Below are 115,343 nucleotides of genomic sequence, written 5' to 3'. Positions count from 1 at the left end.
CCTCCGGAGCGTACGTGACCGCTAAAATTGGCAAATTGGGAATAAGCGGTAACTATAACTATAGCTACATGAATCGCAAGAATCAGCAATCTTCTGAGTATGATACCGAGTTGGGCAACGCCTATTTGCACAGTGCGTCTAATGCCAATCGTACGAAGATGAATATGCATACGGCCAGCCTGACCCTTACTTATGACCTAAATCCCCACAACTTGCTTTCTCTCTCAGCCAATATAAATCCTACGTTCTTAGGACCTAACGAAAATGTTAATACTACTGAGCGGTATAAAGGGGCAAAGGAGAGTCTTTTATATAGGGATTCTACGTTCATGCTATCGAAAAACCAATCGGGTAATTTAGAAGCTAACTTGGACTATCAGTGGACAGGGCGTACTCCCGATCAGCTCTTAACCGTCTCCTATCGATACTTTTACCAACCCTCCAACGCCGATGTGATGAGTAGGGGTATTGCCTATCTGCCTGGTATGGCGCCATTCCAATGGCAAGAGAAAAATCTTAATGATGCCCATATGAATGAGCATACGGGACAGGTGGATTATACGCAAACCTTTGCTAAAAAGCATTTTATTGAGACCGGTCTAAAGTATATTTATCGACTTGGAAAGACCAATCCCAGCTACCAAATATTCGATCCGCAATTGAATGATTGGGTTGTTGGATCTCGCTATGGACAGCACTTGGGCATAAGCAGCTCTCCAATGGATTATGTACAAACTGTATTTGCTGCTTATGCGTCGTATGCTTACAAGGTGGAAAAGTTCAGTATGAAAGCAGGTTTGCGTTTAGAGCGTGGCTTGATGGATGTCGCCTACCAAAAGGTGCCAGAAGCAGGCTTGAAGAACCATTTTACCGACGTAGTTCCTCAGCTCTCTTTAGGCTACAACATTACCCCGACGCAGCAGCTTAAGTTGAATTATATGATGCATGTAGGGCGTCCGAGTATCGACCAGATCAATCCCTATAAGGATCAATCACAAGGCTATCGAGTACAATACGGAAATGCCGCACTCAAGAACGAGCGGCAGCATACGCTTTCGCTTGGCTACAGCCTCTTTAAGACTCGGTTTAGTCTCAATGCCTCGTTAAACGGACTGTATGTGCACCATCCCATCACAGCGGTAATGTTTGTTTCCCCGGATAATCCGGACCTCATCCAGAGCACATTTGAAAATTACGGAAAGAAATGGAGCTTGGGTACTAATCTATTCCTTAGCTGGAATCCCAATCAATGGCTGCGTTTCTATTCCAATATGAACATGTCCTATGTCTCTTTTGATCGGATGCGTGACACCCGAAACATAAATGGTGGTCAAGGCGAAAATAATACGATTAGGGGATTAGGCGGAACCGCTTATGTGGGGGGTATGGCCACTCTGCCTAAGAGTTGGATTCTTTGGTTTAATACGGGCTTTTTCCGTCAAGAGCCTACTTCTTATCAGGAGTCTTTTGGAAGTGGCTGGCATAGCTTTGGAGTTACCAAGCAGTTCCTTAAAAAGAAGCTCTCCGTCTCTCTCTTTGCCAATAATCCCTTCCGCTCTCATTACAAACTTACCATTACGCAGTACACTGGAGGTGGCAAAGCAACGCTCCGTTCAACCAGTATAGCCTCTTCAGTTGGACTCAATATTTCCTACACATTTGGTCAGTTGAACAAGGCAATCCGTACTGTGAGTCGATCAATAGAGAATACCGACCTCTCGTCGGAAAAGAAGGGTAGTGAAGCACCCCAGGGTGAAGGTGCGCAGAATAAAGGCATGGGAAAGTGATGTAGTCTCCCTGAAAAATAGTATGCGCTAACGCTGCCGGATAGTGGAGAGCCGTTTAAAGGCTACACCAACTTGGTCAATTCCGTATAGCAGTGGGCGCTCCGTGCATAGGGATAGCTCCACGGTATAGATACCACTGTGGAGAAATGTGTACGAAGGAAATAAAATAGCTTCGCTTTGTCGGTAGCTTATACCCCGGCTCTCAGGCGCGCTCTCGCTTCCTATCATCGCTACTTTGAGGGTATCGATGAGTAGCGTGCTGTCGGCCTCTGTAAGCCGATAAATCAGTGTAAGATGCGTGAAGTCGTATCTATTGTCGTATCGAAGCAAAGCTTTTGCATTGTACCGACAAGCCCCATAGGGTACGAAAAGAGAGTACGTGAGTACTTTGTCGTGTGCCCACTTGCTTTGAGGAAGTGTGTGGTAGGCTATCTCCTCCCTTTCGGAGGGGAGACAGCCTGTGATGAGCAGTGTGCAGAGAAAGGTTCCGATAAGAGCCTTATGCATTTTCATCGCTTGTCGTACGCTTTGTGCGGGATCTATTGCGGTTTTTCCTACGTCTTTTCTGAGAAATAGCTTTATCGAAGCGAGTTAGTGAATTCTCCTCCAATACATCTTTGGACCTGACGATTGGCCGAGGAGATGCTTCGTTATCATCTAAGCTGGCTACCGGTGTATCATTTTGATTCATTTGAATGATCTGATGCGCTCTCTCCATCGGTATGGTGATCTCTTCGTTGCTAGGCCCATTCGTATTGCGATAGGTCGCTTCACCTGCCAATAGATTGACCTTTACCAGCTTGTAGCTTCCCCCATCTGTACGCAGCAAAATGTCGCGTGGTGGAGCCTTACGATGCGCTTCCTCATAGCTATCGACTTCGTAGTTGATGCAGCACTTGAGTTTGCCGCATTGTCCGGTGATCTTTTCAGGATTGTTATTAAGTTCCTGAAGCCGTACCGACTGAGCATTGACACTGCAGAAGTCATGCATCCAACTTGCGCAGCAGAGAGCCCGGCCACACGGTCCTATTCCACCGATGCGCCCTGCTTCTTGGCGAGCCCCTATTTGACGCATTTCCACGCGTATGTGAAAGGCTTCTCCCAAAAGCTTGATAAGTGTGCGAAAGTCTACTCTATTGTCTGCTATGTAGTAGAAAATAGCTTTTGTACCATCACCCTGATACTCCACATCGCCTATTTTCATATCCAAATTAAGATCGGCGGCTATGCGTCTGGCCTTAATCATGGTATCGTGCTCTAAGGCGCGCACCTCCTCAAATCTCTCTATGTCGGAGGGGGTGGCTAATCGAAATATTTGGGGTATGGAGTGGGTGTTGCGCCGTGCAAGTTGTTGATTGTAGCGCAACTGCGCCAGCTCTCCCGTAAGGGTAACACAGCCTATATCCATGCCGGGAGTCCCCTCTACGGCTACAATATCGTCTCTTTTGAGGGGAAGCCGAAGCGGATTCTCGTATATGCCCTTTCGGGTGTTCTTAAATTGAACTTCTACCCAGCGATTCTGCTGTACAGATGTGGGTAGGTCGCTCATCCAGTCAAATGCTTTCAAAGCTTTCCTGTCGCATGCTCCTTCGCAGTTTGTGCACAGGCATAGATCACTTTCAGCGTTTGAGGTGCCGGATTTATTCGTATTATAGTATCTATCTGTATTATCGTTATTCATTATAGCCAAACTTGACGTAGCACAAAGTTATAGATTCTCTCAGACTTAGTGACTGCTTGTGCTCTTTCTGCCTGGTGGTCGGGTATAGTATGTGGTAATGTATTTCATTTATTTGATGGATTTTCCCAATAGGCTATAGGGTTTTTAGAAAAAGGCTATAGGGTTTTTGTGAAAACCCTATAGCCTTTCGGAGAAAAGGTATAGATGAATCATTTACTAAGAGAGGTGAAAAGAGAACCCTGCCGTGGTAGAAAGAATGAATTTGGTGATTCTCTTCTATTTTTGGAGTATTCTTACTCTTTAATGCTATTTCAATGTGCCGTTGGAGGTACTCCTCGGCTGCTCAAGTTGGTAATTGGGTAAAAGGATAGCTTAAAGCTAAACGGGAAAATAGTTGTACACTTTGTATTTTTATATTGTACCTTTACATTGGAAAGATAAAGCCCTTTATGAAAAAGGGACTGTTAAAGAGAAAGAAAATAAGATAGAGGGTAGGAGGATAAGCCTATGATGGACACCATAAAGCAGATATACCGAATAGGACACGGACCATCCAGTAGCCATACGATAGGTCCGATGCGGGCTGCAGAGATGTTTGTAAAGCAGATAGCCGGTATGGAAGTTGCCTCTTTTGAGGTTACTTTGTATGGTAGTTTAGCGGCTACCGGTAAGGGGCATATGACCGATGTAGCTCTTCTCTCTGTACTGAATCCCTTACATCCCACTACAATACTTTTTGAGCCTCATAAGGAGCTTGCATTTCATACCAATGGTATGCTATTCCGTGCTTTGGATGCGGCAGGAGAGGAACTGAGGCGATTTACTGTGTATAGCATAGGGGGCGGTGTGCTGGCCAATGAAGATTTTAATGAGCAAGTGTCCAATCCTATTTATAAGCTGCATCATATCGATGATATGATACCTGTACTACAAAAGTATGGCATGAGCTATTGGGAGTATGTAGAGCGCAGCGAAGGAAAAGAGATATGGGACTACTTAGCCGAAGTGTGGCGGGTGATGAAGCAAGCCATACATGAGGGGTTGGAAGCGGAAGGAGTTCTTCCCGGTGGTTTGGGCTTACGCCGCAAGGCATCGGAGTTTATGATCAAGGCAATGAGCTACTCGGAGAGTGTGCGTTCCAGAGGGCAGACGTATGCATATGCACTTGCCGTCAGTGAGCAAAATGCCGCCGGTGGCTTGGTCGTTACTGCGCCTACGTGCGGTAGCTGTGGGGTAATGCCGGCTGTGCTCTATCACTTGCAAGAGACCCGACACTTTACCGATATGCGCATTTTGCGTGCTTTAGCTACGGCAGGGCTTTTTGGCAATGTGGTACGCACCAATGCGTCCATTAGTGGCGCTGAAGTGGGCTGTCAAGGAGAAGTAGGAGTGGCTTGTTCGATGGCTGCCGCAGCTGCTTCACAGCTTTTCGGAGGTACGCTGCATCAGATTGAGTATGCTGCTGAAATGGGATTAGAGCACCACTTAGGGCTTACCTGCGATCCGGTGTGCGGATTGGTACAGATACCTTGTATTGAGCGTAATGCTTTTGCAGCCAGCCGCGCTTTGGATGCTAATACGTATGCCAACTTTACTGATGGGCGGCATCGTGTTAGCTTTGACCGCGTAGTAGCGACTATGCATCAGACCGGAAAGGATTTGCCCTCTTTGTATAAAGAGACCTCTACCGGTGGCTTGGCTACTATAAGTAATATAGATGAAGATCTCCTTGTGCCCGATGAATTCTCAGATGATGTGGAAGCACTGAGTGAACAGCGACGTAAGGCACGCGGCACACGGCAGTCGGAGCGTAAGTCGGGGATATGCTGAAAATATTATATACCCTTTACTATTGGCTTATTGCCGTACCGCTATTTGTAGCAGCGACAATATTATTTTCTTTATTGTCTATTATTTTCTCCTTATTGGGTGGAAAAGGGGTTGCCTATTGGTGTGGTAAGTGGTGGAGCCTTTTCTCGGTTTATATTTTCTTGTGTCCGGTAAAAGTAGTGGGCAGAGAGAATCTTCCCGAGCGGAAGCGTCCGGTAGTGATCATGGCTAATCACCAAGGTGCCTTGGATATATTTATGATATACGGCTTTATTGGAAAGCCTTTCCGCTGGATCATGAAAGCAAGTTTGAAGAAAGTTCCCTTCTTGGGGCAAGCTTGCACGATGGCGGGGTTTATTTATGTAGACGAAAAGGATCCGACTTCCATAAAGGACACGCTAAGGGATGCTCAAGCAGTGTTGTCTTCCGGTACTTCTATTGCTATTTTTCCCGAAGGACATCGTACGGCAACAGGGGAGGTTATGCGATTTAAGAAGGGAGGCTTTGTGATGGCTCACGAACTCTCTATACCTATTCTGCCCATTACTTTGGAGGGCCCATACAGCGCTTTACCCAAGGGTAAGTGGCAGGTGCGACCTACACGCTTAACGATGACCATCCATCCCCTATACACCATCAGCAAAGAGGAACCCTATCCGCGTAATTTGGTGCGTGCCGTGCAAGAAGTGAAAGAAATAATTGAATCTCCCTTGCAACATGAGTAGTTTTAGAAAGACTATGAGTAGCTACATTAAGCCCTATTCAGGGCATGTAGTATTGAGTGTAGTGACAAACGTGTTGGCTGCGCTGCTCAATTTAGTGGCTTTCTCTGTCCTTATCCCTATACTGAAGATTCTCTTTGGTATGGAGTCGGGAACTACGGAGCTGATGGATCTCTCTGCTATTTCTCTGCGTTCTATTGAGGGCTGGAGTGCGTGGGGAAATGCACTTCAGAATAATCTGAACTACTACGTAACCTCGCTGATTAGCAGCTTGGGGGCTACTCGTGCTTTACTCGTCTTTTGCCTCTATTTGGGTATCATGACTTTAATAAAGGTATTGGTTACCTATAGTAGTTTGTGGTGTTTGGTTCCTGTTCGTACAGGGGTAGTGCGAGACCTGCGTAATAAGTTGAATAAAGCTATTTTGAACTTGCCGCTTGGCTACATGAGCGAAGAGCATAAAGGCGATATACTGGCACGTATATCCGTTGATGTGGCTGAGGTTGAGGGGTCTATTGTAGATATGTTGGAGGTGCTGATTAAGAATCCCATATTGATCTTTATCTACGTGATTGCACTCTTCTTCATCAGTTGGCAATTGACTCTCTTTGTGATTGTGGTGCTGCCGATTGCCGGTGGCTTAATGGGCATAGTGGGCAAGCGACTGAAGCGCGATAGTGCGGAGGGAAAGAGCCTTTGGGGTGTACTGATGAGCTATGTAGAGGAGACGCTGGGCGGACTACGGGTGATTAAGGCATTCAATGCACAGAAGCAGATGCACAAGCGTTTTGTCGATTCGAATGAGGATTACCGACATATCATTTCCCGTATGTATGCTCGTCAGCAACTGGCACATCCCATGAGTGAGTTTTTGGGTACAGTTACGATCGCTATTATATTATACTTTGGCGGTACGCTCATCTTAGGAGGAGATAGCGCAATCAGTGCCCCTCTTTTTATATACTATTTGGTTATTTTCTATAGTGTGCTCAATCCGGCAAAAGAGTTGACTCGCTCCGCTTTTGCCGTCCAGCGCGGGTTGGCTTCAATGGAGCGAATAGAGGCTATTTTAGATGCCGATAATCCTATTAAAGATCCGGAAAATCCCCAACCCATCTCTTTTGAGCATGAGATGAGATTTGATGCGGTAACTTTTGGGTATATAAGCGACAAGCCTGTTCTAAAGGAGCTTAGTCTGACCATTCCTAAAGGAAAAACCGTAGCTCTCGTAGGGCTCTCGGGAAGTGGTAAGAGTACTATGGCAGATCTGCTCCCGCGATTCTTTGATCCCGATCAAGGAGCAGTACGGATTGATGGGGTTGATATTCGTCAATTTAAGGTAACCGATTTACGTTCCTTAATAGGCTATGTAAATCAGGAGGCTATTCTCTTCAATGATACAGTAGCAGCCAATATATCACTCTCCAAACCGAATGCTACCGAAGAAGAGATACGTGCAGCGGCAATAGACGCCTATGCGCATGACTTTATAATGCAGATGCCTCTCGGTTATGAATCAAATGTGGGAGATAGGGGTAGTAAGCTAAGTGGAGGCGAGAGACAGCGAATCAGTATAGCTCGTGCCCTCTTGAAAAATCCTCCTATTCTAATCTTAGATGAAGCAACCTCTGCATTAGATGCTGAAAGCGAACTCGCCGTGCAGAGCGCACTTAACCATCTACTTAAGGATCGAACTACTTTGGTTATTGCCCACCGCCTTTCCACTATTGAGCATGCCGATACGATAGCGGTATTGGATGATGGGCGTATTATTGAGCAAGGTACACACGCTGAATTACTCGCTCTCGGGGGACGCTACGCACAATTTAGAGCCATGCAGCAAGGAAACGATACGATATCGTAAAACAAATCGTGTAATCCCACATTGCTATAGAAGTCAATTATCTAAGGTGTGCTCTTAAGTGCACCTTTTAAAAGAGCTCGGCAGAGAATAGAAGTTGAATAAGAGTTATTTCTCGTATAATTGGCGAATAATGGACACGCAGTTGTCCTCTCCCAAGCGACCGCTGTTGAGCGTAATATGATATAGGTCGGCATCGCCCCAGTTCCGTCCGGTGTAGTAGCGATAGTGCCTCTTGCGGTCACGGTCATGCTTTATAATCTGTTTGGCGGCCTCATTGTCACTCTCCACGCCATGGTACAGGTCAACGATACGACGTATGCGACTTTCATTATCGGCATGGATGAATACATTCAGTACATCCGTGCGCTCTCGTAAAATATAGTCGGCGGCTCGTCCCACAATGATGCAGGGGCCTTTTGCTGCCAATGATGAGATTAGCTCGTATTGCTCCTTTAGAATACGATCATTGGGCGTAATGATCTGACCATGAAGATGCAGCCCATCTGCCGATAGGGGGACATAGTCCAAGGCACTTCCGCTTTCGTATTCACTATGCGATTCTACATACGCTTTTGTAAACCCACATTTCTTTGCAAGCTCTTCGATTATTCTTCGGTCAAAAAAGGGAATATCAAGCTCCTCTGCCAGTCGCCTTCCTATAGTGCGGCCACCGCTGCCAAATTGACGACTTATAGTAATAATCTTAAATGGCATAAATAAATACGTGTCCTTTGTTTGGTGCAACTAAGTTACACATTTATGCGGAAAGAGTAGGTTATTCATTATTTCAAGTCAATTTATTATCTTTGTCACAGCAAGGTATGGAAGCATATGCTGTCGTGCCATAGTGCTGTTTCTTGGGGGTGCACTTCCAATTAGTGGAGGGCTGAGATGATACCCGTAACCTGATCCGGATAATGCCGGCGTAGGGAAGAGAGATAGAACAATACCAGAGCGAGATTCTCTCACAGGCTCATTTCTACAATTCACCTTTATAAGTACATGCACTATGTGTGTGAGTATGTAGTTGATTTACTTTGCATAGAGTGAATTAGGAAACATGATACAGATAACCATAAATGGGCAAGCGGATTCGGTAGCAGAGGGTACTTCCTTAGCTTCTTATCTTGAGGCTAAAGGATATCGCTCGGAGCATATCGCCGTTGCTGTCAATCAGAAAATAGTTAAGCGCAATCTACACGCCTCCACTAATCTAATGGAAGGCGATGCATTGATTATTATAGGAGCCGTGAAAGGTGGGTGATTATCCTACTGCAAGTAAAAAAGAATTGACCCCTTAAAGAGTATGAAAGCAAAAGAAAATGCAGCAGATGTGACTATTACACAAGGTGCACTGCCGGGAAGTGAAAAAATATACGTCAAAGGAGATCGAGTAGCAGTGGCTATGCGTCGTATCGACCTTTCTGATACAATAGACGAGGATGGAAAGCGACATTCCAACGAACCTGTTGTGGTGTATGATACGAGCGGTCCCTATACAGATCCAAATTACCAAGCGGATCCTCGTAAAGGACTGCCCAAGCTACGTGCACAATGGATTGAGGATCGTGGCGATGTGGAGCGTTTGAAAGATCTCAGTAGTGCGTATGGGCGTATGCGTCGTGCCGATACACGATTGGATCATTTGCGATTTGAGCATATAGAGTCGCATCCGTTGCGTGCAAAAGCAGGTAAGCGTGTTTCTCAGCTGCACTATGCACGACAAGGCATTATAACGCCTGAAATGGAGTATGTGGCCATTCGTGAAAATCAATGCTGCGACCAAATAAGGGAGGCCTATAAGAAAGAGAAGGGAGAAGGCTTTGGTGCGCATATTCCCGATCTGATTACGCCCGAGTTTGTACGTAGCGAGATAGCCGCCGGGCGTGCTATTCTGCCTGCCAATATTAATCATCCCGAGAGTGAACCGATGATTATAGGGCGTAACTTCTTAGTCAAGATAAATGCCAATATTGGTAATTCACCCCTTTCCAGTACCATTGCCGAGGAGGTTGAAAAAGCTGTTTGGGCTACACGTTGGGGTGCTGATACCGTCATGGATTTATCTACCGGCAAGAATATACACGAAACTCGTGAGTGGATAGTGCGTAATAGTCCTGTACCGGTTGGAACGGTTCCCCTCTATCAAGCTTTGGAAAAAGTGAAAGGAAAGACGGAAGACCTTACATGGGATATCTATCGCGATACATTGATCGAGCAGGCGGAGCAAGGGGTGGATTACTTTACCATACATGCCGGATTGAGATGGCAGCACATTCCTTTGACAATGAAGCGCCTGACAGGCATTGTATCCCGAGGAGGGGCTATCATGGCTCATTGGTGTACCATACATAAGCAAGAGAGCTTCTTGTACTCCCATTTTGAGGAAATATGTGAGATCCTTTCTCAATACGATGTGGCTGTTTCTATCGGTGATGGTCTCCGACCCGGCTCTATTGCAGATGCCAATGATGAAGCTCAATTTGCAGAACTGAAGACACTCGGTGAATTAGCACGAATTGCAGATCAGCATGATGTACAGGTAATTATAGAAGGGCCGGGTCATGTGCCTATGCAGAAGATTAGAGAAAACATGGAGCTGCAGTTGGATCTTTGTAACGAAGCTCCTTTCTATACTTTAGGTCCGTTAGTGACTGATATAGCTCCGGGTTACGATCATATAACCAGTGCCATAGGGGCTGCAATGATTGGCTGGTTGGGTACTTCAATGCTTTGCTATGTAACACGGAAAGAGCATCTTGGATTACCGAATCGAGAGGACGTAAAGGAAGGGGTAATTACCTACAAGTTGGCAGCTCATGCAGCCGATTTGGCAAAAGGGCATCCGGCAGCCTATTGGCGCGACTGGTCAATGAGTAAGGCGCGCTATGAGTTTAGATGGATGGATCAATTCCATTTAGCCTTGGATAGTGAAACTGCGCTGAAGTTTCATGATGAAACGCTACCGGCAGAAGGACATAAAAAAGCACACTTCTGCTCTATGTGTGGAGAGCACTTCTGCTCCATGCGTGCTTCTCGACAGCTTCACGACAAAATAGAGGGAGAAGCCCCCGCAGTAGGGGTAACTAACGAGGAATGATTGCCTTACTAACTCCTTCTAAGGTTTCGCATTCATTGGCAAGGAGCTACAACAAGCTCTTTGCCAACGGATTGGATGCCCTCATCATTAGACTTCCCGGTTCTCCGAAAAGCTGCTACGAAGAGCTCATAGCAGCTATTGAGCCGCAATGGAGACACAGACTCTTAATAGATGATTATTTCGACTTGATCGAAGTGGCTTCTATTGGAGGGGTACATCTTAATAAAGAAAAGCGAGGGAGTTTTCCACTTACGTCTTATAAAGAGTTGAGGATAAGCACATCGGCACATTCTCTCGAAGAGCTTGAGTCGCTTCCTTTTGTGCCTCAATTTGCGCTCCTCAGTCCCGTATATGATAGTATCTCAAAAGAGGGATACAAGGCAAATGTTCCTTTGCATGAGTGCAAAAAGCGTTTACCCCAACTCCCCTTCCCGGTACTCGCTTTAGGTGGAATGACTCCGGAGAAAGCTAAAGAAGTGCTTGCTTATGGCTTCTCGGGAGCTGCTGTATTGGGGTATATGGAGGGTGCGGAAGAGCTGCTCTTGGAGCGTTTCCTTGCATTTCCCCGAACGGAGGCTTTGACTGTGGCAGGCTTAGACCCTTCTACAGGAGCAGGTATGACCGCTGATATACTCAATATGGAGCATTTGGGGATCTTTCCACTTTCTGTTGCGACCATCGGTACTGTGCAACATGAGGAGGAATTTAAGGAAATGTGCCCGGCACCCCCTCTTGAATATACGTTGAAGGCTATAAGGCATTTACTGCATCTTCATAAACCTATTGCTTCTAAAATTGCCTTAACAGAGCAGATTAGCGATGTATTAGACATTGCAAGAGAATTGCGCAGTTGTGGTGTTAAGCAGATTGTCTGGGATCCGGTAATCAAACCTACTCAAGGAGACATCGCCTTGCATGCTACCCCTGACCAGACATTAGTAAAGCAAGTTGCCTCTTGTGTCGATCTGATTACCCCAAATCTACCGGAAGCGGAAGCCCTATTTGGCAGTGCTACTCCGGAAGATGTGCAGCGCAAAGCAAAAGAGTTAGGTGTGTCTGTGTTACTCAAAGGAGGACATGATGAGCGCAGCAAATATTGCTCTACTGATATTCTTTTTATGCCTGATGGAAGCCGCTATAGTAGTTCTATTCCCAAGGCACCTTCTACTAAGCATGGTACGGGTTGTGCCCTATCCTCAGCTATAACTACCTATTTGGCAAGAGGCTTTACGATGCTTATGGCCTGTCGTATGGGGCAGCAATATATCGAAGCACTTCTTCACAGCAGTGATAGGCTTTTCATGGAGCGTAATGACAGAATGCTTCTTCGTAAAGAGAGAGCTTTGCGAAGTACCTCTCTAATGTTTATTACTGATGCAACTGATTGCCGAGGAGTACTGAGTCAGGCAGAAGCTGCACTGAAAGGGGGAGTGCGTTGGATACAACTTCGCATGAAACAGGCGGATCATGAGCTTTTGACGGACACTGCCCGCAAGTTGAAAGAGCTAATGTCTGCTTATGAAGGCACTACTTTAATCATTGACGATGATATAGAGGCTGTGCTGGAGAGTGGGGCAGACGGAGTACATCTTGGTTGGACTGATTCATCAATAGGTTTGGCCCGCTTGCGCTTAGGAGCAAATAGAATAATAGGTGGTACCTGCAATACCTTGGAGGATGTTCGTAAACGTGCATTGGAGGGAGTTGATTATATCGGCCTTGGTCCTTGGCACTTTACCACAACGAAGCGGAACCTCAGCCCTGTTATCTCCCCAGAAGAGATGAAGCAGATCACAATGGACAATCTAAACCGCTGTAATATACCCCTATTCGTAATAGGCGGCATTACGGAGGATGATATAGAGTCGCTCGGCAAGTATCCCATTGCCGGGGTAGCACTTTCCGGTGTAATCAATCAAGCGAAGGAGGCAACCACTAAAGCATTCCACTTGATGACGCTATGCAACAATCGCTTTAAACGAAACTTTTGACACAATAAATATGAATAAGTGTTTAGAAATAGCGGGACACTCTTTTACGTCCCGTCTGTTTGTGGGAACTGGTAAGTTCCAATCCAATGAAGCTATGAAAGCTGCTATTGTGGCTTCCGGTAGCCAACTTGTTACGGTAGCCCTTAAACGTTTGGAAACAGGGTGCGACCACGACAGTCTAATGGAGCATATAACGAGTGTATCCGGCGTTACGCTGATGCCGAACACAAGCGGTGCACGCGATGCCGAAGAGGCTATATTCGCTGCACATTTAGCTCGTGAAGCTTTTCAAACAGATTTTATTAAAGTAGAGGTACACCCCGATCCAAAGTACCTTTTGCCTGATCCGATCGAAACACTCAAAGCAGTCGAACAACTCGTAAAAGAGGGCTTCATCGTATTGCCCTATGTGCAAGCCGATCCTGTACTCTGTAAGCGTATTGCTGAGGCAGGTGCGGCTGTGGTTATGCCTTTAGGTGCTCCCATTGGTTCCAACAAAGGATTGCGGACCAAGGACTTTTTGCAGATCATCATCGAGGAGAGTCAAGTGCCTGTTGTAGTAGATGCTGGTATAGGCACTCCTTCGCAAGCTGCCGAGGCAATGGAAATGGGTGCCGATGCGGTCCTCATTAATACGGCTATAGCTATGGCGAGAGATAGTGAACGCATGGCGCGTGCCTTTGCGCAAGCCGTTGTGGCCGGACGTGAAGCCTATGAAGCTGGTTTGCCCGGTGTCTCTAACTTCGCCGCAGCGACTTCTCCATTACAAGGATTCTTTGATAATAGAAAGGACGAATAAATGAGCTTCTACGATCATATACTAACCTACGACTGGGACACGGAAGAACAGTCTATTTTTAGTAAAACGGAAGCAGACGTGGCTCGTGCAATAGCAGCGGAGCGGCCTACTTTGGAAGATTTTAAGGCACTTATCTCACCGGCGGCCGAGGGTTTCCTGGATCAAATGGCGATCAAGGCACAGCAGCTTACCCAGCAGCGATTCGGCAGAACCATTCAGATGTACGTGCCGCTCTATCTGTCCAATTTCTGCACTAATAACTGTATTTACTGTGGCTTTAGTAGTCATAACGCAATCAAGCGTAAGAAGCTCACGGTAGATGAGGTAATGCTCGAAATAGAAGTGCTTAAGAAGTGGGGCTTTCGTCACATACTGATTGTTTCCGGTGAGGCACCCAAACTCACGGATACAGCCTATTATAAGGAAATTGTGGATGCGATCAGACCCCATTTTGCCCAAATATCGTTGGAAGTACAGCCTTTGGAGGTCGAGGAGTACAAAACGCTAAGTGATAGCGGCGTTAGCTTTGTATGCGTCTATCAAGAGACTTACAATCACAAGGTCTATCCTCAGTTCCATCTGCAAGGAAAAAAGATGGATTATCGCTACCGACTGGAGACTCCGGAGCGTTGTGCACAAGCCGGAATGCGTAAGATGGGTATCGGGGCTTTACTCGGATTACAGAATTGGCGTACCGATTCCTATTTCACCGCTATGCACATGAATTGGATGGAGAAGCATTACTGGATGATGAAGTTCTCTATCTCACTTCCGCGACTAAGGCCTCATGTAGGCGCCTTTATGCCGAAAGATCCTATTACGGACAAACAAATGGCTCAACTAATTATGGCATACCGTCTGTTCAATCCGGAGGTAGACATATCTCTTTCTACTCGCGAAAGCTCTGAATTTAGAGATTTGGCAATGCGAATAGGGGTTACTACTATGAGTGCTGCTTCCAGTACAGAGCCGGGCGGTTATGCTACGCACGATGTGGAGCTGGAGCAGTTTAGTATCAACGACGGACGCTCCGTTGAGGAAATGGCTGCGGCTATTCGTGCTCAAAACTATGAGCCGGTGTGGAAAGATTGGGATAGTTGGTTGTAAGTGGCTATTCAATTAACTCAGGAGGAAAGATTGCGCTATGAGCGCCAACTGATGCTACCTCAAATCGGCGAAGCTGAACAATTGTTGCTGAAAAAGCAGCGTGTGCTGATCGTCGGTTCCGGTGGCATCGGGTCTCCGCTCGTGTACTACTTGGCCGCTTCCGGTGTGGGCGCGCTCCGCATTGTGGATGGAGATGTCGTTTCGCTTTCCAACCTACAGCGTCAGATCCTCTTTCAAACTGCCGATATTGGAAAGCCTAAAGCGGAGGTGGCTGCACTGAGAGCACAAGCAATCAATCCGAATTGTCGTGCCGAAGGCATGGTTACTCGCTTTACGGAGCGCAATGCAATCGAACTCATTTCCGACTGTTCTATAATAGTAGATGCTACCGATAATTTATCCAGTCGCTACTTACTGGATCGTGTGGCGCAGCAGGCTAATATTCCCTACTTGTATGGTGCTATTGAAGGGTATCTGTTTCAGGTAGCGCTCTTTACCTATAGGGAGGGGCAGGCTTCCTATCGGGAGCTATTCCCCGAGTATGATGCTGACAAAGAGCAGTTGCCCGTTGCGGTGTTTGGACCTGCTGTGGGCGTTTTAGGATCTCTCATGGCTGCACAAGTTATCAAAACAATGCTGCATATTGGAGATACTTTGGAAAATAAGCTTTTGCAATGCGATGTTCGTTCATTACAGTGTAATCTAATCTCTTTATAGCCGGGTAACTAACGAATACACAGCTCCGTAGTGGAGAGAAAGGTGCAGGTTCATTGGAGAGCCTGCACCTTTTTATTTTCCTCGCTAATTCCATAGCTGCGTCCTCTCTATCGTTGACAGCTATAGGCTTGCGAACTATTGAGAAATAGATCTGTATCTTTCAAATGAAACATCAGAACCTATGGTTTGAAACATTAGAACTTTTCAATCGAAACATCACTATCTTTCTCTGCTTGCTCAATATATATCTATTGCGGTGCGATAATGCGCTCTATCTCGACAGTGTGTGCTTCGATTCTGCTGTTGTGCGATTAGTTTGTATATTTGCATCAGCTCGCAAGAGTTAGGCGTGAGACCGACCTTGTCGCTTGAACGCCACTCCCCCCCCCCCACTTCTTATGAGGTGGGGGGCGTTTTTTTTAGAACTTTCGTATTCTATTCTCGCCGTCTAATCGTTTGAAGTTTTTCAATCCACCCTCAAGGAGAGCGTTAATTGCGTTCTCCTTTTGTTTTGAGTATTTCCCGTCAAAAAGCCTTGCCTTTGCTGTCTGCAAAACTTTGTCTTTGTCGGGCTTAATGTCTGTGTCTGTTGCTGCATTGTTGTGCATAGTGTTTAGCATTTGTGGTTATACGATTAGTTATTACCTTTGCGGTAGAAGCACCTTAGAAGGTGGATCGCAGTGCGGATTGTTGTTCCGCATGTAGCTTTCTACCTTTAGGGTGCTTTATTATTTGATGGATAGATCTATTGTCGCTTATGCTGTGTAGTTGTTCTCCCCACGGAAACTCACGTACTACTATCCAGCTATCTGTTAGTCCGACACTTGTCTGATAAAGATGCACCTTGTAGCGGTAGGCTCTGCTGCTGTGCTTGTCTGCGTAGTCGGTGCGGCTTGCTCCGCTGCTGCGTTGCCTTGCTCGGTTGTTGGCTGCTGTGCTGCCGTGTTGGTCGTGCTTGCTGCCGTGTTGGCTGTCGGGGTTGCCCCCTCGTTCGTTTCTTTGGTCATAGGTTGGTTGGTTAATCCGTTTGCAAATATAGTGTTCTAAATAGTTCAATTTGAGGAAATTGCACAAATGTCGGAAACTCGTCCGCTTCGGTTAGCTTTCCTTTGGCGTTTCGCTGCTTTTTCTCTCGGCTTGATGCTCCTCGCTTGAGCTGAGCTTTCGGACAATCTCTCGTTCTCTGTCGGATAGCTCCCAGTACGTGGGTAGCTCCTTTGGGGCATTCTGTAGTATCTTGGCTATTCGGTTGCTGATGATGAAGCCTGCGCCGTAGAGTTTTTTGCCGACCTTGCGTTGGCTATCCAATGCCTCCGTGAAGTGCGTCTCCTCCCTTGGAATTCGTAGGCTTACCCCTCGGTCGACGTACTTGCAGAGTGTGGCTCCTGTGACCACGTTGGGTGTGTACTCGTATCGTGGCTTTGATTTTGGAGCTTTCACAGCCTGCTGCGCCTCCTTGACCCTACGAGTTAGCTCGGGTGCAAGTATGAGAGCGGTGTTTCCAAATAGATTTGAAGCGAAGCTCGTTTTTACTCTCGCTCCGTTGTGGTATATAATTTCACAATTGGCAACAATGCTTGTAAGCCTTGTGCCGCCTGAGCTTAGCAAAGTAAGTGCAGGTGCAAAGAGGAAAAACGGCACGTCTCGTTCTAAGTAGAAGCGTTTAATCTCTGCGAGTATGCTAAATGGTGGGTTGTCTATCACAACTGCGTTTGAGTAGTCCTCCGCCTTGTAGTCTCCACCCGGATAAAATGGGCGTACAATGCGAAGCTCTCTAATCTCTGGCACTTCCTCCAGTACCCACTGCTTAACTGCTTCGTACACTTCGGGCGGTGTGTAGCAGTCGTCTGTGGTCTTCTTGGGTTTGAATTTCTCCACGAAGAGTTTGTATTCCTCGGGTTCTCCGTCTGTGTCGTGCTGTATGTTGTCGTTCATAGTGTTGTTGGCTATTTGGTTATTCGGTCTAGTGTTTCTCTTGTGAGGTACTCTAGTAGGTAGGTGTATGCTTCTTCGGTGTCCTCCGTGTGGGGTATGCCGACCTCTTGAAGGATGAAGTTCGTGGCGTGGCTCAGCTCGTGAATGAGTATAGCCCCGCTTCTTGGGTCTCGTGGTGGCGATGCGAGGTATATGATTATCGTATGCCCCGAGGTCATGACTGTTAACCCCTCGGTGGGTGGTGCGACCTCCTCGATGACCTCGCTCGCTGTCGCCTTGTCTGAGTTCCGCTTGACGGCTTTGTATAGTCCCTTGCGGTCTCCCCAATAGATAAGTACGTCTGTCTTGTAGATTGGTATCTGTATGACTATCTCGTTCATAGTGTTGTATTATTGGTTGTTAGTTTGCTTCATTTTGTTCGGTGTTTTGTTTTTGTGTTGTTGTTAGTTTGTATCTTTGGTGCGGTAAGTATTTGCTTCGTATGGATAGAATTCAATTGAGTAAGGATGAACGTATTGTTTTACGGCAGATTTCCTTAGGTTGGAAAGACTCTTCATTGGCTCTGTCTGAGGATAGATGCCGTCTTGCGTGCATTAATCTTGAGCGACTGGGATTAATTCGTGTTGCGTGGTTGGAAGGGTATCAGATACTGTACGCATCTCTTACTGAGTATGGGGTTTCGTACCTTGCTTGGAATCCTCGCTTGCGTAATCCTATCGACTATAAGAAGCTTGGGTTCATCCTTGCGTGCGTATCGCTTGTTGCATCTATTGTTGTAGCTCTGGTGGCTTGCTCTCGTCTTTGGTAAGGTAGCTTGACTCTGTTCATTTTGTTTTTGTTAGATTAGTTTGTAGCTTTGTATTGCAGTTAATTGAATTATACTATGTGCAACTTAGATTACGTTTACGAACAGCTTACGGCTGGTCGTGATGCTTATATCATTGACTATTATTCCAATAGAGGAGTTCATTACTCACCGAGTTTTGGAGATATGGTGGAAACAAAGGGCGCAATGAGTGTTGGCGGGACAACAACGATGCGGAAACAAAGTGATGAGATTGCATTTGAGTGTACGCTCGCCGGAGATATTGTCTCCAAAGAAACGTATGACTGCTTCTAGTCTTGGAAGTGCGCATAGTACTCGATAGATTTCTGCTTTAATTCTCTATATTTTTGAGATGTTCTAGGTAGGGTTCTAAGCTCTTCGTAGAGCTTGTGACCCAGTCCGCCCTCAACTCCAGTCTCTTTGTATATCTTATCCCATAAAGTTTTTCCTAAAAGAGCTTGAGCTATCTCTGGAGGTTCTTTTGCATAGATCATCTTCGGAGTATTTACTTGTATCTCCGCCACCAAACCACTTGATGTTCTTAGGTTCACAATGGTTCCGGTGTACCCCAAATACTTGTCTGCCGTCTGTATCTTTATTGCTTTACTCCCTAATGCCCTGACTTTGTAGTTGTCGCTTAGGTCGTCTATGATGCCGTCAATAGACTTTCTGTCTGCAATGATTGTTGTTCGTACAGTATCCTTAAGCTGCGTCACTGCGTAGGATGACATGTCGTCTCTTTCTGTCTTTACCTTGCGCACTATTGATCCTACACTCTTGTAGTTTATCGGTGTGCAATTTGCTCCATATCGTGTAGCGATGTTCTCTGCGATCGACTGCACTTCTGGGCCTACCTCTCTGGCTTTCACTGCGATGTGCTTTGCATCATTAAGTAGTAGCCCCTCTTCTATGTTTGTGCCGAGAAATGTGTCAACCGTACGTACGTTGTCACGCAGGTAGTATGGGAGCGTGCCGTTGCGCTGTGCGGAGGCGATGCGGTCGGTGTTGTTGGCGAGGTGTGCGGTGAAGTTGTCGGGCGGTGCTTTGACTACGCCAATGGGTGGAATGCGTTCGCCTCTGAGGAGGGCTTGTTGTCGTGCTTTGAAGGCTTGCGGCTTCTCGAGTATGGGCAGTGCGTGGCAGCGGCAGTGCGGATGCCAGCCGACAAACTTAAACTCTTTCGGGTACTTGCCTGCTAACTCCATGCAGAGGGGGCATACGTTGGGGTTAGTGCCTGAGACTTGCACTTCGTAGCCGAGTACAAAGTCTAAGGCTTGCCAGCGTTCGTGGTCGGCTGCGTGGTATGCCATGTTCGTTTCGGTCACGGCCAGTCGGCGTGCGTTGCGGAAGCTTGAGCGGTAGATGCCTTGGCCGGGGTGGTAGGCTTGAGCGGCTTTGGAGAGGCGGAGCTGTCCGTGTTCGTCTCGTACTCTGCGGAAAAGCTTGTCGGGGTGGCGGAGGTATTGCTTGAGCTCTGTAGCCAAACGGTCAGCCGGTGTGCCGTCTCGTAGGGCAATGTCGAGGGCTGTTTCTATTTCTTTGTAGAATGAGTCGGAGATGCGCCAAATGCGCTCTGATAGGTTCATGCCGCCTACGATGCGGTTGGCGATTTGCTGTACTACTGCGGAGCGTTGAGCGTTGAGGGCTTGTCCGTAATAGGTGGCTAAGTCGGCCGCCTTGTCGGCTGAGAGTGCGTCTTCACGCTCTAATGAGTTGCGAATAGCGGTACTTGTTTGGCTTTTGAATTGGTCAAATAGTTGATCCATTCGCTTCTTGATGTGCGGATAGTCGGCAAAGCTGAAAGGCTTATCGCCTATTGGCTTGTCCATGAGGATACCCCAGCGGGCTATTTCGTTGATGGTTTGGTCAAATAGCCGTGCGATACGCCTATCCAGTTCGGATAGGTTGTTGAGGTGCTTGCGGTCGTACTGCCTTGGGGAATATAAACTTTAAGGATACACAGCTCCGTGAGCACCGGTGTGTGCTGAAGAGAAACGATTTGTGTGCCGTTTACATTAAAAAATGAAAGGGCTTGTCTCACGACAAACCCTTTCCAACCTTAAATCTAATACTATGAAAAACACACACAAAGGTAACCATTTATTGGTAATATGCAAACCTTCCCTCCATATTTATAGTGATTGCATATTCCTCTTAGCTTTAGTATCGCACTATATCTGTTATGTTGGATTAAAATATGAATGGAATGAATAATATGCAGTACTCTGCTTTGCTTAAATATAGCAAATGAGGTTGCTCATTAGGCTATATAAAAGAAGGAGTAGCCAATAGTAATTAGCTACTCCTATCTTACAAGACGAAATTTCTCTATTCGTCTAATGTGTCGTAGTAGATTCGCTCTTATTCAGCAGCGTGAATCAACTTAATAGCTTCCATACCACGCTTAATAGCTTCCTCATTCAGAGGAATAAGCTTGTGGTGACGCTCGGGAAGAGATTTCTTAAGACCGGTAATAACGCTTTCGTACTTAACGAAAGGCACAAGCTTCAGCAGACCACCTAAGATGATCATATTGAATAGCTTGTCGTTACCCATCGCATTTGCGATTTCCGTAGCATCTACCTCGTAAATGTTGATATCCTTACGATCCGTAATAGTGTGGATACCATTAGGCTCGTAGATGAGAATACCATTCTTCTTTACGCGAGGAGCGAACTTGTCTAAAGAGGGCTGGTTCAGCGTAATAGCGATGTCGTAACTGTTTAGTACGGGAGAGCTTACTTTCTCGTCACTTACAATTACAGTCACATTGGACGTTCCACCACGTTGCTCGGGACCATAGGATGGCATCCAGCTCACTTCCTTGTCTTCCATCATACCGGAGTATGCGATGGTCTTTCCCATAGAGAGGACGCCTTGTCCCCCAAATCCTGCTATAACAATTTCGTATGTCATTACAATTCCTATTTTATACGGTTATGGGCTTTATTCGTCCTTCAGATCGCCTAATTGATATTTGGCTGTCATATTTTCAACCATCCATTCATTGGCTTTTTCGGGACTCATCTTCCAACCTGTGTTGCAAGTGGAGACAAACTCTACAACAGAAGTGCCTTTCCCGGCCATTGAGTTTTCAAAAGCCTTGCGAAGTGCTGTTTTAGCCTTACGAACAGCGCCTACGTTGTGTACTGATTGACGGGTTACATAGCAGGTACCATCCAACTCAGCAAGCAGCTTAGAAATAACGAATGGGTAGCCTTGCTTTTCTGCTTTACGTCCGTAGGGAGAAGTTGTCGTCTTCATACCCAGAAGCGTACAAGGACTCATCTGACCACCGGTCATACCATAAATGGCATTATTGATGAAGATAATAACGATATTTTCTCCGCGGTTGCAAGCATGTAATGTTTCAGCCGTACCGATAGCCGAGAGGTCACCATCGCCTTGATAGGTGAATACGAGCTTTGTCGGGTTGAGACGTTTAGTAGCTGTGGCTAATGCAGGTGCACGACCGTGAGCAGCCTCCTGCCAATCTATATCGATGTAGTTGTAGGCGAATACAGAGCAACCTACGGGGGCAATACCGATAGAGTTCTCTGCCATGCCCATCTCATCGATTACCTCTGCCACCAACTTATGTACTACGCCATGACTACAGCCCGGGCAGTAGTGCATTGTATTATTATTAAGAAGCCGTGGCTTCTGATATACCAAGTTTTCAGGCTTGATAATTTCTTTAATGTCTATCGTTGTATCCATAATAGTTACTTATCGTTTATTGTGTCTAATGATGTAGCTTGCCACTCTTGCTATAAGGGCAACGCCTCCTACGTAGAGGAAAGCCCAAGGAGCTGTGTGTCGGGTGAGAAAGAAGACAACTATCATGGCGAGAGCGAAAAGATAGAAGAGTATATCAGCTACTCTTGCCCATACAGCCCATTTATCCGTAGTCTTATTCTCGGGAAATCCCATAGCGCCTAATAATTACCCAATAGTAGTTCAGAGGTCAGCAACTATTATATTAGTTCTTTTTATTGATGATCTTTTCTTTCAAAGCCTCTAGAACTTCTTCCGGAGAGAAGAGCATACCGCCCATACGTCCGTAGTGCTCTACAGGAACTCTGCCTTCGCAACCAATCTTAACGTCTTCAATCATCTGCCCGGCATTTAGCTCAACAGAAAGCATTCCTTTGCTTGTCTTGGACAAACGTTGGATGGTATCATAGGGGAACGGCCAAAGCGTGATAGGACGTACAAGACCGATCTTGAGCCCTTCGGCACGACCTACTTGTACTACCTTCTGGCAGATACGAGCCGAAGAACCGAATGCAACAAGAATGTAATCAGCATCCTCGGTCATGTATTCTTCTACGCGTACTTCGTTTTGCTCTATCTTACGGTATTTCTCTTGGAAGCGTTCGTTGTTGTGCTCCATCACAGCTGAGTCAAGCTCAAGTGAAGTGATGATATGACGCTTATCCTTCGTTGCACCTGTGGTAGCCCAAGGGCATTGCGCCTTAATCTCTTCATCTGTCCGACGGGGTTTGAAGTCGGGAAGAACCACCTTTTCCATCATCTGGCCAATGATACCATCGGCAAGAATGACAGCCGGGTTGCGATACTTAAATGCGAGTTCAATACCAAGGTCTACAAAGTCGACCATCTCCTGCACTGAATTAGGAGCAAGTACGATCAGTCTGTAGTCACCGTGGCCACCGCCCTTAGTCATTTGGAAATAGTCAGCTTGGCTTGGCTGGATAGTACCTAATCCGGGACCTCCACGCATTACATTTACGAGCAAAGCGGGCAGCTCAGCACCTGCGAGATAGCTGATTCCTTCCGCCATAAGGCTTATACCGGGGCTACTAGAGCTAGTCATTACCTTCTTTCCGGTAGCTGCACCTCCATAAACCATATTGATAGAAGCTACTTCACTCTCAGCCTGCAGTACAACCATGCCGGTCGTTTCTTCAGGATTTTCAGTACTGAGCGTTTCCAGTACCTCAGATTGGGGAGTGATAGGGTAGCCAAAGTATCCGTCTATACCGGCACGAATTGCTGCGTGAGCAAGCGCCTCGTTGCCTTTCATTAGTTTTACTTCTTTCGCCATATCGAGTTATTCTTTTTGTCTCTCTTACTTTCTTAGATTTAAAGTTTTACCTTGTATACGGTAATGCAGCCATCCGGGCAAACCATACCACAGCTTGCACAGCCGATGCAGGCTTCCGGATTACTCATGTAGCAGTAATGATACCCTTTGTCATTCATCTCAGTCGGATGTAATGAAATGGTGTTGGTCGGACATGCTACAACGCACAAGTTGCAGCCTTTGCAACGCTGTTCGTTGACTACGATTGCTCCTCTTACTTTCGCCATATTTTTCTCCTATTTTATATTTTGTATGTCTTTACTTTTTGCACGTAACCTAATGGTTATGCGTTCGCTTCAAAGGTACAAAATCTTTTCCTTATACCCACAAATTGCGATAGGCTTTTTTATTGTATTAAAGAAGAATTCAATCTTGCTAAATGAAGATGGCAAAATGAGTGTTTTCTGCTCTTTTTGGGGTGTATTATCAAGAGCAATACCAAAGAAACAGAGAATTATGCGTAAAGCAGTCTACAGATAGGGTGTACTATACTAAAGAGACCTCGGCACAATACCATATCTGCGGTATTAAAATTGACAATCGGGCTCGCTTAATAGACGTGGAAGCTGTCCCCGAATTATATTTATAGGGTGTAAGGTATCTCAAAGCTTTCTGCAAAGCCTCCTTATGAAAAGGAAAGATTTTACAGCGTCAGAGCGTTCTCTGCGGCTCATTGGTAGCACTTTGCTAACTAACCCGCTTAAAGCGCGCAGTCCAAATGGCTCGTGGGAAAATGAGACTGTTTTTATTCCCTTTGCTTTCGGGTAACTTCCCAGCCCAAAGCTGAAGCACCTAATATTGCTGCATCCGCTCCCGACAACTGCGAAAAGAGTAGCTTGGTGTTTTTGTATACGCGCATTAGGTTTTCGTTAAAGGCTTTTTTTACCGGTCGCATAAGCAGATCTCCGGCTTGTGCTAACCCTCCGAAAAGAATAATGGCTTCAGGGGAAGAGAATGTTACAAAATCGGCAAGTGTTTCTCCCAGTATGCGGCCGGTAATATCAAAAACCTCTTTTGCAAGTTTGTCGCCGGCGAGGGCTGCTTGGCAGACAGTTTGAGAAGTAATCTCTTCTATTGCTGTGTTACGCAATAGAGAGCTGTCGGAGCGTGTTTCCAGAAGTTCTCTTGCCGTGCGTGCCAGTCCGTTTGCTGAGCAGTAGGTTTCCAAGCATCCTTTACGTCCACAGCCGCAGGGCCGTCCGTTGCGCCGTATTACAAAGTGCCCCAGCTCTCCCGCCAAGCCATCGTGCCCATATACCACTTTGGAATTAACTACAATTCCACTGCCAATGCCTGTTCCTAAAGTGATGAGCATAAAGTTTTTCATCCCTTTAGCTGCGCCATAGGTCATCTCTCCGATAGCGGTTGCTTTGGCATCGTTAGTTAGGAGTACAGGTATTCCGATGCGTTGCTCTAGCTCTTTGCATATGGCTATAGAGTGTTTCCAGGGTAGGTTTGCAGCAAATTCAATCCTTCCGGTATAGTAATTTCCATTGGGAGCTCCTATGCCCACACCTCTAATTTTTCCCTTCACGTTGTAGGTCTCTATCAGCTGTGTGATACTTATTGCTAAAGCGTCTAGATAATCCTTAACCTCTGTACCATACGCTCTTGTTTTGATTGAGTCACTTCCTATAATGGTGCCTCTTGCATCTACGATGCCAAATACAGTATTCGTTCCACCAACGTCAATTCCTACAACGTACTCTAATTCCATATTGTCTTTATGATGCAATAAAATACATCCACAAAGGTAATTATTTTACTGAAACTATACTGAAATAAAATAGTTATAAGATATATGAGGGAGTATGTAATGATTCTTGGCTAAATGTAATAGAAGTTCAGTAGGGAAGGAGAGAAAATGAGATCCCGTGAAAAGCACCACTCATGGAGAGGTTAATTTTTCTGTAGAAATGCCAATGTCTTTTATATGCTTTGAATCCAAGCACGAAGCATATCAGCGCCCTCTTCTGTAAGATAGCTTTCGGGATGGAATTGTACCCCTCGTATAGGTAGCGAGGTGTGTCGGATGGCCATGATACTTTTATCACTGCGTGCCAAGGCTGTTATACAGAGCTCTTTGGGTAGAGTGTCTTTTTCTATCACCCACGAATGGTACCGGGCCACCTTAGTAGCATGATAATGAGTAAAAAGTAGTTCGTCTTTGGCTATATCCGTTAATTGCTCGCCATGACCATGCAGGGGGGAGGGGAGCTGCTGTAGCTTAGCCCCAAAGAAGTGGGCAATTGCCTGATGGCCTAAGCAGATACCTAAGATGGAATGGGTTGTGTAGCAACGTGACAGCAAGGGAAATAAGCCCTCAGTTTCCTGCGGAGTAGATGGGCCGGGTGATAATATAATCCCGTCATAGGATGAGAGATCCATAGTTGTCGTATACTCTGTAGGGAGTACCTCTATTGCGCAATCCTCTATATTACGTAGTAGTTCAACTACATTGAAAACGAATGAATCGTGACAATCTGCTATCAGTACTTTCCTCATAGTTGTCGCAAAGGTAGTACATTTGTCTCGTCTTAGCATTGAAAATGATGATGACTACGCTTACTGCAACGAATTTATTTGACGAAATGAACCGCTTGGGGCATGAGCGCACCCCTTTTTTGTTTGCGGTTGACTATGAGGTGCGGGTGGGAATTCTTATTCCCTATCCGGAGCAACAGCGGAGTGTACTTTATAAGGTGCAAGAGTTTAGCAATATGCCCTCCAATATGGGGAGGTGCTCTTTTCACCTCGCTTTGAGGAGCAATCCGCGTGAGTTTGCTATCTATCAGCAGCAGTTCAATAAAATACATCGGGCTTTGGCTGTGGGGAATAGTTTTCTTGCTAATCTAACGATAGCCACTCCTATAGAGATAGATTGTAGTCTCGAAACTATTGCTCAGTATGCCGTAGCGCCCTATAAGCTTTATGTGCCCGGTCGCTTTGTCTGTTTTTCTCCTGAGCGTTTCGTTTCTATTAGGCCTGATACAGGGGGTCAATACCGCATAGAGACTTGTCCTATGAAGGGTACTATAGATGCTTCTATTCCAAATGCTGAGGAGGTGATATTGAGTAGCTATAAGGAAACTGCGGAGCACTACACAATAGTTGATTTAATGCGTAGTGATCTGGCGCGAGTAGGGCAGCGGGTACAGGTTAATAAGTTTCGGTACATTGATAGGATAGAAACGCAAAATGGCGGTTTACTGCAGGTTTCTTCGCTCATTAGTGCCACACTGCCCACGGATACTTTGGATCGGTTGGGTACTATCTTGGGAACCTTGCTCCCTGCCGGTAGTATCACAGGTGCTCCCAAAGAGGCTACGATAAGGGCTATACAAGAAGCTGAAACAGAGCCGAGGGGGTATTATTCAGGAGTATTTGGTTATTTCGACGGCTTCTGCTTAGAGTCTGCCGTAATGATACGCTTTATTGAGGAACAAGGGGATGGCGCTTTCTATTTCCATAGTGGAGGCGGAATAACTATTAACAGTAAAGCGGAAGATGAGTATAAAGAGGTGATAGAGAAAATATATATTCCCGTCTGATGATAAAAGAACTATTTATCGAAAGTATCCGAATCTTCTTTGGGGTGCCTCAACTATTGCATTACCATATACAACGGATGGACCGAACCGGATTAGCAAAAGGGTTTATTCCTCCCTGTTTGCCGGATTTGGTGCAGATAATGCCCAAAGAATTAGGTCAAAAGGTGGTAAAGTGTCGCATTCTCTATCGGGAAGAAATTGAAGAGATCAGCTTCGCGGAGTATAGTTATCGCCCCATTCGCTCTGTAGTGCCTGTGCGGCTACCTGCAGGCTATACATACAGCTACAAGAGTGCCGATAGGCGTGTGCTGGATGAGTTGAGGGCACAAAGTGGTGCCGATGAGGTACTTCTTGTCAATGACGATGGGCTACTGACAGATAGCAGCTTTAGTAATTTGGCCTTACTACAGGATGGAAAGTGGTACACGCCACTTACGCCCTTGCTGGAAGGGGTGAGACGCGCGTATCTTATCGATCAGGGGTTTCTTACGCCCCGAGATATCCCTTTGTCCGAGCTAAAGCAATATAGTCTCATCCGATTTATTAATGCTATGCGCTCTGTGTGAAGGCATGTGCACTTTTTTGTTTTTGGTATCTTTGTATTACATTAAAGGCCCTAAGCATGGGCTAGACAAGAGAGGTAGGTAACGGCTATTGAAGGCTGTACAACTAAAACCGAGATAAGACAAGGCAATAGTATTATTCACTACGAGGTATACTCATTATTAGGTAGCGGGTAACTACGAAAGAAAAAATAATACAACGAATGAGCGAAGTTACTACAAAAGGACACTTGAAAGATTCCGATGCATCCCGCTTGCATGATCTTGAGTATAAGCCAATACCTCCACTGCTATTCAAGTATGCCTTGCCTTCAGTCGTGGGCACGGTTGTCAATGCGCTTTACAATGTAGTTGATAGAGTGTTTATTGGTCAAGCTGCGGGAGACTTGGCCATTGCCGGATTGGGGATTAGCTTCCCTATATTGCTATTCCTTTTGGCTTTTAGCTTGCTCATAGGTGCCGGTACATCGGTGCGGGTCTCTATCCTGATGGGACGTAAAGAGCTGCATAAAGCGGAGCAAATATTAGGCAATGCACTGATACTTACCATTGCGATGAACATCGTTCTTTGTGTGGCGGCGCTCATATTTATGGATCCTCTCCTGAGGCTTTTCGGTGGTAATGATGCAATTATTCCCTATTCTAAGGCCTATTTGAGGATCATCATTCCCTTTAATATATTCTCCGACCTGGCTTTTATCTTCAATGCCGTGATGCGAGCCTCAGGCTATCCTACAAAGGCAATGTATTCCATGCTCATTGGGGCGGTAATGAATATAGTATTGGATGCTATTTTTATTTTAGGTTTTGGCTGGGGTATAGCCGGAGCTGCATGGGCTACCGTTATTTCGATGATTACCACCTCTGTGTATGTAATGAGTCACTTCTTCGATAAGCGCTCTGTCGTCCATCTGACAAGGAAGGGTATGAAGTTTTCTCGCCAGATGGTTATTCAGATTATATCGGTTGGAGTGGCACCTTTTGCCATGCACTTAGTCGGGGCAGTGGTTAGTACTACGTTCAATCGTGCGTTTGCGCAGTATGGAGCAACGGAGGCAGAGACTATTAGTGCTATGGCTGCTTATGCGATTATTTTGGGTATTGTACAGCTATTCATACAGTTTATGTTAGGGGTGTCTATGGGTATGCAGCCCATTGTAGGCTTTAATCTTGGGGCGGGCAAAATAGACCGCTCTATAAAAGCCTATAAGTGTGCTTTGTTGGTTAATGTAACGTCTGCGACGATAGGGCTGCTCATTGCTTTACTCAAACCCTCTATATTTGTGGATTTGTTTAATCCCGGACCTGATTTGGCAAGGCTTACCTACATGGCTTTCGGGATCGTTTTATTGTGCTTCCCCCTGGTTGCCTGTCAGCTAACCAGTGTGCAGTTTTTCCAAGGAATAGGGCACAGTGGTAAGGCCATGTTTCTATCTCTTACACGACAACTTATATACCTGCTTCCCGGGCTAATTATTTTCCCGCGTATTTATGGTCTTATGGGCGTATGGATTGCTATGCCGGTGGCGGATGTGCTTTCCGGAGTGACCGCTATAGGAATGATCCTATTCTTTATGCCTCGCATACGGAAAACCTACAGTCGGGTAGAGCCTAATGAAGTGCCTAAGAATAGTGAATAGCAATAGCATACTGTATAACCAAAACCATTACTGATAGCTATGTCCGTTTATGTTGAGGCTTTTTGGCCATTATTTCTTTTTAATGCGCTCTTCTTGTGGCGCGGAGGAAAAGCATTAGCCCCCATTCGGTGGCTGAAATATCTCTTCTACTCCCTTATTACGGCTGTATTGATACTTTATCTGACCGGACTTTTCTTTTTTAAGTCATTCAGTAGTAGTACAATGAGCTGGATACTAACTATTTGCAATACTTATTACTTTGCGGCTCTCTATGCGACGATGGGCGTGCTGCTCTGCGAGTTATTGGCATTTGTTGACCGTTATACGATTAAGTGGTTTGCCCGTAGTCCTCTCCACAGAAAGCAGGTAATTCGGTACATAGCTTTTGGGGTCGTGTTGGTAGGTGCCTTAGTAGTGGTCGGAAAGGGGTTATATGTTGTTTCGCACCCTAAAGTGAAGCATTTATCTTTGTCTACTTCAAAGCAAAGTGGCTCTACACGGGATAGTGTGCGAATAGCTTTTGTATCGGATATACACATTGGTGAGTCTATACGTCCGAGACATATTCGGCAGATGGTAGATCGCATTATACGTCAGCAGCCCGATATAGTTTTAGTCGGGGGAGATGTATTTGACTACTACAGCCGGTACGGCTATGATGGGGATATAGTGCCTTTGATGCAAGACTTGGCGTCGGAGATCCCTTTGGGGGTGTATGTGGTAATGGGTAATCATGACTATCGTGCGGATACCTCGCAGAAAATAGAGTGGATTAAGGATTGTCATGCCAATTTATTGGTCGATACAGCCGTTTTAATAGATCACAGCTTCTACCTCGTTGGTAGAGACGATGCTACACAGCGACACCGAAAGGATGCAGCAGAGATCATGTCAGAAATAGACTACTCGCTTCCCATTATCTACTTTGAGCATCAACCGAATGAATTGGACCTACTCCCTACGCAATGGGTCGACTTAGCACTCTACGGACATACGCACGATGGGCAAATTTGGCCCTTTAAGTGGGTGGTTGAAGCCTACTATCCTTTGGCTTATGGTTATGAGCGACGCGGCAATACGCACTTCTACGTATCTTCGGGAGTGGGAGCCGCCGGACCGGCTATTCGTGTGGGTACCAGCAGTGAAATAGTGATTGTAGATCTACAGTTTGGAGTGGATAGGTAGAGCGTACAATACGCAAAGTAGGACCTTGTAAAAGAGATTTCTCAACACATTCCTATCCCTCAATCCATAGGTGTAAATAATTCATTTAAATAAAAGATACAGATCCTTCAAACGAAAGATCTGTATCTTTTGCTGTATGGCTGCCGGGAAGCCTAAGTGATCTCTTATTTGACCACTGGATTAGGTAGCTTATTTATTCAAAAGCTCCGTGCTTCTCCGGATGAAGTTAGCAAGTCGCTCGCCTGAGAGAAGAGAGCGGGAGAGTAGCGCAAGATCCCAAAGCTGCGATACCTCAGTATGTGCCTCTGCAAACTTTTGCAATAGCACATTCACGGCATCCTGTTTTTCGTTCTTTTCATTATTGAGACGAGTGCGCTCCTGCTTTTCCTCATCTGTCATTTCGTCCTCCTTCTTCTGCCTATTGGCATCAAACCAATCGGCATGAGCTTTCTCGGCAGCTGCCAGTTCGGAGAAAGCCTGCTTAAGCTCCTCACTGTGCAGGGATTCGTTGAGCTGTGCTACGATTGGGTTATTAGGATTGATAATCAGACGATAGCTGTCGGGTAGTTCACTATAGAAGTCGCTTCCTTCGCGGAATTGACTCATGTCTTTCATTCTTCTCATCCACTCATCTTGTACAAGCTCCGTAGGGGCTGCATTGGAGTTGGCAGATGCAGCTACTTCCACTATGAAGTGTGCTTTCTCCACATCGGGGATGGTGTTTTGGAAAAGTGCTTCCAATGGCTTTGTCTCCTCCGAAGAGGCTTGGGCAGTATCCTTTCCACCAATGAGATTGTCTATCGAATCGCTATCTACACGGGTGAAGTGAAGTTTCTCTTCTTTTTCCTCCAAGTGATTGATAAACGGAAGTGCCAAATAGCTGTCCATCAGTAGTACTACATACCCCTTATCCGTAGCCTGCTTGCAGGGAAGGTACTGAGTGGTAGCATCTGTGGCATACAATTCGACGAGCACGCCATCTTTGTTGGTCTGTGAAGCTGCGGTAAGTGTTTTCAGCTCTTCTAAGGTGTAGAAGCGTTTGCCATCGCAATCCTTGAATAGTAATGCCGGTTTGAGACGCTCGTATGCCTTCTCGTCGGTAATCATTCCGTAGTGTACGAAGAATTCAAGCGTGCGCCACTTTTGTTCGTAAGCAGTGCGGTCAGAGCGGAATAGCTCTTCAAGTTTATCGGCTACCTTTTTGCTTATGTGTGAGGATATTTTTTGGGCCGACGGATCTTTCTGTAGGTACGATCTACTTACATTAAGCGGAATGTCGGGCGAATCAATAATCCCATGCATTAATTTAAGCCATTCGGGTAGTACGCCTTCAAGCTCATCCGTGACAAATACCCTGTTGCAGTAGAGGCTTATACTATTTTTCTGGGGTATAACGCCCTCTTTGAGTTCCGGGAAATAGAGTATGCCCTGTAACTTGAAGGGGTAGTCTACATTGAGATGAATACGGAAGAGCGGCTGCGCATTGCCGGGAAAGAGGGTTTGGTAGAACTCATTATACTCCTCATCCGTGACCTCGCTCGGCTTCTTTGTCCAAAGTGGGGCTACTTCATTGATGCAATTATCCTCATCGGTAGGCTGCATTTTGCCATCCTTCCACTCCTCTTTCTTACCGAAGTAGACAGGGAAGGGCAGGAAGCGACAGTATTTGTAGAGTAATTGCTCAATAGTGCTCTTTTCCAAGAAGTGGGCATGCTCTTCATCTATATGCATGGTAATAGTAGTGCCTCGGGTAGTGCGTTGTGAGGGACTCATCTGGTAGTCCGGTGACCCGTCGCAAGACCAATGCACAGCTTGTGCATCCTTTTTGTAGGAAAGCGTGTCTATCTCAACCTTATGAGAAACCATAAAGGAGGAGTAGAATCCTAAGCCAAAATGCCCAATGATGGATGCATCGGCACCTTCATATTTTTTGAGAAAATCTTCTGCGCCACTAAAGGCTATTTGGTTGATGTAGCGATCCAACTCCTCTTCAGTCATGCCGATCCCATTATCCGTAATGCTGAGTGTTTTGGCATCTTGGTCCAAAGCAACATGTACGGCTAATTGACCCAATTCACCAATCTCACTATCTTTTTCAGCAATGGCTTGTAACTTTGAGAGGGCATCCGTAGCGTTGGATATGATCTCTCGGAGGAATATATCTTGGTCGCTGTAGAGAAACTTTTTGATAATGGGGAATATATTCTCTGTAGTAACCCCTATTTGACCTTTCTTCATAGTGTGTTACAAACTGTTGCTCCATGATAGGCATTCATAGAGCAACAGACTTTATGTTTTATAGATGTGTACTAATTTACATTTCTACTGCCATAGGTTCATCTTTCTGACAGGTAACGAGTGCCTTCACTTCTCCGTTCTTTACGGTGAAGCTTATCGTATCGCCTGCTTTGATGGTCTCATCCAGGATGAGATCAGTTAGGCGGTCTTCAATCTCCGTTTGGAGAATACGGTTTACGGGGCGGGCACCATTTTTAGGATCAAAGCCCTTCTCCGTAAGAAGTGCGCGGCAAGGTTCACTCACCTTAATATGGTAGCCTTGACGCTCAATCCGCTCAGTTATTTCAGCGATCCTATTGTCTATAATACGACGAATAGAGGGTTTGTCGAGACTATTGAAGTGAATCACTGCATCCAAACGGTTGAGGAACTCGGGCGTAAAGGTTTTCTTAAGCTCTTTCTCAATAATGCCCCGAGAGGTCCGTTGATCAATAGTCCCATTGTCGGCACTAAAGCCTACACCATTGCCAAATTCACTCAAGCGACGGCTCCCTATATTCCCGGTCATAATGATTACCGTATTCTTAAAGCTTACCACTCGGCCCAACCCATCAGTCAGTGTACCTTCATCGAGCAACTGCAGAAGAATATTGAATACCTCCGGATGCGCTTTTTCTATTTCATCCAATAGGATCACTGAGTAGGGGCGACGGCGTATCTTTTCGGTAAGTTGTCCGCCCTCTTCATATCCTACATATCCGGGAGGTGAACCGATCAAGCGCGATACATTGAACTTCTCAGAGTATTCGCTCATATCTACTCGTATCAAAGCCTCTTCACTACCAAATAGTTGCTCAGCGAGCTTCTTTGCAAGAAAAGTCTTCCCTACTCCTGTAGGACCCAAAAAGAGGAAGCTGCCGATGGGTCGCTTCTCATTACGTAGCCCTAAGCGGTTGCGCTGTATGGCTCGCGCCATGGTGTCGACTGCCTCATCTTGGCCGATTACATCCTTTGCAAGGGACTGATTAAGCTCTCGGAGACGTTTGGCTTCCGTCTTGGCGATGCGCTCCATAGGCACTCCGGCCATAGAGGCTACTACCTTTGCAACTCCGTCACCGGTTACCTCATAATTCACATTCTGCTTTTTGATATCCTCAAGCATAGCCTCTTTGCTTTCTTCCACTTTGCGGGCTTTGTCGCGCCAAGCGGCTGCAAGCTCGAAGTTGTTGTCTCGGACTGCTTCATCTTGCTTTGATTTGTAGAAAGCTACTTCCTGATCGATCTCTTCCAATCGGTGCGTAGGCGGAAGTTTGTGTGCCATACCGGTAGCTGCCCCTGCTTCGTCCATTACATCAATGGCCTTGTCGGGGAAAAAACGTTCGTTGATATAGCGGTCAGTTAGCTCTACGGCGAGTTTGAGGGCATCCTCATTGTAGGATACGCCATGATACTTTTCGTAAATGGGCTTTATCTGCTGTAAAATTTCATAGGTCTCCTCGGCTGTATTAGGCGGCACTATAATTTTTTGGAAGCGGCGCTCTAAAGCTCCGTCACGCTCAATGGTTTTGGCATACTCGGTTAGGGTAGAAGCGCCAATACAACGGAGCTCTCCTTGGGCAAGTGCCGGCTTGATAATGTTGGACATGTCCATGGAGTTTTCGGCTTGTCCTGCTCCTATGATGGTGTGTATCTCATCGATGAATAGGATGATATTAGGATTCTGCTTTACCTCTTTGAGCACTTTCTTCAAGCGATCCTCAAATTCGCCACGATACTTACTGCCTGCAATCAGCTGAGCCGTATCCAAAGCATAAATCCTTTTGTCCAAAAGGGCTAAGGGTACCTTCTTTTCGGCGATTCTGTTGGCTAATCCCTCTACAATAGCACTTTTTCCCACTCCCGGTTCACCGATCAGCACGGGATTGTTTTTCTTACGGCGTGCTAATACCAGCATCATACGATCCAGCTCTTTATCGCGCCCAATCATAGGATCAAGCTCTCGGCGCTCAGCCTTACCCGATAGATCGGTACAGAAAGTGTCTAATGCACTTCTCTTCCGTCGAGGTCGGTGGGGATTTTCTTGCTGATTCCCGGGAGCCGCATTATCATTGTAAGAAGGATCTTCGTCGCTCTCATCCCCTTCATCAGGATCATCGAAGCCGTCTTGCAGGCCGTTCTCCGGAGTTAAGAGTAGTTTGCTGTCCTCTTCCTGCTGAGGAGTATGGAATGTGTTTAGTTCTTCTTTTCTTTTCATTTTTCCTTTGTGAGGTGCCTTTCTACCGCTTTGTGTTTTGGTGCATCTAAATGGTCTCGGCAGTCCTCGTTAGATTAGATGCAACAAGTGTACCAATATATCAAGTCGGACAGAATCTCCCCTATAGAGTCCTCCTTCTGTTACTTCTGCTTAATCTTGTCTTGTAGTGGGCTTGATCTCTCTTTTTATCCGTCTAAAAAGGATAAAATGGGGCTGTCGGCAGACTCTTAACTGCAGTAGTGTATGGTGTTAAAAGCATCTTTTAAAAGATCAGATGCCCTTTCTCTCAGGGATAGGAGCTGAAGGCAGTCAGCGAAAAGTATTAACTCGCGACGTCCCGGGAAAAGTTTCATAGAAAAAGAAAGAGGCAGAAGCAGCCGTACCCGCGATAGGCTTACCACACGCTACCAATGTGGCAGAGGGTCATCAGAACGGAACCACGAAGAGTAGCAGCTCCGCCGTCGTAGCGGGAACTCGAATCTGCCTCTTTCTGCCGGCAAAGATACGAAACTTCTTCCACTTCCGGGCGGCTATAGAAAAAGGTCGGCTAATTGATATACTCAATCAGCCGACCAAGGGCTTTACACCAATGGCGGGTGAACCAATACCATCTTATTCCCTCGTAGGCAAAGATATAAAACTTCTTTCACTTCCGGGCGGCTATAGAAAAAGGCAGGTTAATTGATATACTCAATCAGCCTGCCGAGGGCTTTACTACGACGGCGGTCGGACCAATACCATCTTCTTCCCTCGTAGGCAAAGATAAAAAACTTCTCTTACTTCCGAGCTGACGGCTATAGAAAAAGGCAGGCTAATCGATATACTCAATCAGCCTGCCAAGGGCTTTAAACCGACGGCGGTCGAACCAATACCATCTTATTCCCTCGTAGGCAAAGGTAAAAAACTTCTCTTACTTCCGAATGAGTTGAGCCCCCACAAGCAGGCGAATCGGCGCGCGCTGACTACGCAGTACGGAGCGGCACGTACCGGCGGGCTGAGAGCAATACGAACCCTTTCACGGAAAAACATTCGGAGCTTTTGCTCAAAAGGTATAGATGTTTGGGTTGAAAGATATAGATGTTTTAGTTGAAAGATACAGATGAATGGACCACGTGATCAGAGCCCCTTATAAATAGGTAGGATAGGCTTTGCAGCGTGTGCCCTGTTTCTTCACAAAAAGAGTCTCTATGCTTCATATAAAAATGCTACCTTTGTGTCAGGTGGGTAGACGAAGTTTTTGTGATGTTTGCCGTGCCGGGTATATAAGAAATATGGATGAACCTATTGCCAATGCCTAATATGCGACTTTTTTGTAGGAACTTAATTCCGTTTATTCTGATTCTCTTGCTTTCTACCCAGATAGTAGTCGGGCAGGAGAAAGTAAATGCAGGTTATGTGTATGCCTCATCTAATCGTGCACCTCTTCAGGGGGTTGTGATCTCTTTGGCGGATGATACGTATGATGTGCTGGCGGTGTCCGATACGCACGGCTACTACGTAATGCCAAAGCTTGAGGCCGGTAGCTATCAAGTGCAGTATAGTTGCGATGGATATGTTTCGCAGGTAGTGACTGTTATACTGCCCACTTTAGGAGATTTACTGCCGGAAGTAGTACTTCACAAGAATGAGAAGTCAGCGCGTGAAGCTGATTACCTGAATGAATTATCTGCCTTTGTCGTAGAGGAAGTAGCCGGAGCAAACGAGGAGGGAGAAGGAAAGATATCTACGTTCTTAACCGCCTCACGCGATCCCTACAATAATAAGGCAGGCTATCAATTTAGTCCCTCTCGTTTCAGAATAAGAGGGTATGACTCACCTTACCAGAAGCAGTATCTCAACGGAATGCAAATGAACAACATGTCCAATGGATACAACGCTTACTTCTTGTGGAATGGTCTGAATAATGTGGTTGTCAATCAGGATGGTACGGATGGCTTGTTGCCCTCCTCCTTTACGTTTGGGGATTTGGGAGGTGCAGTCAATATCATTACGCAGCCCTCTCAATTCAGTCCGGGAAGCCGCTTTACTTATTCGCTTTCTAATAGGAGCTATACGCATCGTACCATGTTTACTTACTCATCGGGAATGCTCTCTTCGGGATGGGCTTTTACCCTATCTTTATCCAAAAGGTGGGGTGATGAAGGGTATGTAGAGGGTACCTTTTATGATGCTTATGGATACTTCCTGGGAATTGAAAAGAAGCTCTCTCCACGCCATTCGCTCTCTTTCATTACATTAGCCGCTCCTACCAAGCGGGGGGTGGCATCCGGCGCTACGCAGGAGGTATATGAGTTGACAGGAAACAATTTCTATAACCCCAATATAGGCTTACAAAACGGCAAGTGGCGCAATGCGAGAGTAAGAGATAATTTTGAGCCTATCTTCCAATTGCTTCATACTTGGAATATTGCAGATGGCTATACGCTTACCTCCGGAGTAACCTATCGCTTTGGGTACAGTGCTTATTCGGCACTGAACTGGCATAACGCACCGGATCCCCGTCCGGATTATTATCGCAATCTGCCCTCCTACTATAGTTATATGACGAGCAATCCTGATCCCTATACAGAGCAGTATTATCGTGACCTGTGGGCAGAGGATCCTAATGTGGCACACATTAATTGGGATAGAATGTATGAGGTTAACCGCAATAACTACCAGCGTATATATAATGCCAAAGGGGAGTTTATCGCAGAGGGACGCAGAAGTGAATATGTGGTAGAGGATCGGCATATTGACCAAAAGCAATGGAATGCATCTACCGTGCTCAATGCTGTATTCTCCGAAAACCTCAAATTAGATGTCGGGGCTAACTATCGCTTTAATCGGACGCATAACTACAATGTATTGAAGGACCTGCTCGGAGGGGACTTTTGGTATGATGTGGATAAGTTCTCAGAGCGTGACTTCCCGAACGATCCAGATAAGTCGCAGCTCGACCTGAATAACCCTGATAGAGTAGTGCGAGAGGGAGATACCTATAGCCATAACTATTATGGGCAAATGCAGAATGCACAACTTTGGGCTACACTCACCGCTTCTCTGCGCTACTTCGATTTCTATTTATCGTTGGATGGAGAGTGGACAAATATGTTCCGAGATGGTAAGCAGCGTCGCGGTCTATTCCCCGAAAATTCTTACGGAAAGAGTGATGTGCTCAATTTCCTTTCCTATGGCGTAAAAGGTGGGGCTACGTGGAAGATCAACGGGCGTAACTTCATTCAGGCGAATGGAGCCTTTTTGTCTCGCGCACCCTACTTTAATTCCCTCTTTATTTCTCCCCGTACACGCAATAGCTATGTGGAAAATCCCTCGAATGAAAAAATTGTCTCGGGAGATATTAGCTATATAGTGCGTCACCCCTTCATTAAGGGACGTATTACATTCTACTGCACGCAGTTTATGGATGGTATGCGTAATATGAGCTTCTATGATGATGGTTACCGAGCTTTCTCTAACTATGTGCTGACTCATATCGATCGTCGTCATATGGGAGTAGAGGTTGGTGCAGAAGTGAAAATAACGCCTGCCCTAACGGCTACCGGAGTATTCTCTTACGGTAACTATATATATACCAATAATCCTGACTATATTCAGACGGTGGACAATAGTAATGAGGTATTAGAGCAGGAAAGTGTCTATTGGAGCCGCTTCCATGTGTCGGGCACTCCTCAGATAGCTGCCAACCTGAGCTTGCAGTATCAGACACCTTTCTATGTATGGTTGGGCGTAGATGCCAATTACTTTGGTAGAAACTACCTTGATGCAAACCCAATGAGGCGCACCGATAAGGCCTACGATGGTCTTGCAGATGAATTTGTAGAGCAAGAGCAGTTCAAAGGGGGCTTTACTTTGGATGCCAATGTGGGATGGTCCTATCGTATTAAGAGTGGTACCTACTTGCGACTCAATCTCTCTGTAACCAATATCCTCAACAATACAAACTTACGTACCGGTGGCTATGAGCAACTCCGTATTCGTTACGATAAGGAGGGCAAGATGATGCGTCCCTTTGACCCTCGTTACTTCTACATGTACGGAACTAACTATTATCTCAATGTTGCCTTGGTATTCTAATCCGCTTTGTCATTATGGAAAGAATTAAGAAGTTATTTCAATTAATCATATTGGCTCTGCCTTTGGTCTTTGCAGCGTGCCAGTACAATAAGTTTGACGAGCCTAAGGAAAAGGAAGAAGTTCCTCTGCCTGCTGCTACCCATACAATTGCTCAAGTGCGCTCCTTCTACCAGGAGGGCAAGGGCGGCAACTTGATCCCCGGTGAGGTAGTTATCAGAGGGGTCGTTGCCTCGGAGGATACAAAAGGCAATTTCTATCGCTCTATATTTATTCAGGATGCAACCGGTGGTATAGAGCTTAAGATGGGAATGGTCAACATGACACTTTTCTATAAGCAGGGACAGGAGGTAGCGCTTCGTTGTCAGGGATTGGCTATTGGTAAGTATGGCGATGTGATCAGTATAGGATATCAGAGCAATGATCCCGCTTATGAAACCTCTTTTGTACCCGAGTTAATTGTACCCAAGGTGCTGCTTGCCGGTCGCTATGTGGGAATAAATCCCATTGACCTAACACTGGATAAACTTGCCCTTAAGTACAGCGGTATGCTGGTGAAGATAAAGGATGTACAGTTCCTTGAATCTGAGCTTAACCAAACTTATGCTAATCCAGAGCAAAAGAATAGTGTTACGGCCGTCAATCATACTTTGCTGGATCGTAACGGTAACCAATTGATAGTACGTACTAGTAGTTTTGCCATCTTTGCAGGGCATAAGCTGCCGGAGGGATCCGGAGATATCATTGGTATTCTAACCTATTTCCGTGCAACGCCGCAGCTCGTTATCATTGACGATACTCGCGATGTACAACTAAATAATCCCCGTTTTTAACTCACTTAATTACATCATAAACAGAAATGAAACAGTTTAGATTAAGTAACTTACTTCTCGCTTCTTTGGCTCTTTTAGTTGGCTTCACCGCCTGTAAGCCGGAGCCCAAGCATGAGAAAGCAAAAATAGAAATATCTCCCCGCCCTGAAGACAATACGTATAAGTTTGAGAAGGAGGGGGGTACACAAGAGTTTACCCTAAAGGTTAATCGTCGTTGGACTATTACCAATGCGGGTAAAGAGGATTGGTTTACCATAACCCCTTCTCAAGGCGAGGAGAAGGAAGGGGGTGAGTATAAGATCACCATTTCTGTTCTCCCCAATAGTGGCGCTGCACGCGTAGGGCAGTTTGTGCTTAAGGCCTCTACGCAGGTGGAAACCTTTACGGTAATGCAAAAGAGCAGTGAGGGCAAGGAGCTTACCTATGAACCGCTGAGTGTACTTACTGAGATAGCTGCCGGTACGGACAGAGATCACGCCAAAACAATTGATCGCGATTTATGGATAAAGGCTATCGTTACTACTCACTTTGAGGCTAAGCAGTTCCCCTTTGCCGGCTATCATCATATACAGGATGCAGAGGGCAATGCGGTTGTAATGACTTTAACACGCGACACCGGCTCGCCCATTCCCTTTGGTACGGAAGTGGTCGGCAACCTAAAGGGCGCAAATGTCAAAAACTATAGTGGCACTATACAGATTGAAGTAAACGGAGCTAACTTATCCTTGACTCCGGATAAGGGTATTGAGCCTCGTGTCGTGACGATTGAGAATATTCAAAATGGCGAATGTGTCAATCAATATGTGCGTCTTGAAGGGGTTCAATTTACAAAATATGAAGGGGTCAAGTACTATGATGGTAGCTATTCGACCAAGCGTCACGATATTGAGGATGCCTTTGGTAATAAGATGACACTCGAAATCTACAAAAATTGCGTTTGGAAGGATAAGAACGTGCCTCAAGGTAGTGGCTATATGATAGGGGTTGCTACCATTAATATTTCGCAGTCAGGTCAGACATTCTATAACTTCCGTCCTACACTGGAAGAGAATATAGTACTTAATCAGCCTCGCCTTTCCGGTGGGGATAGACCTCTCTCCATTTCTCCGGCCCCGGCCAATAATACTTATGTAGTACCCAAGAGTGGGGGATCGTATCAGTTTACCGTGTATGCGCCTGCTGCTTGGACTTTAGAGGTACAAGGTAATTGGGCACATCTTTCCGCTACCGGAGGTAACAAGAAGATGGAGGGAGTTACCCTCACTGTAGATGCCAACCAAGGTGAGGCGCGTACCTCCGTGATGACCCTAAGTGATGGCACTAAGCGTATTGATTTCGCTATAGAGCAGGCTGCAGGAAACAAAGTTCAGGAAGCTTTGGACGGAGGGCTTGCTGCGTTGCTGAGCAAGTACCCTGGCACCGGTACTATTGCGGAGGATATTACTATTCGTGTGGTACGACTCAGTGGTAAAGACAATATGAATGCCTTTAGCAATATGTATTTTGGGGATAGTAAGGCCGGTATGATGGTTCGCTTCTCAGACGCTAAAAAGAATACGAGTGACGCTATACCCATGAATACCATTCTGACCATTAATCTCAAGGGTAAAGCAATCACTGAGTATCAAGGAACATTGCAATTTAACCTCTCTGTTAATGACATTGTTTCTACCGGTGAAGAGTATTTCCTTGAGCCTGTAGTCTTCAGTACGCCTGAGGAACTTTTGGCTAAGCGTGCCGAGATGAATAATCGTCTGGTCACTATCCGTGATGTGCAGTTTAGTGGTTGGAAGGAAGGCGATAAGTATAATCCTTTCTCCGAAACCGGTACGAACCACGCTAAGTTAGAGAAGAGTACAGCTGCGGGTGCTTGCGGTATTTCTGCTGAAACCAGCAAATTCGCTCCTTGGGTAAGCCAGTCTGCTCCGGGTGGAAATGGCTCTATTACAGGTGTATTTGTGTCCAACAGCAGATTTAATAACCTTTGGTATCGTACTTTGGACGATATCCAATTTACTAACCCTCGCAAGTAGCAAATCGCACATCCTTGCTTAAGAGAGGCAGCGCTTACGAGTGCTGCCTCTCTTTTATGTGGCTTGGAGGTCGGATTTTCCGGTAAGGTTTGAAGCGGTAGCATTCGTAGCGTACCGAAAAAGTATAGCGGTGTGAAGTAAAGCCTATAGCTGTTTCTTATTGGAGGGCAAGGAGTGTATTTTGGCGCACCTATATAGCAGGCTGAGCGAAGAGAATGTACTATCTTTGCAAGTAGAAAATACAGAGGTATTTCCTTAAGGAAAAAGCATGCAAGAGAAAATACTTATTTTGGACTTTGGTAGCCAGACGACCCACCTCATAGGACGTCGTTTGCGCGATATGGAGACATACTGTGAAATAGTTCCGTACAATCGATTACCCGAGCATTTAGAGGGTACTAAAGGGATTATTCTTTCCGGTAGTCCTCTCTCGGTGAATGAGGCGGGTGCCTATCATATAGATTTTTCTTCAATCATTGGGCGTTATCCGATATTGGGTATCTGCTATGGAGCACAATTGATGGCCTCTTCTTTGGGGGGCCAAGTGCAGTCTGCGCCTACCCGTGAGTATGGACGTGCCAAACTACACCTTATTCGTACAGAAGATCCCTTGCTGAAAGGTATGACACAGGAGAGTGAGGTGTGGATGTCACATGGTGATACCATCACAGACTTGCCGAAAGGCTTTGAATTGATAGCCTCTACGGAGGATGTGAAGTATGCCGCCTTTAGAATGGCTGATCAGCCTGTATGGGGAGTACAATTCCATCCTGAGTTGCATCATACGGAAGAGGGTAATACACTTCTCTCCAACTTCATTGACATAACCGGCATAGCGCGCTCATGGCGAGCAGATGCCTATATCCAGGAAACGGTTGAAAGCCTTCGCAGACAGTTGGGGAATGATAAGGTTCTCATGGCACTGAGTGGGGGAGTAGACAGCTCTGTAGCAGCGGTACTCCTGCATCGTGCAATTGGAGATCGGCTGACTAGCGTATTTGTGGATCATGGATTGCTTCGCAAGAATGAGGCGCAGCAGGTCCTTCGCGATTATCATTCCTTAGGTCTCAATATAGTTCATGTAGATGCATCTAAAACATTTTTTGAGGCACTACAGGGGGTGACCGATCCGGAGCAGAAACGAAAGATCATAGGCCGACTCTTTATAGAAACGTTTGAAAAGGAAGCCCATAAAATAGAGGGAGTCAAATGGCTTGGACAGGGTACCATTTATCCCGATGTAATTGAATCGGTCAATATTACGGGTAAGGTGATTAAGAGTCATCATAATGTAGGCGGCTTGCCCGAGCGAATGAATTTGCGCCTTGTAGAGCCTTTGAGAGCGCTCTTTAAGGATGAAGTGCGGCGTATCGGTCGGGCTTTGGATATGCCTGCCCATCTGATTGATCGTCACCCCTTCCCCGGTCCCGGGTTGGCCATACGCATTTTGGGAGAAATAACTCCTGAGCGCGTGGCACTTTTACAAGAAGCTGACGCAATCTATACGGATGCCCTTAGAGCACACGGCTTATACAATCAAGTGTGGCAGGCAGGTGCTATACTGCTTCCGATACGTAGCGTTGGGGTAATGGGCGATGAACGCAGTTATGGACACACGGTAGCCCTTCGAGCTGTGGAGAGCGTCGATGCCATGAGTGCTGATTGGGTCCATCTGCCTTATGAGTTTCTGGCAGAGGTGTCTAATGCCATTATCAATAAAGTACCCGGTATCAATCGAGTAGTGTATGATATCTCCTCTAAGCCACCGGCTACGATAGAATGGGAATAAGATATTCCTGTATAAAAAGACTTTTTTTCATTAGGTCTCATGCATATTCGGGAGAGTAGTGTCCGCCAAGGCTCTCTTCCGCACGTAAGTATAGAAAGAGTAAGTAAGCTGTAATAAAAAGGAATAAAGATACTATGTCGACTTATCAACCGGAAGACGCTCGCAAGGTAACCACGCGCCGTCTTGTGGAAATGAAAGAGCGTGGCGAAAAGATAGCTATGCTGACTGCGTATGACTACACTATGGCAGGTTTAGTTGATGCGGCAGGAATGGATGTGATCTTAGTGGGGGACTCTGCTTCAAATGTAATGGCAGGAAATACGACTACACTGCCGATTACATTGGACCAAATGATCTATCATGGAAAGAGTGTAATGAAGGCGGTAAAGCGTGCCTTGGTAGTGGTAGATCTTCCCTTTGGTTCCTATCAGGGAAATTCGAAGCAGGCATTGGAAAGTGCTATCAAAGTGATGAAAATCACCCATGCCGATGCTGTGAAAATAGAGGGTGGAGCGGAAATAAAAGAGTCTGTAGAGCGTATTCTATGTGCCGGAATCCCTATTATGGGGCACTTAGGGTTAACCCCTCAGTCCATCAATAAGTTTGGGTCCTACGCAGTGCGTGCTCGAGATGAAGAGGAAGCGGCTAAACTAAGAAGCGATGCCCATTTGCTTGAGGAATTGGGCTGTTTCGCCCTTGTGCTCGAGAAGATACCAGCTGCTTTAGCCGAATCAATCGCCAAAGAGTTGACTATACCGGTAATAGGCATTGGCGCCGGTGGCGGAGTCGATGGACAAGTGCTGGTTTTGCACGATATGTTGGGTCTTAATGAATCATTCCATCCGCGCTTTCTACGTCAGTATGCACAATTAGGTGGAGTGATAAAAGAGTCTCTGGGGCATTATATAGAGGATGTAAAAGAGAGAGACTTTCCCAACGAAAAAGAACAGTATTAATTAAGTCTTATTTGCTATTATGTTTTGCTCTAATCAGGCATACCGAAAGGGATTTCGTTTATTACTAATAGCCCTTTTATCCTCCTTTACGTTAGCGGTGATAGCTCAAAAGCCTATTTTAAAGGAATATACCGTGCAGAAAGGCGAGACTGTATACAGTATAGCAAAGCGTAATGGCCTGAAAGAGCAGGATATCTATCGCCATAACCCGGGTAGCGAAATGGGGATTAGAGAGGGACAAACGCTCCTTATCCCACAGCTAAATGCTAAGCTGCCCAATACGATAGAGAATGTACCTCCGACCCATTTAGGCACCTATACAGTAGTAGCAGGGGATACTTTCTATGCGGTGGCGCGTAAGTTTAATATATCACCTGCTATTCTGCGACAGTATAATCCAGATATAGATCCTGATCAGTTGCGCCCTGGTATGGTACTGCGCGTAGCAATGCCGGATGGCACCTCTATAGAAGCTGTTTCCGATAAGGTTGTGGTGATAGGTGCTAATGGCTTGAATACGGTACGTGTGGCGCTTTTACTACCTGTAAACGGAAGTGGACCCGATCGGTATGTGCGCTTTTACGAGGGATTCCTAATGGGAGTAGAGGAGCTTAGAAAGAATGGTATCTCAATGGATGTGTATGTGTACCAGACACCCTCTACCGCAGACTTGCACAGCTTAATGTCTCAATCTGCTTCCTTAGAGAAAGCTGATCTTTTGATAGGCGGGCAGAGTGAAGCAGAGGTGAATATGCTTGCCGATTATACAGGGAAAAAGGGTATTACTTATGTATCTCCCTTTATTGCCGCACCGCTTCAGAAAAGCGCCTATGCAAGAAATTATTTCCGCCTTAATACCCCTCAAGAAGAGTTGTATCCTGCTCTAGAAAGGAACTTTGCTCACTTTATTAAAGGTAAGTATAAACCGGTCTTTGTGACTGTACCCGGTGCAAATCATGCGCCTGTAGTAGCCGCTTTGCAAAAAGCACTGGCTGCAACGAATATGAAGTACGAGAGTATAAAACTTTCGGAGCTAACACCGGATAGAATTAGCCGACTGTCTGCTGCCGGAGCTATATTGGTACCTAATGACGGCAAGCAGGCAACACTCAGTAAGATGCTTGATTTATTGGATGCACAAGGCTCAACGTCTAAGAAAATCAGGCTTTTCGGATATCCTGAGTGGCAATCTTATCAAAAAAACTTACTCAGGCGTCTTGGGGGGTATAAGGGTACGATCTACACTACTTTCTTTTACGATAATGACTTGGATAAAGAAAGTGAACGCTTCAGGAAGAGTTATATAGCTTGGTTTGGAAAGAATCTGGATCATCACTTCCCAAAGTATTCGGTGCTTGGCTACGATGTTGCACGCTTCTTTATTCGGGCAATGGCTACCTATGGAGCCGCCTTCCCCGGTTCCTTGGCTCAGTTGCCTACCGATGGTTTGCAGAACGATTTTAACTTCAAAGCCATTGGCGACCAAAGTGCCTATAGCAGTGTAAATGTCTTTTTCGTTACGTATGATGCTAATGGCGGAATAGTGCGCCGTAAAATGAGTGCTCAATGAAAAAGATATACCTCTTGGTTGTAGCCCTCTTTTTCTGTTGCTCTATGCAGGCGCAGAAGATGGATACACCCTCCTTCTATCATCCGGCTATTCATGTGGGGGGACGTGCTGGAGCATCTGTTTCCTTTTTAGATATACGTCCCTCGATCAATCAAGGGGTACATGTTGGTGGGTTAGCCGGTATAACGGCACAGCTTGAGAATGGACCTTATGCAGCGACAGAGCTTTCCGTTATGTACGCTTTACGTGGGTGGACCGAGACCTATCCGGAAGCTGAAGACCCTTTGTCCTACAGCTGTTATCTGCACTGCATTAATATACCCTTAATGATGGCCTTATACTATCCAATCGGAGGTTTTCGTATGGGGATTAAAGCCGGTCCTTCTATAGGAGCAATCTTTGCAGTGCAGCAGGTGAGCAGTGGAGAGAGCTTCCCTGAAGAGGATATACAGCGTCATGCGCTCCCTATCAAAGGACGATTTGCATGGGGAGTAGCTGCAGGACCTTACTTCTCCTATTCATTCGGTAAGCATCGAATTGAGTTAGATGCCCGTGCCTACTACAGCTTCAATAATCTGTTTTCTGCCAGGCTGGATGATATGTATGCACGTAGTGCAGAGTTCGTTGCAGAGCTTACCTTAAGCTATCTGTTTCGTGTCTTTTGATTGAAAGGCTATTGTGAGCCGTGGTCTCTCCATAGTGCTACTTTTGCACTCCTACAAGGAGTTTCACTACAGGGCGAATTGCTATAGAGCGCTGTGACGCAAGCGATTTACGCGTGATACAAGTTCCTAATAACAGACTGAGCTACTTCCGTTACACTGAGGTCCGTTGCTAAGATGGTGTCTATATCCGTGGAAGAAACCCCCGGAACCAGCTCCATTACTCTTGCCGTCACATTAGCTATGCCGAGGAAGGGAATCTCCCCATTAGCAAAAGCTTGTACAGCAACCGCATCAGCTGCATTGAATATGGCCGGAGTATTACCCCCAACCCGAAGAGCCTCCAAAGCCATACGGAGCATAGGAAATCGGTTTAGATCGGGAGATTCAAAGTGTAGAGATAGATTGATCCAATCCAGTGTGGGCAAGGAGAGGGTAGGGCGAATACCATCATATAGCGCATAGCTGATTGGGTAACGCATATCTGGAGGTGACAATAAGGCTTTTACCTGTCCATCTCGAAACTCAACCATTGAGTGTACGATACTTTCGGGATGTATTACCACTTGTATTTTAGAGGGGGGGATGGCAAAAAGATGATGCGCTTCAATTACCTCAAATCCCTTATTGGCGAGAGTGGAAGAGTCAATCGTTACTTTTGGACCCATCTTCCACCGCGGATGTACCAGAGCCTGCTGCGGAGTAACAGATTGGAGTTGTTCCTCAGAGTGAGCTCTAAAAGGCCCTCCGGAAGCCGTAAGCAATAGTTTAGCGGGAGGAGTTGGTTCCCCTACCAGACACTGATAGATTGCAGAGTGCTCCGAGTCAACCGGCACGATGCGTGCATTGTATTTACGCGCAGCTTCCATGACAGACACCCCTGCGGCTACAAGCACCTCCTTATTGGCTAAGGCAATGGTTTTGCCTTTTTCTATTGCTTTTAGGGTAGGTAATATGCCGGCAGAGCCCACCAAAGTAGATAAAACTATATCAGCCTCCTCCATTCCTGCCGCTTCAATTAGAGCCTCCCTACCTGCCGCAGTGCGAATGCCGGAGCCGGCTAACCCATCCTTTAGTACTGAGTAGAGGGATTCATCAGCAATAACGGCTACTAATGGGCGAAACTCAAGCGATAGAGAGATCAAAGACGCTACATTATGGCAGGCTGTAAGTGCAACTAAAGAGAATGTCCCCTCTGTACTCTCTCTAACTATGTCCAAAGCCTGTGTGCCAATAGAACCTGTGGCACCTAAAATAGTTAACTTTTTCATCTTCCTCTCTTATAGGTCAATCAACCCCTCCGGAATAGTGATGCCTATTTTCTTTGATGCAGCATCTACATAGGTAATTAGCTCATCTGCAACAGGAATGAGGTATTCCTTACCCTCTTCGTTGCGAATAGTAAAGAGTATATTGGAGGTTGTGTCATCTACCCCGGTAACAACTCCTACTATATGCTCTCGCTCATCTGTAACAGTAAAGCCAATAAAGAAAAGCATAGAGAAAGAAGCCTCTTCACTGAGTAGAGATTCCTCTATACTAATCGTTGCATTGGTGAGAGACTCTGCTTCAGACTTGTTATTGATACGTGTAAACTTAGCAATAAAGCTCTCTTTGTCCTTATCGCGAAGATACTCTACTCTAAAAGGCACCGCTAAGCCATCAATGGAAAGAAATAGGAAAAGAGGAGCCTCCCCTTGAGATAACTCGAAGAGATACTCCTTTTCTACCGTACTGTAGGTGTTTAATTCCCCTTTAATGCCATGAGGCCGCCCAATGTGTCCAATGGGAATTAGCTGATGAGGGTTGTCCATTGATGAAGTAGTTATTCGCAGCGGCTTATCTTAGCCCCTAAGGAATTCAACCGGTGTTCAATATGTTGGTAGCCGCGGTCAATTTGATCAATGTTGTCGATGCGGCTGGTGCCCTCTGCGCTCATAGCAGCAATGAGTAAGGCAATACCTGCACGTATATCGGGAGAGACGGCTGAGGTCGCTCTTAGAGGAACTCGCTTGTCCAATCCTATCACAGTAGCTCGGTGTGGGTCACAAAGGATAATCTGTGCCCCCATCTCAATCAGTTTATCAACGAAGAAGAGACGGCTCTCAAACATCTTCTGATGAATGAGTACACTTCCTTTGGCTTGCGTGGCAACTACAAGCAGCACGCTTAATAAGTCGGGAGTAAGCCCGGGCCAAGGGGCATCCGCCACTGTGAGAATAGAGCCATCCATAAAAGTATCTATTTCATAGTGCTCGTTGGGAAGGATGCGTATGCTGTCCTCTTTTTGCTCCATTTCTATGCCGAGACGTGCAAAGGAAGAGGGAATAATACCCAATTCACGCAGATTAAGTGGAGCAATGGTGAGATCAGAGCAGGTCATAGCCGCCATGCCTATAAAGCTTCCCACTTCAATCATGTCACTCTGCATGGTATGTGTGGCACCGTGTAAAGCGTCCACTCCTTCGATGCGGAGTAGGTTTGAGCCAATACCATCTATACAAGCGCCCATATCTACAAGTAAGCGACATAATTGCTGTATATATGGTTCGCAGGCTGCATTATAGATAGTGGTCTTGCCCGGAGTAAGTACGGCAGCCATAATAATGTTGGCAGTACCGGTTACACTGGCTTCATCCAACTGCATATAGGCACCGCTTCTTTTGCGTCCATCAATCTCGTAGCATTGAGTGTCTGTGTTGTATTCACATTGTGCACCTAAAGCCATGAGTCCGATGAGGTGTGTGTCTAAGCGTCGTCTCCCTATTTTATCTCCTCCCGGTTTGGGGAAAACTGCGAAGCCGAGGCGTCCGACCAGAGGGCCGACAAGTAGAACGGAACCTCTCAGTGCACGGCTCTCTTTTAAGAAGGCATCACTACGGATAAAGTCCTCATTAAGCTCTTCTGCTTGAAAGCAATAGCTCTCCTGATCCAATTGAGTTACCTTGACGCCTAAGTGACCGACCAACTTGATCAAGTTCTTTACGTCCAATATGTCAGGCACATTGTGTACCATAACAGCTTCACGTGTGAGTAAGGTAGCAGAGATGATCTGTAAGGCTTCGTTTTTGGCGCCTTGTGGGCGTATCGTGCCGTTTAGCGAGTGCCCGCCTTCAATAATAAAAGATGCCATGAGAATAAAATTTATTATTTCTTTTTACCCTTCTTGGTATTATTGTCGCTATTTCCGTTATCCAACTTATATTGATCCGGATCAAGCTTTATCTTTCCTTCAGAAAGCTCAAATAGATCCTTAAATATCTGTCGGTCACTTACGTAGCTTTTGTTCCAAGTAATGTAATTGCTTTTCATCCGGTTAGCAATATGGAGTACCAATTCCTCTTTTTCGCTGCTGTCCGGCATATCTTTGACTACGCCAATAAGTTGTTGAATGATTCTTCCGTAGTGACGGTAAGTCATATCTTGATCAGGATACTCCACGATATCGGGTTTGGAGCGCATCCCTTGCGTTTTATAAATCTCCACAGGGTAGTCAATATCCAGCTCAAAATTTGCCATTATAGCGAGATGATTCCATAGGATGGGAGAGTTCTTCTCTTTATCTCGATAATCGGGGTAGATATTGCCCATGACTTGGATGATGGTTTCCGCACACCACTGACGCTCCGACTTATCTTTGATCGTCTTGCAGTGCTCCACCATAGATTGAATATTACGTCCGTAGGCAGGAAGGATAAGACGCTCCTGCTTACTATTATATTTGTTTATTGTAGGGTCTTCCATAAAATTGTTTCTTGTAGTCTAACTTAAAATAGCCTCCTTACTATCTTAATGAAATGGTGCTTTTGTCTGTTCAATGAATCTCTTTTTTTAGTAGTCGAAACATTTCTTGCTTATAGGCCTCTACTCCCGGTTGGTTGAAGGGATTAATGCCAAGCATATATCCACTGATGGCTACAGACACTTCAAAGAAGAAGAAGAGGGCTCCCAGGTGATAAGCATCTAACTGTTCGATGGATAGCTTTATACAGGGTACTCCACCCATCTGATGTGCTTTCATGGTAGCCTCTTCAGCTATTAGATTAACTTGGTGTAGACTCTTTCCCACAAGGTAATTAAGTCCGTCTAAATTATCCGTATCTGAAGGTATAGGCAGTGACTCCCTTGATTCGCTAATATGAAGAAACGTTTCAAAAATAATTCTCTCTCCGTCTTGTATCCATTGTCCCAAAGAGTGCAAGTCTGTCGTGAAGTCGACAGATGCCGTAAAGAGAGCCTTGTGCTCTTTACCTTCGCTCTCTGCAAAAAGCTGTTTCCACCACTCAGAAAAATAATGTAGTCGAGGCGTGAAAGAGGCTAATATTTCACATTTTTTCCCACCTCTATAAAGGGAGTTCCTTGCAGCTGCGTAGCAAAGTGCCGGATTGGTTTCGCTATGATCGTTCAGGAGTGCTTCTCTTTCTATACGTGCTCCTTGCATCATTTGCCGTATGTCGATGCCTGCAAGAGCCATAGGAAGTAACCCTACGGGCGTTAGTACGGAAAATCTGCCTCCTACATCATCGGGGATAACGAACTGCTTCCATCCCTCTTTATTGGCCAATGTATGTAATGCCCCTTTCTGTTTATCGGTAATTACTACGATGCGTTCAACGGCAGCCTCTTTGCCTATTTCTTCTTCTAACTGTTTGCGCAGTAAGCGAAAGGCAATAGCCGGCTCGGTAGTTGTGCCACTCTTTGAGGTATGGATAATACCCCAGTTACTTCCCTTCAGGTATTGCATTAGATGGAGTAGGTACTCCTGCTCCATATGATTACCTGCGAATATGATTTCTACCTTTTGGTCAAAAGGATTGGATAGAGCCTCAATAGCTGCACGAGCACCCAAGTAGCTGCCGCCAATGCCTACGCATACGATGCGGTTACATTGCTTTTTTAGGGCTTCGGCTGTGCGAATAATGTCCTCAAGCAAAAGGTCTTCGGTAGTTATCGGTAAGTCTCTCCAGCCTAAGAAGTCATTCCCTTTTCCTGAGCCGTCAAGAAGGGTTTGGAGCGCATTGAGAGCCTCATTGTGTAATGAATGACTCTCTTTTGAATGAGTGGAAAAGGTGATAAGTGATGGTTGCATCTATACGTTTGGTTTTGGTTATCTCTATTTAAACGTTTTAGATAGCTCCAGCATGGCCTCTCGTGGATCATCCCTATCGTATAGGATGCTATAGATGGTTTCCATGATAGGCATGTTGAGGCGATACTTGCGATTTATCTCGTGCATGCTTTTAGTGGCATAGTATCCCTCAGCAACCATCTCCATCTCCATTTGTGCAGAGCGTACTGAGTAACCGCGCCCAATCATATTGCCGAAGGTGCGATTTCTACTATGCTGTGAGTAAGCTGTTACGAGCAAGTCGCCTAAATATACAGAGTCGGTAATATCTCTGTATTCGAGGTGTGTGGCATTGAGAAAGTTATTCATCTCAGCAATGGCATTAGACATCAGTACGGACTGGAAGTTGTCGCCAAACATCAGCCCCATAGCTATACCCGAAGCAATAGCATAGATGTTTTTCAGTACAGACGAATACTGAACGCCAATTACATCTTTTGTCGTCACACAAGAAACAAAGTCGTTGCGCATAACCTGCGCAAAAGCCTCTGCCATCATCAAGTCGGTAGCTGCTACCGTAAGGTACGAACGTCTGCCGCGTGCTACCTCTTCAGCGTGGCAAGGGCCACCAACGACAGAGATTAAGTCCTTAGGCACATCGAACTCTCTCTCCAGATACTCAGAGATAAGTATATGTTCGTCCGGCACAAGTCCTTTGATAGCATTTACAATAAACTTTCCGCGAATAGATGACTTGCGCACACGCTTCATCACACCCTTGAAATAGGGTGAGGGAGTTACTAATATGATTGTGTCGCAGCTACGGAAAAAGTTGTTCACTTCCGGATCTGTGAAGAAATGGATACAATTCGTGTCAAACTCGGCAGATGGCAAATAGTTAGGGTTGTGCCCCATCCTCTTAAACTCCTCCACCTGCTCGCTCCTCCTCATATACCAGTTGATCTCCTGCCGGTTAGTGAGGACGATTTTTGCCAATGCGGTTGCCCAGCTCCCTCCTCCTAGTATTCCTATCGTTCCTATATCCTGCATTGCTACCAAACCTTGTAAATATTATAATAGAAAACTAGTTATCTATTCAGTTAGAGAATGCCATTTACTCACCTCGTCTATTGACTAGATAATGCCATTTACTCACCTCGTCTATTGACGGCATGGCCAGTTCAAGCTTGTATTTCTTGTTTATCTCTACAATTCGCTGCAAAACCTTTTGAGGATTATCCCAATCGATAGCAGCTACAGTACTATATCCGGCCTTCTGAAGAAGCGGTACTAATTCAGCCGGTATTCCACAAGCTGTATAGCGCTCGGGTTTGTCTATAGCAATGTGCGGTTCCGGCTTCATTTGCGGGAAGAGTATCACTTCCTGAATGCTTTCCTGACCGGTTAGCATCATTACCAAGCGGTCGATACCTATACCTACTCCTGAGGTTGTAGGCATACCATACTCAAGAGCTCGAAGGAAGTCTTGATCGATGAACATAGCTTCGTCGTCCCCCTTCTCGCTCAATCGCAGTTGCTCTTCAAATCGATTGCGTTGATCGATCGGGTCATTAAGTTCACTATAGGCATTTGCCACCTCTTTACCATTCACCATTAACTCAAAGCGCTCCGTTAGCCCCGGCTTACTGCGGTGTGCCTTAGTAAGAGGCGACATTTCTACCGGATAGTCGGTTATGAAGGTAGGCTGGATAAAGTTCTTTTCGCACTTCTCTCCAAAAATAGCATCGATTAGCTTACCCTTGCCCATTGTTTCATCCTCCTCAATGCCCAAATCACGGCAAGCTCTGCGTAGTGCCGCCTCGTCCATGCCGGTAATATCAATGCCTGTATATTCTTTGATGGCATCTGTCATGGTAACACGACGATAGGGTGGTGCAAAGCTAATTGAGTTGCCTCCTATGGTTAGCTCAGTAGTGCCCATTGCCTTGTTACATACTTCAGAGAGGAGGTTTTCAACAAACTCCATCATCCAAATGTAGTCCTTGTAAGCTACGTACAACTCAACGCAAGTAAACTCGGGATTGTGCGTGCGGTCCATCCCTTCGTTACGGAAGTTCTTCCCAAACTCATAAACTCCTTCAAAGCCTCCTACGATAAGCCGCTTTAGGTATAGCTCATCGGCAATACGTAAATAGAGGGGTATATCAAGAGCATTGTGGTGCGTTACAAAAGGACGTGCAGAGGCTCCACCGGGAATGGGTTGCAAAATAGGTGTCTCGACCTCCATATAGCCGGCCTCGTCAAAGATATGACGCATCGTACTGATGATGCGGCTACGCTTAATAAAAATGTCCTTTACTTGATCATTCACAATCAAGTCTACATAGCGCCTGCGATAGCGTTGCTCCGGATCATTGAAAGCATCAAATTCTTGTCCCTCTTTGTTGCTTTTGACTATAGGTAGCGGCCTAAGGGCTTTGGCTAAAAAAGTCATCTGCTGTGCATGAACAGATATTTCTCCGGTTTGGGTGCGGAAGACAAAACCTTCAATACCTACGAAGTCACCAATATCCAAGCACTTCTTAAAAATAGTATTGTATAAGGACTTATCCTCTCCCGGGCAGAGATCGTCGCGTGTTAGGTATATTTGAATTTTACCGGTACTGTCTGCCAACTCCATAAATGAGGCTTTCCCCATTATACGTCGTGACATAATACGTCCGGCGATATGAACCGTGCGACGAGGAGCTTCCTCTTTGAAGTTAGTAATAATCTCCTTTGCATAGGCATCCACGGGATATGCCTCTGCAGGATAGGGGTTTATGCCCGCAGCTTTAAGCTCTTCAAGGCTCTCTCTACGAGCTATTTCTTGATCACTTAGGGTTAGTCTAAGATATTTGTCCATTCCTTACAGTCCGATAAATATATATTATTGCAAATATACGCTTTTCAATACATAAACGGATAATTAAGGGAGCCTTTACCACTAATAATTTCGCTCTGTATGGCATATTTAAGAGGCTTGAGACCTCTTGAAGATTTTCGTTTATCGGCCTATTTTAAAAGAAAAAAATTGCCGGTGGAAAAGACTATCGGTAGAAGAAAAGGAAGTGAGGAGTGATGTTGGTCCTTGTCAATATGCAGCTACTTCAGTAAGCCCTTTCCGGTGAGATAGGGTATAAGCAGCTCCAACTGAGGGAGAATCGGTTTATTCATACCATTAAAGATAGGTATAACCGGTACCTTCGTACTCGTGTAGTGTAGCTGGTCCTGCTGTTGGGCCATACGACCTGCAACTTGCTGATCTGTGGCATGATCGCGTTGCTTAGTGAGAAGCAGTCGTTCTGCTTTGTCGGCTTCAACGAAAAGCACGGTATCGCAGCTGTCGGCCACAACGCTTTTAAGTAGAATAGCACTCTCCACAGCCACGACCTGAGCAGCACTCTCTGCACGCCATTTGATAAAGTCCTTTAGTACCCTTGGATGAACGAGGGACTCCACCGAGGTCAATTTTTCTTTATTATTAAAAATAATGTCTGCCAATAGAGGGCGGTTTAGCGTACCTTGTGGAGTGGCGTAGAGCGCCTTCCCCAATAGCCCTATTAGATCTGCTCGTAACTCAGCATCCGTGTCGTAAAGAGATTTGGCCGCAGTGTCACAATCATAGACAGGTATCCCGTAGAGCAGTCTTAATAATTGGGAAATAAGGCTCTTGCCACTTCCAATACCCCCTGTAATACCCAGGGTAAAAGGCATATTTCCCATACTATTTGCTCTCTTTTTTCTCTTCTATGATGTATTGAATTTTTTCGGGGGTAAGGTGATAGCGATCTACCTCTTCCGCCTTTTTAATTACCTGTATAGGAAGTAGGGACGAGCTATCGCTCGGGTTTATATCATTCCAATCAACAGCGAGCTCAAACTCCTCTTCACTTATCTTTCCAAAGGATGAGAGCGGGAGTGTGATGGTGAGTTGTGCCCTTCCGGGAAGTGCCCTTAGGTGAACATTTTCCGGTACGTTGAGCAATGTTATGGGTAATTCAAAAGTTTGCTCGGTAAGCTCCTCTATATGCACCTCAACAGCCACCTCATTCTCACTAAGCGTAATCCCATCAATAGGCATTAAATTGATATGCAACTTCTTATTCTTACTGAGATTGTTGAGAGTAAGCGTGTCGGTGTAAACGGCTTTTACGGCATCAACAGTTTTCCGGCTTCCAAAAATAGATATTGAGGCCGGTTCAGTACTGATAGATACTAAACGGAATCCGTTGGCCGGTTGTACCGTAATACGCGGACTGATGAGAACCTCTTTTTCATGCCGTTTGTTGAGTGCCAAGTTAATGGACTGGGGCGAGATGTCGCGTATTCGTGTAGATGAGGAGAGTTGCTCTTGTACGAGTCGCTTCAGCTCGGTTGTGGTTACGGTAAAAGTGCCGCGTTTGATCTGTTTTTTGCTCAGAGTGAGCGGTATGGGACGAGGATGGCTAAAAAGTTGCCTTGAGAGTAGTACCAATCCTTTGTCCTCAATCTCCACGCTGATCTCTCGCGGTAGGTCGGCTTCCGTTACATAGCGTTCATCCCACTGGGAATAATCAAAGGGTATGGTAATAACGGTCTGGTAATTCTTCTGTAAGCTGATTACCAACCACATGAGGGCAGATATCAGCAAACAGAAGATGAATAGGATAATATTGCGAGAAGCGGGTCGCCTCTTTCCCTTTTTGACACCCTTATTTGATGAGGAAGGGTGATGGTTGCTTATATGGCTTGATGGATAGGACATAATACGCTTCTCATTTATTTACAAATGTGTAGCGGTTACTTATTTAGCCGTATTAGCTCCGTCTTCAGCGGTATACACACTTGTTTTCTCGATTTTAATTCTTACGTCTTTAGCTACCTCAACAGAGAAGTAAGTATCACCTACTTCGCGGATAGTGCCATGGATACCACCGGCTGTGACCACCTTGTCGCCGTTTGTCATGGCATTGCGTTTCTTTTGTAGTTCTTTCTGTTTCTTGTTTTGGGGTCTTATCATGAAGAAATAGAAGATCACAATAATGACGAGCATCATAATGATCATACTCCACGAACCACTCATCGCTCCTGCGGGTTTAGCAGCCCCTGCTGCTTGTAGTAGAAATAAATTATACATACCTATACTCTTGCGTTTACTCTTGCGTTTTTGCCGTTATGAGAATTAATTTCCCACAACACTACAAATATAGTAAATAAAAAACCTCACCATATAGACCAACATATTCTCTAGGTCTTATATGGCGAGGTTAGATTTACTTATTCAGTCTTTCCTATCGCTTAGAAGCGGAATGTGACACCAAGGTTAGCGATGGAGAATCCGTAACCAAGCTCTGCATTGACTGCAAAGTTAGGAGTGAAATAGTAACGAGCACCAACGTGTATGCCCCAACCAAATGCAGCACTCACATCAGAACTTTTGTTCTTCTTAATATTTTGATCCCCCAAATCAATAGAAGTTGTACTACCACCGGTTAAGATAGCTCCAAGGAAGAGCCCTGCATAAGTATCCAACTTATTAACAAATTGATAGTGGAATGAAGCACGACCACCTACAAGTCCGCTATGAATCCATGAATGTACAGTTTTATTGCCGTACTTGAGAGCGAAATATCCACCTTCGGCACCTACACCGATACTACCATTATTCCCATTAATCAGATTGTCGGCAACACAGTATTCATAGGAAAGCAAGATAGGGGGTATACCATCGTTGTATACACCTAAACCAACCAATAGGCTTGCTGTCTGATTGCCCTTGTGGAATATTTCCTGGGCGTTTGCTTGACGAATGCCGCAGAAACTCAGTGTTGCGGCAGTGATAATGAATAAAAGAACTTTTTTCATTGTAATTGTTCGTTTTCTAAATTAATTGCTATAGTTCTATTTTTCTCTGTTTCTTATTATTTCTTTTACAAAGGTAACTAAAACCTTGAAATGGTGGCTTAGGTAGGTCTCTTATCAGGCATTTCTAAGCGTGCGTTTGCGTTCCAATTCGTCTAAGATGATTTTGCGCATTCGCATACTATGTGGAGTCACCTCTACATATTCATCCTGCTTGATGTACTCAAGAGCATCCTCCAAACTGAATACAACAGGTGGGGAAAGTACGATCTTTTCATCACTTCCGGCAGCACGCATATTGGTCAATTTCTTGCTCTTGCACACATTGACTACTATATCGTTATCCTTGCTGTGCTCACCTACTACCTGCCCTGCATATACCTCTTCACCCGGGGCTACAAAGAAGCGACCTCTGGAGCGTAAATTGTTGAGTGCATAAGCAAAGACACGGCCGGATTCGGAGGCAATGATGCTGCCATTGGTACGACGCTCTATATCACCGCGCCAAGGCGCATATTCTACGAATCGGTGAGCCATTACAGCTTCTCCCTGTGACGCAGTCAAGATGGCATTGTTCAGCCCAATAATACCTCTTGATGGGATAGAGAATACCAAGAAAGTGCGGTCCTCTTTTGACTCCATGGATACCATCTCTCCACGTCGGCGCGTTACCATGTCGATTATCTTGCTGGCGGTCTCATTGGGTAGGTTGATAGTGAGCTCTTCGATAGGTTCGCACTTAACCCCATCAATTTCCTTTACGATCACTTCGGGTTGACCTATTTGTAGCTCATATCCCTCCCGACGCATCGTCTCAATCAATACCCCCAAGTGCAATACCCCGCGTCCAAATACGGTCCACCCGTCAGAAGTGGGATCTTTCTCTACGCGAAGGGCCAAGTTTTTGTCCAACTCGAGCATTAATCGCTCATGAATATGTCGACTTGTAACGTATTTCCCATCCTGTCCAAAAAATGGAGAATTGTTGATGGTAAAGAACATACTCATCGTAGGCTCATCTACTTTGATGGTAGTGAGTGCTTCGGGATGAGCTGCATCTGCTATGGTATCGCCTATCTCAAAGCCGGAGAGACCAATAAGTGCACAAATATCTCCGGAGGAAACAGATTCTTTACGCATTCTGCCGAGACCTTCGAAGCTATCCAACTCCTTAATACGCTCTTGGGTTGCAACGGTACCGTCTCTTTTGAGAATAACGATGTTGTCCCCTTCGTGCAGGGTGCCTCTGTGTACTCGGCCGACTGCTATACGGCCTACATAGGAGGAGTAGTCTAACGAGGTGATAAGCATTTGAGCCGGCCCTTCTAACACTTCCGGAGCCGGTATCTGATCAATAATAGCCTCTAAGAGCGGTTGAATACTATCGGTGCGAATGGCAGGATCATTACTCATCCAACCCTCTTTGGCACTACCAAAAAGAGTTACAAAATCAAGCTGGTCATCAGTTGCGTTCAGCCCGGCCATAAGATCAAAAACCATATCCTGCACCTCCAATGGGCGTGCATTCTGCTTGTCTACCTTATTAACCACAACGATAGGTTTCAAGCCGAGCATAAGTGCCTTCTGCAGCACAAATCGTGTCTGGGGCATAGGACCCTCAAAGGCATCCACCAAAAGTAGACAGCCATCTGCCATATTGAGCACACGCTCCACCTCTCCACCGAAGTCGGCATGTCCCGGGGTATCGATAATATTTATTTTTATCCCTTTGTATAGGATGCTGACATTTTTAGATACGATGGTGATGCCGCGCTCACGCTCGAGGGCATTGTTATCAAGGAATGTAGTTACCTCTTCAACCTTATCTTCGCGGAAAAGATTCCCTGCCAATAGGAGCTTGTCTACGAGTGTTGTCTTACCATGGTCGACGTGTGCGATGATCGCTATATTGCGTATAGATTGCATAGTTTGCTTAATAAATCACGGCAAAGTTACAAAAAGCAACCGACTGCTGTATGTTTCTCTCTGCCATAATTGTTCGTTATAGCGCATTGATTCTCCTATTTCTTATCAATGGAGAGCCAATGCACATAGGCAAAGTCTTGTCTATTAGGGAGTGCGGGATGCCAAGGCGATATGCGAATAGCTATGGAGAAGCGACCCGGATTGCGTGGCGTCAATTCAAGTTCGTAGGTGCGAATGTTGCCTTCACGAGCAACTTCCCTGAAGGGGTACACCTTTACGAGGCTGAGCTTTCCGGTAAGAGGGGAAATCTCAGAAACGACTAACTCGGTAATCAGATCTGCATTGAATGCACCGCAATTCAGCACTACTTTGGAGAATATGTTTTTGCCGGTAGGTCGTCCGTCGTTGCCTTGTCCGAGTCCTGCTATATCCAGATTTAAGCACTCAATTGTGGACCAGGTGTCGCTTACATGGTGCTTCCACTGCACCAATGTATTAGTCAGTGCCAAATTGTCTTTGACTAATTCCTTTGTGCGGTGGGCGAGTGGCTCGTAATACTTGGCGTAGTATTCATCGATCATTCGTCTCATGGTAAAGTGGGGGCTGATCGTCCTCATGGAGTACTTAATGCTGTTTACCCATTCGGTGGGACACCCTTTCTCGTTGCGCATGTAGTACATCGGTACGATCTCCTTTTCAAGAAGCTCATAGAGTACTGCAGCATCCAATTTATCACGCACTTCCGGACCATATTCGAGAGAGCTGAAGTAGGGATGCTCGTTAATAGCCCATCCTCCGCCCTTTCGGTATCCTTCAGCCCACCAACCATCTAATATAGAGGCATTCAGACACCCATTCATTTGTGCCTTCATACCACTCGTGCCACTGGCTTCCATAGGGCGAACCGGTGTATTGAGCCACACGTCCACTCCGGGTATAAGTATTTTGGCAAGAGTGAGGTCATAATCTTGGAGGAAGATGATTTTCCCCAGAAATTCGGGTCTTTTACTGATTTCCACTATGTGCTGTATCAGTCCCTGTCCGGCTCCATCAGCAGGGTGGGCTTTACCTGCAAAAATGAAGTGTACCGGCCTGAGTGGATTGTTCATAATTGAGGCCAATCGCTCTAAATCTGTAAAGAGTAAGTGCGCTCGTTTGTATGTAGCGAAACGACGTGCAAAGCCGATGTACATAGCATTAGGACTGAACTGGTCCAGAGCCTTCATCGAAAAGGAGGGATCGGTCCCATTAAATAGTTGTGTGGCAGTCGGGTTATTCTCTATGTAGTCGTACAGGCGTTGCTTTAGTTGCATGCGAAGAGTCCATATTTCATCATTGGGCACAGTCTCAAGCTTTCCCCAACAGGTCTCTTCGCTTTGGTGCTTCAAGAAGTCTTTACCCAAATGCTCTTCAAAGAATTGATACCACTCCTCCGTAGCCCAGGTGGGAAGGTGTACCCCATTCGTAACGTGTCCCACATGTAGCTCTTCAGGGAAAAAGCCTTTCCACATAGGAGCAAACATTTCCCTGCTTACCTCGCCGTGCAGGCGGCTTACTCCATTTGCCCCTATGCAAGTGTTGAGTGCTAAGTGGCTCATAGAGAACTTACCTGCTTCGCCCGAAGTCTCTTTGCCTAAATCTAAAAAATCAGTCCACTCAATCCCCATGCGTCGTGCATAGTCGTGCATATAGCGACTGAGGAGTTCTTCATCGAAGTAGTCGTGTCCTGCAGGTACCGGTGTATGCACCGTATACAAGGATGAGGACCTGACAATCTCAAGGGCTTGATCAAAGGAAAGCCCTCCCTCTACCATGTGTGCCAATCGCTCTATGTTGATGAAGGCTGCGTGTCCCTCGTTCATGTGGTACACATCGCTCTCTATGTGGAGGGCACGCAGTAGCTTGATCCCTCCAATGCCAAGCAGTATCTCCTGGCGTAGGCGATTTTCCCAGTCTCCCCCATAAAGTTGCGCTGTAATACTTCGGTCCCATTCCCCGTTGAGGTCTATGTCCGTATCCAGCAGATAGAGAGAGATTCTCCCTACAGCTACTTTCCATACGTGTGCATATACGGTGTTTTGTCCCATAAGCACAGGAATAACAAGCGGCTCACCGCCTTCAGCCGACACCTTAACAAGGGGTAAGTTGTAGAAATTCTCTTTTTGGTTAGAGGCTATCTGTCGGCCATTCTCATCTATTGTTTGAGAAAAATATCCCTGCCTGTAAAGTAACCCCACGGCTACCATCGGTACATTGCTATCGGAAGCCTCTTTTAGGTAATCGCCTGCTAATACCCCTAATCCGCCTGAGTAAATGTGTAGTATGTTGGAGAGTCCGTATTCCATGCTGAAGTAAGCTACGGAGGGACGAGAGGTATCGACAGGCTCATTCAAGTAGTCCATAAGAGACTCATGTGCTTGCTCAATACGATCAATCAGTATTTTATCCTCCATTACGGCATCAATGCGTTCGCGAGAAAGCTTTCTTAGAAAGAGAACGGGATTGTGTGCCACATCATCCCATAAGTCAGCATCAATGCGCTCAAAGAGGCTGCTAACATTCGGTTGCCATTCAAAGCGTAAATTGTAGGCTATGTGCTCCAACTTACGGAGCTCCTCAGGTAAATCGCTATACGTGGTAACATGATACCAAGTAGGTGTATTGCTTTCTTTTCTTGCGATCATTGCGGTCTTGGGTGTATATATATTGTTCCTTTCTCTTCTCACAAAGTTAGTAAAGAAAGAGAAAAATGAGGTTGCCGCTTTGTTACAGGGGTATGCTTTAAAGGTTAAGATGCGCTGCTTCACAAAAGCCTCATTTGCAGAAGGAAATCTCTTTGAAAAGGCAATGTTACCTTTGGGGCGATAAAAGATCTATACTTTTCAAACCAAACATCAATACCTTTTGATCAAAAGATACAGATGTTTCAATAAAAAGATCAGAACATTTTTCCCCACACGAAGAATAGGCTTTTGGGGTGGGAGAATAGCTGCTAAATAATTGATGTATAGAAAGAATGATTTGCCTTATAGAGGCTGTCTATTGATTATATCTAAGGATAATCGTTATCTTTGTTACAAAAGAAAAGGAAATAAATATAAGAAGTAAAACATTAACTATTAAAGAGAGAATATGACACACAAGTTGATTGAGTTACCCTATGGAGCAGATGCCCTGGCACCTGTAATTAGTGCAGAAACAATAGCCTATCACCACGGAAAGCACCTCAAGGGGTATGTAGATACCTTGAATAAGTTGATTGCCGGAACCGAGTTTGAAAATATGACGCTTGGTGAAATCGTGAAAAAGGCAGAAGGAAAGATGTACAACCAAGCCGGTCAGGTACTGAACCATAACCTCTATTTCTTGCAGTTTTGTGGTAAGAATGGTGGAGGTAAGCCTTCAGGTAAGTTAGCTGCCGCTATAGATAAAAAATGGGGTAGTTTTGAAAAGTTCCAAGAAGCATTCAACAATGCTTGCACCGGACTCTTTGGAAGTGGTTGGGCTTGGCTTGCAGCAGACGAAAAAGGTGAGCTTAGTATAGAGTCTTGCCCCAATGCAGGTAGTCCCTATCGTGCCGGTTTGAATCCCCTGATGTGCTGCGATGTGTGGGAGCATGCTTATTATTTGAGCTATCAGAATAGACGTGCTGATCACGTAAAGGATTTCTGGAGCATTATTCTTTGGAGCGAAATTGAAAAGCGTTACGAAGAGTGTCCTAAATATTGATCCGGTGATCAATTAGGTTAACTATAGAAAATCCGATAAAGGGAGGGGATCTTGCGTGTTCCCCTCCTTTTTCGTTTATGGAATATACTCCCTTTATGTGAGGAGCCATCATAAAGATCACTCAGAGGTATTAGCTTCCTGAGTGAGACGCTTGTGTATGAGATATTGTGTGCTATTTGCCGCTATATTCCTATCTTTGTGGGGGATAGAGACACTAAACAACGTAAAAAAGATATTTATGAGAAGGTTGAATTTATTGTTACTGATTGTAGCTGTTGGCCTATTTCTTCCGAGCTGTGCCGCTCGAAAGAACGCAAAAAAAGCGACAAAACCACTTACAAAGTATGAGCAAACTGTCAAAGGGACCACGAAGCAGAGTGGGTTCATGGATGTACATTTGACGGGTAAGCAAAAACTTTATTTCGCCATCCCCGACAGCCTACTTGGTAGAGACCTTCTGTTGATTAGTCGTGTGGCGGCTACAAGCAATACGAAAGAATGGGTTGCCTCACAGGTGAATAGCAATATTTTGATTCGCTTTCGTAAGGATACACTAAATGTGTATATGGAGTGTCCGCAAACTTCTGCTGTGGTACCTAATGGGGAGTCCATAACCGGTGCCTTCCACGACAATGCCTTACCGTCGATTATAAAGGCCTTCCCGATTATAGATCGAATGAAAGGTAATTACCTGATCGATGTAACCGATTTCTTCACAACGGATGAAAAGAGTATTTCTCCGCTAATAACTGTGCCGGAAGGAGTAAGAAATAACAATATAAAGGGATCTCTCAATAAAAGTGCTTCGGTAATTGTAGATGCCAAAGCCTATCCGCTTAATGCTGAGATAACGAGTGTATTGAATTATGTCACACCTCCCCATGGTAATACTTATACGCTTAAAATGCAGCGCTCTATACTGCTATTGCCTAAAGAACCCATGAAGGCACGCTTGCAAGATAATAGAATTGGATATTTTTTCTCCGGAAAGAAACTCTATTCTACTATGCGCGACAAGGTGGAGTATTACAATATTATTCACCGCTGGCGACTGGAGCCCAAAGATCCTGAGGCCTATTTTCGTGGAGAGCTGACAGAGCCGGTACAGCCTATTGTCTTCTATGTGGATAGTGCATTCCCGGAGAAGTGGCGTCCAACGATTAAACAAGCTGTGGAGGATTGGAATATAGCATTTGAGCAGGCCGGGTTTAAGAATGCTATTCAAGCACGTGATTATCCTACAGATGATCCTAATTTTGATCCTAACGATGTACGATACAATGTCATTCGCTATGTGACTACTTCCATTGAGAATGCCATGGGCCCCAGTTATGTAGACCCTCGTAGCGGAGAGATTATTTCTGCGCAGGTTATTTGGTATCACAATGTACTAAGTTTGGTTCACGACTGGCGTTTCGTGCAGACAGGGGCTGTGGATAAGCGAACGCATACCAATGTATTTCCTGATGAGGTGATGAAGGAAAGTTTACGTTATGTGGCTGCACACGAAATAGGGCACACGTTGGGGCTTATGCACAATATGGGTGCAAGCTACGCATTTACCATTGATCAGCTGCGTGATCCTGAGTTTACACAGAAGTATGGTACTACTCCGAGTATAATGGACTATGCACGTAACAATTACGTGGCACAGCCGGGCGATTTGGAGCGTGGCGTGCGCTTGGTGCCCCCCATTATTGGTGTGTATGATATAGCAGCTATTGATTGGGGCTATAGAATATATCCCGGAAACCTATCCATACGTAAGGAAAAAAAGCTCTTAGATGCCAAGATAGAGGAACTTTACAAGGATGAAAAGTGCCATTTCGGTGCACAGCAGTTCCCCTTTACAGTTGATCCGACAGATCAAACAGAGGACCTTTCTAATGATCACTTCACAGCAAGTGATATGAGTATCAGTAACCTGAAGATCATTGTACGTAATTTGGATAAGTGGCTATTGAAAAAAGGCGAATCATACGATGATCTGTCCGACACCCATAAGCAAATTATGTATCAATACATTCGTCACGTGGGACACATTACTGCCTATATAGGAGGAATAAAGTTTACGGAAGCTCGCCAGGGTGATGGACAGCTCTCATACGAATATATACCAAAGGTAGACCAGCAGAAGGCTGTCAGATGGTTGAGTGCACAAGCCCACTCCGTAGCAGATTGGCTCTGCCCAAAACCCCTTATGCAACGTATATCAAACGGTGTGGCAAGTAGGGGTGACCAAATAACCTCCTATGTGGTAAATTCACTTTTCCGTACGCCCAACATTAAACGAGTACATGACTTTGAAAACAGTGGAGAGCAAAATGCCTATACATTGGATGCCTATACGCGCGATGTAGTGGACGGACTCTTTACAGGCTCTAAAAAGGGCTCGAAGCTGACTCCGCGTGAGAAGATGATTGAGAAGCTTGCTATCGATAGAATGCTTCTCTCTTCAGGTCTTGAAAAAGAGCAAAAGGGAAATGCATTCGCAGTAGTGGAAGAGCAATGGAGCAGAATCGCAACAGAGCCGGCTCTGCCCTGTAGTCTGACCAAACGAGAACAAAAGGAGATGGAAACAAGCACATTCCGCTATACAGGAAACTATGGGGCTATAGATAAGAGTGTAGTAGCTCCCTACTGGATGATGCGTTTGGAAGAAATTGAGAAGCGTTATACGGCTTTGGCACGCAGTGCAAAGCCTGAAGATGCCGCTTTCTTCCGTTATCATGCAAAGCGGATACATGAAGCACTTTCCATGCGAGATAATAAGTAAATAGAGTAGCGTAGAGCAACGAGAAGGAATGCAAGAGTGTGCGTGTAGTGTGCAAATAACAGGCCCACTGCACTTGCGCATGTCCTGCGTATTTGTTTCTCTATAATTTTGCTACCTTTGCAAGAGTAATAAAATGATATTGAGCGAATAAACTTAAGATGCAAAACAAAGGATTTGTGCTGTTTATATCGGTGGCATTAGCACTTATATGTGCTTATTACCTATCGTTTACCCCGGTAGTAAACCACTATGATCGTAAGGCCGAAGAAATGATTGCCCAAGGTTTGGACGGTAAGGCCTATTTGGATTCTATGGCTAATGAGAAGGTCTGGTTCGGACAGACCTTGAAAAAGGCAAGAACGCAGCAAGTGGGCTTGGGACTTGACCTGAAGGGGGGAATGAATGTGGTGTTGAGAATCAATGCAAAGGACCTTTTGTTGAATTTGTCCGGTAGCAATGATGATCCTCTCTTCCTTAAGGCTTTGGATAATGCTGAATCCTCTACCAAGAGTGGGGACTACATTGATAAGTTTGTCGATGAGTATCATAAGCTGAATCCCAATGGGCAGTTGGCTGCACTTTTCGTAGGTGGTGACCTTCGTGAGCAAATCTCAGCGCGTAGTGCTGATGAAGAGGTTATTAAGGTACTTAAAGAAAAGTTTGTAAGTGCCTCTGAAGCATCGGTGAATGTACTTCGTACTCGTATCGACCGCTTCGGAGTTGTTGCTCCCAATATTCAGCGAATTGAAGGCGAAGGCCGTATTATGGTAGAGCTTCCGGGTGTAACTGAGCCGGAACGAGTACGCAATCTTCTTCAAAGAAGTGCTAATCTGCAGTTTCGCAGAGTTTATCTCTATAATGAGGTAGAGCAGGATCTGATTACCGCCAACGAACGATTATCTGCACTGGCTTCAGGCGAAAAAGTAACGGAGCCGGCAGCAGAAGTGGCAGCGCAACCTGAAGCGACGGAAGTAACCGAACCTAAAACGGAAGAAGTAGATACGCCTACAGAGGCTCCTGAAACCGCAGCAACCGAGGAGCCGAAGCAAACGACTCCGGCAACTGACAAAGCTGCAAAGGATAACGTTCTCTTCAGCCTCTTGCAGCCGACCAATAGAGGCGCAGTTGTGGGCGTTGCGCGTGCTTCCGATATGAACCGTATCGATAGCTTGCTCGAAATAGCTCATGGGCGTGGCTTTATACGTGAAGACTTAATGCTTCTTTGGAGCAATAATCCGATAGTAGACCCTCAAACAAAAAAAGAAACAAACTATTACGAATTGTATGCTATCAGAGGTATACGTAATAGTAAGCCAGACTTGGGTGGAGAAGTGGTAACGAGTGCCAAGAGTGATATTCAACAAGGACAGTTTGCTAATAGAGGTCCTGTGGTTACCATGTCTATGAATGATGAAGGTGCTCGCCGCTGGGCTCGACTCACCAAAGAAAACATCGGTCGTCCTTTGGCCATTATCTTGGATAATGTGGTTTACTCTGCTCCTAACGTAAATGGTGAAATCCCTGGAGGAAACAGTGAAATCACCGGTAACTTTACGGTAGATCAAACTGTTGACTTGGCCAATGTGCTAAACTCCGGTAAGATGGAGGCTTCTGTAATTATTGAACAAGAAAGCGTAGTCGGGCCTACTTTAGGACAGGAATCAATCCGCGCCGGCATCATATCATTCTTTATTGCACTGATCCTTTTGATGATCTACATGATCATGATGTATGGATGGATCCCCGGTCTCTTGGCTGATGGTGCACTTATCGTTAACAGCTTCTTTACACTTGGTGTACTGGCTTCATTCCACTCAGTGCTTACCTTATCGGGTATTGCCGGATTGGTATTGACTCTGGGTATGGCAGTGGATGCTAACGTGCTTATCTTTGAACGTATTAAGGAAGAGCTTAGGGCCGGTAAATCTATATCTCGGTCACTTGCAGATGGGTATAACAATGCCTTCTCTGCTATCTTCGACTCCAACTTAACCACTATCATTACAGGTATAGCCCTCTATGTGTTTGGTACAGGTCCTATTCGCGGATTTGCTACGACGCTGATTATTGGTTTGATCGCTTCATTCATTACAGCAGTCTTCCTAACTCGTATTGTGGCTGAGGCTTTAGATAAGCGCGGTAAACTGAATAAGGTTACATATACTACAGCAGTATCTAAGAATTTCTTAGTTAACCCGAAGTTTAATATTCTTGGCTTCCGCAAGTATGGTCCAATGATTCCTTTGGCATTCATTATCTTAGGTATCATCGGAGCCTTTACAATAGGCTTGAATAGAGGTATTGAATTCTCCGGTGGACGCAACTATGTAGTTGCTTTTGACCAGCCGGTTAGCATCGAAAAGCTTCGTGCTGATTTGAATACTCCTCTTGAAAATAAATTGGTGCTTACCTCTATTGGTACGGATGGTATGCAAGTGCGTATCTCTACGAACTATCTAATCGAGAAGGGAAGTGATCCTACAGTAGAGGAAACGCTGAATGATATTTTATATGAGTCACTGAAGGGTAACTATCAGCAGACTCCGGACAAGGATACTTTCCTTACAGACTATATAGTCAGCTCTCAGAAGGTAAGTGCAAGCATGTCGCGTGATATTAGTAATAAGGCTATATTGGCGGTTGTTCTTTCTCTGCTCTTTATGGCTTTGTACATCCTATTACGCTTCCGCCATTTGAATTACTCGATAGGAGTTTTCGTATCGGTGGCTATAACCACTCTCTCCATCATTGCTACGTATGTACTTCTTTGGAAGATTATGCCTTTCACAATGGAGGTGGATCAAAACTTCATAGCTGCTCTATTGGCCATTATCGGATACTCCATAAACGATACAGTGGTTGTCTTTGACCGAGTAAGAGAAACCTTTAAGCTTTACCCGAATAGGGATAAGTACACTGTGATGAACGATGCTCTTAATAGTACACTAGCACGTACCTTTAACACATCAATCACTACTTTCTTGGTAATGTTTGTGATCTTCATCTTTGGTGGGGCTTCTATGCGTAGCTTTACATTTGCTATCCTTTTAGGGGTTGTTTATGGTACTTACTCAACTTTGTTCGTAGCTGCTCCGATTGCCTATGCATTGCAGAAGAAGGGTAATAAAGAAGAGAAGGTATTAGAACCGGCAAAGAAGTAAACGTTTTAAAAGTACAACCAACCTCTTATCATAAAGAGATGAAGGTGTAATAGTCTTATATATTATAAGTTATGAATAATCAGCATTCCTTCGATGAGAAGCGATTTGAAGAGAGTGTAAGAGAGTTCTTTAGTGTACGGCGTGCACCCTTTTGGATATCCATTGGGGTGGGCGCCGCCTCACTTTTGGGCGGTGTACTCTCCTTTCTTGAGTACCGTAAACGTAATATCAAGCAGAGGGTTTTCTCTTTTGATCGTCAAATAAGAAGCTTGCAAATAGGGAGCGGAATTGATCTGTCGCTCTCTTTTGGTACTGAGCAACAGTTGATTGTAGAAGCCCCCAGACGTGATCTGGATGGAGTGATCTGTCAGTTGCGTGGCTCTCGTTTAAGCATTCGCTTATTGCCCTATTTAATGGAGCGGGCGGCTAAGCGTAAAGTGAGTGTCAAATTGCAGGTAGAGGCTCTTTCCTCTATTACAATGGGAACCGGTTCTGTAATATGTGCTGATGGAGTGAATAAAGTTAAGGAGTTCTCACTGGAGCAGATGGGGACCGGAAGCCGCACTTTGGGACTTACTGTGGAAGCGCTTCGCACTAAGGTACTGCTTACCGGCAACTTCTATACTGATTTAGCTTTGCAAGGCGGTGCTCTTTGCCTTTCTATGTTAGGTGAGGGAACGGCTGATCTGACACTCCGCAAGGTGGAATCCGTAGAATGTAATATGGGAGGTAAGTGTATGGTCAATATGGAAGGAACTGCACAGTATCTTGCTCATAGAGCATTGGGGCATACGAAAATGCAGGCTTATGCGCTTAAGTTGGCGAAGTGTAAGATGAATCTATCGGAGTGTGCTCATGCAGAGGTCGCTTGCGAAGAGGTAGAGACTTCAAATGTGGGAGACGAAGCAAAACTTTTTTTGATGGGGAAGGTAAGCGGTAAGCAGAACATTGATCTGAAAGATAACGCCGAATTAGTATTCTCTGAGCGAATGCTTTAAGAATATCAGGTATATTAGGTTATTTCGTATATTTGTAGAGTAAAATGATCTTTTGGGGGGTATGACTTAGTATGAAGCATTTAGTTGAGTCGTAGATAAGCGCTTAGCAGTTGTCTTGAACATATATCAAATTATTAAATCGGTTACATTGTATGTGTGGTATAGTTGGTTACATGGGAAGTAAAAATGCATATCCTATTTTAATTAAGGGTTTGCAACGTTTAGAGTACCGCGGCTATGATAGTGCGGGCGTAGCACTTCTCAATGCAAATAACGAGTTGCGCGTATATAAGCAGGTAGGTAAGGTGGCAGCCTTAGATGCTTTAGCTAGAGAACAAGATATAACCGGTTCTTTGGGTATTGCTCATACTCGTTGGGCAACTCATGGAGAGCCATCTACGGTAAATGCTCATCCTATTTATTCTCAGTCCAAGCATATTGTGATTGTTCACAATGGAATAATAGAAAACTATCGCGAAATTAAATCAAAATTCATTGAATTGGGGTATGAATTTCAGAGTGATACCGACACAGAAGTAATAGTCCAACTTATTGAGCATAGAAAGCAAGAGTTGCAGTCCGGTCTATTTGCTGCGGTAAAGAGTGCTTTGTCAAGTTTGATAGGTGCTTATGCTATAGCTGTCGTTGATAAGGATGAGCCTGATGCAATGGTGGTAGCTCGTAATAGTAGTCCTTTGGTAATAGGGGTAGAAAACAACTACTCTGAATTTTATATAGGTAGTGATAGTACACCATTTCTTGAGTATACACGTCAGGTTATTTATCTCCGTGATGGAGAGATCGCTTCTCTCAAATTAGGGCATGCACCGGAGATTTATTCACTTAAGAATGAACCGGTCAATTGCAATCTTAGCTATGTTGACATAGAGATTGGTGCCATTGAGAAGAATGGCTTTGAGCATTTTATGCTCAAAGAAATCTTTGATCAACCGCGTTGCTTAGGCGATTGCTTATCCGGTCGTATTAGTGAACGCGATATGCGTATCAAGCTCTCCTCGTTTGTAGATCACGGAAAGCAGATAGCCTCTGCAGAGCGAATTGTAATGGTAGCTTGTGGTACTTCATGGCATGCCGCTCTCATAGGCAAGCAGCTGATTGAAAGTTTGGCACGTGTGCCTGTTGTCGTTGAGTATGCGTCGGAATTTCGTTACCGTAATGCGGTGATCTTGCCACATGATGTGGTAATTGCTATATCTCAGTCCGGGGAGACAGCGGATACGTTAGCAGCCGTCAAGCTGGCTAAAGAGCGAGGGGCTTTTATATATGCCATTTGTAATGTGATTGGATCTTCCATATCAAGAGAAGCCCATACAGGTACTTATACGCACGTAGGACCGGAGATAGGAGTGGCTTCCACTAAGGCTTTTACCGGACAGGTTACCGTGTTGACCATGTTTGCGCTCTCATTAGCTGAAAATAATGACACAATCACCACTGAAAAGTATGAAGAATTGGTGCGTGGCTTACTTGATCTGCCGCATCATATAGAGCGTATCTTAGAGCAGTCAGAAGAGGTCAAAGAAATAGCTCATGTCTTTGCAGATGTAAAGAATTTTATCTACTTGGGGCGGGGGTATAATTATCCGATAGCACTTGAAGGCGCCCTTAAATTAAAGGAGATAAGTTATATCCATGCTGAGGGTTATCCTGCCGCAGAGATGAAGCATGGTCCTATTGCGTTGGTGGATGAGCATATGCCCATTGTAATGATTGCTCCTCAAGATGACGTGTATGATAAGATTATAAGCAATATACAAGAGCTCAAAGCTCGTAAGGGTCGTATTATAGGCATTATCAGTGAAGGAGATGTGGACATTCAGGAGCTTACGGACTATGCGATACAAATTCCGAGAGTGGCTCCTGAGTTAGAGGCTATCCTCTCCATCATCCCTTTGCAACTGCTTTCGTACTACATAGCAGTTTGCAATGGTAAAGATGTAGATCAGCCAAGAAATTTGGCTAAAAGTGTAACAGTAGAATAAGCTAAATAATTATTATGGAAGAAAATTTTGATAATAGACGCCAGCAGGCTACACCACCGCCTCTTTATGGTGTGGGTGATACATACACTTCAAATAACATAGGACAGCGCAATTATGTGGCTATGCCCACGAGTGCCATCTTTAATAGGGTCTTCTTGTGGATGTTCGGTGCCTTGTTAGTAACCGCTCTTACTGCGTTACTGGTCGTGCATACCCCCCTTTACTTTGCAATACAAGGTGCGGGTATGTGGGTGTGCATCATTGCTGAGTTGGTGTTGGTTTTTGTTTTGTCGGCACGAATTCATAAAATGAGTTTTACTACGGCAACCATAATGATGGTTGTCTATTCGATACTAAATGGGGTGACCCTTAGCGTGATCTTTGCTGTCTATACCATGACATCAATCGCTACTACATTTTTTGTAACGGCAGGCATGTTTGGCGTAATGGCTTTTGTCGGGTTCTCTGTAAAGCGTGATTTACTTCCTCTTTATAGATATCTGATGATGGGACTCATAGGACTCATCCTGGCTAGTGTTATCTACTTGATCGTAGGTGGTGCTATTCTTAATTTGATTATTTCTCTCATTGGGGTAGTGCTCTTTGTGGTGCTTACTGCTGTAGATACGAATAGAATTAAGAACGATTTGGAGAATTACAATGGCGTACTTGATAATGAATCTGTTCAGAAGATTGCACTTATGGGTGCTTTATCTCTTTACCTTGACTTTATCAATCTCTTCCTGTATCTTCTTCGTTTTATTGGTCGAGCTAGTGACTAAGCCTATCTTATATGGAATTTTTACAATAATATGACCTAGTTGTCAGGTTGAATTGCAGCGAATAGGGGGGAAGTTGTGATAAGCAGCTTTCCCCCTTTCTCTATTCTCAAAGTTCCTCAACTATATACTTCCTTTTTCATTGTAGTAGTAGAACGTATGACCGCAGAAAGTACAGATTCCGGGTGAAAAAATATCACTACCTTTCATTTGAAAGATACCGATCTTTTACTCAAAAGGTATAGATATTTCAATTGAATCATCTATACCTTTTTTTGCCACGGTTGCGAGATTCATATAAGTGATATTATAGATTTGACAAACATCACAAGTAATGGGTATACTTAGTTATAGCTCATATAATTTGATATTAAACAAAAATACGTACCTTTGCAACAAGAGAAGGGATGGAAGGATTGTTGAAGTCTCCTTGGCTCCCCTCTGTGTGGACGGATTTGTGAAGCTTGCAACCACAGAAAAAACTGCTAAAACTCACGCCCTACTGATGGTTTGGATAGTAAATCATTTGGTTTGGATGCGTATCAACAGTATTTTCCTCAATGCCTGCTCACTACACTGCGTTTCACCGGTAAAGAGGGACAAGCTCAAAAAACACTTTCTTTCCTCTCTAAGAAAAGTAAAACAAAAAAAATAGAGAGTAGATATGAGTTATTTCTATACGTCTGAATCTGTCTCAGAGGGACATCCGGACAAAGTTTGTGACCAAATAGCCGATGCGTTATTAGATCATTACATAGCAGCCGATGCAGACTCTAAGGTGGCGCTTGAAGCGTTGACCACGAGAGGGCTACTCATGTTGGGCGGAGAAATCAGCTCAACGGCACATGTAGATTATGACCGTGTAGCGCGCAGTATTATACGGGAAATAGGATATACTAAAAGCGAATACGGCTTTGCAGCAGATAGCTGTGGTATATTAAGTGCCATACATGGTCAAAGCCCGGATATTCACCGCGGTGTAATACGCGCTACCCCTGAAGAGCAGGGTGCCGGAGACCAAGGAATCATGTTTGGCTATGCCACCAATGAGACACCCGATTATATGCCGCTCACAACCGACTTGAGCAATGAGCTCCTCAAGACATTGGCAAAAGCGAGGAAAGAGGGTGTACTCCCTTATCTGCGTCCTGATGCTAAAAGTCAGGTAACCGTAGAATACGATGATGCGCATCATCCCATTCGCATTGATACCATTGTGCTATCTACACAGCATGACGAATTTATTCGCCCTAAAGATAGCACTAAAGAGGCGCAGCAAGAGGCGGACGAGGAGATGCGTATGCGTATCCAACAAGATATAGAAAAGTACATTCTTCCACCCGTAATTGACTCTTACGGAGCTGCCTTCCGCCCACTCTTTGAAAAGGGCTATAAGCTGCTGGTTAATCCAACAGGTAAATTCGTCATTGGTGGTCCATACGGAGATGCCGGTGTGACAGGTCGAAAGGTTATCGTGGACACATACGGAGGGCGTTCAGGACATGGAGGAGGCGCCTTTTCCGGTAAGGATCCCTCTAAAGTGGATAGATCCGCAGCTTATGCGGCAAGACACATTGCCAAGAACTTAGTTGCTGCAGGCATTGCAGACGAGGTATCTATACAATTAGCTTACGCCATTGGTATTGCAGAGCCGATCAGTATCTATGTAAACACCTTCGGCACCAATAAAACACGCTTCGACGATGGGGAAATTGCAAAGAAAATAGGCGAAATATTTGATTTGCGTCCGTATGCCATTGAACAAAACCTCAAACTTCGCACCCCTATATATCGAGAGACTGCTGCTTATGGTCACTTTGGGCGTACACCGCGTACACTGACCAAGCACTTTGAATATAGTGATGGCAAATCGGTTGATTGCGAAGTAGAGCTATTCTCCTGGGAAAAGCTGGATGCCGTAGATTTACTGCGTAGCCATCTGCTATAAGGATATACCTCCCCATAATGAATAACCGTAGAGCGGTGACTCTTTCCTTAGCGTTAGAGTCACCGTATTCTTGTCCTATAGATCAAATAAAAGATTTGAATGATTTTAATCTTTGACCTATGGGCATCATTCAGGTTGTTTCACAGTCAAAGTGCCTTTGATAAGAAAGAATTACGGATAAACGTTCTGTTTAAAAGTGCTATGTTTCACAAAATAATATAGATGTTTCCGACTCATTGTCAGTAGATTAGCAAACATCGCCTGATATGTTGATAACTTATTTTCGGAAGTTGTTGTAATCAAAACTCTTAACTATAAAGTAACAAACATCGGACGAAATGTCGCTCTTGCGAAACGTTGCCCTTTGGGTTACCTTTGCACTGCAACGTTAGGGAAACCTCCTAAAGTATTCTATCTCATGGGAGAACCCTCATTACACCCGTTTCTGACGAAAAAGAAGCAAAGAGAAAGATAAGAAAAAGAGAAGAAGAAAGAGAAGAATCATGGCACTTGATGAAGGATCTGCGGCGATCAGGGGAATATTTAGTAGTGGGGAAGCGGTACAGCTCTCTCATGAGGAAATATGGAGTGCTGCCCTCTCATTATTCAAGCAACGCTTGGAAGAGAAGGCATTCAATACTTGGTTTCTTCCTATTGAACCAATCAGCTGCATAGATTCTACCCTTACCATACGTGTACCCTCTAATTTCTTCATTGAGTACATTGAAAAGAACTTCTCACATATCTTTGCCGATGTATTGACACGGATTATGGGACCGGCGGCGCGGCTCCGATACATAGCCCCTATTGATAGCAGTGTACGACGTGATAATAGTGGCTCCATTACGACGCTCTCGCATCCCGAGAATGCCGGACGCACAGAGGTACAGCCATCGGTGAAGACAAATACAATCGGGTGGAAGCATAACCTGATTGAAAACTTCACTTTCGATACCTTCATCGAAAGCGCTTCAAATATGGTCTCTTATACACTGGCTAAGCATATCAGCCAGAAGCCAGGAATGCTTACCTACAATCCATTTTTCGTTTACGGAGCACCCGGAGTAGGGAAAACTCATCTTATCAATGCTATTGGCTGGGAAATACTTAAGCTTCATCCGGAAATGCGCGTGCTATACATATCTAGTGACACGTTCCTGCAACAGTTCACGAGTGCTTCCTGCAACCATAAGACGGATGATTTTACGCACTTCTACCAACAGGTAGATGTGCTCCTAATTGATGACATACAGGGACTGATTGGAAAGGAGAAAACACAGATTGCTTTTTTCCAAATCTTCAACCACCTCTTTCAGTTAGGTAAGCAGATTGTGCTATCTTGCGATAAACCACCTGTTGACCTTCAGGGCATGCACGAGCGGTTGGCTTCGCGTATATCCGGCTCTTGCACTACACAGATAGATCGTCCCGATGAAGAACTGAGGCGCAATGTGCTACACCAAAAGATGGAGAGAGAGTCAGTCAGACTCAGCGAGGATGTAGTCAACTACATAGCAAAGAGCGTTACGGGCAATCTGCGTACCTTGGAAGGTACTATATCCACTCTGCTGGCACACTCAGTAGCAAGGGGAGTAAAAGAGATCAACCTGAAGTTTGCGCGAGAAATAATAAGCCTCAATGTACGCATTGATGAGCCGGATCTTACTCTGGATCGCTTTGTTACGCTAGTTTCTGACCGCTTGGGAATTACTATAGATGAGATGCGTAGCAAAAGCCGTAAGCAAGAAATTGTGATGGCGCGACAAATTGTGATGTACCTCACACATAAGTACACCGATGAGCCCCTCACAGCCATTGGGCAAATGTTAGGTGGAAGAACCCATGCTACCGTACTGCACTCCTGCAAAGTGGTGGAAGAGCAAATGGAGCAAAGTAGACTGATGAAGTCTACCATCAGGGATATAGAGAAAGAGTGCTTACTGTAAGCACCACGTACCACATCTGCTTTAATTTACTATTTTTGTAAAGACATACATCGCTATGCCTGCGTGGTGAGGTTTGCCCCTTCGAATAGGTATAGCACACGAATTATAGATTATGGAGCAACAAGAAGACCTCTTTAAAAAAATAGTTTCACATTGTAAGGAGTACGGATTTGTATTTCCTTCTTCGGAAATTTATGATGGTTTGGCTGCCGTATATGATTATGGTCAATACGGAGTAGAATTAAAAAATAACCTGAAGCAATATTGGTGGAAGAGCATGACCTTGCTACACGAGAATATCGTGGGTTTGGACAGTGCTATTTTTATGCACCCAAAGATATGGCAAGCCTCAGGACATGTGGATGCTTTCAATGATCCTCTTATCGATAACAAAGACTCTAAAAAACGTTACCGGGCGGATGTATTGATTGAGGACTATCTGGCAAAACTTGAAGGAAAAGTAGACAAAGAGATAGCAAAGGCACGCAAACGATTTGGAGAGAGCTTCGATGAAAAGATGTATCGAGAGACAAATGCACGCGTCAAAGGCTACTTGGATGAGTACGAGGCTCTACACCATGACTTTGCGAAAGCAATGGAGGAGAATGATCTTACCCGACTGCGGGAGCTGATCATTGAAAAGAAGATCGTCTGTCCTATCTCAGGAACTACAAACTGGACTGAAGTTCGTCAGTTCAACCTTATGTTTTCCACAGAAATGGGATCAACCGCAGACAGTAGTATGCGTATTTACCTGCGTCCCGAAACAGCCCAGGGGATCTTTGTAAACTTCTTGAATGTGCAGAAGAGCGGTCGTATGAAGCTTCCCTTCGGTATTGCACAGATAGGAAAGGCTTTCCGTAATGAGATCGTAGCGAGACAATTTGTGTTCCGTATGCGTGAGTTCGAGCAAATGGAGATGCAATTCTTCGTAGCACCGGGAGAGGAGCTTAAGTGGTTTGAGTATTGGAAGGACTTGCGGATGAAGTGGCACAAGTCTATTGGCTTGGGCGATGAAAAGTATCGCTATCACGATCATGAAAAGCTGGCTCATTATGCTAATGCAGCTACCGATATCGAATACCAAATGCCTTTTGGCTTCAAGGAGGTAGAGGGTATTCACAGCCGCACAAACTATGACCTTTCGCGCCATGAAGAGTTCTCCGGCAAGAAGATGCGCTACTTCGATACGGTGAAGAACGAAAGCTATATACCCTATGTGGTTGAAACTTCCATTGGTGTAGACCGCCTTTTCTTAAGCGTTATGTGTGGAGCTTATTGCGAAGAGGCTACAGACAACGGAGAATCTCGTGTGGTGCTTAAGTTGCACCCTGCCTTGGCTCCTGTCAAACTTGCTGTACTTCCTTTAGTGCGCAAGGATGGATTGGATGAAAAGGCGCGAAACGTAGTAGAAAAGCTTCGTTTCAACTTCGCTTGTCAGTATGACGAAAAGGACTCTATAGGCAAACGTTACCGTCGCCAAGACGCAATCGGTACACCCTATTGTATTACGATAGATCACCAAACACTGGAGGACAATACCGTTACTATACGAGATCGCGACACTATGGCGCAAGAACGCATCAATATAGATCAGCTTACCGAAGTGATCGATGCAAAAACCAATATGACTAACCTACTTAAGCAAATAGCACAATGAAAGCTTACACTACAATAGTCGTATCGCTCATTGCTCTGTTCGCATTTACGGCTTGCCAAGAACGCTACAATGCCACTGAAGAATGGAGAAGAGAAAACGAAAAGGCATTTGAAGACTTTGCCTCTAATAAAGAGTACGAGGCTGTATCTATAGATGGGTCGACTGCCTTTGTGTACATGAAGTATCTCAAGCATGGAACCGGTACTGTCAATCCGATTGAAACATCTCGTGTTCAGATCCATTACTCCTGTGCCTACTTAGCCGGCAATAAAGCAGAGATAGACAGTAACTTCGATAGCGAAAAACCTGCCACAATGGCTATCAACAGAGGAGGAGCTAATGATTGTATATTAGGGGTCAGAATAGCTTTGCAAAATATGGTAGTAGGAGATGAAACAGAGGTTATCATTCCCTGGTTTTTAGGTTACGGATCATCCACAACTTCATCGGTAAGAGGGTACTCAGCGCTCCGCTTTCACCTACAATTAGATAGTATTATACCTGAATATATTCCATAAAAATTTCAATATGAACCAACCTAACCTTCCAAAGATCTTAATTTCCAACGATGATGGTATCCACGCCCCCGGCTTAACTGCCCTCATTGAAGCATTGCGCCCATTAGGAGAAGTGATAGCAGTGGCTCCTGATGGGCCGAGAAGTGGCGCTTCCTCATCCATTACTTCTATCGTACCCCTTACGATTAAGCAAGTAATTAAGGAACAAAACTTCTCCCTTTATCGTACTACGGGAACGCCAACTGACTGCATCAAATTAGCACTCAACGTACTCTTTAATGATAGACTTCCCGACTTAGTAGTGGCCGGTATTAATCATGGAAGAAACGATGGCGTATGTGTACTTTATAGTGGCACAATAGGCGCTGCCTTAGAGGCAACCATAGCAGGAATACCCTCCCTGGCTGTTTCACTTAATGATCATAGTGAAGAGGCTAATATGCATTATGCAGCCGGTTATGCTCGGGCTGTTGCGGATTGGATGCTTCATAACCCGACACCAATTCATACCATGCTCAGCCTTAATCTACCTTTAGAGGAGCCGAAGGGTATGAAAGTATGCAAGCAAGCAGTTGGTAAGTTTGTGAATGAGTACCATGAAAGCGAAAATGGACGTGGGGGTAGGGTATATTGGATGACTGGGCATCAAGTGAAAACGGTAGAAGACGAAGCTACTGACTTCGACTTCTTGGGAGAGGGTTTTGCTACACTGACGCCTATCCAAATTGATATGACTAATCATAGTTATCTCAATGAATTGAGGGGTAAGATGGAGCATATTAAGCCCATCTTCTGACTATTCCTATGCGTTATTTTCTTGTAGCGGGTGAAGCATCCGGAGACTTACATGCCGGGGAGCTGATCAGTGCCCTAAGGAAATTAGATCCTGAAGCAGAATTCGCATTTATGGGAGGAGAAGCAATGGCTAAGGCTGCCGGTACGTCTCCTATACTCCATTACAAGAAAATCGCATACATGGGATTCGGTCCGGTCATCAGGAATTATAGATCGATCCGACACGCTGCCAGGGAAATACAGCGCGCTATGCTTCGTTTTGCTCCTGATCGGGTGATTGCGATAGATTCATCCGGCTTTAATCTCCGCTATATTTTATCCTTTGCCTACAAGGCACTACCCGAAGCAAAACGCTTCTACTATATAGCTCCTAAAGTATGGGCTTGGAAAACAGACAGAGTAAAGCTATTACGGAAGTATTGTCATGAAGTGCTCTCTATCCTTCCATTTGAAGAAGCCTTCTTTTTAAATCACAATATTCCATGTACCTATGTAGGCAATCCTACTGTAGAGGAACTTGCTCCATACTGCTCTACAGATGGGCACATTGGGTCAAATAATCAACATCAACTACCCATATCTGAGAAAAGACCTCTTATAGCTCTGCTGCCCGGTAGTAGGAAGCAGGAGATACGTCGCAATCTTAAGCTCATGACAGAGGTCGCTGCTTCTTTCACAGATTATCACTTTGTTATTGCGGCAGCTCCAGGTATTGAGGACTCTTTTTATACCCCATACCTAACGGACCATGTATCCATAGTGCGAAATAGTACCTATGCACTCTTGGCGACTTCGAAAGCAGCTTTGGTTACCTCGGGTACTGCAACGCTTGAAACAGCCCTCATTGGTACTCCTCAAGTCGTTATTTACCGAATAAATGGGCAAAGAATATTGAACTATCTATTTGACAAGCTTATTAAAGTACCTTATATCTCTTTGGTAAATCTTATTGCCGGTAGAGAAGTGGTCACTGAGCTATTGGCTGCTGACGCTACTGTACAACGTATCCGTAAAGAATTAACAAAGATACTACAGCCTGCCCATGCCGAAGAGATACGCAAAGGATATGAGCAAGTGCGTGTAACGCTCGGGAAAAAGAATGCAGCTATGGGAGCAGCGCAACGAATCTATTATTATTGATTACGTGGATGATACTTAAGGATCTGATCGCGTAAGTGACTCCTATCAATGTGCGTATATATGGATGTGGTGGATATATCTGCATGTCCGAGCATGAGTCTGATGGCTTCCAAATGTGCTCCACCTTCCAATAAATGAGTTGCAAAACTATGACGAAACGTATGGGGGCTTATATTCTTTTGTATATCCGCCTTCTCAGCTAAGTCCTTAACTAATGCAAACACAGTTATCCGCGATATTCTAACCCCTCGTTTAGATAAAAAGAGATAGATTTCTTCTCCACGCTTGGGCTCTGCCCTACCGGGAGAGGAGAGGTAGCGCTCAATTGAGCGGATAGCCTTTTGACTCATAGGAACTAGTCGCTCTTTTCTTCCCTTTCCGAATACACGTAAATATTCTTCATCTATGAATATATCGGCTAATCGAAGAGAACAAAGCTCCGAAACCCGCAAACCGCAACTATAGAGCAGCTCAATGATAGCCACGTTCCTTGGCCCCTCTGCGGTATCCACATCCGCAGCTTTTATAATAGCGTCTATTTCTTCCACAGTAAGCACTTCTGGAAGATGTACTCCTATTTTAGGTGCTTCCAGCAACTCTGAAGGATCGCTTTCAATGTACTCCTCAAGCAGTAGAAAGCGGAAAAAGCTTCTTACACCGGAAATGATGCGTGCCACAGAGCGTGCTGTGATGCCTATATCATAGAGCTGAGCAAGGAATTGCTGAAGTGTAGCATAATCAATCTCTCGCCACTCGAGTCCCTCAGTTTCTACGTAGTCGATCAACTTTGCCGAATCCGACAAATAGGCTTCTACACTATTCTCTGTCAGGTTTTGTTCTAAACGAAGGTACTGACGATATTGCTCCAATAGTTTGGCATTTCTATCTATCATTCTCTTACGAATACACTATCTTTGTGACAAAGATAAGCGAAATCAATGCCAATAAACAAGATACTGATCCTCAATGGACCTAATCTAAAGCATGTCGGTAAGCGGGAGCCAGATATTTATGGATCTACTCCTATTGTGCCCTATTTAGAGTCTCTTCAAGCACTATTTCCTTTTACTATTGAGTGCTGCTACACCAATTCAGAAGGAGAAATAATTGATCGGATTGAAAGCACTGAGGCGGATGGTATTGTGCTAAATGCGGGTGGATATACCCATACCTCTGTAGCTATCGCTGATGCAATTCGTGCTACTGTAGTACCTGTAATAGAGGTGCACATATCCAATATATATGCTCGAGAGAGCTTTCGTCGTCAATCCCTTATCGCACCTTTCTGTAAAGGTAGTGTATCGGGATTCGGTCTAGACGGCTACCGTTTAGCTCTTATTGGATTAGAGCAAATTATTGCCAACCAAGCCAAGTAAGCACTATTTAAAGGCTTATCGGCGAACTAACTAATCATCGTGCGTCATACCTGTCTCAACTCATACGCAGCGCTCATCAAAGAGTTCATAGCCTATCAGAGTAAAGAGTAAGTGTTTAGCAGCGGGGAAAAACAGAGAGATTCTAAGCGATTGACCCAATTAAGTAAGCCTACGAACAAAAAATGACACCTTCTATAGAGCAAATAATGGCTTATGCAGAGCGGATGAGTGAACAGGAGCCTCCCTATCTATCTCATATCCGTCGCCAAGCCCACCTACATCTGATGCAACCCCGTATGTTAGTGGGTCCCTACGAAGGACAATTACTCGCCTGGCTTACAGCGGTCATCAATCCTCATCGTGTACTTGAGATCGGCACTTATTGTGGCTACTCCTCTCTCTGCATTGCTTCGGGCCTACAGAGAGAAGGTGCGCTCGTCCTCACCATAGAAAAAAATGACGAATTAGAGGAGCTTATTCGACAAAATATAGCCTCGTCCCCATTTCAAGAGCGTGTGCAGCTGCATATTGGAGATGCCACGGCACTTATTCCGAAGCTTACTGAGGCGCACACCTTTGATCTCGTATATATTGATGCTAATAAACGTGAATATATCACTTATTACAATCAATTGCTTCCAAAGCTACCCTCAGGAGCTGTCATTATTGCAGATAATACCCTTTGGGATGGGAAAGTAATCCAAGATCCCATGCCTCAAGATGCGCAAACAAAAGGAATTGACGATTTCAACCGTTTAGTTGCATCCGATTCGCGTGTTACCTCTTTTCTACTTCCCATACGAGATGGTTTAACCCTGATTCGTGTTAAGTAAAACGCATTCATGGGAATATGCTAACTTTGCCGATAAAGATAGAGAATGGAGTGTATATAATATGTCTTCCATAAATAAAGTTATACTGATGGGGTATGTAGGCAAAGATGCCGAAATAAGGTACTACAACGACAATCAAGCCTATACGACCTTTATGCTGGCTACCCATCGTCCCGCTACGCGACAAAAGAGCACTTCAGAGCAAACCGATTGGCACCGCATCGTAGTTTTTGGAGAAGCAGCCGTTACCGCAGGCGAACAGGCCCGAAAAGGTACACGGCTCTTTATTGAAGGGAGGCTCTCCACCCGTCAATTCACCGATAAGAATAATCTTAAGCGTACCATTACCGAGGTTATTGCTGATCGAATTACCTATTTAGACGCTAATAAGCAGCCTCAGTCTAATGGGGAGGATGCTGAAGCTAAATAAAAACACACTTAATTATTGATGGATCCGGAATCGATTCCACTTTTACTTTCAATCGGCAATTCCTTTGCTAATCTATTCGCCGGGGTCACGATAAATCCCTTTTCTTGGCAGATTGGAATTTCCATAGCCGTTGTAATCTTACTGCTTATTATCTCCGGCTATATGTCTTCCTCCGAGAGTGCCTTCTTCTCACTCACGCCTCAAGACATTCATACCATTCGCAATAGCAACTCAAAAACAGATCAAACGCTCTTATCCCTATTGGGCCACTCCGAGGAACTCTTAGCTACTATTTTGATCTGTAACAATACGGTCAATATTGCTATTGTGCTTCTGAGCAACTATGCGCTAACCCAACTCTTTGATTTTGGCACATCCCAAACACTCAGCTTCGTAGTACAAACTATCGGCTTAACCCTTCTTTTGCTTCTCTTTGGGGAGATCATCCCGAAAGTATATGCTACACGCAATCCTTTAGCCTTCTGCCGCTTTTCCTGTGTAATCATGGCACCTATTGTCAAATATCTGAGTCCGCTTTCCAAAAGTCTTGTTAAACTGGGTACCCGTATAGAGAGGGGTAACGGCTCCGATAGCTATGATATATCTGTGGATGACCTTTCTAAAGCGGTGGAGTTAACCGTGGAAAGTGGTAGTGAACAGAGCGATATCATGGAGGAGATAGTGCGCTTCTACGATAAAAGAGTCGAAGATATCATGGCGCCTCGTATTGATATGGCTAATATTGACTATAGTTGGTCATTTAAGGCCGTGCTTGACTTTATTGTCGAGTGTGGCTATTCGCGTATACCGGTTTATGAAGGTACGCAAGATAACATTCGTGGCATCCTCTATATAAAAGACTGTATTCCCTACATCAATGAATCGGATGATTTTGAGTGGCAAAATCTTATACGTCCTGCCTTTTTTGTACCCGAAAACAAAAAAATAGACGATCTACTGGAAGAACTTAGGGCTAAACGTATTCACATTGCTATTGTAGTAGACGAGTATGGCGGCACATCCGGCTTAGTCACTATGGAGGATATTTTGGAAGAAATTGTTGGAGACATTACGGATGAATATGATGAAGAGGATCTTCCTTACACACGACTTGCCGATGGTGTTTACCTTTTCGATGCCAAAACTCCGACCAATGATTTCTGTCGCTTGTTGGATATTGACCCCTCCATATTTGCTGAAATAACACAAGAAGTAGATACCTTAAGTGGCTTATTTCTTGAAATTAAGCAGGAGTTACCCCATAGGGGAGACGTGGTCACCTACAAGGACTTCACTTTCGAGGTCACTGCTGTAGATAAGCGTCGTATCCTACAGCTCAAGATAACCCTTCCTGCGTCTGTGGGTATTGCCGACGCAAAGTAAATGGGTGGTATGCTTCCATACCCTTATACCCCTACCGTCGCACATATCGATAGGCTTACTCCCAAGGATGAGGCTCTATCCACTCGCCAAAGAAGCACGGCAGCGGCTTGTCGGCTCCTTGAATTGCTTCTTAATAATCACATTGAATTAGCTCATCTCAATAGTGGAAAGCCTTTCCTCTTTAATTACGCCTGCTCGCTCTCTATCGCACATAGTGAACACTATGTAGCCGTCCTAATTGCCCCCGCTGCTCGCTTCGTAGGAATTGACATTGAAGAGCCTCGGGAAAAGCTCCTCACTTCAGCCCCTCGATTTATGCATCATAAGGAGCTCGCACATTTTCATTCACTTGCGGGCAGACATGAGGCAATGGAATATGCCTTGAAAGTGTGGTGCGCCAAAGAAGCCGCTTTCAAGGCCATTCCTCAAGCTTCAGCCGGATTCGCAAGCGATTACCTGCTCGACAATGGATATATTCTATATTATCCTACGCTCCGATCTTTTCCCGTAACCTTCTACCGCTCACGCGCCTATCTCTTAGCCTCTGTCTGTATTGCAGCGCTTACCGAATAGCAGAAGCGGAAATAAGCAGAAAGATGGGAGAATAGGGTGCAAGCCTTATTTTTTTATATCCGGGATCTGTTAAAAAAAGATAGAGATGATTTGAATAAATAGGTTCTGATCTTTCGTTTGAAAAATACAGATCTTTCAAGTGAAAGGTATAGATGTTTTCTCCCTTAAGAATAGATCTATTATCAAGTACTTGCGAGGAGCCTTTTAGGTAGTAAGCGAAAAGCCCCGCCAAAAGTGGCAGGGCTTCTTTATAAAGTGGCATTTCTCCTTTCCCTTTCTTTGAGCGAACAAAACGCCCATGGAAGAAGAGAAGGGGTGCCGCTACATTAATAATTCTCTGGATAGATCTGGAAGAAGCTGCGCGGGTGGTTGCATACAGGGCAAACCTCCGGAGCCTCTTTTCCTATTACAATATGACCGCAATTGATACACTGCCAAATAGCAGAGCCATCTTTGGCAAATACAACCTTATCCTCAATGTTCTTCAGAAGCTTGCGATAACGTTCTTCGTGCTTCTTCTCAATAGCAGCTACTGTACGGAACTTGATAGCAATCTCGGGGAAGCCTTCTTCCATTGCTTCCTGAGCCATTTTGTCGTACATGTCTGTCCATTCATAGTTTTCTCCGGCGGCTGCATCGGCTAAGTTCTGCGTGGTATCGGGTATATCGCCCTCATGGAGGAGTTTAAACCATATTTTAGCATGCTCTTTCTCGTTGTTTGCCGTTTCCATGAAGATATCGCCTATTTGTTCGTACCCATCCTTACGAGCTTTAGATGCATAGTACTGGTACTTTGCATGTGCTTGGCTCTCTCCGGCAAACGCAGCCATCAAGTTGGCTTCCGTCTTTGTGCCCTTCAGTGCAGAGGGTTTAAACTCCTTGAACTTCTCAGCCTTGACATGACAAACAGGACACTCGGCAGGTGCCTTGTTCCCTTCATGAATATAACCGCAAACAGGGCAAATAAACTTTTTCTTCTTCATAATAATGTTTCCTTTTCCTAAACGAAATTTCCTATTCTCTTCTTATTTTCCAAATTTGTAATTGGGGCTTTTGCGCCTATTCCTCTGTTATACAGAGAAAATGGCTCTCTGAATAAGCTTTTAACTATTCAGATGTTTGCCGAAGACCCTTTCTTTCTGCAACGTTCTTTAGGACCATCCTAATTTATTCTCTCCTATACAAAAATAGTCATTTATTGGTATATATCCTAATGTGCTAAGGAAAGATGTAGGGTAGGGGAAAATGTAGCGTACCATAAGCCCCGGGTGATGGAAAAATCCATTTGCCCGGGGCTCTGATGAGGTGGAAGCGCATTGTCTCCCACAATGAATAAAAATATTTGCCGCTTAGAGCTCAGCCGTTATTGAGCTACTACCTTTCGTCCGGCCTTGTCAATGACGATTAACAAAGTATGTGCATTGGGTAAAGAAGCTGTGTATGAGTTAGTGAAAGAGGAAACATTCATAAGAAGCTCTCCTGTAAGCGTAAATACCTTTAGTGAGTGAGGTAGATTATCGCTTGCTACAATTTGCAAAACACCATCGTGTAAGATTACTTTACAGAGGTCTGCCGGAGTATCGATCCACTCAGCCTGATCCGCATGTCCGCATTCTCCTCCAAATACCGGATAGCTTAGGTCATTGCTCTCGGTGAAGCAAACGTTTTGCGCTGCCGGCATGCCCTCGGCATTCTTACGGACAAATACTACAGAGCCGGACTCCGTGCCGATCCCTTCTACCCACTTGTAATTGCGAAGGGCATCGGCCTGAGAGGCTGTTTTTGGGGCATCAATATCCTCAAAATAGTAGCACTTGCGGTCAGCACCGGCAATTTGCTCGGTGGTTATTTTCTTTAGTGTCGAATAGATGATATCTCCCTCTTGTCCTTTCGTACGAATCGCCTTTTCTGAGTGGAGCGGATAATACTTACCGATCACCCATTTATTGTAATCAATGATGGGGATAGGAAAGTTGTACACCAGCACCTTGCCTTCTGTATCTCGTACGTCAAAGTAAACCGTTCGCGATGCCCCTTTTTCATTTATTCTCCCGATGGAGCTTTCCAATACATAGTATATCTCTTTGTCGTGTACTACCGGTTCTTCAAATTTCATCGTATAATACTGATCTTTGTCGGTTACGTTAAGTGCGCTCCCTGCCGGCAATTTTATACTCCATTTGTGTTTGGGCACAGCGATGGAAAGGAATGTATCCTCTGAGTTTTCTGAGAGAGATGCTCCTGTTGTAGGGGTATTCTTCGGGTATTCGTATGTGGGTAGAGCAGCTCCCTCTTTATGGGCTGACTCACTGTCAGATGCGTGTCCAAATATCCCATACTTGACCCCTTGAGCGTTAGTGAAGTAAATGCACTTAGGAGGGTATGAACCTGTTATTTCATGCGCATCGTAAGAGACAAAATCCCAAGGTGTACCTAAGCCTTCAATCCAGCAAAAGTCGTCGGTATAATTCAATGTACTTAGCTCGCGATGCTTCTCGGCATATAAATACTCAAAGTAGTATACTCGTCGCATGGCACCTGCCATCTGCACAATGTCTTTCTTGACCAGCTTGACCGGTATTCGCTCCCTTTTTTCGGTGAATTTCTTAAGGAAAAAATAGTCTCCTTCTTCAAGATTGTAGTCAAAGAGCAACTGTTCCTCTTCTGCCTCTGAATACCGAATGTACACCTGATCTCCCTCTTCGCGAAGATAGTAGACGATTCGATTGTTGTCCGGATGATTGGGTTGCCTAGAGTTATAGCCATCACTGACTACCGGGTAGTAAGTGGTGTGACCTATGGTAACGGAAGCCCCTATTTTCTTCTTATTGAATTGAGGCGGATTGTCTTGTCCCGTAGGTCCCCCCGGGCGGTTCATATTATACATGATGGTCCACTCTTGCCCCGGTATAACAAAAGAGATCTGAGTTTGTCCATCGTTTTTCTCTTTCAAACTATTGCTTTGCGGAGTCTTAACTATAGTCGCTCCCTCATTTGGAGTCGCTCCGGCTGTAGAGAAGAGAAAGAAGAAAGTAAATAATGAAATAATCGCTATTCTCAGCGCATTCTTTTGTCTTTTCATAAGTCAGATCTTATTAAATTATACTGTTTTTCTACTTCTTGAATTATAGGGCCAATGGTAACATTTTATTCTTAAGTATCGATTAGTTGCATTATAGCTTGACTATTCGATTATAAAATATTATTACCCTCTTTAGCAATTGCTTGTAATGGGTAATTATAGCTTTCAAGTCTGTACTGCGGTAAAGATATAAAACTTTTTCAGAAAAAGTGCCACCATGCAACAAATAGTATTGAATTTTCTTATTTCCTGTAAAATAATAAACATTAAATCTCTTTTGCCCGGTGTGTCTTCCAACTGAAAAGATTGTTTGTAATAACCGAAGAGAAAACTTTGGGCCGGTAAGTAAGCAGAGATAGAAATACGTTTTGTGAGGTTTCGCTCTATCTTTGCAGTGAATAGAAGCTCATCTTTGTGAGCAAAAATGGAGCTTAGAGAGGAAATAATGGCATCAAATAGGTATAGTACGATGGAAGTTCGTATTTTTGTGTAGTTATTAGAAAGAAGATATATGCTACAAGAAGCAAATAAAGATAATAGTCCGATAACAGGAACCCGAGCAGCCGCCTCACATACCGTGGCTTCTTTGGAGGAAGGACTCTCTCACGTAATAATAGGGCAGAAGCACTTAGTGCGTAGTATGATTATTGCCCTTCTGACAGATGGACACTTGTTGGTGGAAGGCGTTCCGGGATTAGCCAAGACATTGGCTATTAAGAGTATGGCGAGCTTAATCAATGCCGATTTTAGCCGAATACAATTTACCCCTGACTTATTACCGGCTGACGTGACCGGTACCTTAGTGTATAACCATGCCAAAGAGACGTTTGTGGTCAAGAAGGGACCTATCTTTGCCCACTTCGTATTGGCGGACGAGATCAACCGCGCACCGGCAAAGGTGCAGAGTGCTCTTTTGGAAGCTATGCAAGAGCGTCAGGTGACAATAGGAGATACAACCTATTCTTTGGAAGAGCCATTTATGGTAATGGCTACCCAGAACCCCATTGAAGAAGAGGGTACTTACCCACTTCCTGAAGCTCAGTTAGACCGTTTTATGATGAAAGTCTTAGTGGACTATCCGACTGCCGAAGAGGAAGAGAAAGTGGTAAGGCTCAATATGCGTGGTGAAATGCCTCAGCTAAAGCCTATCATAGATCGGGAGGACATACGAAGCGCACGCCGTGCAGTAAATGAGGTTCATGCGGACGATAAGATAGTACGCTATGCAGTTAGTCTCGTAATGGCCACTCGTCGTCCGGAAGAGTGCGGACTTGAGTCATTCAAACCCATGATCCGGTATGGAGCTTCCCCACGAGCTTCGATATACCTTATCTTAGCGGCGCGTGCTACCGCCTTGTTAGAGGGTAGAGATTTTGTGCTTCCTGAGGATGTACGAGATGTAGCACACGATGTTCTGCGTCATCGTATCGGCTTGAGCTACGAGGCAGAAGCAGAGCGTATTACAGCAGATCAAATAGTGGACGAAATCCTTAATAAGGTGATTGTACCATAAGTGCCCTATCATTGTGACGAGCAAAGAGCTATTAGAGAGGGTTAAGCGGGTCGAAATAAAGGCAAAAGGGTTAGTAAATAACGCTTTTGCAGGGCGATACCATAGTGCCTTCAAGGGGCGCGGTATGGCATTTAGTGAAGTGCGCGCTTATCAAGCCGGAGACGATGTGCGGGATATTGATTGGAATGTGACCGCTCGGTACGATATGCCCTTTGTCAAGCTTTACGAGGAGGAAAGAGAGCTGACCCTTATGCTGGTAGTCGATATGTCGCATAGTTTGGACTTTGGTACGATCGCAGAAACGAAAAGAGACTTAGTGGCTGAGATAGCAGCTACTTTAGCCTTTTCGGCAATGGAAAATAACGATAAGGTGGGGGTGGTGCTCTTCACTGATCATGTGGAGAAATATATTCCGCCTGCTAAGGGGAGACGACACGTATTGTATATCATTAGGGAGTTACTCTCTTATCAAGCTACCGGTAGAGCTACTAACGCAGAGGTCGCTCTTGACTTTCTTAATGGCGTGCTCAAAAAGCGGGCTACCGTATTCCTGATGGGTGACTTTATATCGGATGATCTGACTGAACCTTATTGTAAAAGACTCAAGCTTACCTCTCTTCGTCATGATTTAATGGCTATTGAGGTAGGGGATCGGAGAGAGGCTATTTTGACCCCTATGGGGTTGGTACGTTTTGAAGATCTTGAGACCGGACGAACGGCATGGGTAAATACTTCCTCTAAAAAGGTCAGGGATCAATATTATGCTCGTTATGTAGAAGCAAAGGCGCGTCATTCAAATGTGCTGTACCACTTGGGTATAGATTTTACTGAAGTGCAGTGCGGAGAGGATTTTGCTTTGGCTTTATTAAAACTATTTGCAAAAAGATGAAGCGCAGATTATTGGGTATTCTCCTGACTTTCCTAATCAGCTTTGTCGCTCTTGAGGCACAAGAGATAGGTATTACCAGCACCCTGGACAGGGCCGATATTATGATTGGAGAGCAAGCTCTTGTGACGCTGAAGATACGTACTGACCATTTGGATGACACTTATCTGATCATTCCACATGACGAGCAGCTTGGGCAAGCTGAGGCGCTCTCCTTTACCGTTTTAGATACACTTGACTTAGGCGGAACACTTAAGGAAATTACTGCACAGATGGTGGTTACATCCTTTTCCGAGAATAGTATTGTAGAGCTGCCGGCGTTCGGAGTTAGGGTAGGGCAAAGAGAGTTTTACTCACGGCCGTTGGTGCTGAAGGTTACGATGCCGGAGGTGGATACAGTACATCCGGAGCGGTTCTATCCCCTGAAGGCTGAGTGGAAATTGAGGTATAGTTTTGCCGAAATAATGGCTCTCGTATGGCCTTGGTTGGTGACCCTCTTAGTGTTGGGGGGAGCTGTATGGGGCTATCTCCTGTGGCGTCGCCGAAGAGCTACTGCAGCATTGCGTCCTACAAAGGCGCCCTTGGTTGAGTCACTCGATCCTTTACAATATTTGAAGAAAGAAATTGAAGCTATTGAAAGGCGTCAGTTACCTGAAAAGGGTGCAGTAAGAGAATTTTTCACCCTGGTAGATGGTGTCTTTAGGGAGTATTTGACTCGTATTGGTGTGGCTGAGGCTACGAAAATGAACTCAAGGCAGCTCTATGCTACATTATGCCGGGATGGACTTATTCCGGATGCAGCACTGGCTCTTCTTAAGCAGCTACTTGAGAATAGCAATGTTGCCAAGTTTGCAGCCTCTTCGCTGCGTCCTAATCTGGCAGAGCAAGCAGGAGACGACTACTTAAGCGTAGCAGAAACATTAGATGCGGCACTTCGTAAGCAAAGAGAGGAGATAGAGCAATGATATTTCTGCATCCTAAATATTTGTGGCTCTTAGTAGTTGTCCCTCTTATAGTCGCATACTATGTAGGGGTGTTTACTCGGCACCATGCTACTTTGAAGATTTCCTCCTTTTATCGTCTTCCCTCGGGAGGAGTGCGTGCTCAATTGCGTCATATTCCTTTCGCTTTGGAGATGTTTGCTTTAGTACTGATAGTGATCGCCTTGGCGCGTCCGCAGAATAGCAATACGATAGAGCGTAACCGAGTAGAGGGTATTGACATTATGCTTGCGCTGGATGCTTCCGGGAGTATGATGGCAATGGATCTGGAACCCAATCGTTTTGAGGCAGCGAAGAGTGTGGCTATGAGCTTTATAGAAGAGCGACCTAATGATAATATAGGTTTGGTTGTCTTTGCCGGAGAAAGCTTTACGCAGTGTCCGTTGACTACGGATCATGTCACGCTCAAGGAGCGTCTTAGCGAGGTTCAAATAGGCTCCTTAGAGGATGGTACGGCAATAGGTATGGGAATCGCTACAGCATTGAACCGCCTCAAAGAGAGTAAGACAAAGAGTCGGGTAGTGGTACTCCTTACGGATGGTACGAACAATAGTGGTAGTATTTCTCCCTCAATGGCAGCTTCTATTGCGCAGAGCCTTGGTATTAGAGTCTACACAATAGCCGTAGGTACACTTGGTGAGGCACCTTATCCACGGCAGACACATTTTGGCGTTGTGGTGGATTATGTAAAAGCAGATATTGACGAGGCCTCTCTAAAGCAAATTGCTGAGGTAACCGGTGCACATTACTATAGGGCAACGGATAATGCTACCCTTAAAGAGATATATCAAGAAATAGATCGATTGGAGAAGAGCAAGCTGATTGTGCGTAATACGGTCGCTTATGAAGAGCTTTATGCCCTATTTGTACTAATCGCATTATTGCTTTTGTTGGTTTCTTTAGTATTAAGAGCAACTCTATTTAGAACGAATCCATGATCACTTTAGCAAATCCTCAGTATCTGTGGTTACTGTTCGCCTTGCCCGTTATTATCGCTCTGCTTTATTACGGTTATCGTAGGAGGAGGCGTGATGAAAGACGTTTTGCTGAGTTGCCCCTTCTTAAGCAACTAAAGCCGGAGGCAACTACCTTACATAGGCTTCTTCGCAATGCACTTGCAATAATAGCAGCAACGTTTCTAATTATTGCTTTAGCTCGACCGCAGCTTTTTAGAAAGAAGGAGATCCCGAATGAGGAGAAGGGTATTGAGGCAATGATAGTGATGGATGTATCCAACTCAATGCTCGCTACGGATTTATCGCCCAATCGATTGGAGTTTGCTAAGATTACGTCTCAGCGTGTAGTAGATGCACTAAGAGAGAGTAAAATAGGCTTGGTCGTCTTTGCTGCTGATGCTTATATCCATTTGCCCATTACAACTGATATAGCATCGGTGAAAACTTTTATCTCTGACTGTTCTGCAGGAATGTTGACTAGCCAAGGAACTGCTATTGCTCCTGCCATTGAGAAAGCTGCTGCCTCTTTCAGTTCACGAGACGATATAGGGAAGGCGATTATCCTCTTTACGGATGGGGAGAATCATGACTCTGATGCAGTAGCCGCAGCAAAAAAGGCTGCTGAGAGCGGAATAAAAGTATTCGCAGTAACCGTTGGTTCAACCGAGGGTGAGCGTATTCCCATCGAGGGGGGCTATCTGAGAGATGAAAATGGGCAAGAAGTAGTAACGCGAGCTAATCCACAACTTTGTAAATCTATCGCAGAGGCCGGTGAGGGTGCTGCTTTCATAGGGGAGAGTGTGGTTACATTAAGCCGTCACCTTAGAGACGAGTTGTATAAGCTACCACAGGGTGCTGTTACTTCCCAAGCCGGTACGACAGAAGAGCTATATGGTTGGTTTGTAGCTGCTGCCTTTATTTGCTTATTCCTCATGCAGTTTATCCTCATGAAAAAGAACAAGTATATCAGCCGTTTGCACTTATTCGACAGATGAAACAAAAGGTATTATTCTTGGTAATTATCTTGCTCACCGGGCTATCCAATACCATTCTTATGGATGGTCAGAATGTCTCTTCTCGGCGTATCTACAGAAGTGCTGTCCGCAGTGCGCATCACAATAAAATGGAAGAGGCAGAAGGAAAGTATCGAGCTGCATTTAAGGCCGATAGCTCGCTTTTGCATGCACAATACGGATTGGGTGGCGCTCTGTATGAGCAAGGCAAGTACGACGAAGCAATTGAGGTGTATGGAAAGGCAGCTGAAAATAAGACTTTGACTGCAGAGGAGGCCGCTGCACTACTCCATAATTTAGGCAATGCTTTTATGAAGAAGCAAGATTATCCTAAGGCTGCCGAAGCGTTTAAGCAATCCCTTAGAATAAACCCTACCGATGAAGAGACTCGTTATAATTTGGCTTTGGCTATGAAACTTATGCCCAAACAAAACCAAAACCAAAACCAAAATCAAAATGGAGGGGGCGAGCAGCAGCCGGAGAAGAATCAGCAGCCACAATCCCAACCTCCAAAGAACCCTGCTCAGAATAATCCAATTGATCAACAAACGGCAGCCCAAATATTAGAATCATTCCGCGAGGATGACGATAAAACGCGTCAGCGTGTAGAGCAGCAACGCAATGATTCCCAACCCCGTAGCAGGAAAGGAAAGCAATGGTAGTAAAGCATACACAAGCTCGATTGGGCTTCTCGCTTTTTCTCTGTCTGGCGTTTTTCTGTTCGCTAAATGCACAGGTCAGATTCACATGCGATGCTCCCAAGCAAGTGGTGGCAGGCGAGCAATTTCAAGTTCGTTTTATTCTTGATGGGGCTAATGGCTCTAGCTTTACCCCTCCTAAGTACTCCGACTTATCAGTTCTATTCCCTCCGGAGAATGCGGTTTCAATTGCTAATGTAAATGGGCATGTAAGTACCACTTATACCGGGACCTTTTTAGCCAAGACCAAAGGAAAAGTAACTATTTCCCCAGCATCCATTGTAGCTAATGGTAAGCATTATACTACACGCCAGGTAGTGATTACCGTATTACCCCAAGAAGCGGGAAGTACACGAGGGAACAAGGGCACTCCCTCCTCCTCTAACAGGGCAGCAAATGAGGAGCTCTTTATTCTTGCCATTCCCTCTAAGACTACGGTATACGAGCATGAAGCTTTGCGACTCTCATTCAAGCTTTACTCTCATAGTAGTCGTATCCAGTTTGAAGAAGCAAAGTTTCCCGAGTATGATGGTTTCATAGAGGAAGAGATCAAGCAGGGTGAGGTGCCTCAATTGGTGATAGAGCATTATAAAGGGAAGAATTATTTCACGGCTGTCATTAGAGAGGTGCTCATTTATCCACAGCATAGTGGCTCGCTTACCATTCCACAAGGCGACTTCGGGTTGATTGTCGCCGTTGAAGAAGACTTTGATACTCCGGAAAAGTTTTTTAGTCAGTCCTCAGTACCTACGGTGCGAAGGCGGGTTATTTCCCCGGCAGTCAATATTAATGTGAAGCCTTTACCTGATGGAGCTCCTAAGGGATTTACGAACGCAGTGGGAAGTGATTTCTCTATTGAATTGGCTTCTCCAAAGGGAACTCCGGAAAAAACAGGTGTGCCCGGATCGGTTAAACTAACAGTCAAAGGGACCGGCAATATGAAACTGCTTTCTATGCCTAAGGTTACCTTTCCGGAGAGCTTTGATTGCTATGATCCCGTTACTAATAGTGATATCAATATCTCTCAAAACGGAGCTTCCGGAAGTAAGACCGACACGTATCAATACATAGCCCACAATACCGGTACTTACACACTTCCGGAAATTATCTTCTCCTATTTCGACCCGACTGATAAAGCTTATCATACAATCAAAAGTAGCCCTCTCTCCCTTAGGGTTGAGCCAGGTGTCGCAGAAAAGGGAAGTAAGGAAGATGGCACATTGCTGGGAAATGACATTGCTCCGTGGAAGAAAATGCGCGGTGGCTATGATGGAACGGTATATCGCTTTCTGGCATCGCCAATTTGGTATATCCTCTTCCTCTTGATCCTATTTGCGGGTGGAGCTTGCTATATCTTATTCCTTCGACATAGAAAACGTAGTGCAGATACACCTTTAAATCGTAAAAGGAAAGCTTACAGCAATGCAATTGTGGAATTACGTCGTATTGAATCACAAATAGTTTCTGTGGCAGATTTGGATGCTCTATACGAGCTCACCGCTAAAGCTATTTATCAGTTTATCGCAGATCTTTTCATGCTCCCATTGGGTACGCTCAATAAAAACTCTTTGCTAAGTATTGATGCCCCTGAGCAACCCCGCAAGGCATTAAGTGAAGTGATCTCAATAGTAGAAGAGCGACGCTATAGCAGGGACAGCTCCCCCTCTTATGGAGCTGAGGAGCTGCGGCAATTGATCAGTAGGTGCACTCAGGCGATGCAGCAGATAGCAAATGATAAGAAAGGTGTTTAAGCAATGAGAAAACAACTATACATACTCTTTCTCCTCTCTTTATTTATTGTCCTGCCGGCAAAGGTGTGTGCAGCAGAGTCTGTACAAGCAGTGTTGGAGAAAGCAGAAAAGGCCTATGAATTACAGCAATATAGAGCCTCTTCTGAAATGCTTGAGCAGCTGTTGGCAGCACAACCGGAGGTGAATAATTTTGCAATCTGCTATAATCTGGGCAATTCCTATTATCGTCAAGGCAAATTAGGTAAAGCTATACTTAACTATGAACGGGCACTTCGCTATAAGCCTAACGATAAAGCAACCAAGCATAATCTTTTGTTAGCCAATAGCCAAACGGTAGATCGGTTTGATTATACGCCATCCCTTACTAAAAGTGTGTGGAGAGCCATTGCCTATACGCCCACGGCTACCTTGTCCATCGTGCTTGCCCTTGCTTTCGCAATAACGATGGTGGCTGCTTTACTGCTTTTCTTACTATCCGTTTCTCGAAGAAGGCGGCAAGTGGGATTCTACACAGCTCTTATTGCTCTGTTCCTTACCATTTTTTCTTTATGTGTACTTTGTACACGGCGAAGGGATTTCTTTGATAGAAGTGAAGCCGTGGTAATCGTAGGAAAAAGCATGCTTCATGCTTCTCCAAACGAAGCTGCTAACTCCATTCAAGCTATCAGCGAAGGAGCGAAAATAACGATCAAAGATCAAAATGATAGCTGGTGTTTAATAGAGACTCCGGATGGCAAGAGCGGTTGGCTCCATAAAGAGCATCTGGAAACTATCGCCCAATAGAAAAAGATAATGTAAATCGTCATGTTAGAGCAATTTGTTGAATTAGAAAAGTCCTTTTTCTTATCGCTTAATCGTGCGCATACACCTTTCTGGGATGCCTTTATGTATCTCATGTCAGCCTACTTTACATGGGCTGCAGTAGTAATCTGCCTTATCATTTGGTTGTTTTACAAGAAACCATGGCAGGAGGCTTTGCTGTTTATCCTGATAGTTGTCCTCATGATGGTAGCCGCCGATCTGGTTGTTAGCTCTTTTCTCAAGCCTCTTGTGCAAAGGCTCAGACCAACCCACCATAATGTGACGAAAGACTTTGTAACGACAGTTTATGGTCATTTGGCTGGAGGGTATAGTTTCCCCTCCGGTCATGCTACTAATTTCTTCTGTATTGCCATGTTCACCTCATTCGTTTTTCGAGATCGTCTCTACTCATGGATAATGTTTACATTAGCCGCTGTAGTGGCCTATAGTCGTATTTACTTGGGGGTGCATTTTATCAGTGACGTAGTTATAGGAGTTTCATTCGGGTTACTTATAGGATGGTCGTTTTATCGTTTGTATAAGTGGGTTAGAAGCAAACTCTTTTCCACAAAGAAGCCCCCCTATAAGCAATTCAAAACTACCATATCGCTCTTATCCATGACCCTCCTTCTTTACACCTTTTTTATGTTGGCGTGTTCAATGGAGATGTCTCGTGCAATTGTTCGAATCGGATTTTACGCCTCTTGATCATAGCTTATAACAATGCAAAATGGCAGTGAAGTGTAAGTAGCGCCAGGCTTTTTACGGTATATCAAAGGCGGCTCTCATTATCTGAGAGCCACCTTTTTTCTTTCTACGAGAGAAGTATATGTATCTGTTGCAGAATGGTTTTATGATCTCCATTCTTGTTTAAGCAGAAGGGTACTTTATAGAAAGAGTGAATACCCTTGAAAAAAAGTTTATAACTTTAATTTGAAAGATCAGAAACTTTCAAGTGAAAGATACAGATGTTTTTGTCTAAACTTATAGATCTTTTTCTCCACGTTGAGAAGAGCGTCTGTCGCTACTATATATAGGTATGCTGCTTGATCTTTAGGGAGCCCATTCACAAAAAGGGAGCCTTGAAATATTGAGGTGTTTCATAGGTCGCTTTTCTATTGAGTATTGATGCATTTATCCATCAGTCACAGCAGGTTCTATTACACATATACCATACAGAGGGAGCGCACTTCAACCCCCACATTTTACTTGTTCCTCATTAGATATAGGATGAAAGTGATGAAGTGTTGCCCCATATATCAGAGAATAGTGTATATTTGCAGAAGAAAACATAACGACTAAACGCACGTAGTGTAACTATGGAAGTAAAGAAATCGCCTAAGGCAAATTTGGAGAAGGGTAAAGCATTTTCCTTCTTCATGGGGCTGATCGTATCTCTATCCGTGGTGTACTTCGCTCTTGAAATGCGTAGTACGGCTGCCACTAACGATCTCGCAACCGAGAAGTTAGATATAGCAGACATAGATGATGCGATGCTGGTTCCTGAAAACCAAGAACCGGAACCACCCGAACCCGACCCTGTACAGCAACAGGAAATAGAAGTGGCTCTACCTGACGAAATAAAAGTTGTAGATGACAACAAAGAAGTTGCCAAGATTACCATTGTTTCTATAGATGAGAATAAGGTGCTTCCACCGCCCGTGCCTATTGTAAACAATGCACCCAAGCAGGATGAAGAGCCCGAAGATAAAATCTTTGAGATAGTAGAAGAAAATGCAGTTCCGCCAGGTGGAAGTGTTCCGGCACTCTTAAAGTGGGTTACAAAAAATCTCCAGTACCCCGAGATAGCAGCCTCAAACGGAATTGAAGGCAGGGTAGTCGTACAGTTCGTAGTAGAGCGAGATGGCTCAGTTTCTGATATTAAGGTGGTCCGTGGAGTAGATCCCTCTTTGGATAAGGAGGCTGTACGTGTGCTCTCTAAGATGCCTAAGTGGCAACCCGGTAAACAGCGTGGTAAACCCGTGCGTTCTCGCTTTACATTGCCGGTAACCTTTAAGCTCTTCCATTAATTTGATTCAATTCTGAGGAGTTGTGTATTTACCACAAGACGGCATCTCTCCCAAAAGTGAGATGCCGTCTGTGTAAACGGTAAGCAGTTGCCATCTTATGACGAACGATAGTAAACAGTACTTTTCTGATTTAGTAGCGCAATTTGAGGAGTTTCTTTTTAGTGAGCTAAAGCACTTTCTGCATACAGGAAATCATCCTGAAGAACTCTATGAACCCATGTACTATGCTTTATCTCAGGGGGGAAAACGACTGCGCCCATGTTTTGCCGTAGCCGCATCCCGTATTTTTGGTAAAGAGATGCAATGTATTTGGTTCACGGCAACTGCTCTTGAGCTATTCCATAACTTTACACTCATTCATGATGATGTAATGGACCATTCCGATATGCGGCATGGGGCGCCTTCTGTTGTAGCTAAATATGGGCTTTCTGCTGCGATTCTATCCGGGGATGCCATGTTTGCATTGGCTTTTCATCTACTTACGGAAGCGCAAAAGGGTCTTTCATCTGAAGTTAAAAGTGAAGTAACGCAGGCCTTTTCTCAGATGAGTGTAGCTATCATGGAGGGACAGCAATACGATATCAACTTCCAAAGTAGAAGCGACACCTCACTATCTGATTATATCCACATGATACGCCTTAAGACAGCCGAGCTACTTGCGACGGCACTCAAGATGGGGGCACTGATAGGCGGGGCAACGCCACAAGCGGCAGATCTACTCTATCAAAGTGGTATACAAATCGGATTAGCCTTCCAATTGCGTGACGACCATTTGGACGTTTATGGCTCTACGGATGTTTTTGGAAAACCTATAGGAGGAGATATAGCCGAGAATAAGCAAACCTGGTTACTTCTTAGCGCAAAAGAGAAATCTGCGGCCTTGAGCGATAAAGCCTTAGAAAAGGCCCTCACTTGTAACAATAGAGAGGAGAAAATCGAACGAGTAAAGGCTATATACGATCAATTCCATTTGGCAGATGAAATAGATGCCGAGATAGCTACCTATACCCATCAAGCACTACTTCTTTTAGGCGAGGTAGAGCGTATTTTCCCCGTAGATAAGGAGGCCTTGGCAGCATTAAAAGATTTATATAACCGTTTGGCAAGCAGAGCATTCTGATGCGTCTATTTGACACCCATACGCATTTGTACGATAGCGCCTTTGATGAGGATCGGGCAGCAGTAATCCGCTCTGCAAAGAATGAGGGTGTCTGTCTCTTTATGCTTCCAAATGAAGATTCATCGTCCTTGAACGCCTTGTGGCACACACACAGTGCCTATCCGGATTGTACCCTTTGTGCTATAGGGCTGCACCCGACTTCAGTTAAAGCGCAATGGGAGGAAGAAATGGATCTCATAGAAAAGGAGATACGACAAAAAAAAGCACATATTGCTGCTATCGGAGAGATCGGACTCGATCTATATTGGGACGATAGCTATAAGAAAGAGCAGTGCGCCGCATTAGCCCGACAAATAGAGCTTTCAATAGAGTTCGATTTGCCGGTAATATTGCATGTACGGAAGGCATTTGAAGAGATTTTTCAGCTACTTGATCAATATCCGAAGAATAAATTACGGGGAGTCTTTCACTGTTTTGATGGAAGTGAAAGTGACCTTACGCGAATTCTTTCTTTTCCCGGGATGATGATAGGAGTGAATGGGATCGTGACATTTAAGCGAAATACTGAATTGAGACAACTGGTTGGAAGGATACCGCTTGACAGAATTTTACTGGAAACAGATGCCCCCTATTTAGCTCCGGAGCCTGAGAGAGGAAAAAGAAATGAGAGTGCCTACATCGTAAATACCTTAAAGGTAGCAGCACAATGTCTTAAAGTGGATGAGTCGGCGTTAGCTGAGGTTACCTATAGAAATGCATTATCACTATTTAGAGCAACTCAATATATTGATATATAGCGCATTGTGTAGTTTTTTGTAGAAAAAGATGGCAATGATTTTTAGATTTATTACCCATAAATAGTGCCTACTTGAGTAAAATGCATTAGATTTGTGGACGAAACTGTACTTGACTGTGAAGGAAACATACTAAAGACAGTTAAGTGGAGAGCACCTAGCGAGGTTCTCAAAGAGGAAATATAAAGCATAAGATATAAGGAGAGATGCTCGAGTGGTTGAAGAGGCACGCCTGGAAAGTGTGTAAACGCCAAAAGTGTTTCATGGGTTCGAATCCCATTCTCTCCGCTTTAAGTACTCTGGCGGCATCGCCAGAGAGTATTACTGAAAAAGTATAAGTATCGTAATTCCAACGAGTTACGATACTTTTGTTTTATAGACCTCTACCTCTTCAGAGTAGTTACAGAGATAGCCGAAACGCCCAAAATACTCTCCAATGGCTACAATCTGGCTACACTTTTTTCTCGCAAAAAATAATTGTAGCCAAGAGTACGTAGAGAGTCTGTTTAGAGTACTTGTACATTGCTGTAGTTCAAACAATTATGTGCAACTTTGTAGGCGAGTTGTAGAGAGTTATAGCACCATAAATGTGTAGCTTTTCTGGTCGCAAACTTTCTATGCTTGGCTACAATAAAAACAGACAATGTATGCAATCAATTTTCAGAACAGCATTCTACCTTCGTAGCAACTATGTGAACAAGGAAGGAAAAACGCCAGTCATGCTACGCATCTATCTCAACAATGAGCGGATGTCACTAGGCTCCACTGGCATCACCATCGTGCAGTCCCAATGGGATCGCGAAAAAGAGCGAGTAAAAGGGCGTCACACCGAAGCTCTGAATACGAACTTGCAATTGGATAACATCCAAAGTGGTTTACAAGCCATCTTTCGCAAGTTAGAAATGACTGATGAGCTCTCGTTAGAGCGTATCAAGTCAGAACATCTTGGCAAAAAACAAGATATAGATACCATCATGCAACTCTTCGACAAACACAATGAAGATGTTGCAGCTCGAGTTGGCATCTCAGTCTCTGCGCCCACTCTTCAAAAGTATAAGGTCTGCAAAAGACGCTTTTCTGAGTTCCTAAAAGATAAACTCAGACGTAGAGACCTCAAGCTCACGGAGCTAACCTATATGATTATACATGATTTTGACCTATACCTACGCACAGTGGTGGGGCAAAATCCTAATACAGCCACTAAGACGATGAAGACCTTCAAGACTGTAGTCATTTTGGGGCAAAAGTTAGGCGTACTACATCACGACCCTTTTGTCAACTTCCGATTTCACTTAGAGCCAGTGAATAGAGGGTTCTTGACTGATGAAGAGGTCTTACAGATTGTCAACAAGGAGTTGAATATCCAGAGATTGGAGCTGGTACGAGACATCTTCATCTTTTCCTGCTTTACAGGTTTAGCCTACATTGATGTGGCTAATCTTACACCCGACAATATCGTGATGCTTGGTGGCAAAGAGTGGATTATGACTAAGCGACAGAAGACAAGCGTGGAGACCAATGTGCTGCTCCTTGATATCCCTAAGCGCATCATCAGTAAATATAGCCACCAAACTTATCGTGATGGCAAGCTCTTCCCTATCCTCAGCAATCAGAAGACCAATTCATACCTCAAAGAGATTGCAGATATATGTGGTATCAAGAAGAACTTGACTTTCCACCTAGCTCGACATACCTTTGCGACAATGTCACTGAGCAAGGGAGTTCCGATAGAGAGTGTCTCTAAAATGCTGGGTCATACCAATATCCGAACAACGCAAATCTATGCCCGTATCACCAATAAGAAGATTGAACATGACATGGAGCAGTTTGCTGACAAGCTAGGCAAGTTCAATACGGCAATGGGTATCGGGGAGAATAGCTGGCAATAAGTGCAACCATTAAAACCAAATAAGAAGATGAAGACAACGAATAAGAAAGAACTATCCTACTTCCGCTTAAAGCTAGAGAGCTACCTTAGTGAGCATTTCCCTGAAAAGGTGGAAGACAAGCCATTTATCAAGGCACGAGCTGATGAAGCTCTTACTACCTACTGTGATGCTGTGGAAGAAGGATTCTCGTATCCCGAAGCAGAGAGTATGGCGAGTGAAGTACTATATCGTGACCTGCATTTCTCCAAATACGACACGCTTGTGTCCGTCTTGGAGAATGAGTTTGAAAAGGAGCTCCCCTCCCCACTCCCCGAACGACTCTCTCGGATACTTCTCGGGAACAAGGCGATACAGAACCTATTTGACAAGTATAACCTTACGGATGAATTTGTTGCAACACCTGAGTATGATACGCTCTACACAGAACTGACAGGAACAGTTGTACTTCTTATCGAAGCTAATCAACTTCCCGCGGTAGGCAATGTGAGTGCATTAGAGTCGACAATGTAGATTATCCCTATCTCGTGCGCCTTTTGAGCTTCAAGAGCCAAGATAGTCTCTCTGCGCCATACGTCAAGAGCATATTCTATCTCTTGTCTTTATGTCGCATAGTCTCTTGGCTCTGCTCTTGAAAACTCTAAAAGACTCCGAATATGAATAGATCTCTCGTGAACAAAGACCTGCACAGTCCAGCCTTCATACGGGCAAGTGTTCCTGCAGATAAAGAGGAACCATTACAAGTTGCGTCCAAAACAACTCCAAGCAACGAGATCAAATGGTCTCGCATCATCCGACTTACCTTACTTATAGGTATCCTATCGGGTGGAGTGTACTTACTCTCTAAGTTAGTCACAGCACAGATCGTAACAGCTCTATTGATACTGATTGGTTTTGTGGTACTACGATTCATCGTTCGTACCGTTCTGCAAATCACATTTACGCTTTTACGCTACCTCTTTTGGATTGTTGTACTAGCCGTAATACTACTTTGCGTGCTATGATATAGCACCTCTCTCTCTTCAGAGAAACAACTCTTTGGGTGACTGGCTCTCTTTCGAGTCTAGTCACCCTTTTTGCTTCTTGTGTTTAGGCATTGCACTTCTGCTTCTCAGTCATAGTTCCCCAGTTATGCAGTGGTCAAATCGGAAGCTGATTCTTTTTCATCGCAAAGGTAGTACGGGGCTTAAAGACTTTCCCAAGGTCAGGCCATTCGGTTTGTCTGGAAAATCTCCACACCTATGCTGTTCGCTTCGGGTAGTATTTTCCGCCAAAACCTTGTGTAAGTCTTGCCCCGCTACCTTGTTTTTGCTTGAAAAAAGGAATCAGCATACTCCGATCTTTGAACGCATAAAAAAAAGGTCTCTTATGAATAAGCAGAAAGTAAATATGACATCATCAACGAAAGAAAAAGGATATAGCTCCTCCTCTCATTACCGCATAAGTTCTGAGTTTGAACAAAGTGAGCAGGCGTTGGCTACCAAGTTCGTCCATTGGAACGTACCCCCATTGAAAAGCCTTTGTGACAGCTCTGTATATCTCCTGAGAGCAAAGCTTAATCGTGGCGAGCGAATGAGCCGTGAGGATAAGGATTGGCTCTGTGAAGCGGTGAATAACAATACCTACTTCCGCTCTGCCGTACCGCTACAAGGATGGCGATTTGACTTCATTGATGTATTGAAGAAGTACCTCGTCAATCAATATGGACAGTGGGCAGAGTACTATGCTCCCGACCGCACCAGCCTACGCAACTACCTCTATGGACCTATCAACCAAATCGTAGAGATACCCAAGCAGTAACAGCACTAATACCGATAAGACAATGAAAGGAACAGAACAATTTACCCGAACGATAGCCGAGTATCTTAATGAACGTGCGATGACAGACCCTTTGTTTGCGCCCAATCTACAGAAGCCCCATAAGAACATAGAGGAGTGCATTCTCTATATCTTGAGTGAGGTGCAAAGAAGTGGTTGTAATGGCTTTGCCGATGAGGAGATATACTCAATGGCAGTTCACTACTATGATGAAGATGATATAGAGGTGGATAAAGTCTCTGGTTGCAATGTTGTGGTCAATCACGTTGTAGAGCTCTCCGAAGAAGAGAAAAAGCAAGCACGGCAGGAAGCTATCAAGCAATACCAACAAGAGGAACTTGTCAAATTGCAGAAGCGAAATGAGCGACCCAAGAGAACTGAAAGAACAGAGACAACATCTTCTATACAACCGCAACCCACACTATTTGACACCCTTGCCTTATGAAACCTAGAAACAAGTTTGAGAAAGCCGTCTTGGCACGGAGTACGAGACTATGCCCGATAACAAAAGCACAGCATCAGTGGGCATTCCGAGAGTGCATAGACCACTTTGCCTTCCGCTTACCTAAAGGTCGTACGACTTGTATGGATTGTGGTTATAGTTGGACTTTAGAGCAGCCTATAGATACTTGCACTTGCCCTCAATGTAGGGCAAGGTTGCAAGTCAAGACAACAAGAGCGCGTAAGTTACAACAGAAGCAGTACTTCACGCTACTAACCACTTGTGGTGAGTATCAAGTGTTGCGGATGTTCCTCCTCGTGGCTGAAATGGAGAAAGGTTGCAGAGCACAGAGCTCTGTCATTGAGATTGGGCATTATTGGTGGAACGATGCAGGGAGACAAGCATTAGTAGCCATACAGCGAACTTTTGGACACTATATTGATAGCTTTTCTTTTTGCTCTCCGATGGCTATCCGTAACGATAGCGAAGCTTACCGATATGTAGCCTATTCGCAGATATATCCGAAGCTAAAGGTCACGAATACGCTTTATAGGAATGGCTTCAACGGAGAGTTTCACGGCATAGCACCTACTCAACTCATCCCAGCTCTACTTACTGATAGTCGTGCAGAAACAATGATGAAAGCAGGACGATACAAGGATTTAAGACACTTCCTATCAAGGGGCAAAGGGCTTGACATCTATTGGAACTCATACAAGTTGACACTGCGTCACCACTACATAATAAGCGACATTGTCTTATGGTGTGACTATGTAGATATGCTCAAACGATTGGGTAAGGACATCCACAGTCCGAAATATATCTGCCCCTCCGACCTCAGAGGGGAGCATGACAAACGAGAAGCGGAGCTCCGCAGACAGCGTGAGCGGGAGGCGATGGAGCGAAAGCGGGAAAAGGCAATGGCGGACGAGGAGCGTTTTCGTGAACTCAAGTCAAAGTTCTTCGGCATCCGTTTCACGGACGGCACAATCCAAGTACACGTCCTGGAGAGCGTGCAGGAGTATATAGACGAAGGAGCTGAATTGCATCACTGCCTATTTTCAAATGAGTACTATCTCAAAGAGAACTCGCTCATTCTGTCGGCTACCATTGAGGGCAAACGAATAGAGACGATAGAGGTCTCTCTGGACACACTCCAAGTGACACAGAGCCGTGGTGTGTGCAACCAAAACACCCCATACCACGACCAAATTGTGAGCCTTGTCAATGCCCATAGCCAACTGATACGGGAAGTTGTACGATGAAGTTCGGTAAAGGAGCTGTCGGCTCTTTTCCACTAAGTTTATTTCAAGAGTTTGATATGCTTCTTTATTTTCTTCATCGCCCAATCGTAGTGACTTGCCGTTACCGAGACACAATATGCTCCCAGTATAGATGTCCCAGTCCAAGGCAATGAGCCGTTGGCAAAAAGTTCATCATTGGAATAATTTTCTATCAAAACCATTACAGCATTATGAGACGCTTTCAAGTTTTCCTTTGCTTCCTCCAACGATGTGCTTTGGTGCTTCTTCCAAAACTCAACATTCAGTGCAGGGTAGGTTCTCCAATTGTAAGGTTCGGGAAGAAAAGGCTTAGGCACCCCATTGCTATTGGCTTGGACCCAATTCAATAGCAGATTATGCCACTCGTACAGATGTACAAGTACATCCCTCAAGTTCTTGTCTCTTCTCCAATGTGTTTCCTTACCGCTTGTAGTCATTTCCACAGCAAAAGGTGTCGCTTGTTGCTCCTCACTCATACTGTCGATGAGCTCCCACATCTTCACAAATTGTTGATTAGCAGATGTCATCAAATCCGCCTTTGTTGTAGCTCTTGCCATATCTCTTTATTCTCTGTTTGTCTCAAAGGTAAGTAAAAGGATGAAGATTCGGAACCTTGTTCGTAGATTCAATAACAAAAGCCCCCAAAAGGGTGCCGACAGACGGCAACACTTTCGGGGGCTTCTTTTCTTTGTCTTTGAGTACGAGCAGGCGACCAAAGCAAAGAAGCAAAAGAAAGTCGCAATCAAAGAAGATTACACTTCTTCCTAAGTTGGCTGTATTTCTATTGATGATTTTGGTTTATCCTCCCTTTCATTGTTGAAGTTGAAAGTCCGTTGCTGAAGCTGTCCGAAGTTATCCTCCACGTAGATGTCAATTGTTTGGCGGTCGGTAGAGCGTGAAGTGTAATAGAGCCGGAAGGCGTCTCTCGTGAGCGGATATCGGTCATTCGGTTTGAATACAGTGCCATCATCCATCTTCAAGCAGCCCTTGCCATCCGGCTGGAAGTAACGGATCGTGTATTGCGTATTGGCAAAGCGACCACTTCTTTTGAGGCTACAGCGTATTTCAGCCGTTTCCCCCTTAGCTATGGAGTTCTGCACAGGCATCACTTCGAGCGAGAAGTCATAAGCCTGCTGCACATCCAGCTCACGAGTACAAGCAGATAGACAAAAGAGGGCGAGGGCAATCGCTCCCACAGCCCATATCGTATTCACTAGGAACTTTTTCATTGTTGTTGGTAGTTAGATATTGAACTTGAGTCCTGCTGAGATAGCAGGACGAAAACGATGCAGGTCAGAGCCGAAGAGCAGTCGCCCTTGAGCTTCGAGGACGAAGAGCAGATTGTCTGTTAGGAACAGTTCCACCAAGCTATGTATCGCTCCACCATAAATAAAGCGAGACCGATCCAGGAGTGTAGCCCCATCGGGAAGCAACCGTTTATCCTCGTTCAGCTCTTCATAACCGCAGAGAGCGGATAGTCCCAAATAGCCAAAGACATTCTTCCCCCAATCCGAGAGTATCGGGTGCATATAGCCGAAATGCAGTAGCACATCACGCAGTGGAACATTGTAAGAGCGATAAGTCAACCCTTGCTGCTCATACTCCGCCAAGAGAAAAGCGTAGTTTGCCCGCTTGAAGTAGTGTGCGAATGCAAGACCTACCCCAAAGCTCTCCTTTGCGAATAGTTTCTCCCCCTTGATAATCGGCATAGAGCCGACCAGCTCAACGCTATTTTGCCTAGGGATTAGTCGCTGTGCGTACGATGGCATAGCAGCAACCATAGCCACCATCACGCAGACCATCATGGATAACCATCTCTTCATCACCACTTCAGTTTAAGGTTATCAATCTTCTTAGTGAGCAAAAGGTCTTCAGGCTCCACATAGAAAGTGAGCGTGCGACTGCCGTTTCGCTCGTAGAGCGTCACTTCAAGTTGCTTATCCTCCGATAGTGTGAACTGCTCCAAGGCAAAGACTATTCTCTCAGAGCGTCCCGCCCCAATCCACATCACCTGATGAAAGGCACGTAGTGGTTGTAGTATTCGCTCCTGTATAGCTGTATGCTTCGCCACCTTCTTGTCCACCACCTTGAACGTAATGAAGTCCACCGCATACGGCATATTAGACTCATTATCCATACGGACGTGGAAGTAAAGCAACCCATTGTGGGCATATAATCCACGAAGTAAGAAGCGCATCCCGAATTGCTTTGCTCCAACATGCTTGATGGTTCGCTTATCATTTTGGTAGATGCTCTTCATAATCAGCTTAACCAATATGGGCGACTCACTTCCCAGCTCTTTGAAGTAGATGTCCGCACGATTGCTCGGCAGTCTTCCCTCCGTAGGAGATAGAAAGTCCTTCATCTCGATGCTGAGCTTCTCTGGTTCATCCGCATACTTCACATGTAGGCTCGGCAATGGGCGCCTTGCCACCTTTCGGTGGTAGGTTTCCCATGGCCTGCCCCCGAACCGTACGTGCAAGTCTCCCTGCATACGGCTCTCCACTGGTAATATCAGTTTATTTGTCATGGGCATGAATTTTTGCATTACAATGTTTGCATACAGCCAATGTCTTACGCCACTTCTTAATCATCAGTCGGTGCCATTCAGTATCGGTATTTATACCTCTGAGCTTACGGACTTGATACATTATGGTCTTGACATTAGTTGCTCCACACAATTCACATTTGCGCTCCATAAGTCTCTCCGCAAGAGTAGGGAAAGGAAGTACAAATGTGTTAGGTAGATTATCGCAGGTTGCGTCTTTGTCCGGCTCTTGCCTCGCAAAGCCATCATTATAGAATATTCGGAACTTGGTTTCTCCTTTCTTTGCTTGATAGGGTATCGCCAAGTCATGGTCTCTTCTGTACTTTCGTATAACCTTGGCAGTTGATGAATTTAGTTTCTTTGCCAAAGTTTTGCAGAAACTATATCGCATTATGTAACCGAATTTACTTCCTGCATAAGAGATGTTGTCCGCAATCCTATAATATTGGTACAAACCTCTGATTTCAGTTGTATAGCGTGCGCAGATTGTGGCAGGGTCTTCTTTGGTCAGGTAATTGCGTGGCATGGCATACCAAATTTCCTTTCCATTGATTACCCTAAGTTCCATTGCTTTCAGTTCCAATAATTTCTTTTGGACTGTGGCAATAGGCAGAGTCAGCATTATGCGTCCGCTGAACGGTCTCTTCAACCATCCCAGCTTATTTCGCTTCATGGCCTCGGATTTTCTGATAGAGATTTCATACCCAAGAAACTTTGCAGAATCCTGTGCATTAGTGATTAAGGTCTTTTCTTCGGATAATTCAAGTTTTAGCTTGTCTCTCATGAAGTTTGTAAAGTCCTCTTTCATTCTTGCGCAATCTGCTTTACTACCAATTACACCGATTAGAAAGTCATCGGCATATCTGATATATTTAAGTCTCTTGTAGTTACTATCCATTGCCATAGATGCCGGCACTCTCCGTGTCTTTGCTTCCATCTCTTTCAGTTGTGTCAGCAATTCACGTTTCGTGTCTTCATCAGTGGCGTTTCGGATAGCCTTGCGTAATCTTACAGCCTTTCGACTATAACTTGCGTGGAGTGGGTTTTCCCGCCTTTTCTTACCCTTGTCAAAAGATTCCGCATATTCACGCATGTATTTGTCGAACTTATCAAGGTATATATTAGCCAAGATAGGACTTATTATCCCTCCTTGAGGAGTTCCCGAATACGTCTTGTGAAATGTAAAATCTTCGATATAGCCTGCCTTTAGGAATTTCCATATCAGTCGAAGAAATCTTTCATCTGATATGCGCTCACGAAGAGTTTCAATCAGGATATGGTGGTCAATATTGTCGAAGAATCCTTTGATGTCACCTTCGATAAACCAATTCGCACCAGTGAAAAGAGTTTGGATGGAACGCAAAGCCGTATGACAGCTTCTTCTTGGTCTGAATCCATGCGAGGTGTTCTCAAAATGCCCCTCATAGACAGCTTCAAGAATAAGTCTAACGACCTCTTGCACCATCTTGTCTTCAATTGATGGGATGCCCAATGGTCTTTTCTTCCCATTCTTTTTAGGTATATAGACTCTTCGGGCAGGCGTTGGCATGTAACTTTCATCCTTTAGCGCAGCTATCAGATGTCCTATTCTATCAACACTCATTCCGTCAATGGTTTTGCCGTCTGAACCAGGTGTCATGTTGCCCGGTTTCGCATAAATGCGCTGGTAGGCTACATAAAACATCTGTTCATTGAATAGGATGCGGTACAACCTTTCGTACTTGTAATGCACATCTTTGCTATGTGCAGATAAACTGTTTAATATGGTCTCTGGATTTCTCATACGTCTCACACGTTATCGTTTGACAATATTAAAATTACCGAGCTGTTCCCCTTTGCCATGTACGTGGCTTTCCCACGCTCAGACTACTACGGGAACTCCGTTGCCATGCGGAGTTTTCAGAGCCTATGCTCATAGCCTTTCGGCATCTCCGTGTAGGCAATCCCCATTTAGTGGCCTTGATAACTTGGCTTGACAGACTGTCGGATGCAACGTACATCCTTTTCCGTTCTCTGACGGATATGTCGCAGTAAATTCCTTGCCCATCACTCCATTCAATAAGCGTGGGTACTGCGAGGCAACGTATGTAACTGCTTTCCGTTGCCACCTCTACATTAGTCATAGGACTATTGTTCAACCAATCAGGCTTCATCCTTGTGTCTGTCTTTTCCCATAGCAATTCAGTCGCAGTTTAGCAATTAACTGACTTATCGCGTTACCGACATGCTTCACTCCCCGTTTGGTTTCCCATTCGGATAAGTCGGTATGGGATAGGTTTATAAATTGGAATACTAACCTAATCACTTGCCAAAGTGATAATTATCAAGCCCCTATTATGGGCGCACTGTATGCGTAGAATGAGCCATCCTCGCAGATGACGCTCATATTGGTCTCCGTCTCAAACTCACGGACGGCAGCCTTTACACGCAGCACATTCTCCGCATCGTCAGCTTTTCCAGCAATAATGTTTTGCGACCCGAGATCTACATAGCGTATAGCTGCAGGAAAGATGAGATGCACCGTCTTTTCAAACGTAACCTCCAGCCCGTAGGGCAATACGACCCGTCCATTCGGTATCGATCGGCTCATCCCTTGGTAAAGGTCTCCGCTACTCAGTAATTGATTGTTTCCCTCCACTTGTTGTGCCATAGCAGGGAGCGTTATCGTAGCACAAACTACGATAGATAAAATCCATTTCTTCATAAGTATATCAGTTGTTATTGTTAGAGTTCTAAAAGCTTACTTCGTCTGTACAAGGAATAGTCTATATCCTCCTTTGAGCGTCACCTTAATCGTGCGGAGCTTCTTCTGTAGTAGTTGTCCAGCTCCCTGCATCACCCCTCTAGTCACCTCGGAGATGATTTGGTCTTTAGCCGATGAGGAAAAGGTGAAAGAGGTACCCATCGATCCCCCGACATTTGCCCCCATCTCCTTGAGTGCTGACACCTCTTCAGAGCCAGGGATATAGACTCCCATCTGTCCGTCTGTATCATAGGCAGATAGTTTGACCGGCAGAATGCGACCATTCACCTCTATGCTCTTAATCAGCAACTGCATTCGGTTGCCATCGATCTTAGCTTGAGCCATTAAGATACTATGCTTTGGGATTGAAGTTTGCTGTACACGAGCGGTCTCCACCAGGCGAAGAGCAACGTAATCACCCTCTTTGAGGGTCGTTGTTTTGTCCACCACTACGCAAAGGGTATTGCGCTCGCCAGAGATTGCGGAGCTATTAGAGAGCGAATGAAAGCTCATGTTCCGCTCCTTGGCTCCGTACATCTCCATAAACTCCTTGTCGCTCATTGGCTGGTCCAGTGCTGAGACCAACGGCTTGCGGTCAGCTATTATCTCCATTGGAGCCTCGTCCTTGGCAGCTCCACCGCTAGGCGGAGATACCATCTGAGCCTGCTCACTCATAGGCATAGCTCCATGGGCGGGAGAGGCTCCAGCTGCGGGCAAGTACTTAGCCGCCATTTGGTAGCTCTTCTCCATAAGAGCTAGTTGCTTAGCTTCCTCGTCATCGGCTTGTTGGCTAAGCTCGTGCAGTTCACGTCTGAGGTCATCAATCTCCTGTTGCATAGCTTCTCGCTCCTCCTCATAAGGGTCAGAGCCGTAGAAGTCCGCTAGCAGACGGTTGTTCTCCTCGTATCGTTGCATCGAAGACTCAATCTTATTACCAACGACCGCCTCCTGCGGGTCGCTCTCAGACGAGGTTCCCTCCTGCTGAAAGTACTCCGCCAGTCTCCCCACCTCCTCACGAGCTTGCTCCTCTTGAGTTGTATGGTCAACTAGTTCGTAGGCTTTGAGTTTATTCTCCGTTAGCTTTTCGGTCGTAGCTTGTGGTATGTTGTCATTCAACCCCTCACCAGCGTCCGGTTGCTCCTTAGTGGCGGGTGCAAATATAAACCACATAGCAAGGGCAAAGATAATCCCTAGCCCTGCGAAGACTAACACCTTCTTCAATTGTTCTTTCTGTTTATGCTCCATAGTTACTAATCGCTAAATGTTCCATTCTCTTGATGTAGGTTGTATCCCTCTGTATCGGGCTGTCCACCAGCTCCCCCATAGGGATAGGTGGCATCTCCTCACGGTGCGGGAGGAAGAACTGTGCCACCATCCAGATTGAGCAGACTAGGTAGACGAGACTCAGTCCGTAGACAATAATCTGTCGCTGTCTGTTCGTTAGCATATTGCATCGCTCTCTTAGCCGTACCTGCCCCCTCAAATAGCTTCTTCTGAGGGTAGGTCTACTTTTCCGCTTCATAGTCTTATCGCTTGTAAGTTTGGATGTCACGATTCTCTCGTACGAGGAAGTGCTCCATCAAAAAACCTTGCGGATTGTTGTCCGAGCGAACCGAGTTTTGTAGCGAGCAACTAGTCACCAAGCTTCGCTCCGTGACATTGCTCTGTCGGATAATAAACTGCCGAGCAAAGGTGGTTACTTCATAGGGGTATGAGTCAAAGTCACACCGTATGGAGTCAATCTCTATACGTTGGTTGACATTGCCCGAGATAGCTCGATTGTAGTACCCCTTCTCCGCTAGATCCTTGTAGTAGTTAAAAGCGGACTTGTCGCACAGTTGGAAAGCACGCTCCATATTCTTCTCGATGGCATCCTTGTCGGGCGCAATCGTGAAGAAAAGCTCGTGAAAGCGTCTTACATGCTCTCGAGCCTCCACCGGGCGGTTCATCGAAGCGTCTTGGCTCAGAGCCAGCATCAGAGACTTCCCTTGGTCCAGTACGTACACCTTTTCACGCTGCTTCTTAGCAAAGCTGTACGAAGCATAGACCGCATAGCTACTGACCGCTATGCAGACTATCGCAAAGATGATGGCGTAGAGCCTAATCTGCTTGAAAGAGGTCTCTATGTTTGTGAGTGATTTGAATTCCATATTCCATTATTCTAATTGTCTTATATCTAAAAACTTCTGAGGGGTAGTCTAGTGTCAAGGCGCCTTGGCACTCCAGTGCCATACGGGTGAAACTCTAGTGCCAACCCCACTTGGCACTGCAATTTGTCGGAATATGACGTCTCATTTGTCGGAATATGACGTCTCATTTTTCAGTCTTTCGTTTCATACGAAGGAAACTGCAGTTTCATAGGTAAGAAACTCTAGTTTCATAGGCAGGAAACTCCCAGTGCCATGGGTAGGAAACTGTAGTGCCACACGGCAGGCACTACGCTTACCTGCCCCCAGCTGCTATATTGACGCACATAGGAGGAGCTAATCCTACCCACCTGACCGTCATACGACCGTCACGTGGTCATCGCATCCTCATCAAGCGTGTCATAGCCACCCTTCGGCTGAAGGGGCGCTATTTGCCCTTGATAAGTGCCCCCTTTGATACGTCCGCCTACGTTGCCAGCTATAGACCCCGTGGCACCAGCTACCGCCTTACCTCCCGTATAGGCACCCTGAGCTCCTCGTTGCGCCGTCTGATTGACATTGCGTCCGTACGCCCCGATACCACCACCAGCCTCTATAATCCAGCCCGCTACCGTAGGAACACAGAAGTACCCCACGATACCAATCAGAAAGAAGACAATGTAGTACCAGCTACCCGAATCGGGCAGATAGTTAGGGTCACTCAATGCTGCAATATCCTTCTGCACCATCAACACCTGTATCTTTGTGAGGAGCGCCGAGAGGACAGAGCTCACGGGTAACCACAGATAGACCGATATGTAGCGTGAGAACCAAGCCGTAAGCGACCCCGACAAGCCATCCCAAACGGCAATACCAAAGACGATTGGTCCCAGTATGCTCAGCACGATAAGAAAGAAGGTGCGGAGCGTATCAATAATCAGAGCAGCCGCATGGTATAGCAACTCTATGAGGTCATGGAGTTGCTTCATAAGCCACTGCTTTGTTTGGTAAGCAGCACGCTCGGCATACATCCCAGCGATGGTCACCGCATCGCTCGCCCGATGATCCCCATCTCCTCTATCTTTTGGTCAAAAGCTTCATTGGAAACCAAGTAAGCCGTCTCGGGGTTACGGAGATAGGCAGCCTCTT

Annotated in this window: 100 protein-coding genes, 1 tRNA gene, 3 pseudogenes and 1 riboswitch (1 of these 105 running past the window's edge); of the genes and pseudogenes, 60 read left to right on the top strand and 44 right to left on the bottom strand. The window is 45.1% G+C overall.

Translation table 11 applies throughout. The features are described from left to right. Window positions 1-1,787, top strand: the 3' portion of a protein-coding gene (locus ACLWMH_RS06090; RefSeq protein ID WP_411915816.1) for a TonB-dependent receptor. The gene continues 784 nt to the left of window position 1, outside the view; only the last 1,787 of its 2,571 coding nucleotides appear in the window; its start codon lies off the left edge, out of view; it ends in the stop codon at window positions 1,785-1,787. 27 nt (window positions 1,788-1,814) lie between these two features. On the opposite strand, the gene ACLWMH_RS06085 is transcribed toward ACLWMH_RS06090, so the two are convergent. Together ACLWMH_RS06085 and ACLWMH_RS06080 are read right to left on the bottom strand one after the other, a co-directional pair. Then, window positions 1,815-2,300, bottom strand: coding sequence for a gliding motility lipoprotein GldH family protein (locus ACLWMH_RS06085; protein WP_411915815.1), 486 nt, complete (start codon window positions 2,298-2,300; stop codon window positions 1,815-1,817). Continuing rightward, the gene (locus ACLWMH_RS06080; RefSeq protein ID WP_411915814.1) at window positions 2,287-3,354 is read right to left on the bottom strand and encodes a PSP1 domain-containing protein; all 1,068 of its coding nucleotides are present in this window, start codon (window positions 3,352-3,354) and stop codon (window positions 2,287-2,289) included. Before ACLWMH_RS06080 ends, ACLWMH_RS06085 begins: the two co-directional genes overlap by 14 nt. Window positions 3,355-3,978: 624 nt before the next feature. Here ACLWMH_RS06080 and ACLWMH_RS06075 point away from each other — a divergent pair. From ACLWMH_RS06075 to ACLWMH_RS06065, 3 genes are read left to right on the top strand one after another with little or no spacing between them, the layout of a single operon-like run. Then, complete coding sequence (locus ACLWMH_RS06075) at window positions 3,979-5,298, top strand: L-serine ammonia-lyase (protein ID WP_411916236.1); 1,320 nt, start codon at window positions 3,979-3,981, stop codon at window positions 5,296-5,298. Further along, on the top strand, window positions 5,292-6,023 hold the full coding sequence (locus tag ACLWMH_RS06070; protein ID WP_411915813.1) for a lysophospholipid acyltransferase family protein: 732 nt from the start codon (window positions 5,292-5,294) through the stop codon (window positions 6,021-6,023). The genes ACLWMH_RS06075 and ACLWMH_RS06070 overlap by 7 nt, the downstream gene beginning before the upstream one ends. Continuing rightward, on the top strand, window positions 6,016-7,884 hold the full coding sequence (locus tag ACLWMH_RS06065; RefSeq protein WP_411915812.1) for an ABC transporter ATP-binding protein: 1,869 nt from the start codon (window positions 6,016-6,018) through the stop codon (window positions 7,882-7,884). Before ACLWMH_RS06070 ends, ACLWMH_RS06065 begins: the two co-directional genes overlap by 8 nt. A 105-nt stretch (window positions 7,885-7,989) precedes the next feature. Here ACLWMH_RS06065 and ACLWMH_RS06060 read toward each other — a convergent pair whose 3' ends face one another. Next, on the bottom strand, window positions 7,990-8,598 hold the full coding sequence (locus tag ACLWMH_RS06060) for a cytidylate kinase-like family protein (RefSeq protein ID WP_411915811.1): 609 nt from the start codon (window positions 8,596-8,598) through the stop codon (window positions 7,990-7,992). A 134-nt stretch (window positions 8,599-8,732) separates the two neighbouring features. Next, window positions 8,733-8,833, top strand: a riboswitch (TPP riboswitch). Window positions 8,834-8,944: 111 nt separating this feature from the next. On the opposite strand from ACLWMH_RS06060, the gene thiS reads away from it, so the two are divergent. The 6 genes from thiS to ACLWMH_RS06030 are packed head-to-tail and all read left to right on the top strand — an operon-like array spanning window position 8,945 to window position 15,598. Further along, on the top strand, window positions 8,945-9,148 hold the full coding sequence (thiS, locus tag ACLWMH_RS06055; RefSeq protein WP_411915810.1) for a sulfur carrier protein ThiS: 204 nt from the start codon (window positions 8,945-8,947) through the stop codon (window positions 9,146-9,148). 42 nt (window positions 9,149-9,190) lie between these two features. Then, on the top strand, window positions 9,191-10,984 hold the full coding sequence (gene thiC / locus ACLWMH_RS06050; protein ID WP_411915809.1) for a phosphomethylpyrimidine synthase ThiC: 1,794 nt from the start codon (window positions 9,191-9,193) through the stop codon (window positions 10,982-10,984). Beyond that, complete coding sequence (locus tag ACLWMH_RS06045; RefSeq protein WP_411915808.1) at window positions 10,981-12,975, top strand: thiamine phosphate synthase; 1,995 nt, start codon at window positions 10,981-10,983, stop codon at window positions 12,973-12,975. The genes thiC and ACLWMH_RS06045 overlap by 4 nt, the downstream gene beginning before the upstream one ends. Window positions 12,976-12,985: 10 nt before the next feature. After that, the gene (locus tag ACLWMH_RS06040) at window positions 12,986-13,774 is read left to right on the top strand and encodes a thiazole synthase (RefSeq protein ID WP_411915807.1); all 789 of its coding nucleotides are present in this window, start codon (window positions 12,986-12,988) and stop codon (window positions 13,772-13,774) included. Continuing rightward, window positions 13,775-14,881, top strand: coding sequence for a 2-iminoacetate synthase ThiH (thiH, locus tag ACLWMH_RS06035; RefSeq protein WP_411915806.1), 1,107 nt, complete (start codon window positions 13,775-13,777; stop codon window positions 14,879-14,881). Further along, a complete protein-coding gene (locus tag ACLWMH_RS06030; protein ID WP_411915805.1) occupies window positions 14,882-15,598 on the top strand; it encodes a HesA/MoeB/ThiF family protein in 717 nt (238 codons plus the stop codon). It abuts the gene before it with no gap. Between the two features lie 419 nt (window positions 15,599-16,017). On the opposite strand, the gene ACLWMH_RS06025 is transcribed toward ACLWMH_RS06030, so the two are convergent. The 4 genes from ACLWMH_RS06025 to ACLWMH_RS06010 all read right to left on the bottom strand — a co-directional run bounded on the left by ACLWMH_RS06025 (window position 16,018) and on the right by ACLWMH_RS06010 (window position 17,913). After that, entirely contained in the window at window positions 16,018-16,206 is a 189-nt protein-coding gene (locus ACLWMH_RS06025) for a hypothetical protein (protein ID WP_411915804.1), read from the bottom strand. A gap of 204 nt (window positions 16,207-16,410) precedes the next feature. Continuing rightward, entirely contained in the window at window positions 16,411-16,605 is a 195-nt protein-coding gene (locus ACLWMH_RS06020; RefSeq protein ID WP_411915803.1) for a hypothetical protein, read from the bottom strand. A 91-nt stretch (window positions 16,606-16,696) separates the two neighbouring features. Beyond that, window positions 16,697-17,533, bottom strand: a complete 837-nt coding sequence (locus ACLWMH_RS06015) for a chromosome partitioning protein ParB (RefSeq protein WP_411915802.1) — start codon at window positions 17,531-17,533, stop codon at window positions 16,697-16,699. Window positions 17,534-17,544: 11 nt separating this feature from the next. After that, entirely contained in the window at window positions 17,545-17,913 is a 369-nt protein-coding gene (locus ACLWMH_RS06010; RefSeq protein ID WP_411915801.1) for a hypothetical protein, read from the bottom strand. 101 nt (window positions 17,914-18,014) lie between these two features. On the opposite strand from ACLWMH_RS06010, the gene ACLWMH_RS06005 reads away from it, so the two are divergent. Both ACLWMH_RS06005 and ACLWMH_RS06000 read left to right on the top strand, forming a co-directional pair. Continuing rightward, complete coding sequence (locus tag ACLWMH_RS06005) at window positions 18,015-18,341, top strand: hypothetical protein (RefSeq protein WP_411915800.1); 327 nt, start codon at window positions 18,015-18,017, stop codon at window positions 18,339-18,341. A 75-nt stretch (window positions 18,342-18,416) separates the two neighbouring features. Then, window positions 18,417-18,653 carry a hypothetical protein gene (locus tag ACLWMH_RS06000; protein WP_411915799.1) on the top strand — a complete coding sequence of 79 codons (237 nt, stop codon included), beginning with the start codon at window positions 18,417-18,419 and terminating at the stop codon, window positions 18,651-18,653. Here the strand turns inward: ACLWMH_RS06000 and ACLWMH_RS05995 are convergent. The 8 genes from ACLWMH_RS05995 to ACLWMH_RS05960 all read right to left on the bottom strand — a co-directional run bounded on the left by ACLWMH_RS05995 (window position 18,650) and on the right by ACLWMH_RS05960 (window position 25,974). Then, window positions 18,650-20,188 carry a hypothetical protein gene (locus tag ACLWMH_RS05995; RefSeq protein WP_411915798.1) on the bottom strand — a complete coding sequence of 513 codons (1,539 nt, stop codon included), beginning with the start codon at window positions 20,186-20,188 and terminating at the stop codon, window positions 18,650-18,652. The two genes, ACLWMH_RS06000 and ACLWMH_RS05995, sit on opposite strands and share 4 nt — an antisense overlap. 532 nt (window positions 20,189-20,720) lie before the next feature. Continuing rightward, window positions 20,721-21,275 (bottom strand): 2-oxoacid:acceptor oxidoreductase family protein, encoded by a 555-nt coding sequence (locus tag ACLWMH_RS05990; RefSeq protein WP_411915797.1) that lies wholly within the window; start codon window positions 21,273-21,275, stop codon window positions 20,721-20,723. A 30-nt stretch (window positions 21,276-21,305) separates the two neighbouring features. Further along, a complete protein-coding gene (locus tag ACLWMH_RS05985; protein ID WP_411916235.1) occupies window positions 21,306-22,067 on the bottom strand; it encodes a thiamine pyrophosphate-dependent enzyme in 762 nt (253 codons plus the stop codon). A 21-nt stretch (window positions 22,068-22,088) separates the two neighbouring features. Further along, complete coding sequence (locus ACLWMH_RS05980; RefSeq protein WP_411915796.1) at window positions 22,089-22,292, bottom strand: hypothetical protein; 204 nt, start codon at window positions 22,290-22,292, stop codon at window positions 22,089-22,091. A gap of 49 nt (window positions 22,293-22,341) precedes the next feature. Continuing rightward, window positions 22,342-23,430, bottom strand: coding sequence for a 3-methyl-2-oxobutanoate dehydrogenase subunit VorB (locus ACLWMH_RS05975; RefSeq protein ID WP_411915795.1), 1,089 nt, complete (start codon window positions 23,428-23,430; stop codon window positions 22,342-22,344). A gap of 38 nt (window positions 23,431-23,468) precedes the next feature. Then, on the bottom strand, window positions 23,469-23,696 hold the full coding sequence (locus ACLWMH_RS05970; protein WP_411915794.1) for a 4Fe-4S dicluster domain-containing protein: 228 nt from the start codon (window positions 23,694-23,696) through the stop codon (window positions 23,469-23,471). Window positions 23,697-24,214: 518 nt separating this feature from the next. Further along, on the bottom strand, window positions 24,215-25,186 hold the full coding sequence (locus ACLWMH_RS05965; RefSeq protein WP_411915793.1) for an ROK family protein: 972 nt from the start codon (window positions 25,184-25,186) through the stop codon (window positions 24,215-24,217). Between the two features lie 212 nt (window positions 25,187-25,398). Continuing rightward, entirely contained in the window at window positions 25,399-25,974 is a 576-nt protein-coding gene (locus ACLWMH_RS05960) for an anthranilate synthase component II (RefSeq protein WP_411915792.1), read from the bottom strand. A 50-nt stretch (window positions 25,975-26,024) separates the two neighbouring features. On the opposite strand from ACLWMH_RS05960, the gene ACLWMH_RS05955 reads away from it, so the two are divergent. The 4 genes from ACLWMH_RS05955 to ACLWMH_RS05940 all read left to right on the top strand — a co-directional run bounded on the left by ACLWMH_RS05955 (window position 26,025) and on the right by ACLWMH_RS05940 (window position 30,408). Then, window positions 26,025-27,020, top strand: a complete 996-nt coding sequence (locus tag ACLWMH_RS05955) for an aminodeoxychorismate synthase component I (protein ID WP_411916234.1) — start codon at window positions 26,025-26,027, stop codon at window positions 27,018-27,020. Beyond that, window positions 27,020-27,586 carry an aminotransferase class IV gene (locus ACLWMH_RS05950; protein ID WP_411915791.1) on the top strand — a complete coding sequence of 189 codons (567 nt, stop codon included), beginning with the start codon at window positions 27,020-27,022 and terminating at the stop codon, window positions 27,584-27,586. The genes ACLWMH_RS05955 and ACLWMH_RS05950 overlap by 1 nt, the downstream gene beginning before the upstream one ends. A gap of 200 nt (window positions 27,587-27,786) precedes the next feature. Further along, window positions 27,787-29,223, top strand: coding sequence for an MATE family efflux transporter (locus tag ACLWMH_RS05945; protein ID WP_411915790.1), 1,437 nt, complete (start codon window positions 27,787-27,789; stop codon window positions 29,221-29,223). Between the two features lie 39 nt (window positions 29,224-29,262). Further along, on the top strand, window positions 29,263-30,408 hold the full coding sequence (locus tag ACLWMH_RS05940; RefSeq protein ID WP_411915789.1) for a metallophosphoesterase: 1,146 nt from the start codon (window positions 29,263-29,265) through the stop codon (window positions 30,406-30,408). Between the two features lie 189 nt (window positions 30,409-30,597). Here ACLWMH_RS05940 and htpG read toward each other — a convergent pair whose 3' ends face one another. Then, window positions 30,598-32,646: a molecular chaperone HtpG gene (gene htpG / locus ACLWMH_RS05935; protein WP_411915788.1), complete on the bottom strand. Its 2,049-nt coding sequence runs from the start codon at window positions 32,644-32,646 to the stop codon at window positions 30,598-30,600. 76 nt (window positions 32,647-32,722) lie between these two features. Beyond that, entirely contained in the window at window positions 32,723-34,900 is a 2,178-nt protein-coding gene (locus tag ACLWMH_RS05930; RefSeq protein ID WP_411915787.1) for an ATP-dependent Clp protease ATP-binding subunit, read from the bottom strand. A gap of 412 nt (window positions 34,901-35,312) precedes the next feature. Between ACLWMH_RS05930 and ACLWMH_RS05925 the strand changes: the two genes are divergently transcribed. The 8 genes from ACLWMH_RS05925 to ACLWMH_RS05890 all read left to right on the top strand — a co-directional run bounded on the left by ACLWMH_RS05925 (window position 35,313) and on the right by ACLWMH_RS05890 (window position 46,820). Further along, on the top strand, window positions 35,313-35,585 hold the full coding sequence (locus ACLWMH_RS05925) for a hypothetical protein (RefSeq protein WP_411915786.1): 273 nt from the start codon (window positions 35,313-35,315) through the stop codon (window positions 35,583-35,585). A 590-nt stretch (window positions 35,586-36,175) separates the two neighbouring features. Then, complete coding sequence (locus tag ACLWMH_RS05920; protein ID WP_411915785.1) at window positions 36,176-38,977, top strand: carboxypeptidase regulatory-like domain-containing protein; 2,802 nt, start codon at window positions 36,176-36,178, stop codon at window positions 38,975-38,977. A gap of 14 nt (window positions 38,978-38,991) precedes the next feature. Next, complete coding sequence (locus ACLWMH_RS05915) at window positions 38,992-39,807, top strand: DUF5689 domain-containing protein (protein ID WP_411915784.1); 816 nt, start codon at window positions 38,992-38,994, stop codon at window positions 39,805-39,807. 26 nt (window positions 39,808-39,833) lie between these two features. Then, window positions 39,834-41,840, top strand: a complete 2,007-nt coding sequence (locus tag ACLWMH_RS05910; protein ID WP_411915783.1) for a DUF5689 domain-containing protein — start codon at window positions 39,834-39,836, stop codon at window positions 41,838-41,840. Window positions 41,841-42,108: 268 nt separating this feature from the next. Beyond that, window positions 42,109-43,629: a glutamine-hydrolyzing GMP synthase gene (gene guaA, locus ACLWMH_RS05905; protein WP_411915782.1), complete on the top strand. Its 1,521-nt coding sequence runs from the start codon at window positions 42,109-42,111 to the stop codon at window positions 43,627-43,629. Window positions 43,630-43,763: 134 nt separating this feature from the next. Beyond that, window positions 43,764-44,585 carry a 3-methyl-2-oxobutanoate hydroxymethyltransferase gene (gene panB / locus ACLWMH_RS05900; protein ID WP_411915781.1) on the top strand — a complete coding sequence of 274 codons (822 nt, stop codon included), beginning with the start codon at window positions 43,764-43,766 and terminating at the stop codon, window positions 44,583-44,585. Between the two features lie 19 nt (window positions 44,586-44,604). Further along, a complete protein-coding gene (locus tag ACLWMH_RS05895; protein WP_411915780.1) occupies window positions 44,605-46,155 on the top strand; it encodes a PBP1 and LysM peptidoglycan-binding domain-containing protein in 1,551 nt (516 codons plus the stop codon). Beyond that, window positions 46,152-46,820 (top strand): porin family protein, encoded by a 669-nt coding sequence (locus ACLWMH_RS05890; RefSeq protein ID WP_411915779.1) that lies wholly within the window; start codon window positions 46,152-46,154, stop codon window positions 46,818-46,820. The genes ACLWMH_RS05895 and ACLWMH_RS05890 overlap by 4 nt, the downstream gene beginning before the upstream one ends. A gap of 107 nt (window positions 46,821-46,927) precedes the next feature. Here ACLWMH_RS05890 and dxr read toward each other — a convergent pair whose 3' ends face one another. From dxr to glgP, 13 genes are all read right to left on the bottom strand, one after another. Then, window positions 46,928-48,088: a 1-deoxy-D-xylulose-5-phosphate reductoisomerase gene (gene dxr / locus ACLWMH_RS05885; protein ID WP_411915778.1), complete on the bottom strand. Its 1,161-nt coding sequence runs from the start codon at window positions 48,086-48,088 to the stop codon at window positions 46,928-46,930. 9 nt (window positions 48,089-48,097) lie between these two features. Continuing rightward, on the bottom strand, window positions 48,098-48,631 hold the full coding sequence (gene rimM, locus ACLWMH_RS05880) for a ribosome maturation factor RimM (RefSeq protein WP_411915777.1): 534 nt from the start codon (window positions 48,629-48,631) through the stop codon (window positions 48,098-48,100). Window positions 48,632-48,642: 11 nt separating this feature from the next. Continuing rightward, window positions 48,643-49,950, bottom strand: a complete 1,308-nt coding sequence (murA, locus tag ACLWMH_RS05875) for a UDP-N-acetylglucosamine 1-carboxyvinyltransferase (protein ID WP_411915776.1) — start codon at window positions 49,948-49,950, stop codon at window positions 48,643-48,645. A 14-nt stretch (window positions 49,951-49,964) separates the two neighbouring features. Continuing rightward, window positions 49,965-50,561 carry a DUF4290 domain-containing protein gene (locus tag ACLWMH_RS05870; protein ID WP_411915775.1) on the bottom strand — a complete coding sequence of 199 codons (597 nt, stop codon included), beginning with the start codon at window positions 50,559-50,561 and terminating at the stop codon, window positions 49,965-49,967. Between the two features lie 70 nt (window positions 50,562-50,631). Further along, window positions 50,632-51,906, bottom strand: a complete 1,275-nt coding sequence (locus ACLWMH_RS05865; RefSeq protein ID WP_411915774.1) for a glucose-6-phosphate isomerase — start codon at window positions 51,904-51,906, stop codon at window positions 50,632-50,634. A gap of 24 nt (window positions 51,907-51,930) precedes the next feature. Continuing rightward, window positions 51,931-52,935: an NAD(P)H-dependent glycerol-3-phosphate dehydrogenase gene (locus ACLWMH_RS05860; protein ID WP_411915773.1), complete on the bottom strand. Its 1,005-nt coding sequence runs from the start codon at window positions 52,933-52,935 to the stop codon at window positions 51,931-51,933. A 64-nt stretch (window positions 52,936-52,999) separates the two neighbouring features. After that, a complete protein-coding gene (lysS, locus tag ACLWMH_RS05855; protein WP_411915772.1) occupies window positions 53,000-54,751 on the bottom strand; it encodes a lysine--tRNA ligase in 1,752 nt (583 codons plus the stop codon). Window positions 54,752-54,990: 239 nt separating this feature from the next. Then, window positions 54,991-55,611, bottom strand: coding sequence for a dephospho-CoA kinase (coaE, locus tag ACLWMH_RS05850; protein WP_411915771.1), 621 nt, complete (start codon window positions 55,609-55,611; stop codon window positions 54,991-54,993). 1 nt (window position 55,612) lies between these two features. Beyond that, the gene (locus ACLWMH_RS05845; RefSeq protein ID WP_411915770.1) at window positions 55,613-56,632 is read right to left on the bottom strand and encodes a CdaR family protein; all 1,020 of its coding nucleotides are present in this window, start codon (window positions 56,630-56,632) and stop codon (window positions 55,613-55,615) included. 39 nt (window positions 56,633-56,671) lie between these two features. Beyond that, a complete protein-coding gene (yajC, locus tag ACLWMH_RS05840; protein ID WP_411915769.1) occupies window positions 56,672-57,004 on the bottom strand; it encodes a preprotein translocase subunit YajC in 333 nt (110 codons plus the stop codon). A 161-nt stretch (window positions 57,005-57,165) separates the two neighbouring features. Then, window positions 57,166-57,732, bottom strand: coding sequence for an outer membrane protein (locus tag ACLWMH_RS05835; protein ID WP_411915768.1), 567 nt, complete (start codon window positions 57,730-57,732; stop codon window positions 57,166-57,168). A 114-nt stretch (window positions 57,733-57,846) separates the two neighbouring features. Beyond that, window positions 57,847-59,655: a translational GTPase TypA gene (gene typA / locus ACLWMH_RS05830; protein ID WP_411915767.1), complete on the bottom strand. Its 1,809-nt coding sequence runs from the start codon at window positions 59,653-59,655 to the stop codon at window positions 57,847-57,849. A 95-nt stretch (window positions 59,656-59,750) separates the two neighbouring features. Further along, window positions 59,751-62,339, bottom strand: coding sequence for an alpha-glucan family phosphorylase (gene glgP / locus ACLWMH_RS05825; protein WP_411915766.1), 2,589 nt, complete (start codon window positions 62,337-62,339; stop codon window positions 59,751-59,753). A 448-nt stretch (window positions 62,340-62,787) separates the two neighbouring features. On the opposite strand from glgP, the gene ACLWMH_RS05820 reads away from it, so the two are divergent. The 12 genes from ACLWMH_RS05820 (at window position 62,788) to lpxB (ending at window position 81,108) form a co-directional block, all read left to right on the top strand. Further along, on the top strand, window positions 62,788-63,384 hold the full coding sequence (locus ACLWMH_RS05820; protein WP_411915765.1) for a superoxide dismutase: 597 nt from the start codon (window positions 62,788-62,790) through the stop codon (window positions 63,382-63,384). 238 nt (window positions 63,385-63,622) lie between these two features. Beyond that, a complete protein-coding gene (locus ACLWMH_RS05815; RefSeq protein WP_411915764.1) occupies window positions 63,623-66,160 on the top strand; it encodes a zinc-dependent metalloprotease in 2,538 nt (845 codons plus the stop codon). A gap of 158 nt (window positions 66,161-66,318) precedes the next feature. Then, complete coding sequence (secDF, locus tag ACLWMH_RS05810) at window positions 66,319-69,321, top strand: protein translocase subunit SecDF (RefSeq protein ID WP_411915763.1); 3,003 nt, start codon at window positions 66,319-66,321, stop codon at window positions 69,319-69,321. Window positions 69,322-69,392: 71 nt separating this feature from the next. Then, window positions 69,393-70,319 (top strand): GIN domain-containing protein, encoded by a 927-nt coding sequence (locus tag ACLWMH_RS05805; protein WP_411915762.1) that lies wholly within the window; start codon window positions 69,393-69,395, stop codon window positions 70,317-70,319. A 152-nt stretch (window positions 70,320-70,471) separates the two neighbouring features. Continuing rightward, complete coding sequence (gene glmS / locus ACLWMH_RS05800; protein ID WP_411915761.1) at window positions 70,472-72,322, top strand: glutamine--fructose-6-phosphate transaminase (isomerizing); 1,851 nt, start codon at window positions 70,472-70,474, stop codon at window positions 72,320-72,322. A 14-nt stretch (window positions 72,323-72,336) separates the two neighbouring features. Further along, the gene (locus ACLWMH_RS05795) at window positions 72,337-73,104 is read left to right on the top strand and encodes a Bax inhibitor-1/YccA family protein (protein WP_411915760.1); all 768 of its coding nucleotides are present in this window, start codon (window positions 72,337-72,339) and stop codon (window positions 73,102-73,104) included. A 661-nt stretch (window positions 73,105-73,765) separates the two neighbouring features. After that, window positions 73,766-75,049, top strand: coding sequence for a methionine adenosyltransferase (metK, locus tag ACLWMH_RS05790; protein WP_411915759.1), 1,284 nt, complete (start codon window positions 73,766-73,768; stop codon window positions 75,047-75,049). Window positions 75,050-75,552: 503 nt separating this feature from the next. Beyond that, the gene (gene dnaA, locus ACLWMH_RS05785; RefSeq protein ID WP_411915758.1) at window positions 75,553-76,995 is read left to right on the top strand and encodes a chromosomal replication initiator protein DnaA; all 1,443 of its coding nucleotides are present in this window, start codon (window positions 75,553-75,555) and stop codon (window positions 76,993-76,995) included. A gap of 112 nt (window positions 76,996-77,107) precedes the next feature. Next, the gene (locus tag ACLWMH_RS05780; protein ID WP_411915757.1) at window positions 77,108-78,655 is read left to right on the top strand and encodes a glycine--tRNA ligase; all 1,548 of its coding nucleotides are present in this window, start codon (window positions 77,108-77,110) and stop codon (window positions 78,653-78,655) included. Continuing rightward, window positions 78,652-79,173 (top strand): FKBP-type peptidyl-prolyl cis-trans isomerase, encoded by a 522-nt coding sequence (locus tag ACLWMH_RS05775; protein ID WP_411915756.1) that lies wholly within the window; start codon window positions 78,652-78,654, stop codon window positions 79,171-79,173. Before ACLWMH_RS05780 ends, ACLWMH_RS05775 begins: the two co-directional genes overlap by 4 nt. A gap of 10 nt (window positions 79,174-79,183) precedes the next feature. After that, a complete protein-coding gene (gene surE, locus ACLWMH_RS05770; RefSeq protein WP_411915755.1) occupies window positions 79,184-79,969 on the top strand; it encodes a 5'/3'-nucleotidase SurE in 786 nt (261 codons plus the stop codon). An 8-nt stretch (window positions 79,970-79,977) separates the two neighbouring features. After that, window positions 79,978-81,108, top strand: a complete 1,131-nt coding sequence (gene lpxB, locus ACLWMH_RS05765) for a lipid-A-disaccharide synthase (protein WP_411915754.1) — start codon at window positions 79,978-79,980, stop codon at window positions 81,106-81,108. On the opposite strand, the gene xerD is transcribed toward lpxB, so the two are convergent. After that, on the bottom strand, window positions 81,102-82,001 hold the full coding sequence (gene xerD, locus ACLWMH_RS05760) for a site-specific tyrosine recombinase XerD (RefSeq protein WP_411915753.1): 900 nt from the start codon (window positions 81,999-82,001) through the stop codon (window positions 81,102-81,104). The two genes, lpxB and xerD, sit on opposite strands and share 7 nt — an antisense overlap. 51 nt (window positions 82,002-82,052) lie before the next feature. Here xerD and ACLWMH_RS05755 point away from each other — a divergent pair, with 51 nt between their 5' ends. The 5 genes from ACLWMH_RS05755 to ACLWMH_RS05735 all read left to right on the top strand — a co-directional run bounded on the left by ACLWMH_RS05755 (window position 82,053) and on the right by ACLWMH_RS05735 (window position 85,703). Then, window positions 82,053-82,484 carry a type II 3-dehydroquinate dehydratase gene (locus tag ACLWMH_RS05755; RefSeq protein ID WP_411916233.1) on the top strand — a complete coding sequence of 144 codons (432 nt, stop codon included), beginning with the start codon at window positions 82,053-82,055 and terminating at the stop codon, window positions 82,482-82,484. Between the two features lie 182 nt (window positions 82,485-82,666). Next, a complete protein-coding gene (locus ACLWMH_RS05750) occupies window positions 82,667-83,317 on the top strand; it encodes an O-methyltransferase (RefSeq protein WP_411915752.1) in 651 nt (216 codons plus the stop codon). A gap of 61 nt (window positions 83,318-83,378) precedes the next feature. Continuing rightward, window positions 83,379-83,747, top strand: coding sequence for a single-stranded DNA-binding protein (locus ACLWMH_RS05745; RefSeq protein WP_411915751.1), 369 nt, complete (start codon window positions 83,379-83,381; stop codon window positions 83,745-83,747). Window positions 83,748-83,765: 18 nt separating this feature from the next. Continuing rightward, the gene (gene gldE, locus ACLWMH_RS05740; RefSeq protein WP_411915750.1) at window positions 83,766-85,130 is read left to right on the top strand and encodes a gliding motility-associated protein GldE; all 1,365 of its coding nucleotides are present in this window, start codon (window positions 83,766-83,768) and stop codon (window positions 85,128-85,130) included. A gap of 9 nt (window positions 85,131-85,139) precedes the next feature. After that, a complete protein-coding gene (locus ACLWMH_RS05735) occupies window positions 85,140-85,703 on the top strand; it encodes a 4'-phosphopantetheinyl transferase family protein (RefSeq protein WP_411915749.1) in 564 nt (187 codons plus the stop codon). Window positions 85,704-86,029: 326 nt separating this feature from the next. Here ACLWMH_RS05735 and rbr read toward each other — a convergent pair whose 3' ends face one another. Continuing rightward, entirely contained in the window at window positions 86,030-86,686 is a 657-nt protein-coding gene (rbr, locus tag ACLWMH_RS05730) for a rubrerythrin (RefSeq protein ID WP_411915748.1), read from the bottom strand. Between the two features lie 380 nt (window positions 86,687-87,066). Further along, the gene (locus ACLWMH_RS05725) at window positions 87,067-88,785 is read right to left on the bottom strand and encodes an enhancer of polycomb-like protein 1 (protein ID WP_411915747.1); all 1,719 of its coding nucleotides are present in this window, start codon (window positions 88,783-88,785) and stop codon (window positions 87,067-87,069) included. A 511-nt stretch (window positions 88,786-89,296) separates the two neighbouring features. Between ACLWMH_RS05725 and ACLWMH_RS05720 the strand changes: the two genes are divergently transcribed. The 19 genes from ACLWMH_RS05720 to ACLWMH_RS05630 all read left to right on the top strand — a co-directional run bounded on the left by ACLWMH_RS05720 (window position 89,297) and on the right by ACLWMH_RS05630 (window position 106,759). Beyond that, a complete protein-coding gene (locus ACLWMH_RS05720; RefSeq protein ID WP_411915746.1) occupies window positions 89,297-90,298 on the top strand; it encodes an AAA family ATPase in 1,002 nt (333 codons plus the stop codon). Between the two features lie 13 nt (window positions 90,299-90,311). Further along, window positions 90,312-91,187 (top strand): DUF58 domain-containing protein, encoded by an 876-nt coding sequence (locus ACLWMH_RS05715; protein WP_411915745.1) that lies wholly within the window; start codon window positions 90,312-90,314, stop codon window positions 91,185-91,187. Next, on the top strand, window positions 91,184-92,149 hold the full coding sequence (locus ACLWMH_RS05710) for a hypothetical protein (protein WP_411915744.1): 966 nt from the start codon (window positions 91,184-91,186) through the stop codon (window positions 92,147-92,149). Before ACLWMH_RS05715 ends, ACLWMH_RS05710 begins: the two co-directional genes overlap by 4 nt. Further along, the gene (locus ACLWMH_RS05705) at window positions 92,146-93,123 is read left to right on the top strand and encodes a vWA domain-containing protein (RefSeq protein ID WP_411915743.1); all 978 of its coding nucleotides are present in this window, start codon (window positions 92,146-92,148) and stop codon (window positions 93,121-93,123) included. The genes ACLWMH_RS05710 and ACLWMH_RS05705 overlap by 4 nt, the downstream gene beginning before the upstream one ends. Next, entirely contained in the window at window positions 93,120-94,136 is a 1,017-nt protein-coding gene (locus ACLWMH_RS05700) for a vWA domain-containing protein (protein ID WP_411915742.1), read from the top strand. Before ACLWMH_RS05705 ends, ACLWMH_RS05700 begins: the two co-directional genes overlap by 4 nt. Beyond that, complete coding sequence (locus ACLWMH_RS05695; protein WP_411915741.1) at window positions 94,133-94,816, top strand: tetratricopeptide repeat protein; 684 nt, start codon at window positions 94,133-94,135, stop codon at window positions 94,814-94,816. The genes ACLWMH_RS05700 and ACLWMH_RS05695 overlap by 4 nt, the downstream gene beginning before the upstream one ends. Further along, complete coding sequence (locus ACLWMH_RS05690) at window positions 94,810-96,603, top strand: BatD family protein (RefSeq protein ID WP_411915740.1); 1,794 nt, start codon at window positions 94,810-94,812, stop codon at window positions 96,601-96,603. Before ACLWMH_RS05695 ends, ACLWMH_RS05690 begins: the two co-directional genes overlap by 7 nt. A gap of 3 nt (window positions 96,604-96,606) precedes the next feature. Continuing rightward, window positions 96,607-97,386 (top strand): tetratricopeptide repeat protein, encoded by a 780-nt coding sequence (locus tag ACLWMH_RS05685; protein ID WP_411915739.1) that lies wholly within the window; start codon window positions 96,607-96,609, stop codon window positions 97,384-97,386. 21 nt (window positions 97,387-97,407) lie between these two features. Beyond that, the gene (locus ACLWMH_RS05680) at window positions 97,408-98,112 is read left to right on the top strand and encodes a phosphatase PAP2 family protein (RefSeq protein ID WP_411915738.1); all 705 of its coding nucleotides are present in this window, start codon (window positions 97,408-97,410) and stop codon (window positions 98,110-98,112) included. A 611-nt stretch (window positions 98,113-98,723) separates the two neighbouring features. After that, complete coding sequence (locus ACLWMH_RS05675) at window positions 98,724-99,434, top strand: energy transducer TonB (RefSeq protein ID WP_411915737.1); 711 nt, start codon at window positions 98,724-98,726, stop codon at window positions 99,432-99,434. Window positions 99,435-99,531: 97 nt separating this feature from the next. Further along, window positions 99,532-100,554 carry a polyprenyl synthetase family protein gene (locus tag ACLWMH_RS05670; protein WP_411915736.1) on the top strand — a complete coding sequence of 341 codons (1,023 nt, stop codon included), beginning with the start codon at window positions 99,532-99,534 and terminating at the stop codon, window positions 100,552-100,554. Continuing rightward, window positions 100,554-101,351: a TatD family hydrolase gene (locus ACLWMH_RS05665; protein ID WP_411915735.1), complete on the top strand. Its 798-nt coding sequence runs from the start codon at window positions 100,554-100,556 to the stop codon at window positions 101,349-101,351. The genes ACLWMH_RS05670 and ACLWMH_RS05665 overlap by 1 nt, the downstream gene beginning before the upstream one ends. Window positions 101,352-101,548: 197 nt before the next feature. Next, window positions 101,549-101,636: transfer RNA gene (locus ACLWMH_RS05660), tRNA-Ser, on the top strand. Between the two features lie 359 nt (window positions 101,637-101,995). Next, a complete protein-coding gene (locus ACLWMH_RS05655) occupies window positions 101,996-103,237 on the top strand; it encodes a site-specific integrase (protein WP_308555888.1) in 1,242 nt (413 codons plus the stop codon). 27 nt (window positions 103,238-103,264) lie between these two features. Beyond that, a complete protein-coding gene (locus ACLWMH_RS05650; RefSeq protein WP_411915624.1) occupies window positions 103,265-103,747 on the top strand; it encodes a DUF1896 domain-containing protein in 483 nt (160 codons plus the stop codon). Between the two features lie 143 nt (window positions 103,748-103,890). Next, window positions 103,891-104,238 (top strand): hypothetical protein, encoded by a 348-nt coding sequence (locus tag ACLWMH_RS05645; RefSeq protein WP_411915623.1) that lies wholly within the window; start codon window positions 103,891-103,893, stop codon window positions 104,236-104,238. Window positions 104,239-104,365: 127 nt separating this feature from the next. Further along, on the top strand, window positions 104,366-105,034 hold the full coding sequence (locus ACLWMH_RS05640; RefSeq protein WP_411915622.1) for a hypothetical protein: 669 nt from the start codon (window positions 104,366-104,368) through the stop codon (window positions 105,032-105,034). A gap of 22 nt (window positions 105,035-105,056) precedes the next feature. Next, the gene (locus ACLWMH_RS05635) at window positions 105,057-105,497 is read left to right on the top strand and encodes a PcfK-like family protein (RefSeq protein ID WP_411915621.1); all 441 of its coding nucleotides are present in this window, start codon (window positions 105,057-105,059) and stop codon (window positions 105,495-105,497) included. Then, window positions 105,494-106,759: a PcfJ domain-containing protein gene (locus tag ACLWMH_RS05630; protein WP_411915620.1), complete on the top strand. Its 1,266-nt coding sequence runs from the start codon at window positions 105,494-105,496 to the stop codon at window positions 106,757-106,759. The genes ACLWMH_RS05635 and ACLWMH_RS05630 overlap by 4 nt, the downstream gene beginning before the upstream one ends. A gap of 38 nt (window positions 106,760-106,797) precedes the next feature. On the opposite strand, the gene ACLWMH_RS05625 is transcribed toward ACLWMH_RS05630, so the two are convergent. The 11 genes and pseudogenes from ACLWMH_RS05625 to traJ form a co-directional block, all read right to left on the bottom strand. Beyond that, the gene (locus tag ACLWMH_RS05625; protein WP_411915619.1) at window positions 106,798-107,334 is read right to left on the bottom strand and encodes a ClbS/DfsB family four-helix bundle protein; all 537 of its coding nucleotides are present in this window, start codon (window positions 107,332-107,334) and stop codon (window positions 106,798-106,800) included. A gap of 207 nt (window positions 107,335-107,541) precedes the next feature. Then, window positions 107,542-108,006, bottom strand: a complete 465-nt coding sequence (locus ACLWMH_RS05620) for a DUF3872 domain-containing protein (protein WP_411915618.1) — start codon at window positions 108,004-108,006, stop codon at window positions 107,542-107,544. Window positions 108,007-108,018: 12 nt separating this feature from the next. Next, the gene (locus ACLWMH_RS05615) at window positions 108,019-108,600 is read right to left on the bottom strand and encodes a conjugal transfer protein TraO (RefSeq protein ID WP_411915617.1); all 582 of its coding nucleotides are present in this window, start codon (window positions 108,598-108,600) and stop codon (window positions 108,019-108,021) included. Next, a pseudogene (gene traN / locus ACLWMH_RS05610) lies at window positions 108,600-109,190 on the bottom strand (conjugative transposon protein TraN); the annotation flags it as partial. The gene ACLWMH_RS05615 and the pseudogene traN, both read right to left, overlap by 1 nt. Before the next feature lie 106 nt (window positions 109,191-109,296). Next, window positions 109,297-111,108: a reverse transcriptase/maturase family protein gene (locus ACLWMH_RS05605; RefSeq protein ID WP_070463969.1), complete on the bottom strand. Its 1,812-nt coding sequence runs from the start codon at window positions 111,106-111,108 to the stop codon at window positions 109,297-109,299. Between the two features lie 34 nt (window positions 111,109-111,142). Beyond that, window positions 111,143-111,478: a hypothetical protein gene (locus ACLWMH_RS05600; RefSeq protein ID WP_240049939.1), complete on the bottom strand. Its 336-nt coding sequence runs from the start codon at window positions 111,476-111,478 to the stop codon at window positions 111,143-111,145. 191 nt (window positions 111,479-111,669) lie between these two features. Beyond that, window positions 111,670-111,975, bottom strand: a pseudogene (locus ACLWMH_RS05595) (DUF4138 domain-containing protein); the annotation flags it as partial. A 90-nt stretch (window positions 111,976-112,065) separates the two neighbouring features. Continuing rightward, window positions 112,066-113,313, bottom strand: coding sequence for a conjugative transposon protein TraM (traM, locus tag ACLWMH_RS05590; protein ID WP_411915616.1), 1,248 nt, complete (start codon window positions 113,311-113,313; stop codon window positions 112,066-112,068). Continuing rightward, window positions 113,303-113,590 carry a hypothetical protein gene (locus tag ACLWMH_RS05585; RefSeq protein WP_411915615.1) on the bottom strand — a complete coding sequence of 96 codons (288 nt, stop codon included), beginning with the start codon at window positions 113,588-113,590 and terminating at the stop codon, window positions 113,303-113,305. Before ACLWMH_RS05585 ends, traM begins: the two co-directional genes overlap by 11 nt. Window positions 113,591-113,594: 4 nt before the next feature. Continuing rightward, a complete protein-coding gene (gene traK / locus ACLWMH_RS05580; RefSeq protein WP_004330615.1) occupies window positions 113,595-114,218 on the bottom strand; it encodes a conjugative transposon protein TraK in 624 nt (207 codons plus the stop codon). A gap of 365 nt (window positions 114,219-114,583) precedes the next feature. Beyond that, window positions 114,584-115,343: pseudogene (traJ, locus tag ACLWMH_RS05575) on the bottom strand (conjugative transposon protein TraJ); the annotation flags it as partial.

Source organism: Porphyromonas miyakawae (assembly GCF_045865415.1).
Lineage (GTDB): Bacteria > Bacteroidota > Bacteroidia > Bacteroidales > Porphyromonadaceae > Porphyromonas > Porphyromonas miyakawae.
Note: the sequence above shows the minus strand (reverse complement) of the source record. Positions and strands in the feature narration are given on the sequence as shown.

Excerpts from the sequence above, each read along its gene's own strand:
- ACLWMH_RS06085 (WP_411915815.1), bottom strand. The coding sequence starts at position 2,300 with ATGAAAATGCATAAGGCTCTTATCGGAACCTTTCTCTGCACACTGCTC.
- ACLWMH_RS06075 (WP_411916236.1), top strand. The coding sequence starts at position 3,979 with ATGGACACCATAAAGCAGATATACCGAATAGGACACGGACCATCCAGT.
- ACLWMH_RS06070 (WP_411915813.1), top strand. The coding sequence starts at position 5,292 with ATGCTGAAAATATTATATACCCTTTACTATTGGCTTATTGCCGTACCG.
- ACLWMH_RS06065 (WP_411915812.1), top strand. The coding sequence starts at position 6,016 with ATGAGTAGTTTTAGAAAGACTATGAGTAGCTACATTAAGCCCTATTCA.
- ACLWMH_RS06060 (WP_411915811.1), bottom strand. The coding sequence starts at position 8,598 with ATGCCATTTAAGATTATTACTATAAGTCGTCAATTTGGCAGCGGTGGC.
- thiS (WP_411915810.1), top strand. The coding sequence starts at position 8,945 with ATGATACAGATAACCATAAATGGGCAAGCGGATTCGGTAGCAGAGGGT.
- thiC (WP_411915809.1), top strand. The coding sequence starts at position 9,191 with ATGAAAGCAAAAGAAAATGCAGCAGATGTGACTATTACACAAGGTGCA.
- ACLWMH_RS06045 (WP_411915808.1), top strand. The coding sequence starts at position 10,981 with ATGATTGCCTTACTAACTCCTTCTAAGGTTTCGCATTCATTGGCAAGG.
- ACLWMH_RS06040 (WP_411915807.1), top strand. The coding sequence starts at position 12,986 with ATGAATAAGTGTTTAGAAATAGCGGGACACTCTTTTACGTCCCGTCTG.
- thiH (WP_411915806.1), top strand. The coding sequence starts at position 13,775 with ATGAGCTTCTACGATCATATACTAACCTACGACTGGGACACGGAAGAA.
- ACLWMH_RS06025 (WP_411915804.1), bottom strand. The coding sequence starts at position 16,206 with ATGCACAACAATGCAGCAACAGACACAGACATTAAGCCCGACAAAGAC.
- ACLWMH_RS06020 (WP_411915803.1), bottom strand. The coding sequence starts at position 16,605 with ATGACCAAAGAAACGAACGAGGGGGCAACCCCGACAGCCAACACGGCA.
- ACLWMH_RS06015 (WP_411915802.1), bottom strand. The coding sequence starts at position 17,533 with ATGAACGACAACATACAGCACGACACAGACGGAGAACCCGAGGAATAC.
- ACLWMH_RS06010 (WP_411915801.1), bottom strand. The coding sequence starts at position 17,913 with ATGAACGAGATAGTCATACAGATACCAATCTACAAGACAGACGTACTT.
- ACLWMH_RS06005 (WP_411915800.1), top strand. The coding sequence starts at position 18,015 with ATGGATAGAATTCAATTGAGTAAGGATGAACGTATTGTTTTACGGCAG.
- ACLWMH_RS06000 (WP_411915799.1), top strand. The coding sequence starts at position 18,417 with ATGTGCAACTTAGATTACGTTTACGAACAGCTTACGGCTGGTCGTGAT.
- ACLWMH_RS05995 (WP_411915798.1), bottom strand. The coding sequence starts at position 20,188 with ATGGACAAGCCAATAGGCGATAAGCCTTTCAGCTTTGCCGACTATCCG.
- ACLWMH_RS05990 (WP_411915797.1), bottom strand. The coding sequence starts at position 21,275 with ATGACATACGAAATTGTTATAGCAGGATTTGGGGGACAAGGCGTCCTC.
- ACLWMH_RS05980 (WP_411915796.1), bottom strand. The coding sequence starts at position 22,292 with ATGGGATTTCCCGAGAATAAGACTACGGATAAATGGGCTGTATGGGCA.
- ACLWMH_RS05975 (WP_411915795.1), bottom strand. The coding sequence starts at position 23,430 with ATGGCGAAAGAAGTAAAACTAATGAAAGGCAACGAGGCGCTTGCTCAC.
- ACLWMH_RS05970 (WP_411915794.1), bottom strand. The coding sequence starts at position 23,696 with ATGGCGAAAGTAAGAGGAGCAATCGTAGTCAACGAACAGCGTTGCAAA.
- ACLWMH_RS05965 (WP_411915793.1), bottom strand. The coding sequence starts at position 25,186 with ATGGAATTAGAGTACGTTGTAGGAATTGACGTTGGTGGAACGAATACT.
- ACLWMH_RS05960 (WP_411915792.1), bottom strand. The coding sequence starts at position 25,974 with ATGAGGAAAGTACTGATAGCAGATTGTCACGATTCATTCGTTTTCAAT.
- ACLWMH_RS05955 (WP_411916234.1), top strand. The coding sequence starts at position 26,025 with ATGACTACGCTTACTGCAACGAATTTATTTGACGAAATGAACCGCTTG.
- ACLWMH_RS05950 (WP_411915791.1), top strand. The coding sequence starts at position 27,020 with ATGATAAAAGAACTATTTATCGAAAGTATCCGAATCTTCTTTGGGGTG.
- ACLWMH_RS05945 (WP_411915790.1), top strand. The coding sequence starts at position 27,787 with ATGAGCGAAGTTACTACAAAAGGACACTTGAAAGATTCCGATGCATCC.
- ACLWMH_RS05940 (WP_411915789.1), top strand. The coding sequence starts at position 29,263 with ATGTCCGTTTATGTTGAGGCTTTTTGGCCATTATTTCTTTTTAATGCG.
- htpG (WP_411915788.1), bottom strand. The coding sequence starts at position 32,646 with ATGAAGAAAGGTCAAATAGGGGTTACTACAGAGAATATATTCCCCATT.
- ACLWMH_RS05930 (WP_411915787.1), bottom strand. The coding sequence starts at position 34,900 with ATGAAAAGAAAAGAAGAACTAAACACATTCCATACTCCTCAGCAGGAA.
- ACLWMH_RS05920 (WP_411915785.1), top strand. The coding sequence starts at position 36,176 with ATGAACCTATTGCCAATGCCTAATATGCGACTTTTTTGTAGGAACTTA.
- ACLWMH_RS05915 (WP_411915784.1), top strand. The coding sequence starts at position 38,992 with ATGGAAAGAATTAAGAAGTTATTTCAATTAATCATATTGGCTCTGCCT.
- ACLWMH_RS05910 (WP_411915783.1), top strand. The coding sequence starts at position 39,834 with ATGAAACAGTTTAGATTAAGTAACTTACTTCTCGCTTCTTTGGCTCTT.
- guaA (WP_411915782.1), top strand. The coding sequence starts at position 42,109 with ATGCAAGAGAAAATACTTATTTTGGACTTTGGTAGCCAGACGACCCAC.
- panB (WP_411915781.1), top strand. The coding sequence starts at position 43,764 with ATGTCGACTTATCAACCGGAAGACGCTCGCAAGGTAACCACGCGCCGT.
- ACLWMH_RS05895 (WP_411915780.1), top strand. The coding sequence starts at position 44,605 with ATGTTTTGCTCTAATCAGGCATACCGAAAGGGATTTCGTTTATTACTA.
- ACLWMH_RS05890 (WP_411915779.1), top strand. The coding sequence starts at position 46,152 with ATGAAAAAGATATACCTCTTGGTTGTAGCCCTCTTTTTCTGTTGCTCT.
- dxr (WP_411915778.1), bottom strand. The coding sequence starts at position 48,088 with ATGAAAAAGTTAACTATTTTAGGTGCCACAGGTTCTATTGGCACACAG.
- rimM (WP_411915777.1), bottom strand. The coding sequence starts at position 48,631 with ATGGACAACCCTCATCAGCTAATTCCCATTGGACACATTGGGCGGCCT.
- murA (WP_411915776.1), bottom strand. The coding sequence starts at position 49,950 with ATGGCATCTTTTATTATTGAAGGCGGGCACTCGCTAAACGGCACGATA.
- ACLWMH_RS05870 (WP_411915775.1), bottom strand. The coding sequence starts at position 50,561 with ATGGAAGACCCTACAATAAACAAATATAATAGTAAGCAGGAGCGTCTT.
- ACLWMH_RS05865 (WP_411915774.1), bottom strand. The coding sequence starts at position 51,906 with ATGCAACCATCACTTATCACCTTTTCCACTCATTCAAAAGAGAGTCAT.
- ACLWMH_RS05860 (WP_411915773.1), bottom strand. The coding sequence starts at position 52,935 with ATGCAGGATATAGGAACGATAGGAATACTAGGAGGAGGGAGCTGGGCA.
- lysS (WP_411915772.1), bottom strand. The coding sequence starts at position 54,751 with ATGGACAAATATCTTAGACTAACCCTAAGTGATCAAGAAATAGCTCGT.
- coaE (WP_411915771.1), bottom strand. The coding sequence starts at position 55,611 with ATGGGAAATATGCCTTTTACCCTGGGTATTACAGGGGGTATTGGAAGT.
- ACLWMH_RS05845 (WP_411915770.1), bottom strand. The coding sequence starts at position 56,632 with ATGTCCTATCCATCAAGCCATATAAGCAACCATCACCCTTCCTCATCA.
- yajC (WP_411915769.1), bottom strand. The coding sequence starts at position 57,004 with ATGTATAATTTATTTCTACTACAAGCAGCAGGGGCTGCTAAACCCGCA.
- ACLWMH_RS05835 (WP_411915768.1), bottom strand. The coding sequence starts at position 57,732 with ATGAAAAAAGTTCTTTTATTCATTATCACTGCCGCAACACTGAGTTTC.
- typA (WP_411915767.1), bottom strand. The coding sequence starts at position 59,655 with ATGCAATCTATACGCAATATAGCGATCATCGCACACGTCGACCATGGT.
- glgP (WP_411915766.1), bottom strand. The coding sequence starts at position 62,339 with ATGATCGCAAGAAAAGAAAGCAATACACCTACTTGGTATCATGTTACC.
- ACLWMH_RS05820 (WP_411915765.1), top strand. The coding sequence starts at position 62,788 with ATGACACACAAGTTGATTGAGTTACCCTATGGAGCAGATGCCCTGGCA.
- ACLWMH_RS05815 (WP_411915764.1), top strand. The coding sequence starts at position 63,623 with ATGAGAAGGTTGAATTTATTGTTACTGATTGTAGCTGTTGGCCTATTT.
- secDF (WP_411915763.1), top strand. The coding sequence starts at position 66,319 with ATGCAAAACAAAGGATTTGTGCTGTTTATATCGGTGGCATTAGCACTT.
- ACLWMH_RS05805 (WP_411915762.1), top strand. The coding sequence starts at position 69,393 with ATGAATAATCAGCATTCCTTCGATGAGAAGCGATTTGAAGAGAGTGTA.
- glmS (WP_411915761.1), top strand. The coding sequence starts at position 70,472 with ATGTGTGGTATAGTTGGTTACATGGGAAGTAAAAATGCATATCCTATT.
- ACLWMH_RS05795 (WP_411915760.1), top strand. The coding sequence starts at position 72,337 with ATGGAAGAAAATTTTGATAATAGACGCCAGCAGGCTACACCACCGCCT.
- metK (WP_411915759.1), top strand. The coding sequence starts at position 73,766 with ATGAGTTATTTCTATACGTCTGAATCTGTCTCAGAGGGACATCCGGAC.
- dnaA (WP_411915758.1), top strand. The coding sequence starts at position 75,553 with ATGGCACTTGATGAAGGATCTGCGGCGATCAGGGGAATATTTAGTAGT.
- ACLWMH_RS05780 (WP_411915757.1), top strand. The coding sequence starts at position 77,108 with ATGGAGCAACAAGAAGACCTCTTTAAAAAAATAGTTTCACATTGTAAG.
- ACLWMH_RS05775 (WP_411915756.1), top strand. The coding sequence starts at position 78,652 with ATGAAAGCTTACACTACAATAGTCGTATCGCTCATTGCTCTGTTCGCA.
- surE (WP_411915755.1), top strand. The coding sequence starts at position 79,184 with ATGAACCAACCTAACCTTCCAAAGATCTTAATTTCCAACGATGATGGT.
- lpxB (WP_411915754.1), top strand. The coding sequence starts at position 79,978 with ATGCGTTATTTTCTTGTAGCGGGTGAAGCATCCGGAGACTTACATGCC.
- xerD (WP_411915753.1), bottom strand. The coding sequence starts at position 82,001 with ATGATAGATAGAAATGCCAAACTATTGGAGCAATATCGTCAGTACCTT.
- ACLWMH_RS05750 (WP_411915752.1), top strand. The coding sequence starts at position 82,667 with ATGACACCTTCTATAGAGCAAATAATGGCTTATGCAGAGCGGATGAGT.
- ACLWMH_RS05745 (WP_411915751.1), top strand. The coding sequence starts at position 83,379 with ATGTCTTCCATAAATAAAGTTATACTGATGGGGTATGTAGGCAAAGAT.
- gldE (WP_411915750.1), top strand. The coding sequence starts at position 83,766 with ATGGATCCGGAATCGATTCCACTTTTACTTTCAATCGGCAATTCCTTT.
- ACLWMH_RS05735 (WP_411915749.1), top strand. The coding sequence starts at position 85,140 with ATGCTTCCATACCCTTATACCCCTACCGTCGCACATATCGATAGGCTT.
- rbr (WP_411915748.1), bottom strand. The coding sequence starts at position 86,686 with ATGAAGAAGAAAAAGTTTATTTGCCCTGTTTGCGGTTATATTCATGAA.
- ACLWMH_RS05725 (WP_411915747.1), bottom strand. The coding sequence starts at position 88,785 with ATGAAAAGACAAAAGAATGCGCTGAGAATAGCGATTATTTCATTATTT.
- ACLWMH_RS05720 (WP_411915746.1), top strand. The coding sequence starts at position 89,297 with ATGCTACAAGAAGCAAATAAAGATAATAGTCCGATAACAGGAACCCGA.
- ACLWMH_RS05710 (WP_411915744.1), top strand. The coding sequence starts at position 91,184 with ATGAAGCGCAGATTATTGGGTATTCTCCTGACTTTCCTAATCAGCTTT.
- ACLWMH_RS05705 (WP_411915743.1), top strand. The coding sequence starts at position 92,146 with ATGATATTTCTGCATCCTAAATATTTGTGGCTCTTAGTAGTTGTCCCT.
- ACLWMH_RS05700 (WP_411915742.1), top strand. The coding sequence starts at position 93,120 with ATGATCACTTTAGCAAATCCTCAGTATCTGTGGTTACTGTTCGCCTTG.
- ACLWMH_RS05695 (WP_411915741.1), top strand. The coding sequence starts at position 94,133 with ATGAAACAAAAGGTATTATTCTTGGTAATTATCTTGCTCACCGGGCTA.
- ACLWMH_RS05690 (WP_411915740.1), top strand. The coding sequence starts at position 94,810 with ATGGTAGTAAAGCATACACAAGCTCGATTGGGCTTCTCGCTTTTTCTC.
- ACLWMH_RS05685 (WP_411915739.1), top strand. The coding sequence starts at position 96,607 with ATGAGAAAACAACTATACATACTCTTTCTCCTCTCTTTATTTATTGTC.
- ACLWMH_RS05680 (WP_411915738.1), top strand. The coding sequence starts at position 97,408 with ATGTTAGAGCAATTTGTTGAATTAGAAAAGTCCTTTTTCTTATCGCTT.
- ACLWMH_RS05675 (WP_411915737.1), top strand. The coding sequence starts at position 98,724 with ATGGAAGTAAAGAAATCGCCTAAGGCAAATTTGGAGAAGGGTAAAGCA.
- ACLWMH_RS05670 (WP_411915736.1), top strand. The coding sequence starts at position 99,532 with ATGACGAACGATAGTAAACAGTACTTTTCTGATTTAGTAGCGCAATTT.
- ACLWMH_RS05665 (WP_411915735.1), top strand. The coding sequence starts at position 100,554 with ATGCGTCTATTTGACACCCATACGCATTTGTACGATAGCGCCTTTGAT.
- ACLWMH_RS05655 (WP_308555888.1), top strand. The coding sequence starts at position 101,996 with ATGCAATCAATTTTCAGAACAGCATTCTACCTTCGTAGCAACTATGTG.
- ACLWMH_RS05650 (WP_411915624.1), top strand. The coding sequence starts at position 103,265 with ATGAAGACAACGAATAAGAAAGAACTATCCTACTTCCGCTTAAAGCTA.
- ACLWMH_RS05645 (WP_411915623.1), top strand. The coding sequence starts at position 103,891 with ATGAATAGATCTCTCGTGAACAAAGACCTGCACAGTCCAGCCTTCATA.
- ACLWMH_RS05640 (WP_411915622.1), top strand. The coding sequence starts at position 104,366 with ATGCAGTGGTCAAATCGGAAGCTGATTCTTTTTCATCGCAAAGGTAGT.
- ACLWMH_RS05635 (WP_411915621.1), top strand. The coding sequence starts at position 105,057 with ATGAAAGGAACAGAACAATTTACCCGAACGATAGCCGAGTATCTTAAT.
- ACLWMH_RS05630 (WP_411915620.1), top strand. The coding sequence starts at position 105,494 with ATGAAACCTAGAAACAAGTTTGAGAAAGCCGTCTTGGCACGGAGTACG.
- ACLWMH_RS05625 (WP_411915619.1), bottom strand. The coding sequence starts at position 107,334 with ATGGCAAGAGCTACAACAAAGGCGGATTTGATGACATCTGCTAATCAA.
- ACLWMH_RS05620 (WP_411915618.1), bottom strand. The coding sequence starts at position 108,006 with ATGAAAAAGTTCCTAGTGAATACGATATGGGCTGTGGGAGCGATTGCC.
- ACLWMH_RS05615 (WP_411915617.1), bottom strand. The coding sequence starts at position 108,600 with ATGAAGAGATGGTTATCCATGATGGTCTGCGTGATGGTGGCTATGGTT.
- ACLWMH_RS05605 (WP_070463969.1), bottom strand. The coding sequence starts at position 111,108 with ATGAGAAATCCAGAGACCATATTAAACAGTTTATCTGCACATAGCAAA.
- ACLWMH_RS05600 (WP_240049939.1), bottom strand. The coding sequence starts at position 111,478 with ATGAAGCCTGATTGGTTGAACAATAGTCCTATGACTAATGTAGAGGTG.
- traM (WP_411915616.1), bottom strand. The coding sequence starts at position 113,313 with ATGGAGCATAAACAGAAAGAACAATTGAAGAAGGTGTTAGTCTTCGCA.
- ACLWMH_RS05585 (WP_411915615.1), bottom strand. The coding sequence starts at position 113,590 with ATGAAGCGGAAAAGTAGACCTACCCTCAGAAGAAGCTATTTGAGGGGG.
- traK (WP_004330615.1), bottom strand. The coding sequence starts at position 114,218 with ATGGAATTCAAATCACTCACAAACATAGAGACCTCTTTCAAGCAGATT.